The sequence below is a fragment of the Pseudomonas sp. AAC genome (genome assembly GCF_000725445.1).
Lineage (GTDB): Bacteria > Pseudomonadota > Gammaproteobacteria > Pseudomonadales > Pseudomonadaceae > Pseudomonas > Pseudomonas citronellolis.
The window spans coordinates 174,788-290,130 of sequence record NZ_KL647100.1; the positions used below are offsets into that span (position 1 = coordinate 174,788).

At 70.1% G+C, this 115,343-nt stretch carries 69 protein-coding genes and 1 pseudogene (1 of these 70 cut by a window edge); 34 read left to right on the plus strand and 36 right to left on the minus strand.

Translation table 11 applies throughout. The features are described from left to right. On the minus strand, positions 1-383 hold a 383-nt coding region (locus FG99_RS24340), incomplete at its 3' end, for an organic hydroperoxide resistance protein (RefSeq protein WP_043272945.1). A 138-nt stretch (positions 384-521) separates the two neighbouring features. On the opposite strand from FG99_RS24340, the gene FG99_RS24345 reads away from it, so the two are divergent. After that, positions 522-1,121: a CGNR zinc finger domain-containing protein gene (locus FG99_RS24345; protein ID WP_043272697.1), complete on the plus strand. Its 600-nt coding sequence runs from the start codon at positions 522-524 to the stop codon at positions 1,119-1,121. A 3-nt stretch (positions 1,122-1,124) separates the two neighbouring features. Here the strand turns inward: FG99_RS24345 and FG99_RS24350 are convergent, their stop codons facing one another. Continuing rightward, complete coding sequence (locus tag FG99_RS24350; RefSeq protein WP_043272699.1) at positions 1,125-2,270, minus strand: YbfB/YjiJ family MFS transporter; 1,146 nt, start codon at positions 2,268-2,270, stop codon at positions 1,125-1,127. Then, complete coding sequence (locus tag FG99_RS24355) at positions 2,267-3,145, minus strand: LysR family transcriptional regulator (protein ID WP_043272701.1); 879 nt, start codon at positions 3,143-3,145, stop codon at positions 2,267-2,269. The genes FG99_RS24350 and FG99_RS24355 overlap by 4 nt, the downstream gene beginning before the upstream one ends. Before the next feature lie 89 nt (positions 3,146-3,234). On the opposite strand from FG99_RS24355, the gene FG99_RS24360 reads away from it, so the two are divergent. Continuing rightward, positions 3,235-4,278: an NAD(P)H-dependent flavin oxidoreductase gene (locus FG99_RS24360; protein ID WP_043272703.1), complete on the plus strand. Its 1,044-nt coding sequence runs from the start codon at positions 3,235-3,237 to the stop codon at positions 4,276-4,278. A 280-nt stretch (positions 4,279-4,558) separates the two neighbouring features. Here FG99_RS24360 and FG99_RS24365 read toward each other — a convergent pair whose 3' ends face one another. Further along, a complete protein-coding gene (locus tag FG99_RS24365) occupies positions 4,559-5,446 on the minus strand; it encodes a DMT family transporter (protein ID WP_043272706.1) in 888 nt (295 codons plus the stop codon). A gap of 94 nt (positions 5,447-5,540) precedes the next feature. On the opposite strand from FG99_RS24365, the pseudogene FG99_RS24370 reads away from it, so the two are divergent. Continuing rightward, positions 5,541-6,350: pseudogene (locus FG99_RS24370) on the plus strand (helix-turn-helix transcriptional regulator). Positions 6,351-6,539: 189 nt separating this feature from the next. Here the strand turns inward: FG99_RS24370 and FG99_RS24375 are convergent. After that, positions 6,540-7,886: an aryl-sulfate sulfotransferase gene (locus FG99_RS24375; protein WP_043272707.1), complete on the minus strand. Its 1,347-nt coding sequence runs from the start codon at positions 7,884-7,886 to the stop codon at positions 6,540-6,542. A gap of 16 nt (positions 7,887-7,902) precedes the next feature. Beyond that, a complete protein-coding gene (locus tag FG99_RS24380) occupies positions 7,903-10,251 on the minus strand; it encodes a TonB-dependent receptor (RefSeq protein WP_043272709.1) in 2,349 nt (782 codons plus the stop codon). A gap of 177 nt (positions 10,252-10,428) precedes the next feature. Between FG99_RS24380 and FG99_RS24385 the strand changes: the two genes are divergently transcribed. Both FG99_RS24385 and FG99_RS24390 read left to right on the plus strand, forming a co-directional pair. Continuing rightward, positions 10,429-11,334: a LysR family transcriptional regulator gene (locus tag FG99_RS24385; protein WP_009622153.1), complete on the plus strand. Its 906-nt coding sequence runs from the start codon at positions 10,429-10,431 to the stop codon at positions 11,332-11,334. A gap of 412 nt (positions 11,335-11,746) precedes the next feature. After that, positions 11,747-13,363: an alkaline phosphatase family protein gene (locus FG99_RS24390; RefSeq protein ID WP_043272711.1), complete on the plus strand. Its 1,617-nt coding sequence runs from the start codon at positions 11,747-11,749 to the stop codon at positions 13,361-13,363. 4 nt (positions 13,364-13,367) lie between these two features. Here FG99_RS24390 and FG99_RS24395 read toward each other — a convergent pair whose 3' ends face one another. The 8 genes from FG99_RS24395 to FG99_RS24435 form a co-directional block, all read right to left on the minus strand. Beyond that, positions 13,368-13,646 (minus strand): gamma-butyrobetaine hydroxylase-like domain-containing protein, encoded by a 279-nt coding sequence (locus FG99_RS24395; protein WP_009622151.1) that lies wholly within the window; start codon positions 13,644-13,646, stop codon positions 13,368-13,370. Next, entirely contained in the window at positions 13,643-14,608 is a 966-nt protein-coding gene (locus tag FG99_RS24400) for a HEAT repeat domain-containing protein (protein WP_043272713.1), read from the minus strand. Before FG99_RS24400 ends, FG99_RS24395 begins: the two co-directional genes overlap by 4 nt. Then, the gene (locus FG99_RS24405) at positions 14,605-15,459 is read right to left on the minus strand and encodes an ABC transporter ATP-binding protein (RefSeq protein ID WP_043272716.1); all 855 of its coding nucleotides are present in this window, start codon (positions 15,457-15,459) and stop codon (positions 14,605-14,607) included. The genes FG99_RS24400 and FG99_RS24405 overlap by 4 nt, the downstream gene beginning before the upstream one ends. Then, positions 15,456-16,244: an ABC transporter permease gene (locus FG99_RS24410; protein ID WP_043272717.1), complete on the minus strand. Its 789-nt coding sequence runs from the start codon at positions 16,242-16,244 to the stop codon at positions 15,456-15,458. The genes FG99_RS24405 and FG99_RS24410 overlap by 4 nt, the downstream gene beginning before the upstream one ends. A 48-nt stretch (positions 16,245-16,292) precedes the next feature. Beyond that, on the minus strand, positions 16,293-17,699 hold the full coding sequence (locus FG99_RS24415) for an ABC transporter substrate-binding protein (protein ID WP_043272718.1): 1,407 nt from the start codon (positions 17,697-17,699) through the stop codon (positions 16,293-16,295). A 174-nt stretch (positions 17,700-17,873) separates the two neighbouring features. Further along, complete coding sequence (locus FG99_RS24420; RefSeq protein ID WP_009622146.1) at positions 17,874-18,119, minus strand: 4Fe-4S dicluster domain-containing protein; 246 nt, start codon at positions 18,117-18,119, stop codon at positions 17,874-17,876. A 225-nt stretch (positions 18,120-18,344) separates the two neighbouring features. Beyond that, positions 18,345-20,087: a fumarate reductase/succinate dehydrogenase flavoprotein subunit gene (locus tag FG99_RS24430; protein WP_051879215.1), complete on the minus strand. Its 1,743-nt coding sequence runs from the start codon at positions 20,085-20,087 to the stop codon at positions 18,345-18,347. Then, positions 20,084-20,833 (minus strand): GntR family transcriptional regulator, encoded by a 750-nt coding sequence (locus FG99_RS24435; protein ID WP_043272720.1) that lies wholly within the window; start codon positions 20,831-20,833, stop codon positions 20,084-20,086. The genes FG99_RS24430 and FG99_RS24435 overlap by 4 nt, the downstream gene beginning before the upstream one ends. 306 nt (positions 20,834-21,139) lie before the next feature. Between FG99_RS24435 and FG99_RS24440 the strand changes: the two genes are divergently transcribed. Further along, complete coding sequence (locus FG99_RS24440; RefSeq protein ID WP_043272721.1) at positions 21,140-22,099, plus strand: alpha/beta fold hydrolase; 960 nt, start codon at positions 21,140-21,142, stop codon at positions 22,097-22,099. Here FG99_RS24440 and FG99_RS24445 read toward each other — a convergent pair. Then, positions 22,087-23,226, minus strand: coding sequence for an MFS transporter (locus tag FG99_RS24445; protein WP_256204906.1), 1,140 nt, complete (start codon positions 23,224-23,226; stop codon positions 22,087-22,089). The genes FG99_RS24440 and FG99_RS24445 overlap by 13 nt on opposite strands. A gap of 273 nt (positions 23,227-23,499) precedes the next feature. Here FG99_RS24445 and panE point away from each other — a divergent pair, with 273 nt between their 5' ends. Further along, complete coding sequence (panE, locus tag FG99_RS24450) at positions 23,500-24,417, plus strand: 2-dehydropantoate 2-reductase (RefSeq protein WP_043272724.1); 918 nt, start codon at positions 23,500-23,502, stop codon at positions 24,415-24,417. Between the two features lie 86 nt (positions 24,418-24,503). Here the strand turns inward: panE and FG99_RS24455 are convergent, their stop codons facing one another. From FG99_RS24455 to FG99_RS31580, 6 genes are read right to left on the minus strand one after another with little or no spacing between them, the layout of a single operon-like run. After that, the gene (locus FG99_RS24455) at positions 24,504-25,562 is read right to left on the minus strand and encodes a DUF3396 domain-containing protein (protein WP_043272947.1); all 1,059 of its coding nucleotides are present in this window, start codon (positions 25,560-25,562) and stop codon (positions 24,504-24,506) included. A gap of 59 nt (positions 25,563-25,621) precedes the next feature. Continuing rightward, positions 25,622-26,680 carry a DUF3396 domain-containing protein gene (locus tag FG99_RS24460; protein ID WP_043272949.1) on the minus strand — a complete coding sequence of 353 codons (1,059 nt, stop codon included), beginning with the start codon at positions 26,678-26,680 and terminating at the stop codon, positions 25,622-25,624. 59 nt (positions 26,681-26,739) lie between these two features. Continuing rightward, positions 26,740-27,825 (minus strand): DUF3396 domain-containing protein, encoded by a 1,086-nt coding sequence (locus tag FG99_RS24465; RefSeq protein ID WP_043272726.1) that lies wholly within the window; start codon positions 27,823-27,825, stop codon positions 26,740-26,742. Positions 27,826-27,841: 16 nt separating this feature from the next. Continuing rightward, positions 27,842-28,543: a VRR-NUC domain-containing protein gene (locus tag FG99_RS24470; RefSeq protein WP_043272727.1), complete on the minus strand. Its 702-nt coding sequence runs from the start codon at positions 28,541-28,543 to the stop codon at positions 27,842-27,844. Next, complete coding sequence (locus FG99_RS24475) at positions 28,540-29,058, minus strand: PAAR domain-containing protein (protein WP_043272728.1); 519 nt, start codon at positions 29,056-29,058, stop codon at positions 28,540-28,542. The genes FG99_RS24470 and FG99_RS24475 overlap by 4 nt, the downstream gene beginning before the upstream one ends. 47 nt (positions 29,059-29,105) lie before the next feature. Next, entirely contained in the window at positions 29,106-29,468 is a 363-nt protein-coding gene (locus tag FG99_RS31580) for a PAAR domain-containing protein (protein ID WP_081884721.1), read from the minus strand. A 654-nt stretch (positions 29,469-30,122) separates the two neighbouring features. On the opposite strand from FG99_RS31580, the gene FG99_RS24485 reads away from it, so the two are divergent. Continuing rightward, positions 30,123-31,253, plus strand: a complete 1,131-nt coding sequence (locus FG99_RS24485; protein ID WP_043272729.1) for an MFS transporter — start codon at positions 30,123-30,125, stop codon at positions 31,251-31,253. Between the two features lie 251 nt (positions 31,254-31,504). Here the strand turns inward: FG99_RS24485 and FG99_RS24490 are convergent, their stop codons facing one another. From FG99_RS24490 to FG99_RS24525, 8 genes are all read right to left on the minus strand, one after another. After that, positions 31,505-32,365, minus strand: a complete 861-nt coding sequence (locus FG99_RS24490; RefSeq protein ID WP_043272730.1) for an efflux RND transporter periplasmic adaptor subunit — start codon at positions 32,363-32,365, stop codon at positions 31,505-31,507. Positions 32,366-32,378: 13 nt separating this feature from the next. Then, the gene (locus FG99_RS24495; protein ID WP_009622113.1) at positions 32,379-32,591 is read right to left on the minus strand and encodes a DUF1656 domain-containing protein; all 213 of its coding nucleotides are present in this window, start codon (positions 32,589-32,591) and stop codon (positions 32,379-32,381) included. Then, positions 32,578-34,575: an FUSC family protein gene (locus tag FG99_RS24500; protein WP_081884722.1), complete on the minus strand. Its 1,998-nt coding sequence runs from the start codon at positions 34,573-34,575 to the stop codon at positions 32,578-32,580. The genes FG99_RS24495 and FG99_RS24500 overlap by 14 nt, the downstream gene beginning before the upstream one ends. 380 nt (positions 34,576-34,955) lie before the next feature. Then, a complete protein-coding gene (gene aceF, locus FG99_RS24505; protein ID WP_043272731.1) occupies positions 34,956-36,572 on the minus strand; it encodes a dihydrolipoyllysine-residue acetyltransferase in 1,617 nt (538 codons plus the stop codon). 10 nt (positions 36,573-36,582) lie between these two features. Further along, positions 36,583-39,231: a pyruvate dehydrogenase (acetyl-transferring), homodimeric type gene (gene aceE, locus FG99_RS24510; RefSeq protein ID WP_043272733.1), complete on the minus strand. Its 2,649-nt coding sequence runs from the start codon at positions 39,229-39,231 to the stop codon at positions 36,583-36,585. Between the two features lie 218 nt (positions 39,232-39,449). Then, positions 39,450-40,424 carry a DNA-binding protein gene (locus tag FG99_RS24515; protein ID WP_043272734.1) on the minus strand — a complete coding sequence of 325 codons (975 nt, stop codon included), beginning with the start codon at positions 40,422-40,424 and terminating at the stop codon, positions 39,450-39,452. 154 nt (positions 40,425-40,578) lie between these two features. Then, on the minus strand, positions 40,579-40,893 hold the full coding sequence (locus FG99_RS24520) for a hypothetical protein (RefSeq protein WP_043272735.1): 315 nt from the start codon (positions 40,891-40,893) through the stop codon (positions 40,579-40,581). 148 nt (positions 40,894-41,041) lie between these two features. Further along, positions 41,042-41,551 carry a DUF4142 domain-containing protein gene (locus FG99_RS24525; RefSeq protein ID WP_043272736.1) on the minus strand — a complete coding sequence of 170 codons (510 nt, stop codon included), beginning with the start codon at positions 41,549-41,551 and terminating at the stop codon, positions 41,042-41,044. A 169-nt stretch (positions 41,552-41,720) separates the two neighbouring features. On the opposite strand from FG99_RS24525, the gene FG99_RS24530 reads away from it, so the two are divergent. The 3 genes from FG99_RS24530 to FG99_RS24540 all read left to right on the plus strand — a co-directional run bounded on the left by FG99_RS24530 (position 41,721) and on the right by FG99_RS24540 (position 45,758). After that, positions 41,721-42,218 carry a sigma-70 family RNA polymerase sigma factor gene (locus tag FG99_RS24530; RefSeq protein ID WP_043272738.1) on the plus strand — a complete coding sequence of 166 codons (498 nt, stop codon included), beginning with the start codon at positions 41,721-41,723 and terminating at the stop codon, positions 42,216-42,218. A gap of 52 nt (positions 42,219-42,270) precedes the next feature. Next, positions 42,271-43,233: a FecR family protein gene (locus FG99_RS24535; RefSeq protein WP_043272740.1), complete on the plus strand. Its 963-nt coding sequence runs from the start codon at positions 42,271-42,273 to the stop codon at positions 43,231-43,233. Between the two features lie 164 nt (positions 43,234-43,397). Continuing rightward, on the plus strand, positions 43,398-45,758 hold the full coding sequence (locus FG99_RS24540; RefSeq protein WP_371263886.1) for a TonB-dependent siderophore receptor: 2,361 nt from the start codon (positions 43,398-43,400) through the stop codon (positions 45,756-45,758). Between the two features lie 393 nt (positions 45,759-46,151). Here the strand turns inward: FG99_RS24540 and FG99_RS24545 are convergent, their stop codons facing one another. Next, positions 46,152-46,529: a hypothetical protein gene (locus FG99_RS24545; protein WP_043272741.1), complete on the minus strand. Its 378-nt coding sequence runs from the start codon at positions 46,527-46,529 to the stop codon at positions 46,152-46,154. Between the two features lie 185 nt (positions 46,530-46,714). Between FG99_RS24545 and FG99_RS24550 the strand changes: the two genes are divergently transcribed. Then, the gene (locus FG99_RS24550; RefSeq protein WP_043272742.1) at positions 46,715-47,260 is read left to right on the plus strand and encodes a GNAT family N-acetyltransferase; all 546 of its coding nucleotides are present in this window, start codon (positions 46,715-46,717) and stop codon (positions 47,258-47,260) included. On the opposite strand, the gene FG99_RS24555 is transcribed toward FG99_RS24550, so the two are convergent. Beyond that, entirely contained in the window at positions 47,236-48,624 is a 1,389-nt protein-coding gene (locus FG99_RS24555) for an aminotransferase-like domain-containing protein (RefSeq protein WP_043272743.1), read from the minus strand. The genes FG99_RS24550 and FG99_RS24555 overlap by 25 nt on opposite strands. Positions 48,625-48,774: 150 nt before the next feature. Here FG99_RS24555 and FG99_RS24560 point away from each other — a divergent pair, with 150 nt between their 5' ends. The 7 genes from FG99_RS24560 (at position 48,775) to FG99_RS24590 (ending at position 57,317) form a co-directional block, all read left to right on the plus strand. Then, positions 48,775-50,055: a hydroxymethylglutaryl-CoA reductase, degradative gene (locus FG99_RS24560; RefSeq protein ID WP_043272955.1), complete on the plus strand. Its 1,281-nt coding sequence runs from the start codon at positions 48,775-48,777 to the stop codon at positions 50,053-50,055. Next, complete coding sequence (locus tag FG99_RS24565) at positions 50,052-50,972, plus strand: hydroxymethylglutaryl-CoA lyase (RefSeq protein WP_043272744.1); 921 nt, start codon at positions 50,052-50,054, stop codon at positions 50,970-50,972. Before FG99_RS24560 ends, FG99_RS24565 begins: the two co-directional genes overlap by 4 nt. Before the next feature lie 33 nt (positions 50,973-51,005). Beyond that, positions 51,006-51,497, plus strand: coding sequence for a hypothetical protein (locus FG99_RS24570; RefSeq protein WP_051879219.1), 492 nt, complete (start codon positions 51,006-51,008; stop codon positions 51,495-51,497). Continuing rightward, positions 51,497-52,879 (plus strand): tripartite tricarboxylate transporter permease, encoded by a 1,383-nt coding sequence (locus FG99_RS24575; RefSeq protein WP_043272745.1) that lies wholly within the window; start codon positions 51,497-51,499, stop codon positions 52,877-52,879. The genes FG99_RS24570 and FG99_RS24575 overlap by 1 nt, the downstream gene beginning before the upstream one ends. Before the next feature lie 97 nt (positions 52,880-52,976). Further along, positions 52,977-54,242 carry an OprD family porin gene (locus FG99_RS24580; protein ID WP_043272746.1) on the plus strand — a complete coding sequence of 422 codons (1,266 nt, stop codon included), beginning with the start codon at positions 52,977-52,979 and terminating at the stop codon, positions 54,240-54,242. Positions 54,243-54,380: 138 nt separating this feature from the next. Beyond that, on the plus strand, positions 54,381-54,848 hold the full coding sequence (locus FG99_RS24585) for an aminoacyl-tRNA deacylase (RefSeq protein WP_043272747.1): 468 nt from the start codon (positions 54,381-54,383) through the stop codon (positions 54,846-54,848). A 105-nt stretch (positions 54,849-54,953) separates the two neighbouring features. Beyond that, complete coding sequence (locus FG99_RS24590) at positions 54,954-57,317, plus strand: carbohydrate-binding family V/XII (RefSeq protein WP_177330919.1); 2,364 nt, start codon at positions 54,954-54,956, stop codon at positions 57,315-57,317. A gap of 9 nt (positions 57,318-57,326) precedes the next feature. Here the strand turns inward: FG99_RS24590 and FG99_RS24595 are convergent, their stop codons facing one another. Beyond that, complete coding sequence (locus FG99_RS24595) at positions 57,327-58,232, minus strand: LysR family transcriptional regulator (protein ID WP_043272748.1); 906 nt, start codon at positions 58,230-58,232, stop codon at positions 57,327-57,329. Between the two features lie 99 nt (positions 58,233-58,331). On the opposite strand from FG99_RS24595, the gene FG99_RS24600 reads away from it, so the two are divergent. From FG99_RS24600 to ycaC, 3 genes are all read left to right on the plus strand, one after another. Beyond that, entirely contained in the window at positions 58,332-59,198 is an 867-nt protein-coding gene (locus FG99_RS24600) for a pirin family protein (RefSeq protein ID WP_043272749.1), read from the plus strand. Between the two features lie 100 nt (positions 59,199-59,298). Next, on the plus strand, positions 59,299-59,985 hold the full coding sequence (locus FG99_RS24605; protein WP_043272750.1) for a hydrolase: 687 nt from the start codon (positions 59,299-59,301) through the stop codon (positions 59,983-59,985). A 55-nt stretch (positions 59,986-60,040) separates the two neighbouring features. Then, positions 60,041-60,667, plus strand: a complete 627-nt coding sequence (gene ycaC, locus FG99_RS24610; protein ID WP_043272751.1) for an isochorismate family cysteine hydrolase YcaC — start codon at positions 60,041-60,043, stop codon at positions 60,665-60,667. A 160-nt stretch (positions 60,668-60,827) separates the two neighbouring features. On the opposite strand, the gene FG99_RS24615 is transcribed toward ycaC, so the two are convergent. Then, on the minus strand, positions 60,828-61,739 hold the full coding sequence (locus tag FG99_RS24615) for a LysR family transcriptional regulator (protein WP_043272753.1): 912 nt from the start codon (positions 61,737-61,739) through the stop codon (positions 60,828-60,830). Positions 61,740-61,854: 115 nt separating this feature from the next. Between FG99_RS24615 and FG99_RS24620 the strand changes: the two genes are divergently transcribed. From FG99_RS24620 to FG99_RS24640, 5 genes are all read left to right on the plus strand, one after another. After that, the gene (locus FG99_RS24620) at positions 61,855-62,682 is read left to right on the plus strand and encodes an HTD2 family dehydratase (RefSeq protein ID WP_043272755.1); all 828 of its coding nucleotides are present in this window, start codon (positions 61,855-61,857) and stop codon (positions 62,680-62,682) included. Positions 62,683-62,702: 20 nt separating this feature from the next. Next, positions 62,703-63,863 carry an acyl-CoA dehydrogenase family protein gene (locus tag FG99_RS24625; RefSeq protein ID WP_043272757.1) on the plus strand — a complete coding sequence of 387 codons (1,161 nt, stop codon included), beginning with the start codon at positions 62,703-62,705 and terminating at the stop codon, positions 63,861-63,863. Between the two features lie 25 nt (positions 63,864-63,888). Continuing rightward, entirely contained in the window at positions 63,889-65,238 is a 1,350-nt protein-coding gene (locus FG99_RS24630; RefSeq protein ID WP_043272758.1) for an MmgE/PrpD family protein, read from the plus strand. A gap of 138 nt (positions 65,239-65,376) precedes the next feature. Next, on the plus strand, positions 65,377-66,567 hold the full coding sequence (locus tag FG99_RS24635; RefSeq protein WP_043272759.1) for a CaiB/BaiF CoA transferase family protein: 1,191 nt from the start codon (positions 65,377-65,379) through the stop codon (positions 66,565-66,567). A gap of 24 nt (positions 66,568-66,591) precedes the next feature. Further along, positions 66,592-67,410: an HpcH/HpaI aldolase/citrate lyase family protein gene (locus FG99_RS24640; RefSeq protein WP_043272761.1), complete on the plus strand. Its 819-nt coding sequence runs from the start codon at positions 66,592-66,594 to the stop codon at positions 67,408-67,410. Between the two features lie 134 nt (positions 67,411-67,544). Here FG99_RS24640 and FG99_RS24645 read toward each other — a convergent pair whose 3' ends face one another. Continuing rightward, entirely contained in the window at positions 67,545-67,889 is a 345-nt protein-coding gene (locus FG99_RS24645; protein WP_009622067.1) for a cupin domain-containing protein, read from the minus strand. Positions 67,890-68,173: 284 nt separating this feature from the next. On the opposite strand from FG99_RS24645, the gene FG99_RS24650 reads away from it, so the two are divergent. After that, positions 68,174-68,680 (plus strand): DUF3015 domain-containing protein, encoded by a 507-nt coding sequence (locus FG99_RS24650; RefSeq protein WP_009622065.1) that lies wholly within the window; start codon positions 68,174-68,176, stop codon positions 68,678-68,680. A gap of 1,050 nt (positions 68,681-69,730) precedes the next feature. Here FG99_RS24650 and FG99_RS24660 read toward each other — a convergent pair. Continuing rightward, positions 69,731-71,314, minus strand: coding sequence for a GGDEF domain-containing protein (locus FG99_RS24660; RefSeq protein ID WP_051879221.1), 1,584 nt, complete (start codon positions 71,312-71,314; stop codon positions 69,731-69,733). 288 nt (positions 71,315-71,602) lie between these two features. Beyond that, positions 71,603-72,154, minus strand: coding sequence for an RNA polymerase factor sigma-70 (locus FG99_RS24670; protein ID WP_043272766.1), 552 nt, complete (start codon positions 72,152-72,154; stop codon positions 71,603-71,605). Positions 72,155-72,453: 299 nt separating this feature from the next. On the opposite strand from FG99_RS24670, the gene FG99_RS24675 reads away from it, so the two are divergent. The 6 genes from FG99_RS24675 to FG99_RS24700 all read left to right on the plus strand — a co-directional run. After that, positions 72,454-85,425: a non-ribosomal peptide synthase/polyketide synthase gene (locus FG99_RS24675; RefSeq protein ID WP_043272767.1), complete on the plus strand. Its 12,972-nt coding sequence runs from the start codon at positions 72,454-72,456 to the stop codon at positions 85,423-85,425. 231 nt (positions 85,426-85,656) lie between these two features. Further along, positions 85,657-87,075 carry an aspartate aminotransferase family protein gene (locus FG99_RS24680; protein WP_043272768.1) on the plus strand — a complete coding sequence of 473 codons (1,419 nt, stop codon included), beginning with the start codon at positions 85,657-85,659 and terminating at the stop codon, positions 87,073-87,075. A 238-nt stretch (positions 87,076-87,313) separates the two neighbouring features. Continuing rightward, positions 87,314-87,532 (plus strand): MbtH family protein, encoded by a 219-nt coding sequence (locus tag FG99_RS24685; RefSeq protein WP_009622053.1) that lies wholly within the window; start codon positions 87,314-87,316, stop codon positions 87,530-87,532. Continuing rightward, entirely contained in the window at positions 87,533-88,285 is a 753-nt protein-coding gene (locus FG99_RS24690) for a thioesterase II family protein (RefSeq protein ID WP_043272769.1), read from the plus strand. Between the two features lie 209 nt (positions 88,286-88,494). Further along, the gene (locus FG99_RS24695; RefSeq protein WP_051879223.1) at positions 88,495-107,106 is read left to right on the plus strand and encodes a non-ribosomal peptide synthetase; all 18,612 of its coding nucleotides are present in this window, start codon (positions 88,495-88,497) and stop codon (positions 107,104-107,106) included. Further along, positions 107,106-115,343, plus strand: the 5' portion of a protein-coding gene (locus tag FG99_RS24700) for a non-ribosomal peptide synthetase (RefSeq protein WP_043272770.1). 369 nt of this gene lie beyond the right edge of the window; the window shows 8,238 of its 8,607 coding nt (coding positions 1-8,238); it begins with the start codon at positions 107,106-107,108; its stop codon lies beyond the right edge, outside the window. Before FG99_RS24695 ends, FG99_RS24700 begins: the two co-directional genes overlap by 1 nt.

Consider the following 115,343-nt stretch of genomic DNA (forward strand, 5'->3'; position numbering starts at 1 on the left):
TTGGAGTACGGGCAGACGATGTGCGCGCGGTCCACCAGGGTCTGCGCCTGGTCGCGCGGCAGGCCGGGCAGGGAGATGCGCAGCTCCACCTCGATGGCGAAGCCGGTGGGCACCGGGCCGATGCCGACCACGCCTTCGATGGACGGGTCCTTGGGAATCGCCAGCTTGTCGCGGGCGGCGACGAACTTCATGGCGCCGAGGAAGCATGCCGAGTAGCCGGCGGCGAACAGTTGCTCCGGGTTGGTGCCGCGGGCGCCGTTGCCGCCCAGTTCCTTGGGCGTGGTCAGCTCCACGTCGAGCACGCCGTCGGAGGAAATGGCGCGGCCCTCGCGGCCACCGGTGGCTTCGGCGTAGGCGCGGTACAGCACGTTGTCGATGGACATGGCAGGGCTCCTGATCAGGGGAAGGGGACTGAACAGTCTTGGCCAGGCTGGCGCGGCTCGCCAGTCGCCCGGCGCTGTAACTTGAAAACGCCTGAACGAGGGTTACCATGGGCTCGACACCCCGATCCCGGAGCGAGCATGCGCGAAACCACCCCCCAGCCGCCCTACATCCTCGCCGACCACCCGGTGCTGGACTTGCTCAACAGCCTGAGCCGCGCCGATGCCGCGGCCCTGTCGGTCTCCGATGCCTGGCACAGCGACGCCGACGTACAGCACTGGTTGCGCCTGCTGGGCCTGCCGGCGGAAGGCGCGGATTTCGCCGAGGGCGAGCTGCTGGCCGCCGCCATCGAATTGCGCGAGACCCTGCGCGAGCTGGTGGGCAAGCGCAAGCGTGGCGAGCCGGCCGACCCGGCGCGCTTCAACGCGCGCTTCAACGCCTTCCTGCGCAAGGTCGCGAGCTACCCGCAGCTGGATTGGGACGGGCAGGGCGCGCACCTGCACCATCAGGCCGTGAAGCCCGGCGCCGAATGGTTGCTGGCGCCGCTGGCGGAGCAGGGCGCGCAATTGCTTGCCGAGGGGGATTTCGATCTGGTCCGCGTGTGCGAGCACCCGGACTGCACCCTGTGGTTCTACGACCGCACCAAGTCGCACCGCCGGCGCTGGTGCAGCATGGCCCTGTGCGGCAACCGCCACAAGGTCGCCGAGCACCGCAAGCGCCAGCGCCAGGCCGACGCCTGAGGCTCAGCGCGGGCAGCTCGCGGCGGCCCGCGCCGGCTGCCAGGTGCAGGCCGCCCCCAGCAGCAGGGCGGCGCCGGCCGCCAGCAGCGCCGGGCTGAAGCTGCCGTCCAGGTGGTAGAGCGCGCTGGAGGCCAGCGGCCCGACGATCTGACCCACGCCGTACACCGCGGTCATGGCCGCCAGCATGTTGAAGCGCACTTTCGCCGCCGCCAGGCGCGCGGCGGGCAGGGCGATGGTCGGCGTGCCCATGAAGGTGCCGCCCACCAGCAGGGCGCTGGCCAGGTAGGCCGGGGCCCTGTGCTGCAGCACCGGCAGGATCACCCCCAGCGCCTGCACCAGCAGGTTCGCCGCCAGCGCCCAGCGCGTGCCCAGGCGCCCGTGCAGCCAGTGCCAGAAGAAGCACGACGGCGCCGCCGCCAGGCCGAATACCGCCCAGGCCTGCAGCGGCGACAGCGCGCCGCCGCGCATCAGTAGCGGCAGGTAGGTGGCGGTGATGATGTAGCCGAAGCCGGCCAGGCCGTAGATCAGCAGCAGGCTCGCCGGCGCGATGGGCACGGCGGGCGCCGCGTGCGTCGCCGTCTTGGCGGGTGCGGGCGCGGGGCGGCCCAGCGCCGGCCAGGCCAGCAGGGCGAGAACGCTCCCGGCGCCGGCCAGCAGCAGCCAGATCGCCGGGCTGCCCAGGCCCGCGCCATGGCCGCCGGCGATCAGTTCGGCGGAAATCAGGATGCCCAGGCCCACCCCGGAGAACATCAGCGGCGCGCCGCCGTGGCGTTGCATCACGTGCAGCAGCCACCCCGAGGCGCCCACCAGCGCCACCGCGCTGAGTACCCCGGCCAGCAGGCGCACGCCGATGGCGAACCAGGCTGGCGCCGGCACCGCCATGGCCGCCAGCCCCAGCAGGGTGCCCACCAGGGCCACGCGGCACAGGCTTGCCGCCAGGCGCTCCGGGCAGCGCGCCAGGGCCAGCGCCCCCAGCAGGTAGCCGGCGTAGTTGGCCGAGGCGGCCAGCGAGCCGCCGTTCACGCTGAGCACGCCTTCGCCGACCATCAGCGGGTAGAGCCCGGTGAAGGCGAAGCGGCCGAAGCCCATGCCGATGGCCAGGATGAGCGCGGCGCTCAGCGCCAGGGCGAGTTCGCTGCGTTGCTTCACGAGGCGGCCCCCAGGGTTTCGCGGAAACGTTCGAAGGCGCCGGTGGCGTAGCCTTCGCGCCAGACCAGGAGGGTGTCCACGCTCATGATCGGCAGCAGTCGCAGCGCCGGCGGCTCGCGCTGCAGGTCGAGCAGCGAGCGCGGCAGGATGCCCACGCAGGCGCCGGCGGCGACGCAGGCCAGGATGCCGTGGTAGGAGCCCACCTCCTGCACCTGCACGCGCGGGCCCTCGGCGTTCAGCCAGTCCTCGGCGACCTGCCGGTAGGTGCAGCCGCGGGCGAAGCCGGCCAGGGTGCGCACCTGCACGTCGCCCGGCCCGCGCACCGGCGGGTGGTCGCCGGGCAGGGCCAGCAGCAGTTCCTCGCGGAACACCGCCTGGCCCAGCAGGCCGCGCTCCAGGGCCGCCTCGAAGCCGGGTTCGGCGCGCAGCGCATCCGGGTGGGCCACCAGCGCGCAATCCAGGCGCCGCGACAGCACGCCGTCCACCAGCGCCTGGCTGGTGCCGGTGCTGACTTCCAGTTGCACCTGCGGGCAGGCGCGGTGGTAGGCCGCCAGCGGGCCGGGCAGGCGGCTGGCGGCGGTGCTCTCCATGCTGCCCAGGCGCAGGCTGCCGCTGGCCTCGCGGGGGTGCAGCGACTGCCGCGCCTCGGCGGCCAGGGCCAGGAGCTTCTCGGCGTAGGCGAGGAACTCGCGGCCCTGGTCGGTCAGCGCCATGCGCTTGCCGTCGCGCAGGAACAGCGCCACGCCCAGGTCTTCCTCCAGCTGGCGGATGCGCGTGGTGACGTTCGACTGCACCCGCTGCAGACGCGCGGCGGCGCGGGTCACGCTCTGCTCCTCGGCGACGCAGCGGAAGATTTCCAGGCTGGACAGGTCCATCGATGATCTCTGTTGGAGAATGTATTGCGCAGAATATTCTCCGTATGAGATTTTAAGTCAACCATCGATCAGCCCAGGAGATCACCGCCATGCCCCTTCGCCAACTGCTCGGCATCGAACACCCCATCATCCAGGCGCCCATGGTCGGGGTCTCGACCCCGGCGCTGGCCGCCGCCGTGTCCGAGGCCGGCGCGCTGGGCTCCATCGGCCTGGGCGCGAGCAACCCGGCGCAGGTCCGCGAGCTGATCGCCCAGGTCCGCGCGCTGACGGCGAGGCCGGTGAACTTCAACCTGTTCTGCCACCGCCCGGGGCAGGCCGACGCCGCCCGCGAGGCCGCCTGGGCGGAACACCTGCGGCCGCTGTTCGAGGAGCTGGGCGGCGAGCCGCCGGCGGCGCTGCGGGAGATCTACCGCAGCTTCGTCGACGATCCGCAGATGCTGGAGGTGCTGCTGGAAGAGCGTCCGGCGGTGGTCAGCTTCCACTTCGGCCTGCCCGCGCAGGGCTGGATCGACCGGCTGAAGGCCGCCGGCATCGTCCTGCTCGGCTGCGCCACCAATTTGGCGGAGGCCCGCGCCGTCGAGGCCGCCGGCCTGCACGCGGTGGTCGCCCAGGGCTACGAGGCGGGCGGGCACCGCGGCATCTTCGAACGCGACCACGATGAGCGCATCGGCACCCTGGCCCTGGTCGGCAGCCTGGCGCCGGTGCTGAAGCTGCCGGTGATCGCCGCCGGCGGCATCATGGACGGCCGCGGCATCCGCGCCGCCTTCGCCCTGGGCGCGCAGGCGGTGCAGATGGGCACGGCCTTCGTCGCCTGCCCGGAATCCTCGGCCAACGCCGCCTACCGCGCGGCGCTGCAAAGCGAGCGGGCCTGGCACACCGAAGTGACCGCGGCCATCTCCGGGCGCCCGGCGCGCGGCCTGCCCAACCGCCTGTTCAGCGACCTGCAGCGCGCCGACGCCCCGGCGCTGCCGGACTACCCCATGGTCTACGACGCCACCAAGGCCCTGGTCGCCGCGGCCAAGGGCAACCCCGACTTCGCCGTGCAATGGGCCGGCCAGGGCGCGCCCCTGGCCCGCGAGCTGCCGGCGGCGCAGCTGGTGGCCACGTTGGTCGAGGAGTTGAATCGGGCGTAGGGCGCATAACGCCTATGGCGTTATCCGCCGTTTGACCTCGGCCGACCGTCTGCTCGGTGTCGACTTGGAGATGGGTCGTCGAAATGCCCAGCTGAGCCCTGACGCAGAGGATGCGTTCGGTGTAGCGGCGGATAACCGCGAACGGTTATACGCCCTACGCTCCCTGTCGGTTCGTCGTCAGTCGCGGTGATGGGTATCGCTTCGCTCAACCCATCCTACGGGTGCCATATTTGCCGGCTGCGCCATTCCCTTGTAGGAGCGGATTCATCCGCGACAGGTCTCAGTCGGCAGCCAGACCCGCCGCCGGCCGCGGCCGCCAACGTTCTGCAAGAAGCACCCCGGCAAGAGTCAACGCGCCGCCGTACAGGTGGTGCACGCCCAGGCGCTCGTCCAGCAGCACGGCGGCGATGGCCGCGGTGACCAGCGGCAGCAGGTTGAAGAACAGCGCCATGCGGTTCGGGCCCATCTCCTGCACCCCGCGCATCCACGCCAGCGGCGCGGCGATGGAGGCCAGCAGGCCGGCGTAGGCCACCAGCGGCAGGTTGCCGGCGTCCAGGCCGTGGTGCGGCGAGAGCAGGTACATCGGCAGCATCGCCAGCACCGCCACCAGCACCTGCAGGTACAGCAGCTGCAGCCCCGGCAGTCGGATCTGCCACTTCTTCAGCAGCACGCCGTAGAGGCCGTAGGCAAGGGTGGCCACCAGCATCATGCCGTCGCCCGGGCCGATGCCCTGGTGCAGCAGGCTGGCCAGGTCGCCGTGGGCGATCACCAGCAGCACGCCCAGCAGCGACAGCAGCGAGCCGAGCACGCCACCGGCGTTGAGCCGCTGGCCGAGCAGGGCGCTGGCCAGGCCCAGGGACATCAGCGGCATCAGCGCGAGGATGATGCCCATGTTGGTGGCGCTGGTCAGGGACGCGGCGTAGTAGGCCAGGCTCTGGTACACGGCCATGCCCAGCAGGCCGAGCACCACGATCTTCGGCAGCAGCGGGGCGATCTGCGCGCGCCGCGCCAGCAACGGGCGCAGCACCAAGGGGCTGAGCAGCACGGCCACCGCCAGCCAGCGGAAGAAGCCGATCTCGGTCGGGGCGATGCAGCCCACGGCGAGCTTGTTGACCACGGTGTTGCCGCCCCAGACGAGCACGGCGAAGAGCGGGAAGAAATAGGTCATTGCAGCGGACATCTGTGACGGACGGGCGCCATTGTCCCGCCGTCCGGAATGGCGCTTATACTTCATTCCGGACAACTCGCCACGCCATCCGGACATGCCCACGAAGAAATACATCCCCCTGCCGCTGCCGGACCATGCGGCCCTGCCGGCGCCGCTGTACTTCCGCTACGACGAGTTCGGCGCCGACACCCGCTCGGCGCCCCACAGCCACCCCTGGGGCTAGCTCAACTACGCCTCCCACGGGGTGATGCAGCTGGACGTCGGCGGCCAGCGCTTCCTCTCGCCGCCGCAGTACGCGGTGTGGGTGCCGCCGGGCGTGGAGCACGGCTGCTACAACCGCGAGGCCATCGTCTACCGCTCGCTGTACGTCAGCGCCGAGCTGTCCCGCCAGTTGCCGACAGGGCCCTGCACGCTGCAGATCGGCGACATCCTCAAGGCTATCCTTTCGGACTTCGCCGCGCGCGGGGTGAACATCCCCGAGAGCGCGGCCGACAAGCGCCTGGCCCAGGTGGTGCTGGACCAGTTGCAAGCCTCGCCGCGCCACGAGGACTACCTGCCGTTCGCCCAGAGCGCGCTGCTGGGCGAACTGCTCGCCGCGCTGCAGGCTGAGCCCGGCGACAACCGTTCGCTGGCCGACTGGGCCAGGCAGGTGCACAGCACCGAGCGCACCCTGGCGCGCATGTGCCAGCGCGAGCTGGGCATGAGCTTCGGCGAATGGCGCCAGCGCCTGCGCTTCCTCGCCGCCATCGAGGCGCTGGAAGCCGGGCGCGGGGTGCAGGAAATCGCCTTCGACCTGGGCTACAGCAGCGCCTCGGCCTTCATCGCCATGTTCCGCCGCCAGGCCGGCACCACGCCGGAGCAGTACCGCCTGGCGAGCCGGGGGCTGAAAGGTAAAACGGCGTAGGAGCCGCGCCGAGGTGCTTTTGTAGGATGGGTTGAGCTTGCGAAACCCATGCGGTCGTGGTGATGGGTATCGCTTCGCTCAACGCCATCCTACGGGGTGTTCCGTGATGCCACAGGATTCCCCTTGTAGGAGCGGGCCCTGCCCGCGAATCGCGCGCAGGGCGCGCTCCTACAGGTGGCGATGGACGGTTCAGCGCGCCGCGGTCACCGGCTGCGCGCCCGGCACCGCGGCCTGCACGGCCTTTTCCTCGCGCGGGGTGCCTTCCGGTACCCAGCTGTAGTCCACCGGCAGGGCGCGGTATACCCAGTTGCTCACGGCGTCGCCCAGCGGCGCCTTGCCGAAGTAGGGGCTGACGTATTCCCAGACGATCTCGCCGCCCGGGGTGACCTGGAAGAAGCGGCCGTTCTGCCCCTCGTCGATCAGGGTGTTGCCGTTGGGCAGGCGCCGGGCGCTGCTGATGAACGCGCTGAAGAAGGCCCAGCCCGGCTGCTTCGAGCTTTCCGCGGTGTACTGCCAGACGATCCGCTTCTTCAGCGGGTCGATCTCCAGCACCCGCGAGCCGGAGATCACCCCGCGCTGCACCGAGGGGTAGCCGGCGTCGCCCTGGTTGTCGAACACCAGCAGGTTGCCGGCGCCGGGCAGGCCCTCGGGGATGATGTGCGCATCGTGCTGGCCGCTGATCTGGTCCACCGGGCGCGGCAGCTTCTGCGCGTTGCGCGGGTCGATCGGCGGCAGGTTCGGGCCCAGGCGCCAGACCACCTTGCCGCTGGCCTTGTCGATGATGGCGATGAAGTTGGCGTTGCGCGAATCGAACAGCAGGTTGTCCGGGGCGAAGCGCTGGTCGCCGGCGGCGTGCCAGCGGTTCGGGCCCAGCGGCGCCAGGTTGTTGATGTGCAGGTAGTCCGGGTTCTTGCTGGCGTGCACCAGCTTGAGCTGCTCGGCGCCGAAGCCGAACTCGTGCAGGTGCTCGGAGGCGGTCCAGCTCCAGGCCACCTGGCCTTGCGGGGTGACTTCGTAGATCACATCGTCGATCACTTCCGGCACCTGGAAACCCTTCACCCCATGCACGCGGTTGGCCAGCACCAGGGTGTTGCCGTTGGCCAGCCGGCGCAGGTCGTGGTGCTGGCGGGCGGCGCCGCCGGGGGCCTGGTCGCCCCATTGCCAGACGGTCTTGCCGGCCCAGTCCAGCTCGCCCACGGCCTGGTTGCGCAGGCCGTTGCCGGCGGAGGCGAGCTTGCCCGGCTCGGCCAGGTCGGCGGTCTGCAGCAGCACGTGGCCGCGCTCGCCATTGGCGAGTTTCGGCTCGAGGATGGCCGAGGGGAAGCCGGGGCGGTCCCAGCGTTTCACCTCGTTGCCGTTCATGTCGATCAGGTGCGTCCTGTTGTCGGCGCCGCTGAAGATCACGTACTGGTTGAAGGCCTTCTGCGGGTCGTAGCGCGTCACCCCGGTGGGGTAGACGCTGGGCGCGGCGCTGACGGCGGCGGCCAGCAGCGGGGCGGAGAGAGCGAGCAGGGCGGTGGCGCGGGCATGCTTCATGGCAGTGGTCCTCGGGTCAGAAGTCGTAGCGGGCGGTCACGCCCAGGGTGCGCGGGGTGCCCAGCACGCCGGCGTAGCCGCCGTTGGCCGAGTTCCACAGGCTGGTGTAGTAGGTCTTGTCGAAGGCGTTCTTCAGCCACAGCGACAGGTCCCAGCGGCCGTCGCCGTAGTCGCCGCGCAGGCCCAGGGCGGTGTTGACGATGGCGTAGCTGGGGATCTGCCCGTAGTCGGAGTCGTCGATGGTGCCCACGGCCTTGGAGCGGAAGGCGTAGCTGGCGGTGACGTAGGGCTCCAGGTTGTCTTCCAGGCGCCACTTGTATTCGCCGTTGGCGTTGAAGATGTACTTGGAGGCGCCCACCACCTGGTGTCCGCTGAGGTCGCAGGACGCCGGTGCGCCGCTCTGGAAGGAGACTTCCGGCGGGCAGGGCGCGTTCTTGTACGACAGGTAGCGCACGTCGTTGTACGAGCCGTTGAGGTTCAGCGTCAGCCCACGGACGGGCAGGGCGGTGGCCTCGAACTCCACCCCGCGCGAGCGCACGTCGCCTGCGTTGGTCAGGTAGGAGGTGCGGGTGGCCTCGTCGTAGGCGTTGGCCTGGTAGCCGTGGACCACGGTGGCGAACAGGTTGGCATTGAGGATCAGGCGGTGGTCGAACAGCGTGCTCTTGATCCCCAGCTCGGCGTCGTTGGCCCGCTCGCTGCCCACCAGCAGGGAGTCGGCGCCGGCGGTGGGGGCGCTGGCCACGGTCAGGTTCACCCCGCCGGACTTCTCGCCGTGGGACAGCGAGGCGTAGCCCATCAGGTTGTCGTTGAAGTGGTAGTTCAGGCTGAGCAGGCCTGAGGGCGAGAAGCTGTACACCGAGAGGTCGCCGGAGTCGTAGGCGCCGGCTCGGCCGTTGCGCGCGGCCAGAGCCGCGCCGCTGACGGCGGCCCCGCCGAGGGGCACATCGCGGCTGACCGAGGCGGATTTCTCCTCGTAGGTGCCGCGGATGCCTGCGGTGAAGTCGAGCCTGTCGGTCAGGTGCCAGGTGCCCTGGGCGAACAGCGCGTAGCTGTCGGTGTCGATGTGGCCGTCGCCCAGGCTGGTGACGTTGGCCAGCGCGCCGCTGGCGGTGCCGTTCCAGATGTCCGCCTGGGGGCCGTAGAGGTTGAAGGAGTGGTTGTCCAGGTCCTGGCCGAAGTAGTAGGTGCCCAGCACGTAGTCGAAGAAGCCGCCGGTGGGCGAGGCCAGGCGCAGTTCCTGCGACCACTGCTTGTCGCGCACCGAGACGCCGGCGTTGTAGGCCGCCGCCACGTTCAGGCCGTCGTCGTTGCGCGGGGTGAAGTCCCACCAACGGTAGGAACTGATGGAGGTCAGCGAGAAATCGTTGGCCAGCTTCCAGTTGGCCTCCAGCGAAGTGCCGCCCTGGAACACGGTGACGCGCTGGGCGGCGTCGAAGTTGACCTTGCGGTCGTCGCCGTACACCAGCGTGGCGCCGGCGGCGCGGGCGCGCTGCTCGTAGCGGTTGACGCCGTTGATGGTCGGCCCGGTACTGAACAGGGTGAGGATGCCGTTGCTGGAGTTCTCCTCGTTGTAGTCGCCGATCCAGCGCAGGCTGAAGTCCTCGTCGGGCTTGTACAGCAGCTGGCCGCGGAAGCCCTGGCGGGCGCCGCCGTTGAGGGTGTTGCCGTCGAAGACGTTCTTCACGTAGCCGTCGTCGCGGGTGCGGTAGGCCGAGAAGCGCCCGGCCAGTTCGTCGGTGAGCGGCCCGGAGACCGTGGCCTTGCCCTGGAAGTAGCCGTCCTCGCCGCCGGACACCTCGACGCTGCGCTCGGGGGTGAAGCTGGGCAGGCGGGTGGAGATGTTGATCACCCCGGCGGTGGTGTTCTTGCCGAACAGCGTGCCCTGGGGCCCGCGCAGCACTTCCAGTTGCTCGATGTCCAGCAGGTCGAAGGAGGCCATGCCGGGGCGGCCCAGGTAGACGTTGTCCAGGTACAGCCCGACGCTGCCTTCCAGGCCGTCGCTGGCCGGGTTGTTGCCCAGGCCGCGGATGGACACGCTGGACTGCCGCGCGTGGACGTAGGCGACGTTGGTGCTGGGCACCAACTGCTGCAGGTCCTGCACGCGATAGATGCGCTGGCTTTCCAGTGTCTCGCCGCCGAGCACGCTCATGGCGGTGGGCACGTCCTGGGAGTTCTCCTCGCGGCGCCGCGAGGTCACGGTGACGGTGCCCAGGGTGCTGGCCTCGCCTTGGGCCTGGGGGGCGGCCTCCTGCGGGGTGGCTTCCTCGGCGTGCAGGGCGCCCATGGCCAGGCCGCCGGTAGCCAGCAGGATGGACAGCGGCAACAGCCGGCGGCGGAAACGGGGCGCGGAATCTCGGTGGTGCATGGAAAGGTCCTGGAGAAGAGGTCGTGTCGCGCAGGACCGGTTTGGCCTGCAATCTTTTTATTCCGTATCGATCTTTATTTATGTATTTCGATTTATTTACGGAATAAGAGATTGCCTTTATAAGAAGGCCGTCCACCTTCGGACAATTGCATTTGCCCAATATTTTTTATGTAGAAAATGCATATAGACCTTCGCCAGCTCCGCCACTTCATCGCCCTTGCCGAGCACCGCAGCTTCGTCGCCGCGGCCGACGCCGTGTGCCTGTCGCAATCGGCCTTCAGCCGCAGCATCCAGGCCCTGGAACACAGCGCCGGCTGCCGCCTGGTGGACCGCGCGAGCAAGGAACTCAACCCCACCAAGCAGGGCCTGATCGTCCTGGAGCACGCGCGCCGGCTGGTCAGCGGCGCGCACAAGCTGGCCAACGAGATCGCCCTGTTCAATGGCCTGGAGGCGGGCGAACTGCGCTTCGGCGCGGGCCCCGCGCCGGCGGCCTGGCTGGTGCCGCGGGCCATCGCCGCGTTCAACGGGCGCTACCCCAAGGCGCGGGTGGCCTTCCAGGTGGAGCACTGGCAGGTGCTGGGCAAGCGCCTGCAGGCCGAGGACTTCGAATTCTTCGTCGCCGACACCCGCCATTTCGAGGCCAACCCCGAGTACCGCACCCTGCGCCTGAAGCCGCGCAAGTGGCACTTCTGCTGCCGCCCCGGCCACCCGCTGGCCGGCCAGGGGCAGGTGAGCGCGGCGCAGCTGCTGAGCTACCCCATCGCCACCAACCTCAGCCCGCCGAACATCCGCAAGGTGCTGGTGGACCTCAGCGGCCGCCCCGACTTCCGCCCGGACATCGAATGCGAGAACGGCCACGGCCTGAACGCCGTGGTGCTGGCCTCCAACGCCATCGGCATCGCCAGCGGCCCGGGGCAGGGCGCCGGCGAGGCGCTGGTGGCGCTGACGGTGGCGGAACTGCCGGAGGACCTGGAGGAGCTGCATACGCGCTACGGAATAGTGCACCGCGCGGGGTACAGCCTGTCGCCGCTGGCGGAGGCGATGATCGGGGAGTTGCGGCGGATCGATGAGGAGACGGTTTAGGGCTTTTCGTCTTTTCGTAGGAGCGAGCTTGCTCGCGAACAGAGTTTACCGGCGGCTATGGCGTATTGGGTTTACTCCGCTCCCTCTCCCCAGCCCTCGGCTGCGCGCCCCGCCCTGAAGGGAGAGGGGGCTAGTCCGTGCCGAGAACAGGAAGGTTTCAAATGGAGACCTTCGGTGTTGCCGGCTGACTCCAGAACATCCAGGCACACTGAACGGTCCCCTCTCCCTTCAGGGAGAGGGCGCTCTCAACCCCAGCACCCACAACTCCCGGTGAACTCCATTCGCGACCAAGCCCGCCCCCACACCACCCACCCCATGCATTCCACGCATGCAAATCTTGCTGCAAATGCGTTTGCCAGAACGCTCCCGCACCCCGCGAAATGGCCGCTCCATCCGTCAACCCGAACGCCCCATGAGCCAGCCCCAGCCCATCCGCAACGTCCTCTACATCATGTGCGACCAGCTGCGTCGCGATTACCTGTCCTGCTACGGCCACCCGCACCTGCACACACCGAACATCGATCGCCTGGCCGCCGAGGGCGTGCGTTTCGCCCGGGCCTATACCCAGGGCACCATCTGTGGGCCTTCGCGCATGTCCTCGTACACCGGGCGTTACGTCAGCAGCCACCAGGTGAGCTGGAACGCCGTGCCGTTGCCGCTGGAGGAACTGACCCTCGGCGACTACCTGCGCCCGGCCGGCATCCGCACCGCGCTGGTGGGCAAGACCCACGCCACCGCCAATCTCGAAGGCATGCAGGCGCTCGGGGTGGACCCGCAGAGCGAGCGCGGCCAGCAACTGGCCGAGGCAGGCTTCGAGCCCTACGACCGCAACGACGGCATCTACCCCGACGGCGAGCTGTTCGCCGACAAGCGCGAAAGCGCGCCCTACACCCATTACCTGCGCGGCCTCGGCTATGCCGGCGACAACCCCTGGCACGACTGGGCCAACGCCGCCGAAGGCGCCAACGGCGAGGTGCTCAGCGGCTGGCAGATGCGCAACGCCGGGCTGCCCACGCGCCTGCCGGAGCCGCACAGCGAAACGGTCTACGCCACCAGCCGCGCCATCGACTTCATGCACGAGCAGGGCGACAGGCCCTGGTGCCTGCACCTGTCGTACATCAAGCCGCACTGGCCCTATATCGCGCCCGCGCCGTACCACGCGCTGTACGGCCCCGGGCAGGTGCTGCCGGCCCTGCGCGCGGCGCCGGGGGAGGAGAGCGAACACCCGGTGTACAAGGCCTTCCAGCAGCACCAGGAGAGCCTGAACTTCTCCCGCGAGGAGGTGCGCAACACCGTGATCCCCACCTACATGGGGCTCATCAGGCAGATCGACGACCAGCTCGGCCGGCTGTTCGACCACATGCAGTCCAGTGGCCGCTGGGACGACACCCTGATCGTCTTCACCAGCGACCATGGCGACTACCTGGGCGACCACGGCCTGGGCGAGAAGGAGTTCCTGCTGGAACCGGCGGTGGGTGTTCCGCTGCTGATCCGCGACCCGCGCGCGGCAGCCGACGCCAGCCGCGGCACGGTGGAGCAGGCCCTGGTGCAATCCATCGACGTGCTGCCGACCCTGCTCGACGCCTTCGCGGTACCGCTGGCGGCGCACCGCGTCGAGGGCCGTTCGCTGCAGCCGCTGCTGCATGGGCAACGGCCGGCGGACTGGCGCGACTACGCCATCGCCGAATACGACTACGCCTTCCAGGCCCCGGCCCGCGAGCGCCTGGGCCGGCCCATCGACGCCTGCCGCATGTACATGGTGCGCAGCGAGCGCTGGAAGTACCTGGCCTACGACGGCTTCCGTCCGCAGCTGTTCGACCTGCAGGCGGACCCGGGCGAGCTGCGCGACCTGGGCGCCGAGCCGGCCTACGCGGACGTGCGCGAGCAGCACCAGCGCTACCTGTTCGACTGGCTGCGCGGCCTGAAGCGGCGCACCACCATCAGCAACGAGGAGATCGACCTGCGCGGCCAGGCCTTCCGCTATGGCGAGCCGGAAGGCGGCAAGCTGGTGCGCATCGGCGAGTGGTAGCGGCTCAACCCAGTTCGCGCAGGTAGCTCCAGGGATAGATGCCGCGCTCGTGGCCGTCGTCGAACACCAACTGTACGCCGTAGCCCTGGGGGTTCACGGCGCGCAGCCCGACTTCGGCGCCGACCAGCGTGATGCGCCCCTGCAGGCGCGCCGCGCGGCACTGCGAGCAGGGGCAGGCGCCGCGCAGGCGGGCGAAGGCGATGCGCTGCACTTCGCCGTCGCCCCAGTCGATGCGCAGCTCGCGCTCGTTGCTGGAACGGTGCAGGGCGCGGGGCGCGTTCATGCCGGCGCGCCCAGTTGGGTGAGGGCGATGCGCACGGCCTTGCGCACTTCCGGGTCGCCGTCGGCCTGGGCTGCCTGGAGAGCGGGCAGGGCGCGGATGTCGCCCAGCTCGCCCAGGGCCAGGGCGGCTTCCTTGCGCAGGTTGCTGATGGCGTGGCCGAGCAGGCCCTGCAAGGCTTCGCGGGCGGCCTGGTAACGGAGGTTGCCGAGGGCCCGCGCGGCGCGCAGGCGCACCTGCCAGAAGTCGTCTTCCAGCGCTTGCAGCAACGCCTCGCCGGCCTCTTGCAGGCCCAGCTTGCCGAGGGTGGCGGCGGCTTCCTCGCGGACCTTCCAGGCCTTGTCGCGCAATGCCGCGCCCAGCGCCGGCAGCACGCTGGCATCGCTGGCCAGGCCGAGGGCGCCGGCGGCGGCGCGGCGCACCTCGCTGTCGGCATCGTCGCTGGCCAGGGCGGCCAGGCGCGGCAGGGCCTCGATGCGCTTGAGCCAGCCGAGGATGCCCACCGCCTCGCGGCGCACGCCGGCGTCGGCATCGTCCAGGGCGGCCAGGGCCGGGTTCACGCTTTCTTCCAGGCGCAGTTCGCGCAGGGCGCGCAATGCGCTGCGGCGCACGAAGGTGTCGGCGTGGGCCGCCCAGGGCAGCAGCAGGCGCCCGGCCTCGGCGGTCTTCAGTTCGCTGAGGCTTTGCGCGGCGGCTTCGCGCACGCTTTCGTCGCTGTCGGCCAGGGCCTGGCACAGGGCCTGGACCACTTCGGGTTCCTCCCAGGCTTCCAGCAGGCGCGCGGCCTCGGCGCGCACGGCGGCGGCCGCGTCACCGGTCAGTGCCCGGGCCAGCCAGGGCAGGGCCTCGGGTTCCTCCAGGTCGGCCAGTTCGATCAGAGCGATGCGGCGCACGCCGGGGTCGGCGTGCTGCAGGCGCGGTTGCAGGTCGAGGATGTCGGGGTTGTCGGTCGTGAACGGGGTCATATGGCGAATCGCGCTCTTGTCGGATCATTGTTCGGCAGGCCTAGGGGCGTCAGGCGCGGCAGTTGGCGGCCGTCTTCGTGGCGCAGCAGTTCCAGGCAGTGGCGTTTGAGGCGGGCGAAGCCGGCGCTGGTCAGCAGCTCGGCATGGCGCGGGCGCGGGAAGTCCAGGCGGATTTCCTCGAGGATGCGCCCCGGGCGTGGGCTCATCACCAGGATGCGGTCGGCGAGGAACAGCGCTTCGTCTATGTCGTGGGTGATGAACAGCACGCTGGTGCGCAGGCGCGTCCAGATGTCCAGCAGCAGCTCCTGCATCATCATCCGCGTCTGCGCGTCTAGGGCGCCGAAGGGTTCGTCCATCAGCAGCAGGCGCGGCTGGTTGATCAGCACCCGGGCGATCTCCACACGCTGCTGCATGCCGCCGGAAAGCTGCGACGGCCAGCGATTGGCGAAGCCTTGCAGGCCCACCAGCTGGAGCATTTCCTCGGCCCGGGCGTGGCGTTCGGCGCGCGGCACGCCGCGCATCTTCAGGCCGAAGGCGACGTTGTCGCGCACCCGCCGCCAGGGCAGCAGGGTGTGCTGCTGGAACACCATGCCGCGCTGCGGCGAGGGGCCGCCCACCGGCTGGCCGTCCACTTCCAGGCGCCCGCCGCTGGGGCGCAGGTGGCCGGCCAGGGCGCCGAGCAGGGTGGACTTGCCGCAGCCGGAGGGGCCGAGCACGCAGACGAATTCGCCGGGCTCGATGGCGAAGCTCAGCGAGTGCACCGCTTCGAAGGCGTCGCGGCCGCTGCCCAGGTGGATCGACAGGCCCTCGACGCGCACGTGCCCGGCGGGCACTCGTTCAGGCAGGCTCATGGCTTGCCTCCGGCCTGGCGCTGCCAGGGCGTGGCCAGGGCGCCGAGCTGGCGCACCAGCAGGCTGCTGGCCATGCCGAGCACGCCGATGAGCAGCATGCCGACGACGATGTCGGGGTAGTTCTGCAAGGTGTAGGACTCCCAGGTGTAGTAGCCGATGCCCCATTGCCCGGAGATCATCTCGGCGGTCACCAGGCAGAACCAGGAGGTGCCCATGCCGATGGCAAGGCCGGTGACGATGCTCGGCAGGGCGCCGGGCAGCACCACCTCGCGCAGCAGCGCCAGGCGGCTCGCGCCGAGGCTGCGGGCCGAGGCGAGCAGGCGCGGATCCACCGCCTCGACGCCGTGGATGGTATTGAGCAGGATGGGGAAGAGCGCGCCGGTGAAGGTGATGAAGATCATCGACAGCTCGGAGCTGGGGAACATCAGGATCGCCAGCGGGATCCAGGCCACCGCCGGGATCGGCCGCAGCACTTCCAGCGGCGGCAGCAGGCCGTCGCGGGCCCAGCGTCCGCGGCCGATGGCCAGGCCCAGGAGCACGCCGGCGACGGCCGCCAGCAGGTAGCCGGCGAGCACCCGCGCCAGGCTCGCGCCCAGGTGCCGGCCGAGCTTGCTGGACTGCGCCAGTTGCACGGCGGCGTCCAGCACTTCGCCGGGGCCGGGGACGTTGGCGAAGGTGACCAGGCCGAGGTTCAGGTGCCGGGCGCTGGCCAGTTGCCAGAGCGCCAGGCAGGCCAGCAGCGAGGCCAGGCGCAGGCTCCAGCGGGACAGGGTTGTGAGGTTCATTTTCGTGGCTCCGCAAGGGCCCGGCGCGCAGGGCGCCGGGCGTGGACGTCAGCGGCTGGCGACGGCCTGCTGGCTGGCACCGGCGAAGTCGCGCACTTCGCCGCCGTTGCTCTGCGCGTAGCGCTCGGCCTGCTCCTTGAGCAGGAAGGCGTCCAGCGCGCCGTCCTTGCCCTGGACGAACCAGGCCTGGCTGGCCAGCAGCTTGATGCCGCTGTCGCTGGCCTGGGCGTAGACCGCGCGGATGTCCTTGCCTTGCTGCTTCAGCTTGGCCGCTTCGCCCAGGGCTTCCCGGGCCGAGGCGTAGCTGCGCACCCTGGGTTCGCCGCGCACCCACACCTGCGCCACGTGGCGCGGGTCGGCGATGGCCTTGCCGGTCAGCGCGTCCGTGGCCGTTAGCGGCTGCTGGGCGTAGTTCTTCAACGCGGCGTCGTAGTCGGCGCCGGCGGCCTTGAAGGCGGCGCGGATGTAGCGGTCGTCGACGAACTGCTCGACGTTTAGCCCGCGGTCGGCCTTCTTCAGCAGCTTCAGGGTGTCGATGGCGGTGGTCACGGCCTGGCGGTACTCCGGCTTCCAGGTCAGGTCGCGGGTCTGCAGGCCGAGCGGGCCGTGGAACAGGTAGTTCACCTCGGCGGGGATGCCGGCGACCTTCTCGATCAGCTCGCTGTACTTCTCCGGTTCCGCGGCCAGCAGCTGGTTGGCCTCGTAGGTGGCGCGCAGGTAGGCCTCGACGATCTCCGGGTATTTCTGCGCGTAGTCCGCCTCCACCAGGGCGCCGTGGAAGGTCGGCGCCTTGGCTTGCGAGCCGTCGTAGATCTTGCGGGCGATGCCGCGGCTCTCGAACAGCTCGGCGAAGGGCACGAAGTCGGCATGGGCGGCGATCTTGTTGGCCTGCAGCGCGGAGCCGGCGACTTCCGGTGGCTGCGCGATGATGGTCACGTCCTTCTCCGGGTCCCAGCCCTGGGCGGCGATGGCGCGCAGCAGCAGGCCGTGGGCGGTGGAGGCGAAGGGCACGGAGATGGTCTGGCCCTTGAGTTCGGCCAGCGACTGCACCTGGGACGAGGCCGGCACCACGATGCCGTTGCCGCTGCCCTCGATGCTGCCGGAGAGCACGCTGATGAACAGGCTGCGCTTGCCGGCGGCTTCATGGGCCACGCCGTTGAGCGAGCCGGGGAAGTCGGCCATGGCGCCGAAGTCCAGCTTGCCGGCGACCATCTCGTTGGTCAGCGGCGCGCCGCTGGTGAAGTTCTTCCACTGGATGTCGTACTGCGCGTCCTTGTACTTGCCGTCGTGGGGCAGGTACTTGGGCAGCAGGTTCAGCTCGCGGACCAGCAGGCCGCCGGCGGCGCAGTTGATGGTGGTGTCCTGGGTGCCGATGGCCACGCGGAGGGTCTCGGCATGGGCGCAAAGGCTGGCGATGGCCAGCGCGAGGCCGGCCAGGGTGGTGCGCAAGGTCATGGGTGTTCCCCTCGAATCATGAGTGTTGGAATCGTCTCCGCCGCCGGTGTGCGGTGGGAAACGAGGGGGCGTTGCATCAGGCGTCCGGTGGCGTGTCCGGTTGTCGTTGTGGGTGCAGGAGCGCGCCCTGCGCGCTAATCGCGGGCAGGGCCCGCTCCTACAGGAAGCTGTCGTTCAACGCAGCAGGTAGGGAATCTCCACCTTCACCGCGCCGGTCGGGCAGTCCTTCTCGCAGGGCATGCAGTACCAGCATTCGTCGAAGGCCATGTAGGCCTTCTGGGTGGCCGGGTTGATCGCCAGCAGATCCATCGGGCAGACCTCCACGCAGACGGTGCAGCCCTTGTCGGCGATGCACTTGTCCTCGTCCACGGTGACCGGGGCGCTGGAGCGAAAGAAGATTTCCTGGGGTTGGTGGGGCATGGCACGGTTCCTCGTGGTGTTGCTGGCCGGTCTTGGTGCCGGTGGTCTGGTGGTTCAGGGAAGGTTCGGCGCTCGGCTCACCACCCTCTCCCTGAAGGGAGAGGGGACTGTCCTGAGCGATGGATATTTCCGTACTCGCCGGCTAGCTCCGTTGTCGCGACTCGCGCCGAACAGCTCCCTCTCCCGCTTGCGGGAGAGGGCGGGGGGAGAGGGGCTCTAGGGCTCCTAGGCCGCCTCGTTCTTCACCCGCAACCGCTCATAGGCCTTCTGCTCCTCGTCGTCCAGGGCGATCAGGTACGGCTCCACCGGCTTCTTGAAACTGGTCATCTCGCCGCTCTCGTCCTTCTTCAGGTGCGCATGGCAGAACCACTCGGCATCGTTGCGCTGCGGATAGTCCACGCGGTGGTGGTACAGGCCCCAGCGGCTCTCGGTGCGGAACAGCGAGGCGCGCGCGGCCATCTCGGCGCAGTCGCGGATCACGCTGACTTCCATGGCGCGCATCAGCTCGTGGGGGGTGTTCGCCTTCAGCTGCTCCAGGTCGCGGCCGATCTCGGCGAAGCGCTGCAGGCCGATCTCCATCTTCTTCGTCACCTTCGGCGGCTGCAGGTAGTCGTTGACCATGCGCCGCAGCTTGTACTCCACCTGGGCCGGCGGCAGGCCGTGCTCGCGCCTGAGCGGGGCGAAGACGCGTTCACGCTCGCGCTCCACCTGGGCCTGGTCGACTTCGCTGAAGTCCCGCTCGGCCACGTACTGCGCGGCATTCTGCCCGGCGAACCAGCCGTAGGTGAAGGCGCCGAGCATGTAGTTGTGCGGCACCGCGGCCATGTCGCCGGCGGCGTACAGCCCCTTGACGCTGGTCTCGGCCTTCTCGTTGACCCACACGCCCGAGGCCGAGTGGCCGGAGCAGAAGCCGATCTCGGAGATGTGCATCTCCACCATCTGGCTGCGGTAGTCGGTGCCGCGGTTGGCGTGGAACTGGCCGCGGCTGGGGCGCTCGTTGCCGTGGAGGATTTCCTCGATGGTCTGGATGGTCTCCTCGGCCAGGTGGTCCAGCTTGAGGAACACCGGGCCGTTGCCGCCTTCCAGCTCCTGGTGGAATTCCCACATCATCTGCCCGCTCCAGTAGTCGCACTCGATGAAGCGCTCGCCCTTGGAGTTGGCGGTGTAGCCGCCCAGTGGCCCGGTGACGTAGGCGCAGGCAGGGCCGTTGTAGTCCTTGATCAGCGGGTTGATCTGGAAGCATTCCAGGTTCGAAAGCTCCGCGCCGGCGTGGTAGGCCATGGCGTAGCCGTCGCCGGCGTTGGTCGGGTTCTCGTAGGTGCCCATCAGGTAGCCGGAGGCGGGTAGGCCCAGGCGCCCGGCGGCGCCGCAGGCGAGGATCACCGCCTTGGCGCGGATCACCTGGAACTGCGCGGTGCGGCAGTCGAAGCCGAGCACGCCGTTGACCGCGCCCTCGGCGTCGGTGAGCAGCCGGGTGGCCACCAGGCGGTTGGTGATCTCCACCCGCGCGCGCTTGAGCTGGCGGTAGAGCACCTTCTTGATGTCGTGGCCCTCGGGCATCGGCAGCACGTAGGCGCCCATGTGGTGGACCTTCTTCACCGCGTAGTCGCCCACCTCGTCCTTCTCGAACTTCACGCCCCAGCGGTCGAGCTGCTCGATGGTCTCGAAGCTGTGGGTGGCGTAGGCGTAGACGGCGGCCTGGTTGACGATGCCGTCGTTGGCCACGGTGATTTCCTTGGTGTACTGCTCGGGCGTGGCGTGGCCGGGGATGACGGCGTTGTTCAGGCCGTCCATGCCCATGCTGATGGCGCCGCTGCGCTTGACGTTGGCCTTGTCCACCAGCAGCACGCGCAGCTCGCGGTTGGCTTCCTTGGCCTTGATCGCCGCCATGGGGCCGGCGGTGCCGCCGCCGATGACGACGATGTCGTAGGCGCTTTGCTTGTCTTCTGGGAGGTCGCTGTGGCTCATGCTCGGGGGCCCTTGTGACGGTCGATGCGCAGGCGGTACTGGAAGGCGTCGCCGCGGTAATAGAGGTGTTCGTAGTCCAGCGGCTGGCCGTCGGCGCCGTGGGTGAGGCGCTCGATGCGCATCACCGGCGAGCCTTCCTCCACCTCCAGGGCGGTGGCCAGCTCGGCGTCGGCGAGGATGGCGTCGATGGCCAGGTCGGCATGCCCCAGGGGCAGGCCGCAGTCGTTCTCGAGGATCAGGAAGATGTCGCGGCTCACCAGGTCGGCCTTCTCCAGCCGGCGGCCGACGGCCTCGGGCAGGTAGGTGACCTCCAGCGACACCAGCTCGCGGTTGACCAGGCGCGCGCGCTTGATCTGCGCCACGCTGTCGCCCTCGGCCACCTGCAGGCGCACGGCCACCTGGGCGTCGGCCGGCACGAAGCGGAAGCTGCGCAGGCGGTTGATCACCTCGTAGCCGCGTTCGCCCATGGACTCGGCCAGGCCCTGCAGGGTGCTGACGTTCTGGAACGCCTTGGGCCGGGCGACGAAGGTGCCCTTGCCGTGGATCTTGAAGATCAGGCCTTCCTTCTGCAGGTCGCCCAGGGCCTGGCGCACGGTGATGCGGCTGACGCCATGGGCCTTGCCCAGCTCGGCCTCGGAGGGCATGCGGCTGAGCGGCGGGTAGCTGCCGTCGAGGATGCGCGTGCGCAGCAGCTCCTTGAGCTGGCTGTACAGCGGGACGGGGGAGAGGGGGAGCAGTTCGGTCATGGCTATGACTTGTTATGACGAGTTGTGGGGCGACTATAGAGGAATAAGGATCCGGGTTTGAAAGACCGGATTTGCATATGGATATATGCATGTAGGGCGTATAACCGTTCGCGGTTATACGCCGATACGCCGGGGTCATGGCCAACGCCCAGGTCAACCCCGGCGCCGCCGGGAATCAAGGCCAAACGGCGGATAACGCCGTAGGCGTTATGCGCCCTACAAAAGCCCCGCTATTCGTCCGGCGAATGGAAATGACGTCGTCACACCCCTGCTGCTAGCGTCCCGACAAAACCCCGGAGATTCGCCATGCCCCCCATCGAGCGACGCCTGCTGCCGGTCAACGGCATCCACCTGTGCGTACACATCGCCGGCCCCGCCGATGGCCGCCCGGTCTGGCTGCTGCACGGTTTCCCCGAATGCTGGCACTCCTGGCGCGCGCAGATTCCGGCGCTGGTGCAGGCCGGCTACCGCGTGCACGTGCCGGAGATGCGCGGCTACGGCCGCAGCGACGCGCCCGAGCCCATCGAGGCCTACGACCTGCAGAGCCTGTGCGGCGACGTCCTCGGCGCCATGGACGCCCTCGGCCAGGGCCGCGCGGCGGTGCTCGGGCACGACTGGGGCGCCCTGGTGGCCTGGCACCTGGCGCTGCTGGCCCCGGAGCGGGTGGCGGCCCTGGCCGCGCTTTCGGTGCCCTATGCCGGGCGGCCCAAGCGGCCGGCCACGGAGATCCTCCGCGAGGTCTTCGCCGGGCGCTTCAACTACATCCTCTACTTCCAGCGGCCCGGCGTGGCCGAGGCCGAGCTGGACGCCGACATCGAGCGCAGCCTGCGCCTGTTCTTCCGCGATGCCGGCGACGACGACCCCTTCCTCCAGGACAAGCCCGCCGACGCCCGCCTGTTCGAAGGCCAGCCCACGCCTCGGCAACTGCCGGCCTGGTGCGGCGAGGCGGACCTGGCGCATTACATCGAGACCTTCGCCGGCCGCGGCTTCCGCGGGGCGCTCAACTGGTACCGCAACTTCGAGCGCAACTGGCGCTTCAGCGAGCCCCTGGCCGGCCGCCAGGTCGGCCAGCCGACGCTGTTCCTGGTGGGCGACCGCGACCCGGTGGCGAGCCTGGAGGCCTATACCCTCAAGCGCATGCCCGAGGTGGTGGCGGACCTCGAACAGCACCGCCTGGAAGGCTGCGGCCACTGGATCCAGAACGAGCGCCCGGCCGAGGTGAACGCCTTGCTGCTGGACTTCCTGGCGCGCCGCTACCCGGCCTGAACGGTGTCGGCGGCCGGCTCCGGCCACAGCGCCACCAGCACCAGCAGGGCGCCGACCAGCAGGTACGGCAGGCGCGGCTCGACGCCATAGAGCAGGCTGCCGGCCAGCGGCCCGAGCACCACGCCCAGGCCCTGGGCGGCGCCCATGGAGCCGGCGGTGGAGCCTTGCTCGTCGGCGTTCACCGCGTTGGCCGCCAGAGCCGAAAAGGCCGGGAACACCCAGCCCATGCCCGCCGCGGCGACGAAGAAGGCCAGCCACAGTTGCCAGGCCTGCAGCGCCAGGCTGGTGCCGGCGAAGCCGATGCCGGCCACCAGCGCGCCGATGCGGATCAGCCGTTGCGGCGCCCAGTCCAGGCGGCGCACCAGCAACTGGGCGAGGATCAGCGCCACGCCCACGGTGGTCAGCGCCACCCCGGCGGCCTGGGCCGCCGCGCCCGGGGCCAGGCCCAGGCGGTCGAGGGCGAAGAAGCCCACGGTGATCTGCGCCACCGCCACGCAGAACATGGCGACGAAGGCCACCAGCATGGGCCGGCGCAGGCGCGCATCGCCCAGGCGGATGCTCTGCGCGACGCGCTGCAGGTGGTGCTCCTGGCGCTGCAGGCGGGTGAGCAGCGCCAGGAACCCCAGCAGCGGCAGCACGCTCATGGCGTACAGCGGCAGGCTCAGGCTGTGGCGGGCGAGCAGGGCGGCGATGGCCGGGCCCAGCACCATGCCTACGGCATTGGCCGCGCCCAGGCTGGCCAGGGCGGCGGCGCGCTGGCGCGGCGGGTAGTTGTCGGCGACCAGCGCCTGCCCGGCGGCCGGCAGCGCGGCGTAGAAGGCGCCCACCGCGCCACGCCCGAGCAGCAGGCCGAGGAACGACAGCGCGGCGATGGGCTGCAGGCGCAGCGCGGTATCGACGAAGACCGCCAGCAGCACGTAGGACAAGGTCACCCCGGCGCTGCCCCGCAGCAGGATGCGCCGCCGCCCCACGCGGTCGCTGGCATTGCCCCAGGGCCGCGCCAGCAGCAGCCAGAGCACGCCGGACACGGTGACCGCCGCGCCGGCCTGCCAGGCCTGCAGGCCGAGCAGCCGGGCGATGGGCCCGACCAGCGAGACGAAGGCCATCATCGCCATGGTCCCGGCCATGGTGGAGAACAGCAGCGGGCGCAGGTCGAAACGGGCGTCGGCGGTACCGGGCTGCGCGGCTTCGGTGGAATCGGACACAGCGGGCTCCTGGCGAGAAGGGCGGCGCACGGCTGAGCGGCGCCGCCACGGAAAGGGGAGGCGCAAGGCTAGCACGGCGCTGAGAATTGTTCTCGTCTTCGGCGGCTGCCTCGAACCATGCATTTTCCCGGCACTGCGTCTATATACAGGCAATGAGCCGGCGCCATCGCGCCGGGCAGCCGAGGAGGGTGGGCCATGCGCATTCTTGTGGTCGGGGCGGGTTCCACGGGTGGTTTCTTCGGCGCGTGCCTGGCCCGGGCCGGGCGCGACGTGACCTTCCTGGTGCGCGCCGGGCGGGCGCACCAGTTGCAGCAGGAAGGGCTGCAGGTGCTCAGCCCCCATGGCGATTTCGTGCTGACGCCGCAACTGGTCGGCGCCGAGCACCTGGACGGGCCCTACGACCTCATCCTGCTGACGGTGAAGGCCTACGCCCTGGAGGCGGCGCTGCGCGACATCGCCCCGGCGGTGGGGCCGGGCACGATGATCCTGCCGGTGCTCAACGGCATGCACCAGGTCGACGCCATCGTCGATCACTTCGGCCGCGGGCCGCTGCTGGGCGGCGTGTGCAAGATCGCCAGCACCCTGGACGAGCGCGGCCGCATCGTCCAGTACGGCACCCTCAACGAACTCTCCTACGGCGAGATGGACGGCGCCCGCAGCGAGCGCATCCTGCGCCTGGACGCACTGCTGCAGGACGCCGGCTTCGACGCCCGCCTGAGCCCCGACATCCACCGCGAGATGTGGGAGAAGTGGGTGCTGTTGGCCGCCCTGGGCGGCATCACTTGCCTGATGCGCGGCAACGTCGGCTCGGTGGTCGCCGCGCCCCAGGGCGAGGCCTTCGTCAACCGCCTGCTGGACGAGGTGGTGGCGGTGGTCCGCGCAGTGGGCCTGGAACCGCGCGAAGCCTTCCTCGCCGAGGCGCGCCGGCAGCTGACCCTGCACGGCTCGCCGCAGACCTCATCGATGTACCGCGACCTGGTCGGCGGCCGCCCGGTGGAAGCCGAGCAGATCATCGGCGACCTGCTCGGCCGCGGCCAGGCGGCCGGGCTGGACCTGCCGCTGCTGCAGGCGGCCTTCGTGCACCTGGCGGTGTACGAGCAGGGGATGGGCTGATTGCGTAGTCGGGGCGGCGATTTCCTGCGCCTGGATTGGCTGGGAAGCTGAGTGCGTCCTCCCCGGACTTCAGGCCGCATCCCGGGCTATAGGCGCTCTTCCAGGGTGTTGGCCGCGCTCAGAGCGGGTTCGTTGGCCAGCAACTTGGCGCGCCAGGCCGGTATCTCGCTGTCCTCGACGTCCAGGCGCTTGAGCCACTGATCGGCGGACCAGCCGACCAGGCGCAACTCGCCATCATGGGAACCGCCGTGCAGCGAACCCACGGTTTCGTAGCGGATGCCTTTGAGCAGGTGATTGAGCAGCACGTAGGCGGCTGGCTTCGGATCGTCTCCGTCGCCCCCTGACGGATAGGCACCGGCCTGGATCACCACGCCGCCAGCATAGTCGTAGAAAGCGAAATGACTGGCTGGTAGTTGCGCACGCAAAGCCTCCAGGCCTCCGGCCAGGTCCAGGCGCTGCTGATCGAGCAAGGTCAGCCAACTGACGGTCTTGATCTTGACGTGTTTGAACTTCGGGCGGTTAGCCAGCAAACCAGCCGTTCCCACATCCAAACCTGGCATACGCGCAGCCATAAAGGCTTCGGTCGGCTCGTTGTCGTCCCGGCTCGTTACCGAAAGGTTGAAGGCATGTCCTGCATAGCCCTGCTCCGGAATCAGTCGACGTGCGAAGTCGAGGAACAGGCGTAGGAAGTTCAGCGGGTTCTGCTCCTGGTACAGCAGCGGTACGGAAAACTCCAACACACTCAGGTCATCTCCTATTCTTGCCTCCCAAGCTGATCTTCCAAAAATCTTGAAAAGCCAAGAGCTAGCATCGTTAGGTTGCTTACCGCTGATGTAGTAGAAGCTCAGTGGATAATCCTCATCCATACCCGCCAGCATTACACGCAATGGCTTTGCATCACTGTACGCAGTCAGCGGCTTGCCCTCTGGCGGTTCCTCGCGCCAGAGCCAGGTAAGATGGGGCTCGGCCAAACGCTTGAACTCGTCAAAGCATTGACACAGCGCCTCGCGCACCGAAGGGGTATGGGCCTCCTTGAAGTAGAGCGTGCCCCGCAGGCAGAGCACGGCGCCGATATAATCCTCGGGGCCACCCTTCATTAGCAGATTGCCGGGCACCGGCGGCGGCTCTACGTACTTTGCCTGCATGCTCTCACCTTGCCTTGCAAGGCACTCAAGCAGTTGATCCGCCAAACGCTGCCGCTCGCTCATAGACGCTCCGGCAAGGTGTTGGCCGCGCTCAGAGAGGGTTCGTTGGCCAGCAACTTGGCGCGCCAGGCCGGTATCTCGCTGTCCTCGACATCCAGGCGCTTGAGCCACTGATCGGCGGACCAGCCGACCAGCCGAAGTTCGCCATCATGGGAACCGCCGTGCAGCGAACCGACGGTGTCGTAGCGGATGCCCTTGAGTACATGGTTGAGCAACACGTAGGCGGCCGGCTTCGGGTCGTCACCATCGCCCCCTGATGGATAGGCGCCAGCCTGGATCACCACGCCGACACCATAGTTGTAGAAGGCGAAATGGCTGGATGGCAGTCGGTCGCGCAGGGCATCCAGTCCGCCAGCCAAGTTCAGTCGTTGCTGATCGAGCACGGTCAGCCAACTGACGGTCTTGATCTTAGGATGTTTGAACTCGGGGGTATTGGCCAACAGGCCGGCGGTCCCCACATCCAATCCCGGCATGCGCGCAGCCATAAATGCCTCGGTGGGCTCGTTGTCATCCCGGCTGGTCGGCGACAGGTTGTAGGCATGCCCGGCATAACCTTGCTCGGGAGCCAATCGACGTGCGAAGTCTAGAAATAGGCGGAGGAAACTCAGTGGGTTCTGTTCTTGAAAGAGTAAGGGAACAGAAAAGTCTAGTGTCCCAACTGAGTCACCCATGTTGGCTTGCCAGGCCCGCGGGCCATAAATATCGAAGAACCAGGGGCTAGCGTCATTAGGTTTTGCCCCGTTGGTGTAGCAAAAGCTGAGTAGGTCATCCTCATCCATGCTGGCCAGCATTTCACGCAATGACTTTGCATCACCGTAGGCCGTCAGTGGCTTTCCTTGCGGAGGCTCTTCACGCCATAGCCAAGTCAAGTGTGGCTCGGCGCAGCGCCTGAACTCGTCGAAACACTGACACAGCGCTTCGCGTACCAGAGGAGTATGGGCCTCTTTGAAGTAGAGCGTGCCCCGCAAGCAGAGCACGGCGCCGATATAGTCCTCGGGACCGCCTTTCATCAGCAGGTTGCCGGGCACCGGCGGTGGCTCTACGTACTCTGCCTGCATGCTCTCACCTTGCCTTGCAAGGCGCTCAAGCAGTTGATCCGCCAAACGCTGCCGCTCGTTCATAGGCGCTCCGGCAAGGTGTTGGCCGCGCTCAGAGCAGGTTCGTTGGCCAGTAACTTGGCGCGCCAGGCGAGTATCTCGCTGTCCTCGACATCCAGGCGCTTGAGCCACTGATCGGCGGACCAGCCGACCAGACGCAACTCGCCATCATGGGAGCCGCCGTGCAGCGAGCCCACGGTTTCGTAGCGGATGCCTTTGAGCAGGTGATTGAGCAGCACGTAGGCGGCCGGCTTCGGGTCGTCGCCGTCGCCCCCTGACGGATAGGCACCAGCCTGGATCACCACGCCGGCACCATAGTTGTAGAAGGCGAAATGGCTGGATGGCAGTCGGTCGCGCAGGGCATCCAGTCCGCCAGCCAAGTTCAGTCGCTGCTGATCGAGCACGGTCAGCCAACTGACGGTCTTGATCTTGGGATGCTTGAACTTCGGGCGGTTAGCCAGCAAAGCAGCCGTTCCCACATCCAGACTTGGCATTCGTGCAGCCATAAAGGCTTCGGTGGGCTCGTTGTCGTCCCGGCTGGTCGGCGACAGGTTGTAGGCGTGCCCGGCATAGCCTTGCTCCGGCGCCAATAGACGTGCGAAGTCGAGGAACAGCCGTAGGAAACTTAGCGGGTTCTGCTCGTGATACAGCAGTGGCACGGAAAACTCCAGAACGCTTAGATCATGCCCCTTTTTGGCCTGCCAACTTCGCTTGCCATAAATATCAAACAGCCAGGCACTGGCGTCGCGAGACTGCTTGCCGCTGGTGTAGCAGAAGCTGAGATGGTCGTCTTCATCCATTGCTTCCATCATCTCGCGTAGTGGCTTGACATCACGGTACGTAGTCAGCGGCTTGCCCTCTGGCGGCTCTTCGCGCCAGAGCCAGGTGAGGTGGGGCTCGGCCAGTCGCTTGAACTCGTCGAAGCATTGGCACAGTGCCTCGCGCACCAGAGGGGTATGGGCCTCCTTGAAGTAGAGCGTGCCCCGCAGGCTGAGCACGGCGCCGATATAGTCCTCGGGACCACCCTTCATTAGCAGGTTGCCGGGCACCTCCAGCAGATGCGGCTGCTTGGCCAATTCATCAGCCAGGTTGAATTCTGGTTCCATAAAATGTTTCTCCGAATCAGTAGGCTGGAATCATTGGTCGAGGAGAGCGGCCGCGTGTCACGATAAACATCACCGCCCCTGCGATAGTTGCAGCCCATCCCAACTGCTCTACTGGCACCTTGGATTGCTGATTTTCCTGGCTGCAGTCGCAGTCGGTAGACTTCATCTCAACAACTTTCCTCTCATCACCTGCAATCTCTGCGTAGGAGTCTGCCTGTTCTTGTTTGCGCGGATCAGGCGGAAACTTCATCTCGACCACCTGCTTGATATTGTCCTGGGTTGGTGGCTTTTTCGGATCATTGACGATCACCACGTCAGGCCGACGAATCATCCCCTTCCCCCGCTTGAACGGCGGATGCTCCGGGTCTTCGTCCCAGTATTTACTGATCCAGCCGGGAATCCAGCCATGCGGACTGTTGCCGGTCTGGCTGTCGAGAATCGGCTGCGGCGGGTTCTTGGTCATGTCGTAACTGACCTCGGGCTTGTACGGGCTACGGCCTTGCAGGATTTCGTCCAGCTCGCCCAGGCGCTGGGCCACGCAGGTCTGCTTGAGGTTCTTGCCATCCTGGCTGACGTTGGGCGTGCTGCTGCAATAGCAGATCGCCGAGCACAATACCTTCTTGTCCTGCGGGGCGAGTTTGGGTTCCAGGATGTTCAGCGGATTGTTCTGGCCTTCCGGGCTCATGCCGCCCTGGGCGAGGCTGGGCTGATCGCTCATGCTTCGCCCCCGGGCAGCAGGTCGATGTAGATGTTTTCCGCCGTCTCGTGCCTGACCCATGACGTCATGCCTTCGGCATCCGTGGTGTCGATGGCGGACCAGCCGGCGCTGGACCAGAGCTTGACCCTGCGGCCGGCGACGGGCTTGCCCGTTTCCTGGTCGATCAGCTGAAAGCGCCCGGAGTACGGCGCGGTGCTGCCAGGGAACGGCGCCACGGGAGTAACCGGCGCGGGGGTGAACGTATCGCCGATGATGACGGTGCCCGAGCCTCCGATGATGACGTTGCCGTGCGCACCCAGGCTGCCCAGTGTGGCGGCGGGCTGGCCATTGATGAACACGCTCGATGAAACGCCGGAGACGATCGGGCTGCCGCAGGCGCTGACATCGCCTTGTCGCGCTGCGGGCAGGCCGTCGAAGATAACGTCAGGCGAGCCGCTGACGATGGGGTTGGTGCCGTGGCCTGGTAGTGGACAGGCCGTTGGATCGGTGACGCGGGCTGCGGGTTTCCCACTCATGTGCGATTCCTTGCGATAGCCAGAGATGGAGGACGAAACGCTGTCGGCTAGTCAGGCTTTACAACCTGGTAGTCCGGCTGAAGCAGGCCGGGGATGCCGTCATCGTCGGCGTATTCGCGAATCTGCCCGGAGCTTTGCAAGCTGCTGACGATGGTGTCGCCGTTGTCGGTGGCGCTGCCCACGATGGCCATCGGTTGGCCGTTGTGAGAGAGCGCCGCACCGGCACCGGAGACGATCCTGCTTTCGGTGTTGTCCGGATAGCGAACCAGGTCGCCCACGCAGGCGATCGGGTAGCCATGGATTTTCATGCTGGTGCTGGCCGTAGCGACTTCACCGCCCAAACGGGTACGGGCGCCCAGCGTGGCAAGGTCATAGGTGGCCTTCACGGGCCGTGCGGCGAGCTTCGCCATGGACTCGGAAACCAGACGTCGTGCTTCCTCTACGGTGTAATTCACGGCACATCCTTCCTGTGGGGCGAGCGCACTTTCGTGCGCAAATATAGGGAGTGCGAAAGTAACAAAGCTAAAGTGCGCAACTTCTTGCGCGCCTCCCCTCTAGCTCGCATGGATAGGATGCAAGAGAAATTTGTAACTCTTTATTCATGCCTGGCCGGCGTGGGCGGATCGCACTTTTGAGCGTCCTGGCAACCTTCCCGCACCAGAAAAGGAGTTAGTCGTTCTTACAGGAGCAGCCTGTTCGCGAACCTGCCCCCTCCGATAGTTCACGAATCTCTGAACCGATTATTTGTTCGCCGCCATTTTCTCCCGCCCCTACCTGCGACAACTGCACCGACGCCAGGCCAGCCTTGGCGCTGCTCGACAAGGTCGGCCGCGCGCACAAGCCCCCCACCAGCTCTCCGGCGGCCAGCTGCAGCGCGTGGCCATCGCCCGCGGGCGGGCATCATGCTGTTCGACGAGTCGACCTCGGTGCCCGACCCCGAGTTGGTGGGCCCAGGGCCAACCGCAACCGCAGGCGACCATGGCGGGCCGAGCCGGGCACTTCCCCTCGGCAGACGGGCGCGCATCGGGTAAGGTGCGCGCTTGCCTTGTCGTCCGGGAGGGACCATGTCGTCAGACCCCGCGCAGCCGCGCCTGCGCCGCGCCGATAACGATTCCCGCCGCGCCGCCCAGGTCCTGGGCCTGTGCCTGCCCGGCGACGTGGTGCTCTACCTGCTGCTGCCGATGTACGCCGCCGACTTCGGCGTCAGCCTGGCCCAGGCGGGCATCCTGCTGGCGGCCAACCGCCTGGTGCGCATCGTCGGCTACGGCTGGGTGGTGCGCTTCTACGCCCGCCACGGCGACCGCGCCACCTGCAGCCTGGCGGCCTGCGCCTCGGCGTTGTGCGCGCTGGGCTATGCGACGCTCTCCGGCGTCGCCGCGCTGCTGGTGCTGCGCCTGATGTGGGGCCTGAGCTACGCCAGCTTCAACCTCAGCACCCAGACCCTGGCCACCGCCGAGGCCCAGGGCGCCGCGCGCCGCGCCGGGCGTTCGCGGGCGACCATCTCCATCGGGCCGATGCTGGCGTTGCCGCTGGCGGCGGTGATGGCCCAGGCCTGGGGGCCGCGCAGCGTGTTCTTCGTGCTCTGCGCCAGCGCGTTGCTGGGCCTGTGGCGGGCGCGCTCGCTGCCGGCCCGGGGGCATGACCTGCATACCCCGAGCGGGCGCCGCCTGCGCCTGCCGGACAGCATCGCCACCTGGTCCTTCATCGAGGGTGTGACCCTCGACGGCCTGTTCATCTTCGGCCTGTCGCTGTACGCGGAAAGCCACCTGGGCGGCACCGGCGTGCTGGTGGCGGGCATCCTGATGGCGGTGCGCTACCTCAGCGAGATGCTCTTCAGCCCCTTCGGCGGCCGCCTGGCCGACCACTTCGGCGCGCTGCGCATGCTGGTGACGCTGTCCCTGGCGACCTCGGCGGCGTTGCTGATCTTCGGCAGCCACTGGCTGTTCGCCGGCGCCTTCCTGGTCCTGCTGCTGCGCGCCCTGCAACTGCCGCTGGTGATGACCCTGGTGGCCCAGCGCAACCCGCAGAACCGCATCCAGGCCCTGGCCGGCAACGCCATCTGGCGCGACATAGGCGCAGGCCTGGGGCCGATGCTGGCCGGCGTTCTGCTGCCCGTTGTGCCGGCGTTCTGGGCCTACGCCGGCGCCGCGGCGGTGTTGGCGCTCAGCGCGCTGGGGTGTGCCTGGCGGCGTTGATCGTGTGGGTTAGATCGCGGACGGAGTCCGCTCCTATCCCTCCGGCAAACACAATGCCCGTAGGATGGTGTTGAGCGAAGCGATACCCATCGCCATGACCGCATGGGTTTCGCAAGCTCAACCCATCCTACGAAGAGCACCCCGGCGCGGCCTGTAGGAGCGCGCCCTGCGCGCGATTCGCGGGCAGGGCCCGCTCCTACAGGGAATGGTGCGGGCGGGGCGGCGTAGGAGCGGATCTCGTCCGCGATGCTCTAAGGGCTGGCCTCGATATTGACCGTGGCGGTCATGCCGGCGCTGAGGTGGATGTCCTTCGGCACCTCCAGCAGCTCGATGCGCACCGGGATGCGCTGGGCCAGGCGCACCCAGTTGAAGGTCGGCTCGACGTTGGCCAGCAGCTGGGTGTCGGGCAGGGCGTTGCGGTCGGTGATGCCGCTGCTGATGCTCTGCACCCGGCCCTTGAGCACGCGTTCGCCGCTCATCAGCGTCACCCGAGCGCGCTGGCCGACGTGGATGCCGGGCAGCTTGGTTTCCTCGAAGTAGGCGGTGACGTAGAACGAGCCCTGGTCCACCAGGGCCATGGCGGCCTGGCCGGTCTGCGCGTAGTTGCCCTGGGCCAGGCGCAGGTTGGTCACCTGGCCGTCGCGCGGGGCGCGCACCTCGCTGCGCTGCAGATTGATCTCGGCCAGGCGCGCCGCGGCCAGGGCTTCCTGGTACTGGCTGTTGGCGATGTTGGCGTTGAGCTGCGCGGTCTCGCGGTCCTCGGCGCTGATCGCCGCGCTGGTCAGGCGCTTGCGGCGGTTGGCCTCGCTCTGCCGCAGCAGGTATTCCTGCTTGCGCGTCTCGGCCAGGGCGCGGGCCTGGTCGAGGTTGGCCTGGTAGCGGTCGCGGTCGATGCGCATCAACAGGTCGCCGGTCTTGACCTTCTGGTTGTCGACGATGGGCAGCTCGGTGACCCAGCCGGACACGTCCGGGGCGATCACCACCACGTCGGCGCGCACCCGGGCGTCCCGCGTCCAGGGCGAGAGCATGTAGTAGCGCCACAGCCAGAACCCCGCCAGCACGGCGGCGGCGACCACCAGCAGGGTGGTCAGCACTCGCAGGAAGCCTCGCACGCAACGCTCCTCTTTATCCGTTGACGACGCCGGCGCACCAGGTGACGGCGGCCAGCAGCAGGGTGAACAGGGCGCAGTCGAACAGCGCCTCGTGCCAGATCCAGCGCCCCGCCGGCGTGGCCTGCAGCAGCTTGCGCAGCGCGATGGTCAGGGCCAGGGCGAGCAGCGCGTAGAGGAACATCGGGCTGACGTAGACGCCGCCCAGGGGCTGTTCAACCAGGGCCATGCTCGTCCTCCAGGCGGCACCAGGCGCGCCAGGTGTTGCTCAGCTGGCGCAGCGCGGCGCGGGCCAGGCGGTTGTTCTCGGCCAGGTGGCCGGGGTCGCTGCGCAGGGCGGCGTCCAGTTCGTCGCAGAGTGCGTCCAGGCGCGCCTCGCGCCCCGGGGCCGGGCCGGTCTGGAACAGGTCGCCCAGGTTGTCGAGGAAGGCCTGCCGGCGCTTGCGCAGCACGCCGCGGGCGCCGGCCAGGCAGTGGCGCAGGTGCAGCAGCTCGCTGCCCATGTCCAGCGCCAGCAGGCCGTCGAGCCAGCGCCGCTGCATGGCCTGGGGCAGCAGCGCGTAGTGCCGCGCCAGGCGGATCAGGCGGTCGGCCATGCGCCCGCCGAACCAGCTTTCCGCCTGCTCCAGCGGGTAGCGGGTGAGGCGTCCCAGGTCCAGCGCCATGGCCTGGCCCAGGCGGCGGATCACCCAGTCCGGCGGCAACGCCAGCAGGCGGAACACCATGGCGGCGAAGCCCACGCCGATCACCGTGGCCTGGGCCGAGTTGAGCAGGCTGGCGAAGTCGTAGTGCATGTCGTTGCGCGGCGCGATGAAGGTGATGAACTGGATGGCGAAGGTGGTGGCGGTGCCGATCAGCGCCGGCGGCCCGGCCATGCCCAGTGCGGCGAAGAACAGCGGCACGCCCAGGGCCATGCACAGCAGGGGGAAGCCGTTCCACTGCGGCAGCAGCCACTGGTCCACCACTATGGCGGCCAGCAGCGCGTAGAGGATGCCGCGCAGGAAGCTCATGCTCAGCTCCACGGCGTTGTCGCGGTTGGCGAACAGGCTGCAGAGGATGCCGGCCATGAGCATGCCGCCCACCGCCGCCGGCCAGGCGCTGGCCAGCCAGAAGGCGGCGATGCCCAGCAGCGCCAGGGCGCTGCGCAGGCCGTAGAACAGCGCCATCAGCCAGTCGCGGTGCCAGGACAGGCCGCTGCTGGCATCACCGCTGAACTCGCCGCTGGCCACCCCGGCGGCAGCCGTTTCGGCGGCTTCGACCTTGATCAGCAGCACCGCGCAGCGCGCCAGGCAGTAGCGCAGGTCGTTGTCCAGGGCCTCGTCGGCGCTGGCCTGCAGCAGGCGGTCGCGCAGCGCCTGCAACTGTTCGGGGATGTGGCGCGGCAGCAGTGCCAGCAGTTCGTCGAGCCAGGGTTGCAACTGCGCTTGCGCTTCGGGCGAGAGCACCTGCCGCTGGCGCGATGCCCCGCGGGCGGTGCGCAGCAGGCTCAGTACGTCGCGCGACAGGGTGCGCAAGGCCAGCGCGCGGCGCTGGCCCTGGTGGCCTTCGAACCAGGCGTGGTCGCGCTGGGCGTCGGCGGCGACGATCCGGCCGAGCAACTGGAGGATGCCCTCCGGCTCGCGGGCCTGGCCGCGCAGCGCGTTGGCTGCCGCCTGCAGAGCGGCGTCCAGGGTTTCGCGGGCGACCCGCGCGAGGTTTTCCTCGACCCGCTGCGGCCACAGGGTGGCGCTGACCACCGAGGCGCAGACGATGCCCAGGCAGATTTCCGTGCAGCGCGCCACGGCCTGGTCGAACACCTGCAACGGCACGTTGATCGCCGGCAGGGCGATGATCGCCACCGTGTAGCCGGACAGTACGAAGGCGTAGGAAACGTGGTTGCGCAGCAGGGTCGAGGCCGCGGTGCACAGGCCCATCCACAACGCCACCACCAGCAGGAACAGCCAGGGCGTCTGGGCGAACAGGGCCATGATGAGCACCGCCATGCTGGTCCCCACCAGGGTGCCGAGCAGGCGGAACAGGCCCTTGGCGACGACCATCCCGGACAACGGCTGGGACACGATGAACACCGTCATCAGAGCCCATTGCGGCTGTTCCAGGTCCAGGCGGAAGGACAGCCAGAGGGCGATGCCGCCGGCCAGCAGGGTCTTGCCGGCAAAGCGCAGGGCAGGGCCGCTGGGGGCGATGAAGGCGGTCAGGGCAGGGCTGGCTAACACGGCGTCGACAGGCTCCGGTTGAGGCTTGCGGCCCGCTCAGGTGGCGCGCATCAAGGGCGGCGCGGCCCCGTTATCGGGAAGCATAGTCGATGGGGGCGGTTCGCTTTGGGGCATGGGGGTTAGAGGGAAGGAGGTTGGCAGTGGAGTGCGGGTGGCGTCCGTTGCCCTCACCCCAGCCCTCTCCCGGAGGGAGAGGGCGTTCGGAGTGGGGGGATAATGCGGCGCCAGCCGGCGGGGGCGTAGGGCGGATAACACCATAGGCGTCAGGGGCTTTTCGTAGGATGGTGTTGAGCGAAGCGATACCCATCGCCATGACCGCATGGGTATCGCTTCGCTCAACCCATCCTACGGGTCGTTTCCGGAAGGTTGGGCGGCGCGGATCACAGCAGCAGCGTTCGGATGTCTCCCAGCAATTCGCCCAGGCGCTTGGTGAAGCGCGCCGCCGCCGCGCCGTTGATCACCCGGTGATCGTAGGACAGCGACAGCGGCAGCATCAGGCGCGGCTGGAAGGCCTTGCCGTCCCACACCGGCTGCAGGGTGGCCTTGCTCACGCCCAGGATCGCCACTTCCGGCGCATTGACGATCGGCGTGAAGCCGGTGCCGCCGATGTGGCCGAGGCTGGAGATGGTGAAACAGGCGCCCTGCATGGCGTCGGCCGAGAGCTTCTTGGTGCGGGCCTTCTCCGCCAGTTCGGCGGCTTCGGCGGCCAGCTGCAGCAGGCTCTTGCAGTCGACGTCGCGGATCACCGGCACCAGCAGGCCGTCCGGGGTGTCCACGGCGAAGCCGAGGTGCACGTACTTCTTGCGGATCAGCGCCTTGCCGCTGGGGGCCAGGGAGCTGTTGAAGTCCGGCAGTTCCTTCAGCAGGTGGGCGCAGGCCTTGAGCAGGATCGGCAGGATGGTCAGCTTGGTGCCGGCCTTTTCCGCCACCGCCTTCTGCGCCACGCGGAAGGCTTCCACCTCGGTGATGTCGGCCGACTCGAACTGGGTCACGTGGGGCACATTCAGCCAGCTGCGGTGCAGGTTGGCGGCGCCGACCTGCATCAGGCGGGTCATGGCCACTTCTTCCACTTCGCCGAACTTGCCGAAGTCGACTTCCGGGATCGGCGGGATGCCCGCGCCGCCGGCGCCTGCCACCGCACCTTTCGGCCGCTGCAGCTGCTGCTTGACGAACAGCTGCACGTCTTCCTTGAGGATGCGGCCTTTCGGGCCGGTGGCCTGCACTTCGGCCAGCTCGACGCCGAACTCGCGGGCCAGCATGCGCACGGCGGGGCCGGCATGGACCTTGGCGCCGTCGCGGCTGGGCGCGCCTACCGGTGGCGGCGCCTCGGCCTTCGCCGGCGTGGCGGCGGGCTTGGCTTCCGCCGCAGGTGCTTCTGTCGCTGCCGGTGCCGAGGGTGCTGCTGCCGGAGCCGCATCGCCCTCGGCCTCCAGTTCGAGGATTTCGTCGCCCTCCTTCAGGGTGTCGCCGAGCTTCACCTTGAGAGCCTTGACCACGCCGGCGGCGGGCGAGGGGATTTCCATGCTGGCCTTGTCGGACTCCAGTGTCAGCAGGCTCTGGTCGGCCTCGATGCGCTCGCCGACCTTGACCATCAGCTCGATGATCTCGCCCTGGCCGTTGCCGATGTCCGGCACGCGCACCGTCTGCACGCCGCCACCGCTGCTGGCCCGGGGCGCCGGCTCGGGCGCTGCGGCCGGTGCCGCCTCGGGTTCCTCGGCGGCGGGGGCGGGAGCGGGTGCCTCGGCCCGGGTTTCGGCGGCACCCCCTTCGGCCTCCAGTTCGAGGATTTCGTCGCCTTCCTTCAGGGTGTCGCCGACCTTGACCTTGATGCTCTTCACCACCCCGGCCTTGGGCGCGGGGATTTCCATGCTGGCCTTGTCGGATTCGAGAGTCAGCAGGCTCTGCTCGGCCTCGATCTTGTCGCCGACCTTGACCAGCAACTCGATGACTTCACCCTGGCCGTTGCCGATGTCGGGTACGCGGATCAGCTCGCTCACGGTGGCCTCCTCAGCAGTCCAGGGGGTTGCGCTTGTTCGGGTCGAGGCCGAGCTTGACGATGGTCTCGGCGACCACCTTGGGCTCGATGTCGCCGCGGTCGGCCAGGGATTCCAGCGCGGCCAGGACGATCCAGCGGCGGTCCACCTCGAAGAAGTCGCGCAGCTTGCGGCGGCTGTCGCTGCGGCCGAAGCCGTCGGTGCCCAGCACCTTGTATTCCTTGCCCGGCACCCACTGGCGGATCTGCTCGGCGTACAGCTTCATGTAGTCGGTGGAGGCGATGACCGGGCCCTTGCGGCCTTCCAGGCATTGCTCGACGTAGCTCAACCTGGGCTTCTGCTCCGGGTGCAGGCGGTTCCAGCGTTCGGTGGCCAGGCCGTCGCGGCGCAGCTCGTTGAAGCTGGGCACCGACCAGACGTCGGCGCCGATGCCGAAGTCCTCGCGGAGGATCTTCGCCGCCGCCTCCACTTCGCGCAGGATGGTGCCCGAGCCCAGCAACTGCACGTGGTGGGCGGCGTCCTTCTTGTCTTCGTCGAGCAGGTACATGCCCTTGATGATGCCTTCCTCGACGCCGGCGGGCATCGCCGGGTGCGGGTAGTTCTCGTTCATCACGGTGATGTAGTAGAAGATGTTTTCCTGCTCCTGCAGCATGCGCCGCGCGCCATCGTGGATGATCACCGCCAGCTCGTAGGCGTAGGTCGGGTCGTAGGTGCGGATGTTCGGGATCACCCCGGCGAGCACGTGGCTCTGGCCGTCCTCGTGCTGCAGGCCTTCGCCGTTCAGGGTGGTGCGCCCGGCCGTGCCGCCGAGCAGGAAGCCGCGGACCATGGCGTCGCCGGCGGCCCAGGCCAGGTCGCCGATGCGCTGGAAGCCGAACATCGAATAGAAGATGTAGAACGGCAGCATCGGCTGGCGGTAGTTGCTGTAGGCATTGCCGGCGGCGATGAACGAGGACATGGCGCCGGCCTCGGTGATGCCTTCTTCGAGGATCTGGCCCTTCTTGTCCTCGCGATAGAACATCAGCTGTTCCCTGTCGACCGGCTCGTACAGCTGGCCTACCGAGGAATAGATGCCGAGCTGGCGGAACATGCCCTCCATGCCGAAGGTGCGCGCTTCGTCGGGGATGATGGGGACGATGCGCGGGCCCATCTCCTTGTCCTTGATCAGCTGCGAGATGATCCGCACGAAGGCCATGGTGGTGGAGATTTCGCGGTCGCCGGTGCTGTCGAGCAGGGCCTTGAGGGTGTCCAGCGGCGGCACCGGCACGCTGAAGGCGTTGCCCGGGCGGTGCGGCACCGAGCCGCCCAGCTCGGCGCGGCGCTCGGCCAGGTACCTGGCCTCGGCGCTGCCGGGCTCGGGTTTGTAGAAGGGTACCTTCTCAAGGTCCGCATCGCGGATCGGGATGTTGAAGCGGTCGCGGAAGGCGCGCAGGCTGGCCACGTCTATCTCGTGGATGTTGTGGGCGATGTTCTTCGCCTCGCCGGTGCCGGTGCCGTAGCCCTTGATGGTCTTGGCCAGGATCACGCTCGGCTGGCCCTTGTGGTTCACCGCCGCGTGGTAGGCCGCATAGACCTTGTAGGGGTCGTGGCCGCCGCGGTTGAGGTTCCAGATTTCCTCGTCGGAGAGGTCCTTGACCATCTCCAGCAGCTCCGGGCGGGTGCCGAAGAAGTGCTCGCGCACGTAGGCGCCGTCCTTGGCCTTGTAGTTCTGGTAGTCGCCATCCACCGCCTCGTCCATCCGCGCCTGCAGCAGGCCGGCGGTGTCCTTGGCGAAAAGCGGGTCCCAGAGACGGCCCCAGATGACCTTGATGACGTTCCAACTGGCGCCGCGGAACACGCCTTCCAGTTCCTGGATGATCTTGCCGTTGCCGCGCACCGGGCCGTCGAGGCGCTGCAGGTTGCAGTTGACCACGAAGATCAGGTTGTCCAGCTTCTCGCGCCCGGCCAGGGAGATGGCGCCGAGGGACTCGGGCTCGTCGGTCTCGCCGTCGCCGAGGAAGCACCACACGCGCTGCTGGCCCGGGGGGATGAAGCCGCGGCTTTCCAGGTACTTCATGAAGCGCGCCTGGTAGATCGCCTGGATCGGCCCCAGGCCCATGGACACCGTGGGGAATTGCCAGAAGTCCGGCATCAGCCAGGGGTGCGGGTAGGACGACAGGCCGTGGCCGTCCACCTCCTGGCGGAAGTTCTCCAGCTGTTCCTCGCTCAGGCGCCCCTCGATGAAGGCGCGGGCGTAGATGCCGGGGGAGGCGTGGCCCTGGAAGTAGATGAGGTCGCCGCCGTGTTCCTCGGTGGGGGCGCGGAAGAAGTAGTTGAAGCCGATGTCGTAGAGCGTCGCCGAGGAGGCGAAGGTGGAGATGTGGCCACCCAGGGACGGGTCCTTGTGGTTGGCGCGCATCACCATGGCCAGGGCGTTCCAGCGCACCAGCGAGCGGATGCGCCGCTCCATGAACAGGTCGCCGGGCATGCGCGCCTCGTGGGTCACCGGGATGGTGTTGCGGTACGGGGTGGTGATGGCGTAGGGCAACTGGGTGCCGGTGCGGCTGGCCAGCTCGCCCATGCGCGTCATCAGGTAGTGGGCGCGCTCTTCGCCTTCGCGGTCGAGCACCGACTCCAGGGCGTCCAGCCACTCCTGGGTTTCAACGGGATCGATATCGTGCATTGCGGAATACCTTGCCGGTTGCGATAGGTCCACGCTTGTTCAGCGCCCCGGGCAATCCCCCGGCCGAAGGGGCCGGAAAGCCGCTGGACCAATCGCCGGCAGGGCCGACGTCCCGGCTTGCGGGAGGCTGCTGGTCGCTGCGAAAGAAACCCGGGTGGTCGCTATAGCCTAGCTGGCAAGACGCGGGGCGCCACCGGCAATAAGTCGCAGAAGGCCCTTCAGGGCGCGCCCGGCGCTTCGTCGCGCAGCGCCAGGCTCAGCTCCTGCAGGCGCTGTTGCAGGGCCTGCAATTGCCGGGACTGCTCGCGGCCGTGCTGTTCCAGGCGCGCCATTTCCTCGCCCTGGGCCAGGTTGCGCTGCTCCAGCACCGAGCGGGCGCCTTCGGCCTGGGCCCGCTCCTGGCGCAGGGCTTCCATCGTCAGGGCGTGGCGGGCCAGTTGTTGCTGCTGTTCCTGCTGCTGGTCGCGCAGCAGGCGGGCCTCGGTGAGCAGGCGCTCGTTGTCGCGGTTCAGCCGCGTCAGCTCGTCCTGGCGCGCGGCCAGGTGCCGCTGCGACTGGCGCAGTTCTTCCGTCAGCTGCTGCAACTGGGCCTGGTGCTGGCGTTGCTCCTGTTCCCGCTGTTCCTTCGTGGCCTGGCGCTGCTGCTCCAGGGCGAAGCGGGCGTGGTTGTGCTTTTCCTCCAGCGAGGCGATCTGCGCGTCACGCTCGCGCAGGCGGGTTTCCAGGTCGCCGGCGGCCTGGCGCAGGCGCGCGCTGGTCAGCTCGCCCTGGTGCTTCTGCTGGCGCGTCTGTTCCAGCTGCTCGCGGGTTTCCCGCAGTTGCGCCTCCAATGCCTGGTTCTGCGCCTGTAGCTGCTCGATACGCGCCTGGGCGCTGCGGACCTGCTGCTGGTAGTCCAGGCGCTCGCGGGACAGCCGGGAGCGGTCCTCGGCCACCGAGTCGCGGGCTTCCTGCTGCAGGCGCTCGGCCAACTGAGTGACCAGATTGCCCAGTTCCTCGCTGAGGGAGAGGGGATGCCCGGCCGTGCCGCCGGCCTCGGCTTCCAGTTCCTTCAGGTAGCGATGGATGGTGGTCTTGGAACCGGTGTTGCCCAGCTCGACGCGCAGGGCATCGATGCTCGGGTTTTCCCCCCGGGCCAGTATGGCCATGCGTGCTTTCTGTACCAGTGCCTTGTTGATTCCGCCCCGTGCCATGGCCGCTCCGCTCATTTCGTACCGTATTACGTAGCATGTAATTACATACTAAAAATGCGCGATGCGAAAGCGCCCAATGCGCCGCCCGTGAGGGCGGCGCGCAGGGGGTGGGCTTCGACGGTCGATGGGGAGCGTAGGTGGGCGTGGCGCCGGTTCAGCGCCGGCGGCTCACCATGCAGACGGCGGCCAGTGCCCCGCAGGTGGCGGCGAGGATGAGCGCGATCTGCCAGGGATGCTCGCTGGCATAGTCGCCGCCGCGGCGCAGCGCGCGCCGGCCCTGGTAGGCCAGGCGGTCGCCGATGGCCTGGCAGTCGTCGCTCAGGTGGCGCAGGCGCGCCTTGAACGCGGGGATGTCCTTGGCGGCCAGCTCGCGGCCGCCATCGAGCAGCGCCGTGAGTTCGTCGACCAGGTTCTGCAGTTCGGCCACGCTGTCGTGGCGACGGGAGGGAAACCATCGATGCGGGGTCATGGGGTTCTCCTGTGGTGTCTTCGGGCGGCCTGGCCCGGGGCGTTGCCCGGCGCCGTCCGCGGTTGATCGTCCCCAGTAGGTTTAGCCGGTTTCCTTCGGCAGAGGCCGGCGCCCGACGAGGGTTCGGGGATTCGGATGGCCGCGGCGCTCAGCCGGAACCGTGGGCCTCGGCCAGCTGGCGGGCCATCTGCAGGTGCAGGCGCAGCACCGCCAGGTTGTTCTGGGCGAATTGCCGCAGGTCCTCGTCCTCGGTCTGTTGCGCCGCTTCGCTGAACAGCTGCAGCGCCTCTTCCTGGGCGCGGACCTGGCTGCTGGCGAAGGCCGCGTCGAAGTCGTCCTGGCGCGCCTCCAGGTCCTTCAGCCTGGCGCGGCTGGCCTCGTCGGGCCCTTCCGCCAACTGCAGCTGGCGGCTTTCGGCCAGGGTCTTGAGCTGGACCTGGGCCTTGGTGTTGTCGTCGATGAGGTGGACGGCGAAGGTCTTCACGTCCGCCGAGCGGCTCTTGCTCAGCGCCAGCTTGGCCGCGCCCACATTGGCCAGGCTGGTGGCCGAGGCGCGGCTGACGAAATCCTGCACCCCGGTATCGGCCGCCAGCAGTGGTGCGGATACCAGCAGGGCGCCCCAGAACAGGGCGCCGCGGAGGATGCCAGTGCCTTTCATGTTCGATGCTCCTTACTCGTTGCGTTGCGTCTACATGGGTTGACGGGCGCAGGCGCCCCGGGGTTCCGGAGGCTTGCCGGGGAAATGCCGCGGGAAGTTGCCGGGCGGAGATTGCACGTGGAAAACAGGAAGCATTACCATTTGCTGATTCTTCGCGTTTATTCCTCCCATGCCCGCCAAACCCCCGCGCAAGCCTGGCCTCTTCGAACACTACGAGGAGCTCATCGGAGCCTGGACCCGCCGCCTGCGCAATCGGCACGAGGCGGAGGACCTGGCCCACGACACCTACCTGCGCCTGCTGGAAACCCCGCAGGCCACGGTGGCGCAGCCGCGCGCCTACCTGCACCGCACGGCGCGCAACCTGGCCATCGACGCCTTCCGCCGCGAGCAGGCGCACCCGCCGGTGGGCATGGAGCACCTGGACGAGCACGAAGCGCCCGACGGCGACCCGGAGACCACCATGCACGCGGTACAGCTGGCCAGTTCCATCGAACGCGCCCTGGCCGAACTGCCGGCCAATTGCCGCAAGGTATTCGTCTGGCAGAAGCTGGAGGGGCTGTCCCAGGCGGAAATCGCCGAGCGCCTGGGGTTGAGCAAGAACATGGTGGAAAAATATATGATCCGCACCCTGCGCCACCTCAGGGACCGCCTGGGCGACACACCGTGATGAAGGACCAGCCAGTGAAACCGAGCCCAAGCACCTCGCCGGGGAGCGCCCCATGGCGTTGACCGAACAACCGCGCGACGCCGCCGCCCGCTGGTTCGCGCGGGTGCAGGACGGCGCCCTGGACGCCGCCGAGCAGGCCGCCTTCGACGCCTGGCTGGCGACGCCGGAACACCGCCACGAATTCGAGCAGCTGCAGCGCCTGTGGGGCGCCGCCGACCTGATCCCGGCGCAGCGCCTGCGCGAGCTGGCCGCCGACGAGCCGGTCGCCTTGCGTCCGCAAAAGACCCGACGGCGCTGGCCGGCGTTCGCCGCGGCGGCCTGCGTGGCCGGGCTGGCCGCCGGCATCGCGCTGTTCAGCGGCTGGGGCCGCGACTACAGCGCCGAGTTCCACACCGTCCTGGGCGAGCGCCGCCAGGTGGAGTTGCCCGACGGCAGCCAGTTGGAGCTCAACGGCAATACCCGCCTGCAGGTACGCTTCCGAGACCAGCGCCGCGACGTGACCCTGGAGCGCGGCGAGGCCATGTTCAGCGTCGCCCATGCCGCCGACAGGCCCTTCGTGGTCGACGCCGGCCTGGGCGCGGTGACCGTCACCGGCACGCGCTTCGACGTGCGCCGCGACGCCGACGAGGTGCGGGTGGCTGTGGAGGAGGGCAAGGTACGGGTCGCCGGACGTGAAGCGGCCAGCGCCGAGCAATTGCTGACTGCGGGCCTGGGCACGCACATCGACGCCCAGGGGCGGGTGGCGCCGGCCGCCGCCACCGACGTCGCCGCGCAGACCGCCTGGCGCGACGGGCGCCTGGTGTTCAACGGCGCGAGCCTGGCCGAAGTGGCCCGCGAGGTTTCCCGCTACCGCGCCCAGCCGCTGCGCGTCGGTAGCCCGGAAGTGGCGAAGATGCGCCTGACCAGCGTGTTCCGCGTGGACGACACCGACGCCCTGCTGATGGCGCTGCCGCACCTGCTGCCGGTCAAGGTGCGGACCTTGGCCGACGGCTCAAGCGAAATAATTCTCCGTTAGATTCAGGTTTTCATCACCCTGTTTCGTCTTCCCCGGCAAAGGCTCGCAAGGCCCGTTTCCTGCGCGCCGCCATTGGGACCTCAAGGAACAGGAACATCGTGACCAACCCTTCGCTCCGCCGCTCCAACCGCACCGCCCGCCACCTGCTGCCGCTGGCCCTGAGCCTGGCCATCGCCGCCGCCATCGGCCAGGCCCAGGCCGCCCAGGTGGACATCCGCCCGATGCCGCTGAACGACGCGCTCAAGCAACTGGGCCAGCAGACTTCGCTGCAACTGTTCTTCACCCCCGACCTGGTGGAAGGCAAGCAGGCCCCTGCGGTCAGCGGCGAGCTGACCCCGGAACAGGCCCTGGAACGCCTGCTGCAGGGCAGCGGCCTGGACTACGAAGTGGTCGGCAACGGCATCGTCCTGCGCAAGCGCGCGGCCGGCGCCGACGAACCGCTGCAGATGGAATCCTCCGAGGTGAAGGTGGTCGGCGACTGGCTGGCCGATGCCCAGGAGCGCGACGTGCAGAACCACCCCGGCGCGCGCACCGTGGTGCGTCGCGAGGCCATGCAGGAGAAGGGCGTGGTCAGCGTGCGTGAAGCCTTGCGCGGCATTCCCGGCGTGCAGGTGCAGGACAACAACGGCACCGGCGGCAGCGACGTTTCCCTCAACGTCGGCGTGCGCGGCCTGACCTCGCGCCTGTCGCCGCGCTCGACCATCCTCATCGACGGCGTGCCGGCCGCCGTGGCGCCCTACGGCCAGCCACAGCTGTCGATGTTCCCCGGCGTGGCCGGCAGCTACGACAGCATCGACGTGGTGCGTGGCGCCGGCTCCGTGCGCTACGGCCCGCAGAACGTCGGCGGGGTGATCAACTTCGTCACCCGCGCCATCCCCGAGAAGTTCTCCGGCGAAGTGGGCACCACCGTCGAGCACGCCAGCCACGGCGGCTGGAAGCAGATGCACAACGCCTTCATCGGCGGCACCGCGGACAACGGCATCGGCATGGCCCTGCTGTATTCCGGGGTGAAGGGCGACGGCTACCGCGACAGCAACAACCACAACGACATCGACGACGTCACCCTGAAGACCCATTGGGCGCCCACCGACACCGACGATTTCGCCCTGAACCTGCACTACTACGATGGCACCGCCGACATGCCCGGCGGCCTGACCCAGGCGCAGTACGACCACGACCCCTACCAGTCGGTGCGCGACTACGACAACTTCCGCGGCCGCCGCAGCGACGGCTCGTTCAAGTGGACGCGCAAGATCGACGAGCTGACCCAGCTGGAAGTGCTGACCTACTACAGCGACAGCTTCCGCGGCAGCGACATCGCCAACCGCGACCTCAAGACCCTGGCGTCCTACCCGCGCAACTACCACACCTTCGGCTTCGAGCCGCGCGTTTCGCGAATCTTCTTCGTCGGCCCGACCACCCAGGAGGCGAGCATCGGCTACCGCTACCTGAAGGAAGACATGGAAGAGCGCGCCTCCCAGGTGGCCCTGGTGAACAACGTGCCGACGCCGCAACCCGGCGCCGACGGCCACATCTACCAGGACCGCACCGGCGGCACCGAGGCCAACTCGCTGTACATCGACGACAAGATCGACGTCGGCAACTGGACGGTCACCCCCGGCATCCGCTTCGAGCGCATCTCCACCGACTGGCAGGACCGCCCGGTGCTGGACAACAAGGGCAAGCCGGTGCAGGCCAAGAGCCGCAGCAAGGACTACAACGAGCCGCTGCCGGCGCTGAGCGTGATGTACCACGTCTCCGACGCCTGGAAGCTGTTCGCCAACTACGAGACCTCCTTCGGCAGCCTGCAGTACTTCCAGCTCGGCCAGGGCGGCCGCGGCGACCAGACCGCCGACGGCCTGGAGCCGGAGAAGGCGCGCACCTACGAGATCGGCACGCGCTACGACGACGGCGCCTTCGGCGGCGAGGTGACGCTGTTCTACATCGACTTCGACGACGAGCTGCAGTACATCAGTAACGACGTGGGCTGGACCAACCTGGGCGCCACCAGGCACCAGGGCATCGAGACCTCCGCGCACTACGACCTGGCCGCGCTGGACCCGCGCCTGGAAGGCCTGACCGCCTACGGCACCCTGACCTACACCCGCGCCACCTACGAAGGCGAGATCCCCGGCTTCAAGGGCCGCGACCTGCCGTTCTACTCGCGCCAGGTGGCGACCCTGGGCCTGCGCTACGTGCGCGACCGCTGGACCTACAACGTCGACGCCTTCGCCCAGTCCGCCCAACGCGCCCCCGGCCCGAGCACCAACGCCGACGGCAGCTTCACCCACGACTACATCACCGAGCCGACCGCCGACGGCCAGTATGGCGACATCCCCGGCTACGCCCTGTGGAACGCCCGTGTGGGCTACGACTTCGGCCCGCAACTGTCCAACCTCAAGCTCGGCGCGGGGGTGAAGAACCTCTTCGACAAGGAGAGCTTCACCCGCTCCAGCGACAACAACGCCGGCATCTATGTTGGTCAGCCGCGGACGTTCTTCGTGCAGGCCAGTGTGGGGTTCTGACAGAGCCTGATCTGGGATGGGCGTCGGGGTGCCAGGATGACGCCCAACCTCCCGGCCACTCCGGACAGCCCCCTCTCCCTTCAGGGAGAGGGCTGGGGAGAGGGAACGGAGTTTGATCCGAGGCATGGTGTTTCTCCGGACGCCGTGTTTCCCCCTCCCTAACCCTCCCCCGCAAGCGGGAGAGGGGACCGTCCGGTGTGAACGGGAAGTCCTGAGTCAGCCGGAAAGGTCTGCACCGCGCTCGCGTTCCGTAGGATGGGTTGAGTTTGCGAAACCCATGCTGTCATGGCGATGGGTATCGCTCCGCTCAACCCATCCTACGCCGGGGTTTCGGCTGGCACGGCTTCTCGTAGGTGCGCGCCCTGCGCGCGATTTCGCGGGCAGGGCCCGCTCCTACGCGCTGAACCGGCGAATCGCCTCCAGCACCGTTTCGCGGTCACCACGCAAGGGCTGCCTGCCCAGGTATTCGACGAACCGCGGATCATCCAGCAGCGCCAGGAAACGCTCACCATCCTCGGTCAGGCGTTCGCCGTCGCTGGGAGTGCCGACCTCGTTGCCGTGGTAGATGCCCTCCAGCAACCCCAGGCGGCGCAACAGATCGGTGAGGATCAGGGCGTTGGCGATGACCACGTCGGCATCCGGCGTTTCCGCGCCCAGGCGGCGGTGCAGTTCGGCGTGGTAGTGGCGGGCGATGGCCTCCACCGGGAAGGGCCCGCCGTCGGCGCGAAGGGCGCCGTCGAGCAGGCGCCGGGTCAGTTCCAGGTCGATCATGGCTTGGCCTCCGTCACTGCGCGCGGTCTCCTCGCATGGATATTTCAATGGTTCCGCAGCCCCCTGGAGCGGCGGGCCGGCCCTGCTCGTAGTAAAGCAGGTGCCAGGGCTGCCGTCAGCGCAGGTGCCGACAGCGCCAGGCTGCGCTAGGCTGGCGAACCGTCATCGCCCGAAGAACCCCCGCCATGCCGACGCCACCCGTGGAGTACCGCCTGACGACCCGCGACGCCGTGCTGGTGCGCCCCAGCCTGGCGCTCTGCGAGCCCTTGCGCCGGGCGCTGCAGGACAGCTACGCGGAGCACGCGCCCTTCCTCGACTGGGTGACCCCGCAGGTGAGCGCCGAGCAGGTGCTGCGTTCGCTCAAGGGCGCCATCGCCAACTACGCCGCGCCATTGGCGGAGAAGCGCCTGTTCCTGCTGTCCGCCGACCGCGCCGAGGTGATCGGCTGCATCGGCCTGCAGCCGCGGGGCAGGGGAGAGAGCTACGTGATCGGCTACTGGGCCAGTTCGCGCTTCGCCGGCCGGGGCTACCTGAGCGCGGCGCTGCGCGAAGTCTGCGGGCAGTTGCCGCGGGCCCGGCTGTACCTCACCACGTCCTCGGCCAACCCGCGCAGCCAGCGCCTGGCCGAGGCCGCCGGCTTCCGCCTGGTGCGCACCCTGCGCGGGGTGCGCAACGATGCCTGGCACGGCACCCAGGACACCCTCATCTACCGTCGTGAGCCACGGGCCTGACGCACGCAGGCGGCGAACAGCGGGTCCTGCAGGTAGGCCACGTTCAGGCGCATCCAGGGGTTGGCCTGGCCGCGGTCGGTGCTGAAGATCGCCCCCGGCGCCAGGGCCAGGCCTTGGGGCAGCGCATCGCGGGTGAAGGTCTCGGCGTCGTCGATGTGCGGGAAGCGCGCCCACAGGTACAGGCTCTGCTGCGGGCGGCACAGCACTTCGGCGCCCAGCGCGTCCAGCACTGCGAGCCCGGCATGGGTGGCGGCGGCGACCTGGGCCTGCAGGCGGGTGAGGTGGCGCAGGAAGTAGCCTTCGCCCAGCGCCACGTCCACCGTGCGCTCGCACAGCTCCGAGCAACTGGTGTGCAGCAGCATCTTCAGGTCCGCCAGCTCCTCGATGCGCTCGCGGCTGCCGGCGATGAAGCCGACCCGCAGCGAGGCCGAGATCGACTTGGAGAAGCTGCCGACGTAGAGCGTGCGGCGTAGCTGGTCGAGGGTGGCGACCTTGATCGCCGAGCTGGGCTTGAAGTCGGCCATGGCGTCGTCCTCCACCAGCAGCAGGTCGTGCTCGTCGGCCAGTTTCAGCAACTGGTGCGCCTTCACCGGCGAGATGTCCGAGCCGGTGGGGTTGTGCCCCACCGATTGCAGGAAGAACAGTTTCGGCCGCTCGTGGCGCAGCAGTTGCTCCAGCGCCTGCAGGTCCGGCCCGTCGGCCAGGCGCGGCACGCTGAGCATGCGCGCGCCCTGCAGTTGCAGCTTGCCGAACAGCGGGTAGTAGCCGGGGTTTTCCACCAGCACCGCGTCGCCGGGGGCGACGAAGCGCCGGACGATCAGGTCCAGCGCATGGTTGGCGCCGTGGGTGGTGAGGATCTGCCGTGGGTTGCCGTCGATGGCGTAGCCGGCCAGGCGGCGCACCAGGCTCTGGCGCAGGGCCGGGTTGCCCAGGCGGTTGCCGTAGCGGAACAGCGAATTGGCGTCGGTGCGCAGCACCTGGCGGGTGAAGCGGTCCAGGCGCATGTCCTGCAGCCAGGCCACCGGCGGGAAGCCTTCGCCCAGCGGCGCCCGGGCCGGCTCGTGGACGAACTGTTGGCGCATCATCCAGATGGTGTCCAGGGCGCGGGTGTAGGGCAGCGGCTCCTCGGCCTCGCTGCTGCGCGGGGCGCTGGCGCGGACGAAGAACCCCTTGCCGTGGCGCGCCTCCACCAGGCCCTGGGCGGCCAGCAGCTCGTAGGCGGTGATCACGGTGTTCTTCGAATGGCCGTGCAGGCGCATGTATTCGCGCAGCGAGGGCAGGCGGTCGCCGCGCTGCAGCGCGCCTTCGCGGATCTGCCGGGCGAGGGACTGGGCGACCTGTTCGGCGAGGGTCTGGCGGGGCACGGCGGTCTCCGGGGTGTCATGGGTACAGTGTGGGTACTGTTGGGGCGAACTGTACCTTCATCGGCGGGACCAGTCATAGCACCTTGGGGCCTCGGGCGGCCCGGCGCCACCCGCATCCCACTCCACACAAGAATGACAATGGACGCCCCGATGCTCATCGATTCCCGCCTTCCCGCATTCCGCAACCTGTCTCCACGCCAGCGCCTCGACCACCTCGAGGCCCTGCTGCAGCTGCCCGAACTGCAGCACCTGGCCACACCCGGCGCACTGCCGCTGGAGGTGGCCGACGGCATGATCGAGAACGTGCTCGGCACCTTCGAGCTGCCCTACGCGGTGGCCAGCAACTTCGTGGTCAACGGCCGCGAGCTGCTGGTGCCAATGGTGGTGGAGGAGCCGTCGATCGTCGCCGCCGCCTCCTACATGGCCAAGCTGGCCCGCGCCGGCGGCGGCTTCCAGACCTCCAGCAGCGCGCCGCTGATGCGCGCCCAGGTCCAACTGGTGGGCCTGGGCGACCCGTTCAACGCGCGCCTGGCGCTGCTGCGGCACAAGGACGAGATCGTCGAGCTGGCCAACCGCAAGGACCAGCTGCTCAACAGCCTGGGCGGCGGCTGCCGTGACCTGGAAGTGCACTGCTTCGCCGACAGCCCGCGCGGGCCGATGCTGGTGGCGCACCTGATCGTCGACGTGCGCGACGCCATGGGCGCCAACACGGTGAACACCATGGCCGAGGCCGTGGCCCCGCTGATGGAGCGCATCAGCGGCGGCCAGGCGCGCCTGCGCATCCTCTCCAACCTCGCCGACCTGCGCCTGGCCCGGGCCCAGGTCCGTATCGCCCCACAGCAGTTGCAGTCGCCGGACTACAGCGGCGAAGCGGTGATCGAGGGCATCCTCGACGCCTACTGCTTCGCCGCCGTCGACCCCTACCGCGCGGCCACACACAACAAGGGCATCATGAACGGTATCGACCCCCTGATCGTCGCCACCGGCAACGACTGGCGCGCCGTGGAGGCGGGCGCCCACGCCTACGCCTGCCGCAGCGGCCACTACGGCTCGCTGAGCACCTGGGAGAAGGACGCCGAAGGACACCTGGTGGGCAGCATCGAGATGCCCATGCCGGTGGGCCTGGTCGGCGGCGCCACCCGCACCCATCCGCTGGCGCAATTGTCGCTGCGCATCCTCGCCGTGCGCAGCGCCCAGGAACTGGCCGAAATCGCCGTGGCCGTGGGCCTGGCGCAGAACCTCGGGGCCCTGCGCGCCCTGGCCTGCGAAGGCATCCAGCGCGGCCACATGGCCCTGCACGCGCGCAACATCGCCCTGGTGGCCGGCGCCCGCGGCGAGGAAGTGGACTGGCTGGCCCGGCGCCTGGTGGAAGCCGGCGACGTGCGCGCCGACCGCGCCGTGGAGCTGCTGCGCGAAAGGCGCGGCGCATGAGCGGCTTCGTCAGGATCGTCGAGGTCGGCCCGCGCGACGGCCTGCAGAACGAGCCACAGGTGCTGCCGGTGGAGGCGCGCATCGATCTGGTCCGGCAACTGGCGGACGCCGGGCTGCGGCACATCGAGGCCGGCGCCTTCGTCTCGCCGCGCTGGGTGCCGCAGATGGCCGGCAGCGACGAGGTGCTGCGGCGCCTCGGGCGCCGGCCCGGGGTGCGCTTCAGCGCCCTGGTGCCCAACCTGGTGGGCCTGGAGGCGGCGCTGGCGGCCGGCTGCGAGGAGGTGGCGGTGTTCGCCGCCGCCTCCGAGGCCTTCTCCCAGCGCAACATCAACTGCTCCATCGACGACAGCCTGCTCCGCTTCGAGCCGGTGCTGGCCCTGGCTCGCGAGCGGGGCGTGCGGGTGCGCGGCTACGTGTCCTGCGTGCTCGACTGCCCCTACAGCGGCCCGGTGGCGCCGCAGCAGGCCGGCGAGGTGGCCGAGCGCCTGCATGCCCTGGGCTGCTACGAGATCAGCCTGGGCGACACCCTCGGCAAGGGCACCCCGGATGCCACCGCGCGGCTGCTGGAGCATTGCGCCCAGCGCCTGCCGCTGACGGCGCTCGCCGGGCACTTCCACGACACCTTCGGCATGGCCCTGGCCAACCTGCTCGCGGCGCTGCAGGCCGGGGTGCGTACCTTCGACAGCTCGCTTGCCGGCCTCGGCGGCTGCCCCTATTCGCCGGGCGCCGGCGGCAACGTCGCCACCGAGGACGTGCTGCACCTGCTGCACGGCATGGGTTACGCCACCGGTATCGACCTGCCGGCCGTGGCCCGCCTGGGCACCCTCATCAGCCGCCGCCTGGGCCGGCCCAACGCCTCGCGCGCCGGCCGCGCCCTGGTGGCCGCCGAGCGCCGCAGCACCGCGCCCGCACTCTGACAACAAGAAGCCCGGCAGGGCAGGAGACTCACCATGGACACCCGCGACAGGGCGCCGCTGCCAGCGCCGAACCCGCATCCCGATTCCCGCCTCTACGAAGTCTGGGGCGACACCGTCGACAGCCGCCACCTGGCCGGCGCCATCGCCATAGGCGCGCTGGTCAGCCTGGGCGCCTTCCTGCTCGCCGAGCGGCTGTTCCTCGGCCTGGTCGAATCCGTGCAGATGGCCCGCGCCTACGCCATGCTGGTGGGCATCCTCGGCTGCCTGGCCGGCGGGGCGATCAGCGCCGTGCTGTTCAAGCCCAAGCGCCGGGTGGTCGAGCACGTGGCCGACGCCGCCTGGCGCGAGCGCGCCCTGCGCGAGCTGGAGGCCGAATACGGCGGCCTCGGCGAGCTGGACGACCTGCCGCCGGAGGTACTGGCGGAGCTGAAGGAAGTCCAGCTGTACGAACTCTTCGCCCAGGCGCGCACGCCCCGGGAGAAGCCCGCGCCCGCCGGGCTGCCGGCAACGGGAGGGGCGGCCTGATGGAGCTTTTCATCGAGCAGTTGCCCATCGCCCTGCTGATGGCCGTGACCGGTGCGCTGCTGTTCGCCGCCATCGGCCTGGTCTCCGGCAGCGACGAAACCACCACCCTGGCGCCGCTGACGCTGCTGGTGGTGCTGCTGGGCGTGGCGCCGGCCGGGGTGTTCGCCTTCTTCCTCGCCGGCGCGGTGGCCAAGCACATGACCCACGCGGTGCCCACGGCGCTGCTGGGCATCCCCGGCGACACCATGGCCACGCCGCTGATGCGCGAAGCGAACTTCCTGCGCAACCTCGGCGTGCCGCACATCGCCCTGCGCAAGATGATCTCCGGCGCGGTGCTGGCGGCGTTCCTCGCGGTGCCCCTGGCGGTGCTCTTCGCGGTGCTGCTGGCGCCCTTCGGCGCGGCCATCAAGCAGGCGGCGCCCTGGGTGTTCCTCTGCGCGGCCCTGGCCATCGCCTGGTTCTCCGCCGGGCGCTGGGCCGCGCTGCTGGCCCTGGGGCCCTTCGTGCTGCTGATCGTGGCGCTGCAGGCGCTGACCGCCCAACACGGGGTGAAGCTTACGGTCAGCTACTTCCTCGGTATCGCCGTGGGGCCGCTGATCGTCTCGCTGTTCGCCCTGCTGGCGCCCGCCGAGCGCCAGCGCATGCGCCGCAGCGAACCGCGCACCTTCGCCCTGGCGCCGGACGTGAAGGGCTGGGACGGCTACTTCCCCAACCCGCTCAAGGTGCTCGACCGCCGCCAGACCGGCTGGACCCTCGGCGCCGCCGCGCTGTCCAGCGCCACCTTCGTGTTCAGCCCGGTGGCCATGACGGTGATCCTCGGCGAGGTCGTCGGTTCGCGCATCCGCCACGCCTACCACCGCCTGACCTCGGTGCTGGCCGTGCGCAACGGGGTGACCGAATCTACCTACATCGCCGAGGCGATGATCCCGCTGATCGCCTTCGGCCTGCCGCTCAGCCCGGTGGCTGCGGGCCCGGCGGCGCCGCTGTTCAACGCGCCGCCGCGCTTCCACGTGGACGCCGCCAGCGGCCAGGTGCACAACCTGCACAGCCTGATGGGCCCCTGGGAATTCCTCGTGGTCGGCCTGCTGGCGGTGCTGGTGGCGGCGCTCGTCGCCTATCCCTTCGCGATGAACTTCGCCCACCGCGCCGCCGCGTTCGTCGCGCGGCGCGTCAGCCACGAGGCGGTGATCGCCACCTTCGTCGGCCTGGTCCTGGTGGTCGGCCTGTGGGAGGGCGGGCTGCTGGGCCTGCTGGTGATCCTCAGCGTGGGCCTGGTCGGCGGCCTGCTCGGACGCTTCCTGGGCTTCAACATCGGCGTGCAGTTCATGGGCTTCTACAGCGCCGTCCTCAGCGTGCCGGCGCTGCTCGCGCTGGCCGGCTGAGCCACCCGGAGGCCGCCGCGCCTCCATCCCCGGCCGCTTCCCGCCGCTGCTTCGCAGCGGGCGGCGGCCTTCGTCCCGAGAAAAGGAAACAACAACAATGACAATCCTTGCCAACCCGCTGTCCACCCCACGCTGCCGCCTGCTCGGCCTCGCTTCCGCCTGCCTGCTGGCCAGCGGCGAGAGCCTGGCCGAGGGCTTCGCCGAGGACGCGGAGGCCTCGCTGAACCTGCGCAACTTCTACATCAACCGCAATTTCGTCGACGGCGACTTTCCCCGCGCCAAGGCCGAGGAATGGACGCAGAGCTTCATCCTCGATGCCCGTTCCGGCTACACCCCGGGCACCCTGGGCCTGGGTGTCGACGTGCTGGGCCTGTACTCGCTGAAGCTGGACGGCGGCAAGGGCACCGCCGATACCCAGCTGCTGCCGCTGCACGACGACGGCCGCCCGGCGGACGACTTCGGGCGCCTGGCGGTGGCGGCCAAGGCGCGGTTGTCCAACAGCGAACTGAGGGTCGGCGAATGGATGCCCAGCCTGCCGGTGCTGCGCGCCGACGACGGCCGCTCGCTGCCGCAGACCCTGAGCGGCGCCCAGCTCAGCGTGCAGGAGATCGACGGCCTGGGCCTGTACGCCGGGCAGTTCCGCAGCAACAGCCCGCGCAACGACGCCAGCCAGGACGACCTGTCGATGACCGGGCGCCCGGACGTCACCTCCGACCGCTTCGACTTCGCCGGCGCCGAGTACCGCTTCAACGGCGCGGCCACGCAGCTGGGCCTGTGGCACGCGCGGCTGGAGGACATCTACCGCCAGCAGTACTTCAACCTGCGCCACAGCCAGGGGCTGGGCGACAGGCGCCTGGGCGCCGACCTCGGCTACTTCGTCGGCCGCGACGACGGCGCCGCCCGCGCCGGCGAGCTGGACAACCGCACCCTGTCGCTGCTGCTCTCGGCGGGGCAGGGCGGCCACACCTTCTACCTGGGCCTGCAGCGGCTGTCCGGCGACAGCGGCTGGATGCGGGTGAACGGCACGGCCGGCGGCAGCCTGGCCAACGACAGCTTCAACTCCAGCTACGACCAGGCCCGCGAGCGTTCCTGGCAGCTGCGCTACGACTACGACTTCGCCGCCGCCGGGGTGCCCGGGCTGACGTTCATGACGCGCTACATCCGCGGCAGCAACGTGCACACCCGCGACACCTCCGACGGCCGCGAGCGCGGGCGTGAAAGCGAGCTGGGCTACGTGGTGCAGAGCGGGCCGTTCAAGCGCCTGAACCTGCGCCTGCGCAACGCCAGCATCCGCCGCGACTTCAGCAGCAACGCCTTCGACGAGTACCGACTGATCGTCAACTACCCGTTCTCGCTGCTCTGACGCCCCTGGTCGGCCCGCCGCCCGCCCCGGGGCGGCGGCGCTAGACTGGAGCAAACGGGGAGCGGGAGGCTCCCCCTGCAGCCGGCCGCGCCGGCGCCACGGGGCAGTGGGGCGGCGCCGCTTTCCCGGAGGTGAGCCATGAGCATGTCCAGTCGCTTGCAGAATTGCCTGTCGCAGCACCGCAGCCGCTACGATCTGCTGCCCCACGCCACGTCCATGACCACCCGCGAGGCCGCCCGGCGCGCCGGCGTGCCGCCGCAGCAGATGGCCAAGCCGGTGATCCTCGACGACTTCCAGGGCCACTGGCTGATGGCCGTGGTGCCGGCCAGCCGCCAGGTCGACCTGCACAAGGTGCACAAGCTCACCCGGCGCAACTGGCGCCTGGCCCGCGAGGGTGACTTCTCCTCGCGCTTCGAGGACTGCGCGCCCGGCGCCATCCCCGCGGTGGGCAGCCTGTTCGGCCTGGAAACCCTGATCGACGAGTCCCTGGGCGAGCAGACGGACATCTACTTCGAAGCCGGCGACCACAACGCCGTGGTGCACATGAGCGGCCGCCAGTACCTGGAGCTGATGCCCGAGGCGCGGCAAGGGCGCTTCTGCGAATAACCGGGCCTCGAACTTTTCCGGTCCCGCGCGGGCGGCGGGCGGCAGGGCGCCGGCGATGCACTATCGTTATCGCTTGCGCCCACCCGCGCGTGCCCGAGACTGACCATGACCGCTCGCCGCCTGCTGCTCTGCTGCCTGATGCTGCTCCCCCTGGTCACCAGCCTGCCGACGCCAGCCGCCGAGGCGCCGCCGCAACCGCCCAGCGGCGAGAGCCTGAAGTGGCCGCGCGACTACCCCCTGGGCGAGCAGCACCTGCAGGTGTTCCAGCCGCAGATCGAGAGCTGGGACGGCACCCGCCTGGGCGGCCGCGCCGCCATCGCCCTGGGCACCGCCAAGGGCGCGCCGACCTATGGCGTGGCGCAGTTCTCCGCCGCCGCGGACATCGACAAGAGCAGCGGCCTGGTGCAGTTGACCGACCTGCGCATCGACAAGGTCGAGGTGCCCACCGCGCCGGACAGCGCCGAGAAGGTCCGCCAGGCCCTGACCCAGCGCCTACCGAAGCAGCTGACCATGTCCCTGGACGAGCTGCAGGCCAGCTACGCCGTGGCCCAGCAACTGGACAAGCTGCGCCGGGTGGCGGTGAAGAACGACGCGCCGCGCATCCTCTTCGCCGACAGCCCCAGCGTGCTGGTGCGCATCGATGGCGAACCGCAGTGGCGCACCGTGGAAGGCAGCGACTTCCAGCGCGTGCTCAACAGCCGCGCGCTGATCCTGCGCGACGGACAGAACAACTGCTACCTGCAGGCCGCCGGCTACTGGTACCTGGCCCAGGGCCTGGAGGGCACCTGGCGGGTGCTCGGCCAGCCGCCGAAGGCGCTGCTGGACGCCGCCCGACTGGCGGCCAAGGCCAACCTGCCGGACCCGCTGCTGCCCAAGGACGGCAAGAAGGCCGCCAAGGCCCCGGCCATCGTCCTGGCGACCCAGCCCAGCGAACTGATCATCAGCGACGGACCGGCGCAGATGAGCCCGGTGGACGGCGTCGCGCTGCTGACCCTGAGCAACGCCGACCACGCGGTGTTCGTCGACCCGGCCAGCAACACCTGGTACGTGCTGGTCTCCGGGCGCTGGTTCAGCGCGCCGGGCGACAAGGGCCCCTGGACCTACGTGGAGGGCAAGGACCTGCCGGCGGACTTCGCGAAAATCTCGCCGAAGGACCCCAAGGCCAACGTGCTGGTCTCGGTGCCCGGCACGCCCCAGGCCAAGGAGGCTGCCATCGCCGCCAACATCCCGCAGACCGCCAGCGTCTCGCGCAGCAGGACCAGCCTCAAGGTCGCCTATGACGGCGCGCCGCGCTTCTCGCCGGTCGAAGGCACCGCGCTGCAGTACGCGGTGAACACCCCGACGCCGGTGATCGAGGTCGGCTCCGACCAGTTCTACGCGGTCAGCAATGGCGTGTGGTTCGTCGCCACCGGCGCCGCCGGGCCCTGGAAGGTGGCCACCGAGGTGCCGGCGGCGATCTACGCGATTCCGCCCAGTTCGCCGCTGTACTACGTCACCTACGTGCACATCTACTCGGTGACGCCGCAGAGCGTGGTGGTCGGCTACACCCCCGGCTACCTGGGCGTGGTGGTCAACGACGCCGGCACCGTGGTCTACGGCACCGGCTACGCCTACCCGGCCTACGTCAGCGAGACCGTCTACTACGGCTACCCGCCCACCTACGGCTACGGCGCCAGCTTCGCCCTGGGCACCCTGGAGGGCTTCGCCTTCGGTTTCGCCGTGGGCGCCATCTGGGGCTCGGAATACCCCTGCTGGGGGCCGTACTGGGGGCCCTGGCCGAGCCATGGCTGGAACTACGTGAACGTCAACCAGGCCAACTTCTACGGGCGCTGGGGGCAGGGCAGCGTGACCCACGCCAACGGCTGGAACGCCTGGACCGGCACCCAATGGCAGGGCAGCGCCGCGCGCGGCTACGACGCGCTCACCGGGGCGCACTTCCAGGGCAGCCGCGGCGCCGGCTTCAACCCCTACTCGCAGAACTTCGCCGCAGGCCGCCAGGGTTCCTTCGCCAACCCCGCCACCGGCATCTCCGGCGCCGGGCGCAGCACCGTGGTGGGCAACCGCGACAGCGGCGACTATGCCGCCGGGCGCCAGGTCGCCGGGCACAACGCGCAGACCGGGCGCACGGTGATCGCCGAGAAGGGCGTCAGCGGCAACGTCTACGACGGCAGCCGCAGCACCGACAGCCGCGGCCTGGCCTACAACCGGCGCACCGGCAGCGGCGTGGCCTGGAACAACGGCGACGTCTACGCCGGGCACGACGGCAACATCTACCAGCGCACCGACGACGGCTGGCAGAAACACACCGACAACGGCTGGCAGCCGGTGCAGGGCGGCAACGGCGAGCTGCGCAGCCAGCTGGAGCAGCAGCGCCAGTCGCGGGTGGTCGGCCAGCAGCGCTTCGGGCAGACGCAGCGGCAGTGGGGCGGTGGCGGCCACTTCGGCGGCGGCGGGCGCCTGCGCCGCTAGGTAGCGGTCTCAGGCCATGTCGCTGTGGGCGAAGCCCTGGCCGAGGAAGTCCAGCAAGCCGCGCACCGACGGCAGCAGGCCGCGCCGGGACGGGTAGACGGCATGCACGATGCCGGTGCGCGGCGCCCAGTCCGGCAGCAGGTTGAGCAGGCTGCCGCCGGCCAGTTGCTCGCGCACCACCACCGAGGGCAGGTGCACGGCGCCCACGCCGGCCACCGCCGCCTGGCGCAGCGCCATCAGGTCGTCGGTGATCAGCCGCGGCTGGTAGCGGGCCTGGGCGCGTACCCCCTCGGGGCCGTCCAGCTGCCATTGGTACTCGCGCTGCGGCGAGCCCCAGTGCAGCGTCGGCAGCGCCGCCACCTCGGTGGGCGAGGGGCGCTGGCCCAGGCGCTGGCGCAGGGCCGGCGCGCCCACCACCATCTGCCGGCTCTCGCCCAGCACCTTCATCACCAGCTCGCTGCCTTCCAGTGGCGGGAAGCGCACGCGCAGGGCGATGTCGAAGCCTTCCTGGATCAGGTCCACCTGACGGTTGGTGGCCTCCACCTGCAGCTCCACCAGCGGATAGCGCAGCATGAACTCGGCCAGCATCGGGCCGACCCAGAAATTCAGCAGCGCCGTGGGGCAGCTCAGCCGCACCCGGCCCTGGGGTTCGGCGCGGTGGCGGTCGATGACCTCGGCGGCGCCCTCGGCCTCCACCAGCATGGCCAGGCAGTGGCGGTGGTATTCCTGGCCGATCTCGGTCACCGAGAAGTGCCGGGTGGAGCGCTGGATCAGGCGCACGCCCAGGCGCTCCTCCAGGGCGGCGATGCGCCGGCTGAGCTTCGACTTGGGCTCGCCCAGGGCGCGCCCGGCCGGGGCGAAGCCACCGTGCTCGACCACCTGGGCGAAGTAGTAGAGGTCGTTGAGGTCTTCCACGGCGCTGTTCTCCAAATGGAACGCTGAAGGTGATTTTCGCAGTCTACCGGCTATAGCGTTGCAGTTCTAAGGTGGCTCCAGACTCTCAGGAGGCACCCCATGAAAGACATCCTCGGCATCTACAGCGCCCCGCGCCCGCACTGGGTCGGCGACGGCTTCCCGGTCCGCACCCTGTTCTCCTACGACCGCCTGGGCGACCAGCTCAGCCCCTTCCTGCTGCTCGACCACGCCGGACCGCAGGACTTCCCCGGCGACGGCGCCCGCCGCGGCGTCGGCCAGCACCCGCACCGAGGCTTCGAGACCGTCACCCTGGTCTACCAGGGCGAGCTGGAGCACCGCGACTCCAGCGGCGCCGGCGGGCGCATCGGCCCCGGCGACGTGCAATGGATGACCGCCGGCGCCGGCATCCTCCACGAGGAGTACCACGCTCCGGCCTTCAGCCGCAGCGGCGGCACCCTGCACATGGTGCAGCTGTGGGTGAACCTGCCGGCGCGCGACAAGCTCACCGCGCCGGCCTACCAGACCCTGCTGGACGCCAGCATCCCCCAGGTCGAGCTGCCCGGCGGCGCCGGCCAACTGCGGGTGATCGCCGGCGACTACCGCGGCCACCGCGGCCCGGCCCACAGCTTCAGCCCGCTGGATGTCTGGGACCTGCGCCTGAACGCCGGCAAGGCCTTCGAGCTGCGCGTCGAGCCAGGCCGCAACACGGCGCTGGTGGTGCTGCGCGGCAGCCTGCGGCTGAACGGCGGGCAACGGGCGGAGGAGGGCCAACTGGTGCTGTTCGAGCGGCAAGGCGATGCCATCCACATCGAGACCGAAAGCGACGCCCTGGCGCTGCTGCTGTCCGGCGAGCCGCTGGACGAACCCATCGTCGGCTACGGCCCCTTCGTCATGAACAGCCGCGAGCAGATCGAGCAGGCCCTCGACGACTTCCGCCGCGGGCGTTTCGGACAGATGGCCGGCTGAGCGTCACGTGCCGGACTCGGCCAGCGCCTAGTCTGGTTGGATGCCCGCGCCGGAGCGCGCGGGCTGTTCGGGCAGGACGCCCATTTGCGAGGAAACGGAAATGAATAACTTCGGCAACGTCGCCAACTTCGACGGCCAGCGCCCGGTGATCGACCCCGACGACACCGCCATGCTGCTGATCGACCATCAGAGCGGGCTGTTCCAGACGGTCAAGGACATGCCCATGACCGAACTGCGCGCCAACGCCATCACCCTGGCGAAGATCACCAGCCTGGCGAAGATTCCGCTGATCACCACAGCCTCGGTGCCCCAGGGCCCCAATGGCCCGCTGATCCCCGAGATCCACGAGGCCGCGCCGCATGCGCAGTACGTGGCGCGCAAGGGCGAGATCAACGCCTGGGACAACCCCGACTTCGTCGCCGCAGTGGAGAAGACCGGCAAGAAGACCCTGGTCATCGCCGGCACCATCACCAGCGTGTGCATGGCCTTCCCGGCGATCGCCGCGGTCAACGCCGGCTACCGGGTGTTCGCGGTGATCGACGCCTCCGGCACCTACTCCAAGGCCGCCCAGGAAATCACCCTGGCCCGCGTGGTGCAGGCCGGCGTGGTGCCCATGGACACCGCCGCGGTGTGCTCGGAAATCCAGCGCACCTGGAACCGCCCCGACGCCGCCGAGTGGGCCGAGGCCTACAGCCACATCTTCCCGCACTACCGCCTGCTGATCGAAAGCTATGCCAAGGCCCAGGCGGTGGTGAGCAACCACGAAACGCTGGATTCGCAGCGCTGACGACACCCCTTGCCCGGCGCGGGCCGGGCGTTTCCCCCAGCAAGAGGAAAGCGCAATGAGCAAGCCCTATGTTCGCCTCGACAAGACCCAGGCCGCCGTGCTGCTGGTCGACCACCAGGCCGGACTGCTGTCCCTGGTGCGCGACATCGAACCGGACAAGTTCAAGAACAACGTGCTGGCCCTGGCGGACCTGGCCAAGTACTTCAAGCTGCCGACCATCCTCACCACCAGCTTCGAGAGCGGCCCCAACGGCCCGCTGGTGCCGGAGCTGAAGGAGCTCTTCCCCGACGCCCCGTACATCGCCCGCCCGGGCAACATCAACGCCTGGGACAACGAGGACTTCGTCAAGGCAGTGAAGGCCACCGGCAAGAAGCAGCTGATCATCGCCGGCGTGGTCACCGAAGTCTGCGTGGCCTTCCCGGCGCTGTCGGCCCTGGAGGAAGGCTTCGACGTCTTCGTGGTGGCCGACGCCTCCGGCACCTTCAACGAAGTCACCCGCGACGCCGCCTGGCGCCGCATGGAAGCCGCCGGCGCGCAACTGATGACCTGGTTCGGCGTGGCCTGCGAACTGCACCGCGACTGGCGCAACGACATCGACGGCCTGGCCGCACTATTCTCCAGCCACATCCCGGACTACCGCAACCTGATCACCAGCTACAGCACGCTGACCGCTGGCAAGTGAGCCCGGCGCGCACCGGTGCAGCGGTGCGCGCTCCAATCGGCCGCCGGCTGGGGACGCCCGGCCGGCGGTTCGAGGGCAAAGTCCGTAACCCTCTCCCGCTTGCGGGAGAGGGCTGGGGTGAGGGCGCTCTTAACCCCAACACCTACGCTCCCGGCAAACCTCACTCACAAACAACGCAACCCCCATCCCCCACCCGCCGCAGCAACTCCACCAACGTCCGCGCACACCCCGGCAGCGCCTCGCGCTCACGCATCAACACACTGCGCTCACGCACCACCCAGGGCTCGTCCAACTGCAGGATGCTCAACCCCATGCTGCGCTGGTGGCGGCGCGCGGCGGTTTCCGGGAGCACGCCGATGCCCACCCCGGCCTCGATCATCCGGCAGGCCGCCTCGAAGCTGGCCACCTGGATGCGCAGGTTGAGGGTGCCGCCCAGGCGCTCCACCTGCTCGCGCAGGAAGCTCTGCAGGGTGCTGCCCTCGTGCAGGCCGACGTGGAAATAGCCGAGGGTGTCGGCCAGGGTAGGGCGGCCCAGGCGTTCCAGGGCATGGCCCGGCGGCACCACCAGCACCAGGTGGTCGGTGCTGAAGTGGAGGATCTCCAGGCCCTCGGCGCGCACCGGGCCGGCGACTATGCCCAGGTCCGCCGAGCCGTCGAGGATGGCGCGGACGATGTCGCGGTTCAGGCGCTCCTGCAGGTCCACGGTGACGGCGGGGCGCTCGGCGAGGAAGCCGGCCAGTACCTCCGGGAGGAACTCGGTGACCGCCGTGGTATTGGCGAAGATGCGGATGTGCCCGGCCTGGTCGCCGCCCTGTTCGCCGAAGTCGTCCTTGAGCCGTTCCACCTGGCGCAGGATCAGGCGCGCGTGTTGCAGCAGGCGCTGGCCGCTGGGAGTCAGCTCCACGCCGCGGTTGTCGCGGTACAGCAGACGGCTGTCGAGCTGGCCTTCCAGGGCCTTGATGCGGGCGCTGGCGGCCGCCGCCGAGAGGTGTGCGCGGCGGGCGCCCTGGGTCAGGCTGGGGGATTCGGCGATGTGCACGAAGAGGCGCAGGTCGGCCAGGTCGAAGTGCATGGTGAAGGTATCCGGGTGGCGTTCGGTTTCGATTAACGCCGGATTATGGAAATGCGGATTCTCGGAACGCAAGCCCCTCGGCATCCTGTTCGGAAACTTCCACGGAAGAGAAACCATGAGTGAAATGTCCTACGCAGCCTGGATAGGCCGCACCCAGGAAAGCCAGGAAGAACTGAGCACATTGCTGGTCAGCCGCCTGGCCGCCACCCTCGGCGAACCGGCCCCCGCCGCCGGCGAGGCGCTGCCGCCGCTGTGGCACTGGGCATTCTTCCAGGACGCCGTGCCCGAGGCCGGCCTGGGCGCCGACGGCCACCCGGCGCGCGGCGGCTTCCTGCCGCCGGCGGACGGGCGCAACCGCATGTGGGCCGGCGGCCGCCTGGAGTTCCACGAGCCGCTGCTGGTCGGCCGGCAGGCCAGCCGGGTGACCACCATCCTCAAGGTCGAGGAAAAGCACGGGCGCACCGGTGCGCTACTGTTCGTCACCCTGCGCCACGACTACCTGCAGGACGGCCGCCTGGCCCTGCGCGAGGAGCAGGACATCGTCTACCGCGAACCCAGCCCGCCCAAGCTCGGCGGCACCGAGGCGCTGCCCGAAGGCGCCTGGCGCGAGGCGGTCGAGCCCAGCCCGGTGCTGTTGTTCCGCTACTCGGCTGTAACCTTCAACGGCCACCGCATCCACTACGACTGGCCCTACGTCACCGGCACCGAAGGCTACCCCGGCCTGGTGGTGCACGGCCCGCTGATCGCCACCCTGAACCTGCGCGCCTTCTGCCGCGCCAACCCCCAGGCGCGCCTGCGCCGTTTCGCCTACCGCGGCCTGCGCCCGCTGATCTGCCCCGAGCCGTTCGAGCTGGGCGGCCGCCCCAGCGGCCCCGGCAAGGCCGAGGTCTGGGCCGGCAACGCAGCCGGCATCGCCCAGCGCGGCGAAGTGGAATTCGACTGAACCCCCATCGAGGAACCCCCATGAGCAGCACCCCGGAAGAACTGCAGGCCATCCGCGAAGGCGTGCGCGCCCTGTGCGCGGAATTCCCCAGCGCCTACTGGCGCGAGATCGACGAGCGCAAGGGCTTCCCCGAAGCCTTCGTCAAGGCCATGACCGAGGCCGGCTGGCTGTCGGCGATGATCCCCGAGGAATACGGCGGCTCCGGCCTGGGCCTGGCCGAGGCCTCGGTGATCCTCGAGGAAGTGAACCACTGCGGCGGCAACTCCGGGACCATCCACGGGCAGATGTACAACATGTTCACCCTGCTGCGGAATGGCAGCGAGGAACAGAAGCACTACTACCTGCCGAAGCTGGCCAGCGGCGAGCTGCGCCTGCAGTCCATGGGCGTCACCGAGCCGACCACCGGCACCGACACCACCAAGATCAAGACCACCGCCGTGCGCCAGGGCGACAAGTACGTCATCAACGGCCAGAAGGTGTGGATCTCCCGCGTGCAGCACTCCGACCTGATGATCCTGCTGGCGCGCACCACGCCGCTGGCCGAGGTGAAGAAGAAGGCCGACGGCATGTCGATCTTCCTGGTCGACCTGCGCGAGGCCATCGGCAACGGCCTGACCGTGCAGCCGATCGCCAACATGGTCAACCACGAGACCAACGAGCTGTTCTTCGACAACCTGGAAATCCCCGCCAGCAGCCTGATCGGCGAGGAAGGCAAGGGTTTCCGCTACATCCTCGACGGGCTCAACGCCGAGCGCACGCTGATCGCCGCCGAGTGCATCGGCGACGGCCGCTGGTTCATCGAGAAGGCCAGCCAGTACGCCCGCGACCGCGTGGTGTTCGGCCGCCCCATCGGGCAGAACCAGGGCGTGCAGTTCCCCATCGCCGAGGCGCACATCGAGATGGAGGCGGCCGACCTGATGCGCTGGAAGGCCTGCGCGGAATACGACGCCGGGCGCAACGCCGGGGCCGCGGCGAACATGGCCAAGTACCTGGCGGCCAAGGCCAGCTGGGAGGCGGCCAACGCCTGCCTGCAGACCCACGGCGGCTTCGGCTTCGCCAACGAGTACGACGTCGAGCGCAAGTTCCGCGAGACGCGCCTGTACCAGGTGGCGCCGATCTCCACCAACCTGATCCTGTCCTACGTGGCCGAGCACCTGCTCGAACTGCCGCGCTCCTTCTGACCTGCGAGCCCAAGGACGACAAGCGATGAACAATACCCACGCCCTGGCCGAATTCCTCGCCGGCCTGCGCTACGAAGACCTGCCGGCCGCGGTGGTCGCGCGCACCGAAGACCTGTTCCTCGACTGGCTCGGCTCGGCCCTGGCCAGCCAGGGCCGCCACCCGATCCCGCTGTTCCAGCGCCATGCACAACGCATGGGCCCCGCGGACGGACGCAGCCGCGTGCTGGTCGACGGTTCATCGACTTCGGCGTACTTCGCCGCGCTGGTCAATGGCGCCAGTTCGCATCTGGTGGAACAGGACGACCTGCACAACAGCTCGGTGCTGCACCCGGCTACCGTGGTATTCCCGGCAGCCCTGGCCGCCGCCCAGGACCTGGGCAAGTCCGGCCGCGAACTGATCCTCGCGGCGGTCGCCGGCTACGAGGCGGGCATCCGCATCGGCGAGTTCCTCGGCCGCTCGCACTACCGCATCTTCCACACCACCGCCACGGTCGGCACCCTGGCCGCCGCCGTAGCCGTTGGCAAGCTGCTGGGCTTCGACAGCCGCCAGTTGGTGAACTGCCTGGGCAGCGCCGGGACCCAGGCCGCCGGGCTCTGGGAATTCCTCCGCGACGCCGCCGACTCCAAGCAACTGCACACCGCCAAGGCCGCCGCCGATGGCCTGCTCGCCGCCTACCTGACCGCCGATGGCCTGAGCGGCGCGCAGAACATCCTCGAAGGCGAGCAGGGCATGGCCGCCGGCATGTCCAGCGACGCCGACCCGCGCCGGCTGGTGGACGGCCTGGGCAGCCGCTGGGCGCTGGTCGAGACCTCGTTCAAGTTCCACGCCTCCTGCCGCCACACCCATCCCGCGGCCGACGCCCTGCTGGCGCTGATGCAGCGCGAAGGGCTGCAGGCCGAGGACATCGCCCGCGTCACCACCCGCGTGCACCAGGGCGCCATCGACGTGCTCGGCCGTGTGGTGGTGCCGCAGACGGTGCACCAGGCGAAGTTCTCCATGGGCACGGTGCTGGGCCTGATCGCCGTACATGGCAAGGCGGGGCTGGTGGAGTTCGAGCAGTTCGCCCTGCAGGACCCGCGCGTGGCCGCCTTCCGCGACAAGGTGGGCATGCAGCTGGATGCCGAAGTGGACGGCGCCTACCCGCAGCGCTGGCTGGGCCGCGTCGAGGTACTCACCAGCGACGGCCGCCAGTTGCACGGCGGCATCGACGAGCCCAAGGGCGACCCGGGCAACAGCCTCAGCCGCGCCGAGCTGGAAGACAAGCTCCGCCGCCTGCTGGCCTTCGCCGGCGCCCGCGGCGAAGCCGAGGCCAGCCGGCTGATCGACGCCAGCTGGCGCCTGCACGACCTGCCGAGCCTGGAAGCCTTTGCCTGAGTAGCCCACGGCCCGGGCGGGCGGCCTCCGGAACCCGGGGGTTCACAGAGCGCGGGGCGCCGCCCGCCCGGACCGTGGATACACACCGATAGCGCTGCGCCGTCCCTGGCGGAGGCGCACGAGACACCTGGAGCACCCATGAACCCGCGTCCCCTCGACGGCATCACCGTCATCAGCCTGGAACACGCCATCGCCGCGCCGTTCTGCACCCGCCAGCTGGCCGACCTCGGCGCCCGCGTCATCAAGGTCGAGCGCCCCGGCGTCGGCGACTTTGCCCGCGGCTATGACGAGCGCGTGCGCGGCATGGCCTCGCATTTCGTCTGGACCAACCGTTCCAAGCAGAGCCTGGCCCTGGACCTCAAGCAGGGCGAGGCCCACGCCGTGCTGGAGCAACTGCTGGAACAGGCCGACGTGCTGGTGCAGAACCTCGCGCCCGGCGCCGCCGCGCGCCTGGGGCTGTCGTTCGAGGCGCTGCACGAACGCTTCCCGCGCCTGATCGTCTGCGACATCTCCGGCTATGGCGAAGGCGGCCCCTACGAGCAGAAGAAGGCCTACGACCTGCTGATCCAGAGCGAGAGCGGCTTCCTCTCGGTCACCGGCGGCCCCGGCCCGGACGAAATGGCCAAGGCCGGCTGCTCCATCGCCGACATCTCCGCCGGCATGTACGCCTACAGCGGCATCCTCTCGGCGCTGCTGCTGCGCGGGCGCACGGGGGAGGGCAGCCGGGTGGAGGTCTCCATGCTCGAAGGCATGGCCGAGTGGATGGGCTTCCCCATGTACTACGCCTTCGAGGGCCAGGCGCAGCCGCCGCGCGCCGGCGCCGCCCACGCCACCATCTACCCCTATGGACCATTCCCCGCCGGCGACGGCAAGAACGTGATGCTCGGCGTGCAGAACGAACGCGAGTGGAAGGTCTTCTGCGAAATGGTGCTGCGGCGCCCGGAACTGGCGGAAGACCCGCGCTTCACCGCCACCAGCCTGCGGGTGGCCAACCGCGACGCCCTGCGCGCTCTGATCATCGAGGCCTTCGCCGGGCTGAGCGCGGCGCAAGTGGTGGAGCGCCTGGAACAGGCGCAGATCGCCAACGCCCACGTCAACGACATGCAGGGCCTGTGGAACCACCCGCAACTGCAGGCCCGTGACGCCTGGCGCGAGATCGACAGCCCGGTGGGCCGCCTGCCGGCGCTGCTGCCGCCGGCCCGCAGCAACGCCTATGCGCCGCGCATGGACGCCGTGCCGGGGCTGGGCGAGCATACCGACAGCCTGCTCGCCGAGCTGGGCTACAGCGCCGCCGACATCCAGCGCCTGCACGAGCAGGGCGCAGTGTGAGCCGAACCTGACCAAGGACCCCGCATGAGCCCCATCGTCCGTTCCGCCCTGTTCGTCCCCGGCAGCCGCCCGGAGCGCTTCGCCAAGGCCCTGGCCAGCGGCGCCGACGCCGTGATCGTCGACCTGGAAGACGCCGTCGAGGCCTCGCTCAAGGCCCGCGCCCGCAACGACCTGGCGGCCTTCCTCGAAGTCAACCCGCAGGCCCGCGTGCGAGTGCGGGTGAACGCCGTCGGGCACCCCGAGCACGCCGCGGACCTGGAACTGTGCCGGCGCCTGCCCGGAGTGGCAGGCATTCTTCTGCCCAAGGTCGAATGCGTCGGCGACCTGCGTGCCGCGTCAGCCTGCGGCAAGCCGATCTGGCCGTTGATCGAAAGCGCCCGTGGGTTGCTGGCCGTGGGGGAAATAGCCGCCTGCGCCGGCGTCGAGCGCCTGACCTTCGGCGGCCTCGACCTGGCCCTGGACATCGGCATGAGCAGCGGCACCGCGGCGGCCGCCAGCGTCTACGACCAGGTGCGCCTGAGCCTGCTGCTGCATTCGCGGGTCAACGGCCTGCAGGCGCCGCTGGACACCGTCTACCCGGCCTTCGACGACGCCGAAGGCTTCGCCGCCACCCTCCGCCACGGCCGCGACCTGGGCCTGGTGGGCGCGCTGTGCATCCACCCGAAGCAGGTCGCCGTGCTCCATGCCGCGCTAGCCCCCAGCGCCGAGGAACTGGCCTGGGCGCGCCGGGTGCTGGCCGCGGCCGAAAGCGGCGCGGCGGCCTTCCAGGTGGACGGCCAGATGGTCGACGCCCCGGTCCTGGCCCGCGCCCGCCGCCTGCTGGCCAACGCGGGCGAACCGTAGGGCGTACAAAGTCCTACACCTTCCGGCAATGCCCCGTAGGATGGTGTTGAGCGAAGCGATACCCATCGCCACGGCCGCATGGGTTTCGCAAGCTCAACCCATCCTACGAAGAGCGCTTCGGTGCCGTAAGCGAATCAGGCGAACACGAAATACTTGCGCACCGTCTCCACCACTTCCCAGGTGCCTTTCAGCCCCGGCTCGATGACGAACACGTCGCCGGCCTTCAGGTGCACCGGCTGCTCGCCCTCGGGGGTGATGATGCAGTAGCCGTCGAGGAAGTGGCAGTACTCCCACTTCTCGTAGTTCACCTCGAACTTGCCGGGGGTGCAGATCCAGGTGCCCATGATCTTGCTGCCGTCCGCCGAGGTGTAGGCATTGAGGTTGACGGTGTGCGGGTCGCCGCCGATGCGCTTCCACTTGGTGGCATCCAGCACGGGGGTGGGGCAGGTTTCGCGCAGTACGGTGATGAAGTCGGACATGACAGCTCCAGGTCGGTGGGATGTGGCCCGCCACCATAGGGGCAACGGCCACGCCGGAGTTGCCTGGATTCGACGCCGATGTGCCTGGAAACGCTGCGGCCTTGACCCGTGGCAATCCATGCGAGGGGTGTTCCTGTATTCATTGTGCGAATCCTGCCGCCGGTAGGTTTGAAACCTGGCGATTCCTTGCCTACACCTAAAGGCGAGCCAGACTGTTGCAGCGATGCTGCGCAGCCGGGGAGTAGGGCACGCCAAATACGTCAAACGACCAAGGAACGACATCCATGACAAGCAAACTGCTCGGCAAGAGTGCGATCTTCGCGGTTCTCGGCGCCGCCAGCCTGTTCGCCCAGGCGGACCAGGCCGGGGGCAACGGCTGCGGTTGGGGCAACATGCTGTTCGAAGGGCAGCGCGGGTTGTTCCCGCACCTGCTGGCTACCACCACCAACGGGACTTCGGGCAACGCCACCTTCGGCCTGACTTCCGGCACCAACGGCTGTAACTCCGATGCGCGGCTGGGGTATGGCGGTCGTTCGATCTTTGCCATGAACGGCATGCTCGACAACATTGCCGAGGATATGGCCAAGGGGCATGGAGATGCGCTGGATGCCTATGCCACCCTGCTGGGGGTGCAGGCTCAGGATCGTGCGCATTTCGCGCAGGTTACTCAGCGGCACTTTGGGGAGATCTTCGCCAGTAAGGATGCGACCGGGGAGCAGGTCTATGCCAACACCTTGGCGGTGATGCAGCGTGATCCGACGCTGGCGCGCTATGCCAAGCAGCCTGCCTGAGGTTCGCGTAACGAGGCTGTTCACTTAAGAGAGAATGCCGTTTCTCTTCATTGGGGAAACGGCATTTTCATGTGGGGTGGGGCTAGGGCTTCGATTTTTAACTCGTCATTCCCGCGAACGCGGGACGCGGCTCCATCGCGAACAGCGCTTGCGCTGGCCCGAAGGGGAATAACCCAGTTGCCTTCTTGCTCGGTATAACGCGCCGCTCCGAGTCTGCGGACATTTCTCGTTTCGCCCCCTCGGGCGAGTCCCTTTTGTAAATCGCCACAAAAGGAACCAAAAAGGCTTGCCCCGACATACGGGCCCGATGGAGCCGGGCTACCCTCGCGAATTCCCCCGCCACGGAGGCCCGCCCCGAGGGGACGTCCCTGTAGCCCATCGGGGCTCTCGCGACATCCATGTCGCATGACCTCCTGAGCGCGGGTTTCGTTCGGCCTTCTGAAGGGGCACTCCGGTGCGCTCGGATATTCCTCTGGAAATCCTGCTCTTCGTAGGAGCGAGCTTGCTCGCGAACCCCGCAGTCACTGGGTTCCCGCGTTCGCGGGAATGACGGGGATAGATAGGTGTTTCAGGATAACTCTGGATTCTCCCTTCGCTGAGGACAGCCCCTCTCCCTTCAGGGAGAGGGTTGGGGAGAGGGCGCTCTTGAAGCCAGCGCCTACGCCACCGGCAAACCCCGTTCGCGAGCAAGCTCGCTCCTACAGTCATGATGGCATCGGTGTATCGGCCAACGGCGTATAACCGCGAACGGTTATACGCCCTACGAACCTGCCGGCTGACACTGCGTTATCCACCCACGCCGAACAGCCCCCTCTCCCTCCGGGAGAGGGCTGGGGTGAGGGCAACGGACTCCACCAACACTCCGCTACCAAAACCTGTAACTCCGCCCCCACACCCTAACCCTCCCCCGCAAGCGGGAGAGGGGACTGTTCGGTGTGATGCTCAACCACGAACCCGCCTGAAATAGCCAATGGGCAACGGCGCATAACCGCGAACGGTTATGCGCCCTACGTTCTGGCGCGCTACCGCCGGATGCTCCGGGCCGGGCCCTCAGGACGGATGAGGCTGCGCCACGCCAACCGGCCGCTCGTCCGCCACCATGACGCGGTTGCGGCCGGCCTGCTTTGCCTGGTAGAGCAGGGCGTCGGCGGTCGCTAGCACCGCGCCGACGTCCGTCCGTCCCTCGCTGCTGAAGGCCACGCCCAGCGACAGGGTCACCCGGCCCACCTGCGGGAAGTCCGTGCGTTCCGTCGTCAGGCGGATGCGTTCGGCGACTTCCGCCGCCACGCCGAGCGAGGTGGCCGGCAGCAGCAGGATGAACTCCTCGCCGCCGGCGCGGCACGGCAGGTCGCCGCTGCGCGAGTTGCACCGCAGTACCTCGGCGAAGGCTTGCAGCACCTGGTCGCCGGCGGCATGGCCGAAGGTGTCGTTGACCTGCTTGAAATGGTCGATGTCCATGCTGATCACCGCGAAGGGCTCGCCGCGCGCCACCCAGCTCGCCAGGGTGGCCTCCAGCGCGCGGCGGTTCGCCAGGCCGGTCAGCGGGTCGCTCTGGGCCTGGCGGTTGAGCTGGCCGATGCGCTCCTGGGTCATCTGTCCGCCGATGATCAGCGCCCGGCGGATGCGCCAGGCCTCGAAGTACCAGGCGCGCACCCCCTCGATGCGCTCGGTGTTGTCCAGCTGCGCCGCGTAGTCGGCCAGCCGGCGCAGGGGGTGGCTGATCCGCGCGGCTATCCACCACAGCAGCGGGAAGCCGAGCAGGATCATCGGCACTATTCCCGCCAGCACCTGCAGCATCAGCGCGCGCACGGCGCCGAGGGTGACGCTCAGCGGCTGCTGCGAAACCACGCCCCAGCCGCTGTCCGGCACCGCCGCGTAGCCGGCGAGCATCTCCAGGCCCTCTTGACTGGTGACCTGCATGGCGCCGCTTTCGCCGCGCAGCGCGGCATCCACCGCGGCGTTGACGCCGATCGTCTGGCCGATGCGCTCGCGCTCGGGGTGGTAGAGCAACTGGCGCTGCTCGTCCACCAGGTAGACGAAGGAGGTGTCCTTCTGGAAGTGCCGGCTGACGATGTGGTTCAGCGAATTGGCGCGGTTCAGGTAGATGGTCCCGCCGACCAGGCCGAGGTAGTCGCCGCGGGCGTTCCACACCGGATGGGAGACGAACACCACCCGCTCGCCGGACTGCGAATGGAAGGCCGGGCTGATCATCGCCTGGCGCATTTCCAGGGGGCGCTTGGAGAGGATCTTGCGGCCATTGGCGCTGAGCCACTGGGGCAGGGCGCTGAGGATCCGCCCGGTCGCGTCGACGATGACCACTGTATTGAAGCTGCCGTCCTGGCGGGCCAGGCGTTCCACCTCGGCGCCGCGGACCGCCGCATCGGCGAAATCACGCCCGAGGACAGTCGCGCTGTAGGCCAGGCGGTCCAGGGACGAGGCGAGGCTCTGGTTGATGCTCAGCGCAACCTTGGCCGCATAGGCCCGGTTGTGTTCCAGCGCACTGAGGACCAGCGTCTCCCGCTGGATCCGGTAGGTGGCGAACAGGTCGTTGGCCAGGGTCGCGATGGCCGCCAGGGAGGCGAACAGAAGGATCAAGGTGCGCAGGTTGAGCCTGGGCATGGGCCCCAAGGACATGGTGGATTCCGTCGATACTGTGGAGATCGCCGCGCCATCCACCCGGGCCGGACATGCCTGGCGCGAGCGCGCTTTCGAGGGGCTCGACGCCGTGGCTGGAGGCGGGTGGATGGCAGACGCCAGGGCGCCATTATGGACAAGGCCGGGCGCCGCGCCGGGGGTATTGGCGGAGATTCAGGGGCGGGGGCTGTAAAGCAGGAAGATTCCGTCGGGAATATGGGACAGGTCGGGGGCGGCTGCCCCTTGCCCCGGCGATGCATGGCATCCGGCACCGGGGCGCAAGGGGCTTCAGGCGCGGCGGGCGGGCTGTTCGTCCTTGGCCACGCTGGCGCAGCAATGCAGCAGGGCATCGCGGATCATGAAGTTGACCAGGGTCGGGGAAACCCCCAGCTCGCGGGCGATCTCCTTCTGCTGCACGCCGTGCAGGCGGTACATCTCGAAGGCGTAGCGGGTACGCTCGGGCAACTGGCTCAGGGCCTCGTCGATCTGTTCGAGGGTGTCGAAGTTGATGTGCAGGGTTTCCGGCGTGGCGCCGTAGGCCGCCTCGGCCTCCATCAGCTCCTGCGGCGCGCCGGTGTGGCGCTGCTCCAGCGCCTGCTTGCGGTAGTGGTCGATGGCCAGGTTGCGCACCACCTGGAACAGGTAGCTCATCTGCGCCTTCAGCGGAATGGAGGCGCCGGAGGCGTTCTGCAGGCGGAAGAAGGTGTCCTGCACCACGTCCTCGGCATGGGAACGGCAGCCGAGGAAGCGCGAGGCGAACTTGACCAGGATGGAACGATTCTCGATGAAGGTCGCGACCAACGGGGAGGCATAACGGGAGGTGGGCAGTTCATCCAGCATGAGAATCACCTAGCGGCAGTGTGGGTGGGCAAATCGCTAGTCAGGTACGCATCCAGCGAGCCGAGCCGGAAAGTATTTGAAATGAGAATCATTGTCAACAATTGTAAATGAATGTTCTTGCTGGCCGGAAAGCCCCGTGCAGACTGGCTTTGTGCCATCCGGGCGGGCTCGCCGGCCTAGCTGAGAACACTAATTATTTCGAATGATCGTCCGTACACCTCTGAGAGAACCGGCTGAAGGCCCAAGTGGGACTTTTCCGGTCGATGACCAGTCGCGGTTGCACTCAGCAGGAAATCCAAATGGACGCGTTCGAACATCCCTCCTCAATGGCCCAGGCCCTGCGCCAGCGTGCCGGCACCCAACCCGACCGGCTGGCCTTGCGCTTCCTGGCCGAAGACGGCGCCGGCGACCTGGTGCTCAGCTATGCCGAGCTGGACCGCCGCGCCCGCTGCATCGCCGCCGCCCTGCAGGCCCGGGCGGGGCAGGGCGAGCGCGCGGTGCTGCTGTTCCCCAGCGGCCCGGACTACGTCGCCGCCTTCTTCGGCTGCCTGTACGCCGGCATGGTCGCGGTGCCCGCCTACCCGCCGGAGTCGGCGCGCCGCCACCACCAGGAACGCCTGCTGTCGATCATCGACGACTGCGCACCGCGCCTGGTGCTGACCCAGGCCGAACTGCGCGGGGCGTTGCTGGAAGGCTGCCCGGCGCTGTCCGGCGCCGCCGCGCCGCAGCTGCTGTGCGTCGACGAACTGGACCTGGCCGGTGCCGAGGCCTGGGTGGAAACCGAGGTCCGCCCCGAACACATCGCCTTCCTGCAGTACACCTCCGGCTCCACCGCGCTGCCCAAGGGCGTGCAGGTCAGCCACGGTAACCTGGTGGCCAACGAGCGGCTGATCCGCGGCGGCTTCGGCATCGGCGCTGACGATGTGATCGTCAGCTGGCTGCCGCTGTACCACGACATGGGCCTGATCGGCGGCCTGCTGCAGCCGGTCTACAGCGGCGTGCCCTGCGTGCTGATGTCGCCGCGCTACTTCCTCGAACGCCCGCTGCGCTGGCTGGAAGCCATCAGCCAGCACGGCGGCACCGTCAGCGGCGGGCCGGATTTCGCCTACCGCCTGTGCACCGAGCGCGTCAGCGAGTCGGCCCTGGCCGGGCTGGACCTGAGCCGCTGGCGCGTGGCCTTCTCCGGCTCCGAGCCGATCCGCCATGACAGCCTGGACGCCTTCGCCGCCAAGTTCGCCGCCAGCCGCTTCGAGGCCTCCAGCTTCTTCGCCTGCTACGGCCTGGCCGAGGCCACCCTGTTCGTCAGCGGCGGCCAGCGCGGCCAGGGCATCGCCGCCCTGGGCGTGGACGAGGCGGCCCTGGCGCAGAACCGCATCGAAGCGGGCAGCGACAGCGTGCTCATGTGCTGCGGCCGCAGCCAGCCGGAACACGCGGTGATGATCGTCGACCCGCAGGGCGGCGCAACCCTCGGCGAGAACCGGGTGGGCGAGGTCTGGGCCGCCGGGCCGAGCATCGCCCACGGCTACTGGCGCAACCCCGAGGCCAGCGCCAAGACCTTCGTCGAGCGCGACGGCCGCACCTGGCTGCGCACCGGCGACCTGGGCTGCCTGCGCGACGGCGAACTGTACGTCACCGGGCGCCTGAAGGACATGCTCATCATCCGCGGCCACAACCTCTACCCGCAGGACATCGAACGCGCCGTGGAAGCCGAGGTGGACGCGGTGCGCAAGGGCCGCGTGGCCGCCTTCGCCGTGCAGGTCGATGGCGAGGAGGGCATCGGCATCGCTGCCGAGGTCGGCCGCGCGCTGCAGAAGCGCATCCCGGCCGACGCCCTGATCGACGCGATCCGCCAGACGGTAGCCGAGGCCTGCCAGGAGGCGCCGAAGGTGGTGGCGCTGCTCAACCCCGGCGCGCTGCCGCGCACCTCCAGCGGCAAGCTGCAACGCTCGGCCTGCCGCACGCGCCTGGCCGACGGCAGCCTGGGCGCCTACGCCGTCTACCCCGGCCAGGCATCCCCGGCCGGAGCCGCGCCGGAGCAAAGCGCCGATGCCTTGCAGGCGCGCATCGCCGAAGTCTGGCGCGAGCACCTGGGCGTCGAGCGCATAGGCGCGGACGACAACTTCTTCCTGCTGGGCGGCAACTCCATCGCCGCCGCCCAGGTCATGGCTGCGCTGCGCGAGGCCCTGGGCGTCAACCTGAACCTGCGCCTGCTGTTCGAGGCGCCGAGCCTGGCCGCCTTCAGCGCCGCCGTGGCCGATCGCCTGGCCAATGGCGCCGCGGCGCAAGCGCCCATGGCCCAGCTGCCGCGCGGCGGCGACCTGCCGCAATCCGCGGCCCAGCGCCGCCTGTGGCTGAACTGGCAGATCGAACCCCAGGGCTGCGCCTACAACATCCCCGGCGGCCTGCTGCTGCGCGGCGAACTGGACGAAGACGCGGTCTACGACAGCTTCGCCCGCCTGGTGCAGCGCCACGAGTCGCTGCGCACGCGCTTCCTCGAACGCGACGGCCAGGCGCTGCAACGCATCGAGCCGCGCGGCGAGTTCCACTGGCAGGTGCTGCAACTGGACGCCGGCGAAGCCGAACAACGCCGCGAGGCCGAGGCCCGCGAGCCGTTCGACCTGGAAAAGGGCCCGCTGCTGCGGGTGAGCCTGGTGCGCCTGGACGACGACCTGCACCAGCTGTGGGTGACCCTGCACCACATCGTGGCCGACGGCTGGTCGCTGAACCTGCTGCTGGACGAATTCGCCCGCCTGTACGCCGAGGCCCTGGGCGGCCAGGCCGCCGAGCTGGCGCCGCTGCCGGTCGGCTATGCCGAGTTCGCCAGCTGGCAGCGCCAGTGGCTGGAGGCGGGCGAGGGCGCCCGCCAGCTGGGCTACTGGCGCGAACAGCTGGGCGAGGAAGCCCCGGTGCTGGAGCTGCCCACCGACCACCCGCGCGGCAACGCCGCCTCGCCGGCGGCGCGCCTGAGCCTGCGCCTGGACGACAAGCTCGGCCAGGCCCTGCGCGAAGCGGCCCAGGCCAACCAGGCCAGCGTCTTCATGTGGTTGCTGGCGGCCTTCCAGGCCCTGCTGCACCGCCACAGCGGGCAGACCGACATCCGCGTCGGCGTGCCCAGCGCCAACCGCCAGCGCCAGGAAGTCCAGGGGCTGGTGGGTTTCTTCATCAACACCCTGGTGCTGCGCGCCACGCCCGCCCCGCGGCAGGCCTTCGGGCAGTTGCTGGCCCAGGTGCGCGAAGCCACCCTGGGCGCCCAGGAACACCAGGACCTGCCCTTCGACAGCCTGCTGGAAGCCCTGCCGGGCCACGGCGGCCAGCCGTTCCAGGTGCTGTTCAACCACCAGCAGCGCGACCTTTCCGCCCTGCGCCGGCTGCCTGGCCTGCTGGCCGAGGAACTGCCCTGGCACAGCCGCGAGGCCAAGTTCGACCTGCAATTGCAGACCGAGGAAGACGCCCGCGGCCGCCTGCGCCTGAACTTCGACTACGCCGCCGAACTGTTCGACGCCGCCAGCATCCAGCGCCTGGCCGACCAGTACGTGGCGCTGCTGCGCCAGGTGGTGGCGCAACCGCAACTGTGCCTGGGCGACATCGCCCTGGCGACGGACGCGGAACTGGCGCGCCTGGAGCAGTGGGGCAGCGCGCCCTGCGAGCCGGCGCGCAGCTGGCTGCCGGAACAACTGGAACGCGAATTGCCGGCCCATGCCGAACGCGTGGCGCTGCAATGGGACGGCGGTGAACTCAGCCACGCCGAACTGCACGCCCAGGCCAACCGCCTGGCCCACTACCTGCGCGACAAAGGCGTGGGCCCCGACGTGCCGGTGGCCATCTGCGCCGAACGCTCGCCGCAGCTGCTGGTGGGCCTGCTGGCCATCCTCAAGGCCGGCGGCGCCTACGTGCCGCTGGATGCGGACTATCCCGCAGAACGCCTGGCCTACATGCTCGACGACTGCGGCGCCAGCCTGCTGCTGACCCAGTCCCACCTGCTGGAGCGCCTGCCGAGCCTGGAGGGCGTCGCCACCCTGTGCTTCGACGGCCTCAAGCTGGACGGCTGGCCGAGCGGCGCGCCGGGCCTGCACCTGCACGGCGACAACCTGGCCTACGTCATCTACACCTCCGGCTCCACCGGCCAGCCCAAGGGCGTGGGCAACACCCACGCGGCCCTGGCCGAGCGCCTGCAATGGATGCAGGCCACCTATGCGCTGCAGGCCGACGACGTGCTGATGCAGAAGGCCCCGGTGAGCTTCGACGTTTCGGTGTGGGAATGCTTCTGGCCGCTGCTGGCGGGCTGCCGCCTGGTGCTGGCCGGCCCCGGCGAGCACCGCGACCCGGAGCGCATCGCCCAGTTGGTGCGGCAGTTCGGCGTGACCACGCTGCACTTCGTGCCGCCGCTGCTGCAACTGTTCATCGACGAGCCCGGCGTGGAGGAATGCACCAGCCTGCGCCGCCTGTTCTCCGGCGGCGAGGCGCTGCCGACGCAGCTGCGCGACCGCGTGCTGCAACGCCTGCCCGGCGTGGCCCTGCACAACCGCTACGGCCCGACGGAAACCGCGATCAACGTCACCCACTGGCACTGCTCGCTGGAGGATGGCGCGCGCTCGCCCATCGGCCGGCCGCTGGGCAACGTGGTCTGCCGCGTCCTCGACAGCGAACTCAATCCGCTGCCGCCGGGCGCCGCCGGCGAGCTGTGCATCGGCGGCGCCGGCCTGGCCCGCGGCTACCTGGGCCGCCCGGGGCTGAGCGCCGAACGCTTCGTCGCCGACCCGCTGGGCGCGCCCGGCGCGCGCCTGTACCGCACCGGCGACCGCGCGCGCTGGAGCGAGCAGGGCGTGCTGGAATACCTCGGCCGCCAGGACGGCCAGGTGAAGCTGCGCGGCTTCCGCATCGAGCTGGACGAAATCCGCGCGCGCCTGCTGGCCCAGCCCGGCTTGGCCCAGGCCGTGGTGCTGATCCGCCAGGCCGGCAACCTCGGCAGCCAACTGCTGGGCTACTACACCGCGACCGCCGATGCCCCGGCCGAGACCGAACACAACCAGGCCCTGCGCACTGCATTGCAGGCAGCGTTGCCGGAATACATGGTCCCGGCGCAACTCATGCGCCTGGACAGCATGCCCCTGGGCCCCAGCGGCAAGCTGGACCTCAAGGCCCTACCCGAACCGAGCGGGCAGCAGCGCGAGCACGTCCCCCCGCGCGACGAGCTGGAACAGCGCCTGGCCAGCATCTGGAGCGAAGTGCTGGGCCTGCCGCAAGTGGGCCTGGACGACGACTTCTTCGAACTGGGCGGCCACTCGCTGCTGGCCACCCGGATCGTCTCCCGGGCGCGCCAGGCTTTCGCCATCGAGCTGCCGCTGCGCGAGCTGTTCGACGCCAGCCGCCTGGGCGCCTTCGCCGAGCGGGTGCGCCAGCTGCGCGCCGCCGGCAGCCGCGACAGCCAGGGCGCGATCCGCCCCGTGGACCGCAGCCAGCGCGTGCCGCTGTCCTACTCGCAGCAGCGCATGTGGTTCCTCTGGCAACTGGAGCCGGACAGCCCGGCCTACAACGTCGGCGGCATGGCGCGGCTGCGCGGCGCGCTGGACCTGGACTGCTTCGAGCGCGCCCTGCAGGCCCTGGTGCAGCGCCACGAGACCCTGCGCACCCGCTTCCCCAGCGTCGACGGCGTGCCGCACCAGCAGGTGCAGGCGGACAGCGAGCTACGCATGCAGCGCCTGGACTTCACCCACCTCGACACCGACGCCCGCCAGCAGGCCCTGCAGCAACTGGCCGACGACGAGGCGCACAAGCCCTTCGACCTCGAACAGGGCCCGCTGCTGCGGGTGTACATGGTCCGCCTGGCCGAGGACGAGCACTACCTGATGGTGACCCTCCACCACATCGTCACCGAAGGCTGGGCCATGGACATCTTCGCCCGCGAGCTGAGCGCGCTCTACGAGGCCTTCCTGGCCGGCCGCGAATCGCCCCTGGCGCCGCTGCCGGTGCAATACCTGGACTACAGCCTGTGGCAGCGCGACTGGCTGGAAGCCGGCGAACGCCAGCGCCAGCTGGACTACTGGACCGCCCAGCTGGGCGACGAGCACCCGGTGCTGGAACTGCCCGGCGACCGCCCGCGGCCGCCAGTGCAGAGCCACCGCGGCGACCTCTACCGCTTCGACCTGGCGCCGCAGCTGGCCGAGCGGGTGCGCTGCTTCAACGCCGGCAACGGCCTGACCCAGTTCATGACCATGACCGCCGCCCTGGCCGCGCTGCTGTACCGCTACAGCGGCCAGCAGGACCTGCGCATCGGCGCGCCGGTGGCCAACCGCATCCGCCCGGAGAGCGAAGGGCTGATCGGCGCCTTCCTCAACACCCAGGTGCTGCGCTGCCGCCTCGACGGGCAGATGAGCGTGGCCGGGCTGCTGGAGCAGGTGCGGCAGACGGTGATCGACGGCCAGTCGCACCAGGACCTGCCCTTCGACCACCTGGTAGAGGCCCTGCAGCCGCCGCGCAGCGCCGCCTACAACCCGCTGTTCCAGGTGATGTGCAACGTCCAGCGCTGGGAGTTCCAGCAGACCCGCCAGTTGGCCGGGATGACACTGGAATACTGCGTCAACGACGCCCGCGCCACCAAGTTCGACCTCAACCTGGAAGTCACCGACCTCGACCAGCGCCTGGGCTGCTGCCTGACCTACAGCCGCGACCTCTTCGACGAGCCGCGCATCGCCCGCATGGCGCGCCACTGGCAGAACCTGCTGGCGGCGATGATCGCCGACCCGCAGCAGCGCCTGGGCGAGCTGCCGATGCTGGATGCCGGCGAGCAGGATGCGCTGCTGACCTGCCGCGGGCCGCAACTGAGCGACACCCTGCACGGCCTGTTCGCCGCCCAGGCCGCGGCCACGCCGCAGGCCCCGGCGCTGACCTTCGCCGGCCAGAGCCTGAGCTACACCGAACTGGACGCCCGCGCCAACCGCCTGGCGCGCCTGCTGCGCGAACGCGGCGTGGGCCCGGAAGTGCGCGTCGGCCTGGCCCTGGAACGCTCGCTGGAAATGGTCGTCGGCCTGCTGGCTATCCTCAAGGCCGGCGGCGCCTACGTGCCGCTGGACCCGGAATACCCGCTGGAACGCCTGTACTACATGATCGAGGACAGCGGCGTGCGCCTGCTGCTCGGCCAGCCGGCGCTGTTCGAGGCCCTGGGCGCGCTGCCCGAAGGCGTTGGCCGCTGCTGCCCGGCGCAGGAGGGCGCGGCCCTGGCGGCACTGGACGACGGCCCGCTGCCGGCCTTCGCCCAGCCGCAGCACCTGGCCTACCTGATCTACACCTCCGGCTCCACCGGCAAGCCCAAGGGCGTGGCGGTGTGCCACGGCGAGATCGCCATGCACTGCCGCGCGGTGATCGAGCGCTTCGGCATGCGCGCCGACGACTGCGAGCTGCACTTCTATTCCATCAACTTCGACGCCGCCAGCGAGCGCCTGCTGACGCCGCTGCTGTGCGGCGCCCACGTGGTGCTGCGGGCCCAGGGCCAGTGGGGCGCCGAGGACATCTGCCAACTGATCGCCGAGCACCGCGTGAGCATCCTCGGCTTCACCCCCAGCTACGGCAGCCAACTGGCCCAGTGGCTGCAGACCCAGGGCCGGCAGCTGCCGGTGCGCCTGTGCATCACCGGCGGCGAGGCGCTGACCGCCGAGCATCTGCAACGCATCCGCCAGGCCTTCGCGCCGCGCTACTTCTTCAACGCCTACGGCCCCACCGAGACGGTGGTCATGCCCCTGGCGGCCCTGGCCCCGGAGCAGGTGGAAGCCGGCGCCGGCGTACCCATCGGCAGCCTGGTGGGCGAGCGCAGCGCCTGCCTCCTCGACGCCGACCTGGCCCTGGTGCCCCAGGGCGCCGGCGGCGAGCTGTACGTCGGCGGCGCCGGCCTGGCCCGCGGCTACCACGAGCGCCCGGCGCTGACCGCCGAGCGCTTCGTGCCCGACCCCTTCGGCGCGCCCGGCGGGCGCCTGTACCGCACCGGCGACCGCGTGCGCCAGCGCGCCGACGGCCAGGTGGAATACCTCGGGCGCATCGACCAGCAGGTGAAGATCCGCGGCTTCCGCATCGAGCTGGGCGAGATCGAGGCGCGCCTGCAGGAACACCCGCGGGTGCGCGAGGCGGCCGTACTGGCCATCGACGGGCCGAGCGGCAAGCAACTGGTGGGCTACGTGGGCTGCGCAGAGGCGGGCGCCGACGAGGCGGCCCAGGCCGACCTGCTTGAGGCGCTCAAGGCGCACCTCAAGCAGCAACTGCCGGACTACATGGTGCCGGCGCACCTGGTGCTGCTGGAGGGCCTGCCTCTGACCGCCAACGGCAAGCTCGACCGCCGCGCGCTGCCGGCGCCGGACGCCAGCCTCGGCCAGCGCGCCTACGAGGCCCCGCGCAGCGAGCTGGAACGCCAGCTGGCGGCTGTCTGGGGCGAGGTGCTGAACCTCGCCCAGGTCGGCCTGGACGACAACTTCTTCGAACTGGGCGGCGACTCCATCCTCTCCATCCAGGTGGTCAGCCGCGCCCGCCAGCAGGGCATCCAGTTCAGCCCGCGCGACCTGTTCCAGCACCAGAGCGTGCGCAGCCTGGCCGGCGTCGCCCGCAGCGCCGGCGCCAGCCTCGCCGAGCAGGGCGAAGTGCAGGGCGAGAGTGCGCTGACGCCGATCCAGCAGTGGTTCTTCGAACTGCCCCTGGAGAACCGCGCGCACTGGAACCAGTCGCTGCTGCTGGAGCCGCGCCAGGCGCTGGACGCCGAGCTGCTGCGCCAGGCCCTGCTGCAGCTGGTCAAACACCACGACGCCCTGCGCCTGACGTTCCGCCAGGAAGGCGGCCGCTGGCACGCCGAACACCGGGCTGCGGACGATGGCGCCTGGCTGCTATGGCAGGCGCAGGTGGCGAGCTTCGACGACTGCGCCGAAGTGTTCGAGCGCGCCCAGCGCAGCCTGGCCCTGGACGGCCCGCTGCTGCGCGCGGTGCTGGTGGACGGCCCCGGCGCCCAGCGTCTGCTGCTGGCGATCCACCACCTGGTGGTGGACGGCGTGTCCTGGCGCGTGCTGCTGGAAGACCTGCAGCAGGTTTATCGCCAACTCGCCGCCGGCGAAGCGCCGCAACTGCCGGCCAAGACCAGCGCCTTCCGCGACTGGACCGCGCGCCTGCAGGCCTACGCCGGCAGCGAGCCGCTGCGCGAGGAACTGCACTGGTGGCGCGGCCAGCTGGACGGCGCCCCCGGCGCCTGGTTCTGCGACAACCCGCAAGGCCGCAACGACGAGGCCCTGGCCCGCAGCCTGAGCCTGCGCCTGGACCGCGAGCGCACCCGCCAGCTGCTGCAACAGGCCCCGGCGGCCTACCGCACCCAGGTCAACGACCTGCTGCTGACCGCCCTGGCCCGGGTACTCTGCCGTGTCAGCGGCGAGGCCTCGGTGCTGGTGCAACTGGAAGGCCACGGCCGCGAGGCGCTGTTCGACGACATCGACCTCAGCCGCACGGTCGGCTGGTTCACCAGTGCCTTCCCGCTGCGCCTGGCGCCCGCCGGCGAGCCGGGCGAGGCGGGGCTGGCGGCTTCGATCAAGGCGATCAAGGAACAGCTGCGCGCCGTGCCGCACAAGGGCCTGGGCCACGGCGTGCTGCGCCACCTGGGCGACGAGGCCGGGCGCCGCGCCCTGGCCGAGCTGCCGCAGCCGCGCATCACCTTCAACTACCTGGGCCAATTCGACCAGAGCTTCACCGACGACGCCCTGTTCCACCCGCTGGACGAGCCCACCGGGGCCATCCACGACGCCGCCGCGCCACTGCCCAATGAGCTGAGCGTGGACGGCCAGGTCTACGGCGGCGAACTGGTGCTGCGCTGGACCTACAGCGCCGAGCGCTACGAAGAGCAGACCATCGCCGAGCTGGCCAACGCCTACCTCGGCGAACTGCAGGCGCTGATCGCCCACTGCCTGGACGATAACGCCGGCGGCCTGACGCCTTCCGACTTCCCCCTGGCGCGCCTGAGCCAGGCGCAGCTGGACGCCCTGGCGGTGCCGGCGGCGCAGATCGACGACGTCTACCCGCTGACGCCCATGCAGGAGGGCCTGCTGCTGCACACCCTGCTGGAGCCGGGCACCGGCATCTACTACATGCAGGACCGTTACCGCATCGACAGCGAGCTGGACCGCGAACGCTTCGCCGCCGCCTGGCAGGCCGTGGTGGCGCGCCACGAGGCGCTGCGCGCGTCCTTCGCGTGGAATGCCGGCGAGGCCATGCTGCAGGTGATCCACAAACCCGGCCGGCTGCGCATCGAGTTCCTCGACTGGAGCGAACTGCCCGCCGACGGCCACGAGGAACGCCTGCAGGCCCTGCACAAGAAGGAACGCGAAGCCGGCTTCGACCTGCTCGAGGAGCCGCCCTTCCACCTGCGCCTGATCCGCCTGGGCGCGGCGCGCTACTGGTTCATGATGAGCAACCACCACATCCTCATCGACGCCTGGTGCCGCGGCCTGCTGATGAGCGACTTCTTCGAGATCTACGCTGCCCTGGGCGAGGGCCGCGCGCCGCAGCTGCCGGCCGCGCCGCGCTACCGCGACTACATCGCCTGGCTGCAGCGCCAGGACCTGGAGCACTCGCGCCGCTGGTGGCACGGCAACCTGCGCGGTTTCGAGCGCGCCACCTACATCCCCAGCGACCGGCCGATCCTCCACGAGCGCGCGGGGGAGAGCGGCGGGATGATCGTCGGCGACCGCTACACCCGCCTGGACGCCGCCGACGGCGCGCGCCTGCGCGAACTGGCGCAGCGTTACCAGCTCACCGTCAACACCTTCGCCCAGGCGGCCTGGGCCCTGGTGCTGCGGCGCTACAGCGGCGAACGCGACCTGCTGTTCGGCGTCACCGTGGCCGGGCGCCCGGTGGGCCTGCCGCAGATGCAGCGCACCGTGGGGCTGTTCATCAACAGCATCCCACTGCGCGTGCAACTGCCGGCGCCCGGCGCGCGGCAGACGGTGCGCGACTGGCTGACCGGGCTGTTCGAACGCAACCTGGAACTGCGCGAGCATGAGCACCTGCCGCTGGTGAGCATCCAGGAAGCCAGCGAACTGCCCAAGGGCCAGCCGCTGTTCGACAGCCTCTTCGTGTTCGAGAACGCCCCGGTGGAAGTGGCGGTGCTGGACCGCGCGCAGAGCCTGAAGGCCAGCTCCGATTCCGGGCGCACCCACACCAACTTCCCGCTCACCGTGGTCTGTTACCCCGGCGACGACCTGGGCCTGCACCTGTCCTACGACCAGCGCTACTTCGAGGCGCCGACCATCGAGCGCCTGCTCGGCGAGTTCAAGCGCCTGCTGCTGGCCCTGGCCGACGGTTTCCATGGCGACGTGGCCGAGTTGCCGCTGCTGGGGGCCGAGGAACGGCGCTTCCTGCTGGAAGACTGCAACCGCAGCGAGCACGCCTACCCGCTGGAGCAGGGCTACGTGCGCCTGTTCGAAGCGCGGGTGGCCGCGCACCCGCAGCGCATCGCCGCCAGCTGCCTGGACCAGCAGTGGAGCTACGCCGAGCTGAACCGCCGCGCCAACCGCCTGGGCCACGCGCTGCTGGCCGCCGGCGTCGGCTTCGACCAGCCGGTGGCCCTGCTCGGCGAGCGCGGCCTGGACCTGCTGGGCATGATCGTCGGCAGCTTCAAGGCCGGCGCCGGCTACCTGCCGCTGGACCCGGCGCACCCAACGCAGCGCCTGACGCGCATCCTCGAACTCAGCCGCACGCCGGTGCTGGTGTGCAGCGCCGCCTGCCACGAACAGGCCCTGGCGCTGCTCGCCGAACTGGGCTGCGGCAGCCGCCCGCGCCTGTTGGTGTGGGACGAGGTGCAGCACGGCGCGGTCGCCGAGCACGACCCGCAGCGCTACAGCGGGCCGCGCAACCTGGCCTACGTGATCTACACCTCCGGCTCCACCGGCCTGCCCAAGGGCGTGATGGTGGAACAGGCCGGCATGCTCAACAACCAACTGAGCAAGGTGCCGTATCTGGCGCTCGGCGAGGGCGACGTGATCGCCCAGACCGCCTCGCAGAGCTTCGACATCTCGGTCTGGCAGTTCCTCGCCGCACCGCTGTTCGGCGGCCGCGTGGCCATAGTGCCGAACGCCATCGCCCAGGACCCGCAGGCCCTGCTGGAACACGTGGTGGAGCAGGGCGTGAGCGTGCTGGAAAGCGTGCCCTCGCTGATCCAGGGCATGCTCGCCGAGGAGCACAAGGCATTGCCCGGCCTGCGCTGGATGCTGCCCACCGGCGAGGCCATGCCGCCGGAACTGGCGCGGCACTGGCTGCAGCGCTACCCGCAGGTGGGCCTGGTCAACGCCTACGGCCCGGCGGAATGCTCGGACGACGTGGCCTTCTTCCGCGTCGACGCGGCCTCCACCGAGGCCACCTATCTGCCCATCGGCAGCCCCACCGACAACAACCAGCTGTACCTGCTGGATGCCGAAGGCGACTTCGAGCTGGTGCCCCTGGGCGCCGTGGGCGAGCTGTGCGTGGCCGGCACCGGCGTCGGCCGCGGCTACGTCGGCGACCCGCTGCGCACGGCCCAGGCCTTCGTCCCGCACCCGTTCGGGGCGCCGGGCGAGCGCCTGTACCGCACCGGCGACCTGGCGCGGCGCCGCGCCGACGGCGTGCTGGAGTACGTCGGGCGCGTCGACCACCAGGTGAAGATCCGCGGCTTCCGCATCGAGCTTGGCGAGATCGAGGCGCGCCTGCACGAGCTGCCGGAGGTGCGCGAGGCCGCCGTGGCTGTGCAGGAAAGCGCCACCGGCAAGTACCTGGTCGGCTACCTGGTGCCCGCTGCGACGGTAGTAGAGGAGGGCGCCTGGCTCGAACAGGTGCGCCAGCACCTGCGCGCCGACCTGCCGGACTACATGGTGCCGCTGCACTGGCAGGTGCTGGCGCGCATGCCGCTCAACGCCAACGGCAAGCTCGACCGCAAGGCCCTGCCGGCGCTGGACATCGGCCAGGCCCTGGCGCACGCCTACCAGGCGCCGCGCACCGAGCTGGAAGGCACCCTGGCGCAGATCTGGGCCGAGGTGCTCAAGGTCGAGCGCGTCGGCGTGCTGGACAACTTCTTCGAACTGGGCGGGCACTCGCTGCTGGCCACGCAGATCGCCTCGCGGGTGCAGAAGGCCCTGCAACGCAACGTGCCGCTGCGGGCCATGTTCGAGTGCAGCACGGTGGAAGAACTGGCCAGCTACATCGAGGCCCAGGCCGCCAGCGCCATCGACGAGCGCAAGGCGGCGCGCCTGGACGACCTGATGTCGCAGCTGGAAATGCTCTAGCCCGGCACTTCCCGCGGGGCAGCCGAGGCCCCGCGGGGGTATCGCGAAACACCTGCAGCCCACGCGCGGTTCGCCGCGCGCAGGCCGCCCCGCGCCCGCGGAAAGGGCGCCGGGGCAGGGCGCGGCCGGCAGTAAATCCCGAGCGCCGCGCTGCGTTATCCACTACAGCCGCTCCGCCATCGCGGGGCACCCGTCAACCGTGGCACACCACCACGTCTCGAGGTTGAAGACATGCAAGTCGCTACCAGCGTCATCGATGACCAGCCTGCCCATGCCGAACCGGCCGCGGGCGAAACCCTCTACGAATTCAGCGAGTCGCCGTTGCTGGCGCGCCAGCGCCACCAGGAATCCAACGCGCGCAGCTACCCGCGGCGCATCCCCCTGGCGCTGAAGAAGGCCCGCGGGCTGTACGTCGAGGACGTCGAGGGCCGCCGCTTCATCGACTGCCTGGCCGGCGCCGGCACCCTGGCCCTGGGCCACAACCACCCGGTGGTGATCGAGGCGATCCAGCAGGTGCTGGCCGACGAACTGCCGCTGCACACCCTGGACCTGACCACCCCGGTGAAGGACGCCTTCGTCCAGGACCTGTTCGGCCTGCTGCCGCCACAGCTGGCGCGCGAGGCGAAGATCCAGTTCTGCGGGCCCACCGGCGCCGACGCCGCGGAAGCTGCGCTCAAGCTGGTGCGCACCGCCACCGGGCGCAGCACCGTGTTGTCGTTCCAGGGCGGCTACCACGGCATGACCCAGGGCGCCCTGGGGCTGATGGGCAACCTCGGGCCGAAGAAGGCCCTGGGCGCGGTGCTGGGCAACGGCGTGCAGTTCCTGCCGTACCCCTACGACTACCGCTGCCCCTTCGGCCTCGGCGGCGAGGCCGGGGTGCGCGCCAACCTGCACTACCTGGAGAGCGTGCTGAGCGACCCGGAAAGCGGCGTGCCGCTGCCGGCGGCGGTGGTGGTGGAAGTGGTGCAGGGCGAGGGCGGCGTGGTGCCCGCCGACCTGCAGTGGCTGCGCGGCCTGCGCCGGATCACCGAGAAGGCCGGGGTGGCGCTGGTGATCGACGAGATCCAGACCGGCTTCGGCCGCACCGGGCGCATGTTCGCCTTCGAGCACGCCGGCATCGTCCCCGACGTGGTGCTGCTGTCCAAGGCCATCGGCGGCAGCCTGCCGCTGGCGGTGGTGGTCTACCGCGACTGGCTGGACACCTGGCAGCCCGGCGCCCACGCCGGCACCTTCCGCGGCAACCAGATGGCCATGGCCGCCGGCTCCGCGGTGATGCGCTACCTGAAGGAACACGACGTGCCCGGCCACGCCGCGGCCATGGGCGAGCGCCTGGCCGAGCACCTGCGCATCCTCCAGCGCAGCTACCCGCAGCTGGGCGACATCCGCGGCCGCGGGCTGATGCTCGGGGTGGAAGTGGTCGACGCCGAAGGCGCCGCCGACAGCCTCGGCCACCCGCCGGCCAACCCCGCGCTGGCCTCGCGCATCCAGCGCGAATGCCTGCGCCGCGGGCTGATCCTCGAACTGGGCGGCCGCCACGGCGCGGTGGTGCGCTTCCTGCCGCCGCTGATCATCAGCGCCGAGCAGATCGACGAAGTGGCCCGCCGCTTCGCCCGCGCGCTGGCTGCGGCGGTGCCTGCCGGCAAATTGTAGGAGCGCGCCCTGCGCGCGATTTCGCGGGCAGGGCGCGCTCCTACATGGGAATGGCGCGGGTGGGGCAGCGTAGGAGCGGATCTTATCCGCGAATCGCGCCGGAACCCCCGGCTATCGCGGACAAGGTCCGCTCCTACGAAGACGAAGAGCTTCACCACCTAATTTTCCCGCCACCCACTTCGTTAACCCATAGCGGCCACCCCTGGGGCGGCCGGCCCATCCAGTTGAGGAAAGCGCAATGACTTCTGTATTCGACCGCGAAGACATCCCATTCGAAGTGGTGGTGAACCACGAGGAGCAGTACTCCATCTGGCCGCAGTACAAGGAAATCCCCGCCGGCTGGCGCGCCGTGGGCAAGAGTGGGCTGAAGAAGGACTGCCTGGCCTATATCGAGCAGGTCTGGACCGACATGCGCCCGCTGAGCCTGCGCCAGCACATGGACAAGGCGGCCGGCTGAGTGGCGCTGCGACTCTTCTGCCTGCCGTACTCCGGCGCCAGCGCCATGGTCTACAGCCGCTGGCGGCGCAAGCTGCCGGCCTGGCTGCAGCTGCGCCCGGTGGAGCTGCCGGGGCGCGGCGCGCGCATGGCCGAGCCGCTGCACACCGAGCTGGCCGGCCTGGCCCGGCAGCTGGCCCGCGAGCTGCACGACGAAGTGCGCCAGGGCCCCTACGCGCTGTTCGGCCACAGCCTGGGCGCGCTGCTCGCCTGCGAGCTGCTCTACGCCCTGCGCGAGCTGGGCAGCCCGACGCCCCTGGGGCTGTTCGCCTCGGGCACGGCGGCGCCGTCGCGGCGCGCGGAATACGACCGCGGCTTCGCCGAGCCGAAGAGCGACGCCGAACTGATCGCCGACCTGCGCGACCTGCAGGGCACCCCCGAGGAAGTGCTGGCCAACGCCGAGCTGATGAGCCTGACGCTGCCCATCCTGCGCGCCGACTTCCTGCTCTGCGGCAGCTACCGCCATCAGCGCCGCGCGCCGCTGGCCTGCCCTATCCAGGTGCTCGGCGGGCGCGCCGACAAGGCCAGCGAGGAACAGCTGCTGGCCTGGGGCGAGGAAACCTGCGCCGACTTCGAACTGCAACTGTTCGACGGCGGGCACTTCTTCATCCATGAGCAGGAGGCCGCCGTGCTTCCCTGCATCGAGCGGCGCCTGCAACGCTGGCGCGCGGGCGAGGGTTCGCTCGCTCCGCTGGCGCAAGCCGCGACCTTCTGAGCCCATCGGCAACGCGCGGGCCGGGTGCTGGCGACGGCACCCGGCTTTCGCCGCTTCCTTCTTATAACTATTTGATATTTAGGTAGAAATTATTTCCTGCCGGCCGTCCCGATCAGCGCCGCGAAGCTAATTTTCCGCCGTTCCTGTCCGTTCCCCATGAGCCCACTCGAGCCCTGGCGCTCGTTGCCCACGTGCACGGAAGAAGACAGATGAACGCAGAACAGTCCCTGAAACTCGCCCGCCGCTTCATAGAGCTGCCCCTGGAAAAACGCCGGATGTTCCTGGACAGCCTGGCCGCGGAAGGCGTCGACTTCTCGCTGTTCCCGATTCCGGCCGGGGTGGAGAGCGTCGAGCGCAAGCGGCCTTCCTACGCCCAGCAGCGCATGTGGCTGCTCTGGCAGCTGGACCCGCACAGCGGCGCCTACAACCTGCCCGGCGCCGTGCGCCTGCAAGGGGCGCTGGACCGCCAGGCCCTGGAGCGCGCCTTCGCCAGCCTGCTGGAGCGCCACGAAACCCTGCGCAGCGTCTTCGTCCCGGATGCGGACGGCACCCCGTTGCTGGCGCCCATGCCCGGCGAGCTGCAGGTGGCCTACGAGGACTTCAGCGCCCTGGCCGCGGACGAGCGGGAAGCGCGCGTGCGCGAGGAAGCCCAGCGCGAGTCGCTGCAGAGCTTCGACCTGGGCCGCGGCCCGCTGCTGCGGGTGCGCCTGATCCGCCTGGGCGAGCAGGAACACGTGCTGCTGCTGACGCTGCACCACATCGTCTCCGACGGCTGGTCGATGAACCTGCTGATCGAGGAGTTCGGCCGCTTCTACAGCGCCTATGCCGAGGGCCGCGAGGCGCAGCTGTCGGCGCTGCCGGTGCAGTACGCCGACTACGCCCTGTGGCAGCGTAGCTGGCTGGAGGCCGGCGAGCAGGAACGCCAGCTGGACTACTGGCGCAAGCAGCTTGGCGAGCATCACCCGGTGCTGGAACTGCCGGCCGACCACCCGCGCCCGGCCCAGGCCAGCTACCGCGGCGCCCGCTACGAATTCGCCGTGGAACCGGCGCTGGCCGAAGCGCTGCGCGCCGCCGCGCGGCAGCAGGGGCTGACGCTGTTCATGCTGCTGCTGGGCGGCTTCGACGTGCTGCTGCAACGCTACAGCGGCGAGGGCGACCTGCGCGTCGGCGTGCCCATCGCCAACCGCAACCGCGCCGAGGTGGAAGGGCTGATCGGCCTGTTCGTCAACACCCAGGTGCTGCGCGCGGTATTCGATGCGCAGACGCCGGTGCGGGACCTGCTGGCCCAGGTGCGCGACAGCGTACTGGGCGCCCAGGCCCACCAGGACCTGCCGTTCGAACGCCTGCTGGACGCCTTCCAGGTGGAGCGCAGCCTCAGCCACAGCCCGCTGTTCCAGGTGATGTACAACCACCAGCCGCAGGTGGCCGACATCGAGGCCCTGGACGACGTGGCCGGCCTGCGCCTGAGCCGCCTGGACTGGCAGAGCCGCACCACCCAGTTCGACCTTTCCCTGGACACCTACGAGAAGGGCGGCCGCTTGTACGCCGCGCTGACCTACGCCACCGACCTGTTCGAGCCAGCCAGCATCGAGCGCATGGCGCGGCACTGGCAGAACCTGCTGCGGGCGATGATCGACGACCCGCAACGCGCGGTCGGCGAGCTGCCGATGCTGGATGTCGGCGAGCGCGAAATGATCCTGCAGCAGTGGAACGCCACGGCCGCCGAATACCCGCTGCAACGCGGCGTGCACCAGCTGTTCGAGGTACAGGCCGAGCGCCATCCGGATGTGCCGGCGCTGGCCTTTGGCGAACAACGCCTGAGCTATGCCGAGCTAAATGCCCGCGCCAACCGCCTGGCCCATGCGCTGATCGAACGCGGCGTCGGCCCGGATAGCCTGGTCGGCATCGCCGTGGAGCGTTCCATCGAGATGGTCGTCGGCCTGATGGCGATCCTCAAGGCCGGCGGCGCCTACGTGCCGCTGGACCCGGAATACCCCGCCGAGCGCCTGGCCTACATGCTGGAAGACAGCGGCGTGAAGCTGCTGCTGAGCCAGTCGCACCTCGACCTGCCGCTGGCCGAGGGCGTGCAGCGTATCGATCTGGATCAGGACGGCGACTGGCTGGAAGGCTACAGCGACACCAACCCCGATGTGGTTCTGGACGGTGAGAACCTCGCCTACGTGATCTACACCTCCGGTTCCACCGGCAAGCCGAAAGGCGCGGGCAACCGCCATCGCGCGCTGACCAACCGGCTGTGCTGGATGCAGGAGGCCTATGGTCTCAACGCCGGCGACACGGTATTGCAGAAGACGCCGTTCAGCTTCGACGTCTCGGTCTGGGAGTTCTTCTGGCCGCTGATGACCGGCGCTCGCCTGGTCGTCGCGGCGCCGGGCGATCACCGCGACCCGGCGAAGCTGGTGGAGCTGATCAACCGTGAAGGCGTCACCACGCTGCACTTCGTGCCTTCGATGCTGCAGGCCTTCCTGCAGGACGCCGCAGTCACCAGTTGCTCCAGCCTGAAACGCATCATCTGCAGCGGTGAAGCGCTGCCGGTGGATGCACAGCAGCAGGTCTTCGCCAAGCTGCCGCAGGCCGGCCTGTACAACCTCTACGGCCCAACCGAAGCGGCCATCGACGTCACCCACTGGACCTGCGTGGAGGAGGGCAAGGACGCCGTCCCGATCGGCCAGCCCATCGCCAACCTGGGCTGCCATATCCTCGACGGCAATCTGGAACCCGTGCCGGTAGGCGTCCTGGGCGAACTCTACCTGGCCGGCGAAGGCCTGGCCCGCGGCTACCACCAGCGCCCGGCGCTGACCGCCGAACGCTTCGTCGCCAGCCCCTTCGTGGCCGGCGAGCGCATGTACCGCACCGGCGACCTGGCCCGCTACCGTGCCGACGGGGTGATCGAGTACGCCGGGCGCATCGACCACCAGGTGAAGCTGCGTGGCCTGCGCATCGAACTGGGCGAGATCGAGGCGCGGCTGCTGGAGCACGAATCGGTGCGCGAAGCGGCGGTGCTGGCCGTGGATGGCAAGCAACTGGTCGGCTACGTCGTGCTCGATGCCGAGCAGGACGACTGGCGCGAAATCCTGGCCGCGCATCTGGCCGCCAGCCTGCCGGAATACATGGTCCCGGCGCAGTGGCTGGCCCTGGAGGGCATGCCCCTGAGCCCCAACGGCAAGCTCGACCGCAAGGCACTGCCCAAGCCCGATGCGACCGTGGCCCAGACCGACTACGTGGCACCGCGCAACGAGGTGGAGCGGCGCCTGGCGGCCATCTGGCAGGACCTGCTGGGCACCCCCCAGGTCGGCCTGGACGACAACTTCTTCGCCCTGGGCGGCGATTCCATCATCGCCATCCAGGTGGTCAGCCGGGCGCGCCAGGCCGGGCTGCAGCTGAGCCCGCGCGACCTGTTCCAGCACCAGAGCGTGCGCGGCCTGGCCCAGGTCGCCCAGCCGCTGGCGGCCGCCGCGGTGGAGCAGGGCCCCGCCCAGGGCGAGGCGGCGCTGGCGCCGGTGCAGCACTGGTTCTTCGAGCAGGCCATCCCCGAGCGCCAGCACTGGAACCAGTCGCTGCTGCTGCAAGCCCGCCAGCCGCTGGATGGCGAACGCCTGGAGCGGGCGCTGCTGCGCCTGCTGGCGCACCACGACGCCCTGCGCCTGCGTTTCCGTGAAGAAGACGGCGTGTGGCACCAGGCTTACGCCGAACAGGCCGAAAGCCCGCTGTGGCGCCGCCGGGCCACATCGCCCGAGGTGCTTACCGCACTCTGCGAAGAAGCCCAGCGCAGCCTGGACCTGCAACAGGGTCCGCTGCTGCGCGCGTTGCTGGTGGACCTGGCCGACGGCAGCCAGCGCCTGCTGCTGGTGATCCACCACCTGGTGGTGGATGGCGTGTCCTGGCGCATCCTGCTGGAAGACCTGCAGCACCTGTACGCACAGCCGGACGCCGAGCTGCCGCCGCGCAGCAGCGCCTACCAGGCCTGGACCCGCCAATTGCAGGAACAGGCCCGACAACGCCAAGGCGAGCTGGCCTACTGGCAGGCGCAACTGGCCGACGCCCCGCGCACCCTGCCATGCGACAACCCGCAAGGCGCGCTGGAGAACCGTCACGAACGCAAACTCACCCTGACCCTCGACGCCGAACGCACCCGCCAATTGCTGCAGGAAGCCCCGGCGGCCTACCGCACCCAGGTCAACGACCTGCTGCTGACCGCCCTGGCCCGGGTGATCTGCCGCTGGAGCGGCGAGGCCAGCGTGCTGGTGCAACTGGAAGGCCACGGCCGCGAGGACCTGGGCGGCGGGCTGGACCTGAGCCGCAGCGTCGGCTGGTTCACCAGCCTGTTCCCGCTGCGCCTGGCCCCGGCCGCCGAACTCGGCGCCTCGATCAAGGCGGTCAAGGAACAGCTGCGCGGCGTGCCGGACAAGGGCGTCGGCTACGGCCTGCTGCGCTACCTGGCCGGCGCCGAAAGTGCCCAGGCCCTGGCGGCGCTGCCGCAGCCGCGCATCACCTTCAACTACCTGGGCCAGTTCGACCGCCAGTTCGACGAAAGCGCGCTGCTGGTGCCGGCTGCGGAAAGCGCCGGCCAGGCCCAGGACCCCCGCGCGCCGCTGGCCAACTGGCTGAGCATCGAAGGCCAGGTCTACGGCGGCGAGCTGAACCTGAGCTGGGCGTTCAGCCAGGAGATGTTCGCAGCGGCCAGCGTGCAGCGCCTGGTGGACGACTACGCGCGCGAGCTGCAAGCGCTCATCGACCACTGCCGCGACCCGCGCCACGCCGGGGCGACGCCCTCGGACTTCCCCCTGGCCGGCCTGGACCAGGCGCAACTGGACGCGCTGCCGCTGGACCTGGCCGCCGTACAGGACCTCTACCCGCTGTCGCCCATGCAGCAGGGCATGCTGTTCCACAGCCTGCACGGCCAGGCCGGCGACTACGTGAACCAGCTGCGCATGGATATCGGCGGGCTGGACCTGGCGCGTTTCCGCGCCGCCTGGCAGGCCGCGCTGGATGCCCACGACAGCCTGCGCAGCGCCTTCCTCTGGGCCGACGGCTGGGTCCAGCCGCTGCAGGCCGTGCTCGGCCACGTGGAACTGGACCTGCGCCTGGCGCCGGCCGGCAGCGACCCGCAGGCCCTGGCCGAGGCCGAGCGCGCCGCCGGCTTCGACCTGGCCCGCGCGCCCCTGCAGCGCCTGCTGCTGGTGCCCCTGGCCGACGGCGGCCTGCACCTGGTCTACACCTACCACCACATCCTCATGGACGGCTGGAGCAACGCCCGGCTCCTCGCCGAAGTGCTGCAGCGCTATGCCGGCCAGGCGCCCGAGGTGGCGCCGGGGCGCTACCGCGACTACATCGCCTGGCTGCAGCAGCGCGACCTCGGCGCCGCCGAGGCCTTCTGGCGCGAACAGCTGGCCGCGCTGCCGGCGCCCACCCGCCTGGGCAACCGGGAGCATGCCCAGGACTCTGGCCAGGGCGAGCACCTGCACGAACTGGATGCCGCCACGACACAGCGCCTGACGGCCTTCGCCCAGGCCCAGCGCGTCACCCTCAACACCCTGGTGCAGGCTGCCTGGTCGGTGCTGCTGCAACGCCACGCCGGCCAGTCGACGGTGGCCTTCGGCGCCACCGTCGCCGGCCGTCCCGCCGAGCTGCGGGGCATCGAAGGGCAGGTCGGCCTGTTCATCAACACCCTGCCGGTGATCGCCACGCCGCAGCCGCACCAGAGCGTGGCGGACTACCTGCAGGGGTTGCAGGCGGCGAACCTGGCCTTGCGCGAGTTCGAGCACACACCGCTGTACGACGTCCAGCGCTGGGCCGGGCAGGGCGGCGAGGCGCTGTTCGACAGCATCCTGGTGTTCGAGAACTTCCCGGTGGAGCAGGCCCTGGACCGCGCGCCCGCTGGCCTGAGCCTGCGCATGGCGGCCAACCACGAGCAGACCAACTACCCGCTGACCCTCGGCGTCACCCTGGGCGAGCGCCTGGCGCTGCAGTTCGTCTACGCCCGCAGCGCCTTCGACGCCGTTGCGATCGCCAGCCTGGAGCAACAGCTGCGCCGGGTGCTGCTGCAGATGGCCGAGGCGCCGCAGCAGCGCCTGGGCGAACTGGCCTTGCTGGACGTCGGCCAGCGTCGCGCGGCGTTGGCCGACTGGCAGCAGCCGCTGCAAGGGCTGCCGGGGGAGGGCATGGCCGCGCTGTTCGACCGCCAGGCTGCCGCGACGCCCGATGCCGTGGCATTGGTCCAGGGCGATGCGCAACTGACCTACGCCGAGCTTGCGGCCCGCGCCGAGGCCATCGCCCGGGGCCTGCGCGCCCGCGGCGTGGGCGCCGAGAGCCTGGTGGCGATCGCCGCCGAGCGCTCCTTCGCGCTGGTGGCGGGCCTGCTGGGCATCCTCAAGGCTGGCGCCGGCTACCTGCCTCTGGACCCGGACTACCCGGCCGAACGCCTGGCCTACATGCTGCGCGACAGCCGCGCGGCCTGGCTGCTGCACGACGCCGCCGCGGCGGCCCGCCTGGCGCAGCTGGAAGGCATAGAGCGCCTGGCCCTGGACGATGCCGGCTGGCAGGCCCAGGCCCCGGCCGGGGCGCTGCCGCCGGTGAACGGCGGGCAACTGGCCTATGTGATCTACACCTCCGGCTCCACCGGCCGGCCCAAGGGCGTGGCGGTGAGCCAGGCGGCGCTGGCCGGGCACTGCCTGGCGGCGGCCCGGGCCTACGAGATGGAGCCGGCAGACTGCGTGCTGCAGTTTGCCTCCATCAGCTTCGATGCCGCCGCCGAGCAGCTCTTCATGCCGCTGCTGGCGGGCGCCAGGGTGCTGCTCGGCGCGGCCGGGCAGTGGAGCGCCCAGCGCCTGGCCGATGAGGTGGAGCGCCACGGGGTGAGCGTACTCGACCTGCCCCCGGCCTACCTGCAACAACAGTCCCAGGAGCTGCTGCGCAGCGGTCGCAGCATCGCCGTGCGCGCCTGCATCCTCGGCGGCGAGGCCTGGGACGCGAGCCTGCCGGAGCAGGGCGCGCTGCGGGCGCGGCAGTGGTACAACGCCTACGGCCCCACCGAGGCGGTGGTCACGCCCCTGGCCTGGCGCTGCCAACTGCCGCTGGCGGCGAGCCCGGCCATCGGCCGGGCCCTGGGCGCGCGCCGCGCATGCATCCTCGACGCCGCCCTGCAACCTTGCGCGGCGGGCATGGTCGGCGAGCTGTACATCGGCGGCGAGTGCCTGGCGCGCGGCTACCTCGGGCGGGCCGGGCAAACGGCCGAACGCTTCGTCGCCGACCCCTTCGCCTGCGACGGCGCCCGCCTGTACCGCACCGGCGACCTGGCGCGCTACCGCGCCGACGGGCAGATCGAATACCTCGGGCGCATCGACCAGCAGGTGAAGATCCGCGGCTTCCGCATCGAGGTCGGTGAAATCGAGAGCTGCCTGCTGGCCCACCCGCGGGTGGCCGAGGCGGCCGTGCTGGCGCTGGACGCCGCCAGCGGGCCGCAACTGGCGGCCTACCTGGTGGCCGCCGGCGAGGCGGGCGACGCCTGGCTGGCCGAGGTGCGCCAGTGGGCGGCGCAGCGCCTGCCGGCGCACATGCTGCCGACAGCCTGGCAGGTGCTCGCCGGCCTGCCGCTGAACGCCAACGGCAAGCTCGACCGCCAGGCCCTGCCCAGGCCGGACCTGGCGGCCGGCCGCACTGCCGGCGAAGCGCCGCAGGGCGCCCTGGAGCAGCGCGTGGCGGGCATCTGGGCGGAACTGCTGGGCGTCGAGGGCATCACCCGCGACGAGCACTTCTTCGAGCTGGGCGGCCATTCCCTCAGCGCCAACCGGGTGATCTCGCGCCTGCGCCAGGAACTGGGGCTGGAGGTGCCGCTGCGCAACCTGTTCGAGCAGCCGACACTGGCCGCCTTCTGCGCCGCCCTGCAGCGCCTGGAGGCGCAGGCCGCGCCGAGCCTGCGGCCGCTGCCCAGGGACGGCGAGCTGCCGCTGTCCCACGCCCAGCAGCGTATGTGGTTCCTCTGGCAACTGGAGCCGGACAGCGCCGCCTACCACCTGCCCAGCGTGCTGCACATTCGCGGCGCGCTGGACCGGGAGGCGCTGCAAGGGGCCTTCGACTGGCTGGTGCAGCGCCACGAGAGCCTGCGCACCCGCTTCGAGGCCGTGGAGGGCCGCGCCGTGCAGCGGGTCTCGCCGGCACTGCCGCTGCCCATTGCGAGCCGCGACTGCGCCGGCCTGGACGACGACGCCCTGCGCCAGCGGGTGGCGGAAACCATCCGCCAGCCCTTCGACCTGGCCAGCGGCCCGCTGCTGCGGGTGTGCCTGCTGGATCGCGGCGGGGACGAGGCCGTACTGGTGGTCGTTCTGCACCATATCGTTTCCGATGGCTGGTCGATGCAGGTCATGGTCGACGAGCTGCTGCAGGCCTACGCCGCCTTGCGCCGCGGCGAGCAGCCGGGCCTGGCGCCGCTGGCGCTGCACTACGCCGACTACGCGGCCTGGCAGCGCGCCTGGCTGGACGGCGGCGAAGGCGAGCGGCAGCTGGCCTACTGGCGCCAGCGCCTGGGCGCCGAACAGCCGCTGCTGGAATTGCCGGCCGACCACCCGCGCCCGGCCCAGGCCAGCGGCCGCGGCCGGCGCCTGGAACTGGCGCTGCCCGGCGAACTGGGCGAGGCGCTGCAGGCTTGCGCGCGCCGCGAAGGCGTCACGCCGTTCATGCTGCTGTTGGCGTCCTTCCAGGTGCTGCTGCAGCGCTACAGCGGCCAGTCAGACATCCGCGTCGGCGTGCCCATCGCCAACCGCAACCATGCCGGGACCGAGCGGCTGATCGGCTTCTTCGTCAACACCCAGGTGCTGCGCAGCGAGATCGACGGCCGCCGGGACGTCCGCGGCCTGCTCGGCCAGGTGCGCGAGGCTGCCCTGGGCGCCCAGGCGCACCAGGACCTGCCGTTCGAGCAACTGGTGGACGCCCTGCAGCCCGAACGCAGCCTCAGCCACAGCCCGCTGTTCCAGGTGCTGTACAACCACCAGAGCGACGAGCGCCAGGGCGCGGAAGTCGAAGGCCTGCGCATCGGCAGCTTCCCCTGGGAAGGCGCCACGGCGCAGTTCGACCTGGCCCTCGACACCTGGGAAAGCCCGGCCGGCCTCGGGGCGGCGCTGACCTACGCCACCGACCTGTTCGAGGCGGCCAGCATCGAGCGCATGGCGCGGCACTGGCAGAACCTGCTGCGGGCGATGATCGACGACCCGCAGCGCACGGTCGGCGAACTGCCGATGCTGGAGGCTGGCGAGCGTGAGCTGATCGTCGAGCGCTGGAATGCCACGGCTGCTGAATACCCGCTGCAGCGGGGCGTGCACCAGCTGTTCGAGGAGCAGGCCGAGCGTCATCCGGATGCACCGGCGTTGGCCTTCCGTGAGCAGCGCTTGAGCTATGCCGAGCTGAATGCGCGTGCTAACCGCCTGGCCCACGCGCTGATCGAGCGGGGTGTGGGGCCGGATAGCCTGGTCGGCATCGCGGTGGAGCGCTCCATCGAGATGGTCGTCGGCCTGATGGCCATCCTGAAAGCCGGTGGCGCCTATGTGCCGCTGGACCCGGAATACCCCGCCGAGCGCCTGGCCTACATGCTGGAAGACAGCGGCGTGAAGCTGCTGCTGAGCCAGTCGCACCTCGACCTGCCGCTGGCCGAGGGCGTGCAGCGTATCGATCTGGATCAGGATGGCGACTGGCTGGAAGGCTACAGCGACACCAACCCCGATGTGGTTCTGGACGGCGAGAACCTCGCCTACGTGATCTACACCTCCGGCTCCACCGGCAAGCCGAAAGGCGCGGGCAACCGCCATCGCGCGCTGACCAACCGCTTGTGCTGGATGCAGGAGGCCTATGGTCTCAACGCCGGCGACACGGTATTGCAGAAAACGCCCTTCAGCTTCGACGTCTCGGTCTGGGAGTTCTTCTGGCCGCTGATGACCGGCGCTCGTCTGGTGGTCGCAGCACCGGGCGATCACCGCGACCCGGCGAAGCTGGTGGAGCTGATCAACCGCGAAGGCGTCACCACGCTGCACTTCGTGCCCTCGATGCTGCAGGCCTTCCTGCAGGATGAAAACGTACCGTCCTGCGCCAGCCTGAAACGCATCATCTGCAGCGGCGAAGCGCTGCCGGTGGATGCCCAGCAGCAGGTCTTCGCCAAGCTGCCGCAGTCCGGCCTGTACAACCTCTACGGCCCGACCGAAGCGGCCATCGACGTCACCCACTGGACTTGCGTGGAGGAAGGCAAGGACGCCGTTCCAATCGGCCAGCCTATCGCCAACCTGGGTTGCTACATCCTCGACGACAGCCTGGAACCTGTTCCGGTAGGCGTCCTGGGCGAACTGTACCTGGCCGGGGAAGGCCTGGCTCGCGGCTACCACCAGCGCCCGTCCCTGACTGCCGAACGCTTCGTCGCCAGCCCCTTCGTAGCTGGTGCACGCATGTACCGCACCGGCGACCTGGCCCGCTACCGCGCCGACGGCGTGATCGAGTACGCCGGGCGTATCGATCACCAGGTGAAGCTGCGCGGCCTGCGTATCGAACTGGGCGAGATCGAGGCGCGCCTGCTGGAGCACGAATCGGTGCGCAAAGCGGCGGTGCTGGCCGTGGATGGCAAGCAACTGGTGGGCTACGTGGTGCTGACCGAGGAGATGCCCCTGTGGCGCGAATCCTTGTCTGCGCACCTGGCCGCCAGCCTCCCGGAATACATGGTGCCGACCCAGTGGCTGGCGCTGGAAAACATGCCCCTGAGCCCCAACGGAAAGCTCGACCGCAAGGCGCTACCCAAGCCGCAACAGGACCCGCAGCAGGAACGCGTCGCGCCACAGAACGAGATGGAACGGCGCATCGCCGCCATCTGGGCCGAGCTGCTGAAGCTCGACGACGTGGGCGCCACCGACAACTTCTTCGCCCTGGGCGGCGATTCCATCGTCTCCATCCAGGCGGTCAGCCGTGCCCGCGCGGCGGGCATCCACTTCACTCCGAAGGAACTGTTCCAGCACCAGACGGTGCAGGCCCTGGCCCGAGTCGCCCGCAGTGGCGCCGCGGCCCAGGCGGACCAGGGGCCGGTGACCGGCGAGACGCCGCTGCTGCCGTTCCAGCGGCTGTTCTTCGAACAGGCCATTCCCAACCGCCAGCACTGGAACCAGTCTCTGCTGCTGCAGCCGCGCCAGGCGCTGGATGCCCAGGCGCTGGAAGCGGCCCTGCAGGCCCTGGTCGAGCACCACGACGCCCTGCGCCTGCGCTTCACCGAGGTCGATGGCCAGTGGCGTGCCGAACACGCCGGAGTCACCGGCGAACCTCTGCTGTGGCAAGCCGAGGCCGAGAACAGCGAGGTCGTAGAGGCCCTGTGCGACGACGCCCAGCGCAGCCTGGACCTGGCTCGCGGGCCGCTGATCCGCGCGCTCTTGGTGAGACTGGCCGACGGCAGCCAGCGCCTGCTGCTGGCCATCCACCACCTGGTGGTGGACGGGGTGTCCTGGCGCATCCTGCTGGACGACCTGCAGCGCGCCTACGAACAGCGCCTCGCCGGCCTGGCACCGCAATTGCCGGCCAAGACCAGCGCCTTCAAGGCCTGGGCCGGGCGCCTGGCGGAATACGCCCGCGGCCCGGCGCTGCAGGCCGAGCGGCAGTACTGGCAGGACAGCCTCGGCGGCATCGAGGCCGACCTGCCTTGCGACAACCCCGCCGGCAGCCTCAGCCAGCGCCACGCCGCCCACGTGCAGAGCCGCCTGTCGCGGCCGCTGACCGAGGCGCTGCTGAAGCAGGCCCCGGCCACCTACCGCACCCAGGTCAACGACCTGCTGCTGACCGCCCTGGCGCGCGTGCTGTGGCGCTGGACCGGCCGGCGCGCCAGCCTGGTGCAGTTGGAAGGCCACGGCCGCGAGGCGTTGTTCGACGACCTCGACCTGAGCCGCAGCGTGGGCTGGTTCACCAGCCTGTTCCCGGTGCGCCTGGAACCCGCCGAGGACCTCGGCGAGTCGCTGAAGGCGATCAAGGAGCAACTGCGCGGCGTGCCGAACAAGGGGCTGGGCCATGGCCTGCTGCGCTACCTGGCCGATCCGCAGAGCGCCGCGGCCCTGGCCGCGCTGCCCCAGGCGCGGGTGACCTTCAACTACCTGGGCCAGTTCGACGCCCAGTTCGACGAGGCGGCGCTGCTACGGCCCGCCGCCGAGCGCGCCGGCGCCGAGGTGGACGCCGACGCGCCGCTGGACAACTGGCTGAGCCTCAACGGCCGGGTCTACGACGGCGAGTTCAGCCTGGACTGGAGCTTCAGCCGTGAGCAGTTCGCGCAAACGACCCTCCAGCGCCTGGCCGAGGACTACGAACGCGAACTGGCCGCGCTGGTGGAGCATTGCCTGCAACCCCGGCAACGCACCCTCACGCCCTCGGACGTCCCCCTGGCCGGGCTGGCCCAGGCGCAGCTGGATGCGCTGCCGGCGGCGCTGGCGACAGTCGAAGACCTCTACCCGCTGTCGCCGATGCAGCAGGGCATGCTGTTCCACAGTCTGTACGAGACGGACCAGACGGCCTACGTAAACCAGCTGCGCATGGACCTGCACGGCGTCGACCCGCAACGCCTGGCAAGCGCCTGGCAGCGCGCGCTGGACCTGCACCCGAACCTGCGCGCGGCCTTCGTCTTCGTCGACGACCAGCCGCTGCAGGCCATACCCGCGGCCGCGGAACTGCCCTTGGAAATGCTCGACTGGCGCGAGCGCGCCGATGCCCCGGCGGCGCTGCAAGCCCTGGCGCAGGCGCAGCTGCAACGCGGCTTCGCCCTAGACGAGGCACCGCTGCTGCGCCTGCACCTGGTGCGCCTGGGCGCGGAGCACTACCACTGCCTGTTCACCCATCACCACATCCTGCTCGACGGCTGGAGCACCGCGCGCCTGCTCGGCGAGGTGCTGCAGGCCTATGCCGGCGAGTCGCCGCAGCCCGCCATCGGCGCCTACCGCGACTACATCCGCTGGCTGGGCGAGCGCGACGCGGCGGCGGCCGAGGCCTTCTGGCGGCAGCGCCTGGCGCCGCTGCAGGTGCCCACGCGCCTGGCCAGCGTGCTGGGCGCCGAGGCGCCGGCAGGCGAGGAGGGGCACGGCGACCACGTGCTGCGCCTGCCCCAGGCGCTGGTCCAGGCCCTGAACGGCTTCGCCCGGCAGCAGCGGGTGACGCTCAACAGCGTGCTGCAGGCGGCCTGGCTGCTGTTGCTGCAACGCTACACCGGGCAGGACTGCGTGGCCTTCGGCGCCACCGTGTCCGGCCGGCCCGGCGAGCTTGCCGGCATCGAACAGCAACTGGGGCTGTTCATCAACACCGTGCCCCTGATCGCCAGCCCGGCGCCGCAGTGCAGCGTCGCCGACTGGGTGGCCCAGGTGCAGGACGCGGCCAGCGCCGCCCGCGAGTGGGAACACACCCCGCTGTACGACATCCAGCGCTGGAGCGGGCACGGCGGCGAGGCGCTGTTCGACACCCTGCTGGTGTTCGAGAACTACCCGGTGGCCGAGACCCTGCAGCGCGGCCTGCCCGGCGGCCTGCGGGCCGAGAACGTGCAGGCCTTCGACCAGACCCACTACCCGCTGAGCATCGCGGCCCTGCTCGAAGGCGAGCTGCGCCTGGAGTTCCGCTACCAGCGCCGGCTGTTCGGCGCGGCGCGGGTGGCGGCCATCGCGGGGCACCTGGCGCAACTGCTGGAAGCCTTCGTCGCGGCGCCCGAGGCCAGGCTGGCCAGCCTCGACATGCTCGGCGCCGACGAGCGCCGGCTGCTGCTGGATACCTGGAACCCCTGCCTGCCAGTGGCCGACAAGCGCTGCGTGCACCAACTGATCGAGGAACAGGCGCGCCTGCGCCCGCAGGCGACGGCGCTGATCTTTGGCGACCTGCAGCTCAGCTACGCGCAGCTCAACGCCCGCGCCAACCGCCTGGCGCACCACCTGCGCGGCCTTGGCGCCGGCCCCGAGACGCTGGTAGGCATCTCGCTGCAGCGTTCGGTGGAAATGGTCGTCGGCCTGCTGGCCACCCTCAAGGCGGGCGCCGCCTACGTGCCGCTGGACCCCGACTACCCGGCCGAACGCCTGGCCTTCATGGTCGAGGAAAGCCGCATCGCGCTGTTGCTGACGCAGTCGCACCTGCAGGGGCGCCTGGCGCTGCCCGCGGGCGTGCCGAGCCTGAGCCTGGACACCCTGGCGCTGGACGCCGAGCCGGACGATGATCTGCCGAACCTCAGCCGGCCGCAGCACCTGGCCTACGTGATCTACACCTCCGGCTCCACCGGCCGGCCCAAGGGCGTGGCGGTGGAGCATGGCCCGCTGGCCATGCACTGCCTGGCCATAGGCGCGCTCTACGGCATGACCCCGCAGGACCGCGAGCTGCAGTTCGCCTCGATCAACTTCGACGGCGCCCACGAGCGCTGGCTGGTGCCGCTGATCCACGGTTCGGCGCTGATGCCCCGCGACAACGAGCCGTGGAGCGTGGAGCGCAGCGTCGAGGAAATCCGCCGGCACGGCATCACCATCGCCTGCTTCACGCCGAGCTACCTGCAGCAGATGGTCGACCACGTCGAGCAGGACGGCATCGGCCAACTGCCGATCCGCTCCTTCACCGTCGGCGGCGAAGGCACCTCGCGGCACACTTTCGAGCGTATCCAGCAAGTGCTGGCGCCCGAGCGCATCATCAACGGCTACGGGCCCACCGAAACCGTGGTCACCCCGCTGATCTGGCGCGCCTACCGCGGCGACGGCTTCAGCGCCCAGTACATGCCCATCGGCCAGCCGGTGGGCGAGCGCAGCGCATACATCCTCGACGAGCAGCTGCGGCCGCTGCCGCTGGGCCTGGTCGGCGAGCTGTACGTCGGCGGCAGCGGCCTGGCCCGCGGCTACCAGGGCCGCGCGGAACTGACCGCCGAACGCTTCGTGCCCGACCCGTTCGGCCAGCCGGGCGGCCGGCTGTACCGCACCGGCGACCTGGCGCGCTATCGCGAGGACGGGGTAGTGGAGTACCTCGGCCGGGTGGACCACCAGGTGAAGATCCGTGGCTTCCGCATCGAACTGGGCGAGATCGAGGCGCGCCTGCTCGAACGCGAAGAGGTCGGCGAAGCCCTGGTGATGGCCGTGGAAGGCCCCACTGGCGCGCAACTGGTCGGCTACCTGGTGGCCGCGCCGGGACGCTCGGAGGCCCTGGATGAAGAGGCGCTGAAGGCGGCGCTGCGCGAAACGCTGCCCGACTACATGGTGCCGGCTCACCTGATGCAGCTGGCCGCCATGCCGCTGTCGCCCAATGGCAAGGTGGACCGCAAGGCCCTGCCGCGCCCGGCCCAGGAACGCGCCGGCGGCGCCGGCGCGCGCCCGATGACGCCGCTGCAGCGGGCCCTGGCGGCGATATGGGCGCAGCTGCTGCAACTGCCGGAGGTGGGCCTGGACGACCACTTCTTCGAACTCGGCGGGCATTCGCTGCTGGCGACCCAGGTGGTCTCGCGGGTACGCCGCGAACTGGGCCTGGAGCTGCCGCTGCGCAGCCTGTTCGAACAGCCGGTCCTGGCCGCCTTCGCCGCCCTGGCGGCCCGCGCCGGGGCCGACCAGGCACCGCCGCTGCAGGCCCTGCCGCGCAGCGGCGACCTGCCGCTGTCCTACGCGCAGCAGCGCCAGTGGTTCCTCTGGGAACTCGACCCGCAAGGCTGCGCCTACAACATGCCGCTGGCCCTGGAACTGCGCGGCGAGCTGGACGTGGCACGCCTGGGCCGGGCCTTTTCCGCCCTGGTGCAGCGCCATGAGAGCTTGCGCACGCGCTTCGTCCGGCAGGACGGCGAGGTGCGCCAGCGCATCCTCGACAGCCAGGCGCCGGAGTTGGCCTTCCACGACCTCGGCGAGCTGCCCGAGGGCGAGCGCGAGGGCCGCGCCATGGCCATCTTCGCGGCGGCCCGGGCACAGCCCTTCGACCTGGAGCAGGGGCCGCTGCTGCGCATCGACCTGGTGCGCCTGGGCACCCGCCGGCACCGCCTGGGGCTGGTGCTGCACCACATCGTCTCCGACGCCTGGTCGATGCGCGTCATGGTCGCCGAGCTGAGCGCTCTCTACGCCGCTGGCGGCGATGCGCGGGCGGCGGGGCTGCAGCCGTTGCCGCTGCAGTACGCCGACTACGCACAGTGGCAGCGGCAGTGGATGGACAGCGGCGAGGGCGAGCGGCAACTGGCCTACTGGCGCGCCTGCCTGGGCAGCCAGCACCCGGTGCTGGAACTGCCCGCCGACCGGCCGCGGCCGGCCCAGCGCAGCCAGCGCGGCGCCAGCCTGGCGCTGCAGCTGCCGGCGGCGCTGGTCAGCCGCCTGCGGGCCCTGGCCAGCGCCCATGACAGCACGCTGTTCATGCTCCTGCTGGCTGCCTTCCAGGCCTTGTTGCATCGCCTCAGCGGCCAGGAGGAAATCCGCGTCGGGGTGCCGGTGGCCAACCGCACCCGCCAGGAAACCGAGGGCCTGCTGGGCTTCTTCATCAACACCCTGGTGCTGCGCGCCGACTTCGCCGACGACCAGGCCTTCCCGGCGCTGCTGGGCCAGGTCCGCCAGCGCATGCTGGAGGCACAGGCCCACCAGGAACTGCCCTTCGAGCAACTGGTGGAGGCGCTGCAGCCGGAGCGCAGCCTGAGCCACAGCCCGCTGTTCCAGGTGCTGTTCAACCACCAGGGCGAGGCGGGCCCGCAGGCCGGGGCGGCGCTGGACGGCCTGCAGCTGGAGATGCTCGAGGACGGCGCGCCCGGCGCCCAGTTCGACCTGCTGCTCGACACCGCCGAGCACCAGGGCGCAATCGCCGCCACCCTGGTGTACTCCACCGACCTCTTCGATGCGTCGAGCATCGAGCGCCTGGCCCGCCAGTGGACCTGCCTGCTGCAGGCGCTGGCCGAGGACCCGCAGCGACGCGTCGCCGAACTGCCGCTGCTGGACGAGGCACAGCGCGCCGCGCGCGCGGCCGAGGGCCAGGGGCCGCGGCGCGACTACCCGTTGCAGCTGTGCGTGCACCAGTTGATCGAGGAACAGGTGCGCCGCACGCCCGAGGCGGAAGCGCTGTACTTCGCTGGCGAACGCCTGAGCTATGCCCAGGCGAACCGCCGGGCCAACCAGCTGGCGCGCCTGTTGCGCCAGCGCGGGGTCGGGCCGGAAGTGCTGGTCGGCGTGTGCATGCAGCGCTCGCTGGAGATGCCCATCAGCCTGCTGGCGATTCTCAAGGCAGGCGGCGCCTACGTGCCGCTGGACCCCGACTACCCGGCAGAGCGCCTGGCCTACATGCTGGAGGACAGCGGCATCGGCCTGCTGCTGACCCAGGCCGGGCTGCTGCCGTCGCTGCCGCCGGTCGCCGGCGTCGAGGCCCTGGCGCTGGAGCACCTGGCGCACGAGCTGGCGGCGCAGGAGGATTCGGACCTGGAGAACCTCTGCCAGGGCGAGAACCTTGCCTACGTCATCTACACCTCCGGCTCCACCGGCCGGCCCAAGGGCGCCGGCAACCGCCACCTGGCCCTGCACAACCGCCTGGCCTGGATGCAGGAGGCCTACGGCCTGGGCGCGGGCGACAGCGTGCTGCAGAAGACGCCGTTCAGCTTCGACGTCTCTGTGTGGGAATTCTTCTGGCCGCTGATGACCGGCGCGCGCCTGGTGGTGGCGCGGCCCGGCGAGCATCGCGATGCGCAGCAGCTGATCGAGACCATCCGCGAGCAGGGCATCAGCACGCTGCATTTCGTGCCCTCCATGCTGCAGGCCTTCCTCCAGCATCCGCATGCCGGGCAGTGCGAGAGCCTGCGGCGCATTATCTGCAGCGGCGAGGCGCTGCCGCTGGAAGCCCAGCAGCAGGTGTTCGCCAGGCTGCCGGCGGCGGCCCTGTACAACCTCTATGGCCCCACCGAGGCGGCCATCGACGTCAGCCACTGGACCTGCCGCGAGCGCGCCGGCCACTCGGTGCCGATCGGCCAGCCCATCGCCAACCTCGGCTGCCACGTGCTCGACGCCGAACTGGAACTGGCGCCCGGCGGGGTGACCGGCGAGCTCTATCTGGGCGGCACCGGCCTGGCGCGCGGCTACCACCGCCGCCCGGCGCTGACCGCCGAGCGCTTCGTGCCCGACCCGCGCGGCAACGGTGAGCGCCTGTACCGCAGCGGCGACCTGGTGCGCTGCGGCGCCGACGGCGTGCTCGACTACCAGGGGCGCATCGACCACCAGGTGAAGATCCGCGGGCTGCGCATCGAACTGGGCGAGATCGAGGCGCGCCTGCAGCAACTGCCGGGCATCGCCGAGGCCGTGGTGCTGGCCCTGGACGGGCGCACCGGCAAGCAACTGGTGGCCTACCTGGTGCCGGACGAGCGGCGCTGGCTGGACGACCCGCAGCAGGCCGAGGCCGCGCGCCAGGCAGTGCGCCAGGCCCTGCGCGAGACGCTGCCGGAGTACATGGTGCCGGCGCACTATTGCCTGCTGGAGCGCATGCCGCTGTCGCCCAACGGCAAGCTGGAGCGTAAATCGCTGCCGGCGCCGAACGTTCAACAGACACACCGGAACCACAGGGCGCCCGAGAGCGCGCTGGAGCAGGAACTGGCGGAGGTCTGGCGGGAAGTCCTGCAGGTCGATGAAGTAGGGCTGGACGACAACTTCTTCGACCTCGGCGGACACTCCCTGCTGGCCTCCCAGGTGATCGCCCGGCTGCAGCAGCAAGGTCGCAAGGTTCCCCTGAAATGGCTGTTCGAGGCCGCCGATCTCGACGCGTTCGCGCGCCAGGTGGCCACGTTGCAGTCCCCCGCGGCCGATGCCGACCTGGGGGAACTGGAAGCCTTCCTCGACGAGTTGGAGAACGTGTGATGGACAAGACCACCGCCTTGCGGATCGCCCAGCGCTTTGCCGGACTGGGCCCGCAGCAGCGCCGGCAGTTCCTGGACAAGATGCAGGCGCAGGGGGTGAGCTTCGAGCAACTGCCGATACCGCCGGGGGAGCCGGTGGCGGAGGGCGAGCCGCTGTCCTATGCGCAGCAGCGGCTGTGGTTCCTCTGGCAGCTGGAACCGCAGGGCAGCGCCTACAACATGCCCCTGGCGCTGCGCCTGCACGGGCCGCTGCAACTGCCCGCGCTGCGCTCGGCGTTCGCCGCGTTGCTGCAGCGCCACGCGGTGCTGCGCAGCGTGTTCCGCATGGGCGAGGCGGGGCCCCGGCAGGTGCTGCGCGAGGACGTCGCGGTGGACCTGGCCGTGCAGGCGGTGGCCGACGAGGCGCAGCTGCGCGCCGCCGTCGAACACGAGACCGCGCGGCCCTTCGACCTGCAGGAAGGGCCGCTGCTGCGCACCCGCCTGCTGCGCCTGGAAGAGCAGGAGCACGTCCTGGTCATCACCCAGCATCACATCGTCTCCGACGGCTGGTCGATGCGCCTGCTGGTGGACGAACTGCTGGAGAGCTACGCCGCCTTCGCCGCCGGCAGGCTGCCGGAGCTGGCCGAGCCGCCGATCCGCTACGCCGACTACGCGGCCTGGCAACGCCGCTGGATGGAGGCGGGGGAAGGGCAGCGGCAACTGGACTACTGGCGCGAACGCCTGGGCGAGGCCGGCCAGGCACTGGAGCTGCCGCTGGACCGCCCGCGGCCCCGCGAGTTGCAAGGCGAGGGGCGGCGCCTAGGCTTCCAACTGCCGCCGGAGCTGGTCCAGGCCCTGGAGCGCCTGGCGCGCGCCGAGGGCGCCACGCTGTTCGCCCTGTTGCTGGCCAGCTTCCAGGCGCTGCTCTACCGCTACAGCGGCCAGGAGGACATCCGCGTCGGCGTGCCGGTGGCCAACCGCAGCCGGGTGGAAGTCGAGGGCGTGCTCGGCTTCTTCGTCAACACCCTGGTGCTGCGCGCCCAGGTGCAGGGCTCGCTGGGCTTCCGCCAGTTGCTGGCCCAGGTGCGCGACAGCGTGGTGGGCGCCCAGGCCCACCAGGACCTGCCGTTCGAACAGGTGGTGGAGGCGCTGCAGGCCGAGCGCAGCCTGGAGCGCAACCCGCTGTTCCAGGTGATGTTCAACCACCAGCAGGCCGCGACCTCGCTCGCAGCGCCCGGCGCGGCTCCCGGCGGGCTGCGCCTGGAGATGCTCGAATGGGAGAACGTCAGCGCCCAGTTCGACCTCACCCTGAATACCGAGAGCACCGCCGACGGCGGCCTGGTGGCCTCGCTGATCTACCCCCGCGAGCTGTTCGACGAGGCGACCATCGAACGCCTGGCCGGCGACTGGCAGCGCCTGCTGGAAGCGGCCGCCGCGGACCCGCAGGTACGCATCGGCGAGCTGCCGCTGCTGGCCGCCGAGGAACGCCAGGCCACCTTGCAGCGCTGGAACGGCGGCCTTCGCGAATACCCGGTCGCCGATGGCCTGGCGACGATCGTCGCCGGCTGGGCGGCGCGCACCCCGGACGCGGTGGCGGCCAGCCTGGGCGATGCGCGGCTGACCTACGCCGAGCTGAACGCCCGCGCCAACCGGCTGGCGCGCCACCTGGCGACGCTGGGGGTGACCGCGGAAGTGCGGGTGGGCATCGCCCTGCCGCGCACCCTGGACATGCTGGTGGCGCTGCTGGCCACGCTCAAGGCCGGCGGCGCCTACGTGCCGCTGGACCCGGACTACCCGGCAGAGCGCCTGGCCTACCTCGCCCAGGACAGCGGCATCGGCCTGGTGCTCGGCGACGCGGCGGCCGCGGCGCTGCCCTGGCCGGCCGGCGTCCGCCTGCTGCGCCTGGACGAGCTGGAAGCGAACCTGGCGCAATACTCCACGGACAACCTGCCGCCACGTTCCACGCCCGACAACCTGGCCTACGTCATCTACACCTCCGGCTCCACCGGCAAGCCGAAGGGCGCGTTGCTCAGCCAGCGCAACGTATTGCGCCTGTTCAGCGCCACCCGGGACTGGTTCGGCTTCGACGCCGGCGACGTCTGGACGATGTTCCACTCCTACGCCTTCGACTTCTCCGTCTGGGAAATCTTCGGCGCGCTGCTGCACGGCGGGCGCCTGGTGCTGGTGCCCTTCGAAGTCAGCCGTTCGCCCGAGGAGTTCCTGGCCCTGCTGCGGCGCGAGCGCGTCAGCGTGCTCAACCAGACGCCGTCGGCGTTCCGCCAGTTGCTGCCGCTGGCCTGCGCCGGCGGCGACGACCTGGCGCTGCGCTACGTGGTGTTCGGCGGCGAGGCGCTGGAGATCGCCAGCCTGCGGCCCTGGTTCGAACGTTTCGGCGAGCGCCGCCCGCAACTGGTGAACATGTACGGCATCACCGAGACCACGGTGCACGTCACCTATCGCCCGCTCGGCCTGGCCGACCTGGAAGGCGGCGCCAGCAGCCCGATCGGCGAGATGATCCCGGACCTGGGCGGCTACGTGCTGGACGCCGACCTCAACCCGGTGCCGCGCGGCTGCATCGGCGAGCTGCACGTCGGCCATGCGGGCCTGGCGCGCGGCTACCACCAGCGCGCGGCGCTGACCGCCGAGCGCTTCGTGCCCAATCCCTTTGCCGGCGACGGCAGCCGCCTGTACCGCTCCGGCGACCTGGCGCGCTACCGCGCCGATGGCGTGCTCGACTACGTCGGGCGGATCGACCACCAGGTGAAGATCCGCGGCTTCCGCATCGAACTGGGCGAGATCGAGGCGCGCCTGCTCGATCACCCGGCGCTGCGCGAAGCGGTGGTGCTGGCGCTGGATGCGGCCCACGGCAAGCAACTGGCCGCCTACCTGGTCCCCCGGGATGCGAGCCTGGTGCAGGAGGGCGCCGAAGAAGCCCGCCAGGCCCTGCGCCAGGCATTGAAGGCGCACCTGCTGGAAACCCTGCCGGAATACATGGTGCCGGCGCAGATGCACCTGTTGCCGGTATTGCCGTTGACCACCAACGGCAAGCTCGACCGCAAGGCCCTGCCCAGCACGGGCGGCGGCGAGCTGCGCCAGGCCTGGGCGGCCCCGCAGAACGAGGCGCAGGCGCGCCTGGCGCAGATCTGGGCCAACGTGCTGGGCCTGGAGCAGGTGGGGCTGGACGACAACTTCTTCGAACTGGGCGGCGATTCCATCATTTCCATCCAGGTGGTCAGCCGCGCCCGCCAGGCCGGGCTGCACTTCACGCCCCGCGACCTGTTCAGGCACCAGAGCGTGCGCGCCCTGGCCGAGGTCGCCCGGGCTGGCGCCGAAACAGCACCGCGGGCGGTGGCCGAGGGCGAGCTGCCGCTGCTGCCGATCCAGCGCTGGTTCTTCGAGCTGCCGCTGCCCGTGGCCGCGCACTGGAACCAGTCGCTGCTGCTGCGCGCCGAATCCGCGCTGGACGGCCAGGCGCTGGAGCGCGCCCTGGCGGCCCTGGTGGAACAGCACGACGCCCTGCGCCTGGGCTTCGTGGCGCATCCCCAGTGGCATGGCGTCTACCGCGACGCGGCAAGCCAACGGCAGTTGCAGCGACAGGACCCGCTGCTGTGGCGCCGGCAGGCACGCGACGCCGCCGAGCTGGAAGCACTGTGCACGGCGGCCCAGGCCAGCCTGCGCCTGGACGGCCAGCTGCTGCGCGCGCTGCTGGTGGACATGGCCGACGGCAGCCAGCGCCTGTTGCTGGCCATCCACCACCTGCTGGTGGATGGCGTGTCCTGGCGCATCCTGCTGGAAGACCTGCAGGGGCTCTACCAGCAGCAACTGGAGGGCCAGCCGGCGCAGCTGCCGCCGCGTACCAGCTCCCTGCAGGACTGGCACGCCGCCCTGCAAGGCTATGCCAGCGGCGCCGCCCGCGAGCAACTGGACTACTGGCGCGCCCAGCTCGATGGCGCCCCCGCGGGGCTGCCCGGCGTGCCCGCCGAGCTTCCGCCAGACGCCCTCGACGGCCGCCTGGCCGCCAGTGCCTGTACGCGGCTGGACGCCGAGGCGACCCGCCAACTGCTGCAGGATGCTCCCGGCGCCTACCGCACCCAGGTCAACGACCTGCTGCTGTGCGCCCTGGCGCGTGTGGTGACGCGCTGGAGCGGCGAGCCGTCCATGCTGGTGCAGCTGGAAGGGCATGGCCGCGAGGACCTGTTCGACGGCATCGACCTGACCCGCAGCCTCGGCTGGTTCACCAGCCTGTTCCCGCTGTGTCTGAGCGTGCCCGCCGAGCCCGGCGCGGCCATCCGCGCGGTGCGCGACCAATTGCGCGCAGTGCCGGACAAGGGCCTGGGCTTCGGCGCGCTGCGCTACCTGGGCGATGCCCGCGCGCAGGCCGAGCTGGCCGCTCTGCCGGCGCCGCGCATCACCTTCAACTACCTCGGCCAACTCGACCGCAGCCTCGCCGCCCAGGGCCCGCTGCAGCCGGCGGGCGAATCGCCCGGCGCCGAGCGCGCCGAAGGTTCGCCGCTGGACAACTGGCTGGCGATCAACGGCCAGGTGTACGGCGGCGAGCTGCACCTGTACTGGACCTACAGCAGCGCGCTGTTCGACGCCGGCGTGGTGGAGGGCCTGGCCGCGTCCCTGGAGGACGAACTGCGCGCCCTGCTGGAGCATTGCCTGGGCGCCCGCGGCCAGGCGCGCCCGGAGGACTTCCCCCTGGCCGGCCTCGACCAGGCCGCGCTGGACGCCCTGCCGCTGGAGCTGGCACGGGTGGAGGACATCTACCCGCTGTCGCCGATGCAGAAGGGCATGCTCTTCCACAGCCTCGAAGACAGCGAGCCGGGGCTGTACGTCAACCAGTTGAGCATCCGCGTCGACGGCCTCGACCCGGCGCGCTTCGCTGCCTGCTGGCAGCAGGCCTGCGCGCGCCACGCGATACTGCGCAGCGGTTTCCTCTGGCAGGCGGGGCTCGGCGAGCCCCTGCAGTTCGTGCTGCGCCAGGCGCCGGTGCCGATCCGCGAGGTGGACTGCCGCGCCGCGGCGGACGCTGCGGCGCAGGTGGCCGAGCTGGCGGCGCAGGACTGCGCCCAGGGCTTCGATTTCGCCGCGCCGCCGCTGCAGCGCATCACCCTGGCGCGGTTGGAGGACGATGCCTGGCAACTGATCTGGACCAGCCACCACATCCTGCTGGACGGCTGGAGCAGCTCGCAGCTGGTCGGCGAGGTGCTCGGGCTGTATGCCGGCGAGACGCTGCCGGCGCCGCGGGGGCGCTATGCCGACTACATCGGCTGGCTGCAGCGGCTCGATGGCGAGCAGCTGCAGCGCTTCTGGCGCGAACGCCTGGCGCAGCTGGACGAACCCTGCTACCTGGCGCCCGGCATGGCGCCGCGGCCCGAAGGCGGGCGCAGCGGCCACGCGGCCATCTACTCCACCTTCGATGCGCCGACCACGCGCCGCCTGCAGGCCTTCGCCCAGGCCCAGCGGGTGACGGCCAACACCCTGGTGCAGGCGGCCTGGCTGTTGCTGCTGCAGCGCCACACCGGCCAGGCCAGCGTGGCCTTCGGCGCCACCGTGGCCGGGCGCCCGGCGGCGCTGCCCGGCGCGGAGAACCTGCTGGGGCTGTTCATCAATACGGTGCCGGTGATCCAACGCATCGAGCCGACGCAGCGGGTGGGCGACTGGCTGCGGCAACTGCAGCACTATAACGTCGAGGCCCGCGAGCACGAGCAGGCGCCCTTGCACGACATCCAGCGCTGGGCCGGGCAGGGCGGGCAACCGCTGTTCGACAGCCTGGTGGTGTTCGAGAACTACCCGCTGGACCGCCGCCTGCAGGAGGCCGCCGGCGGCGGGCTGCGCTTCGGCGAGTCGAACATGCGCGACGTCACGCACTTCCCCATGGACCTGGCGGTGCACCTGGGCGAGACCCTCAGCATCGAATTCCTCTACCTGCGCCAGTCGTTCGCCGACGCAGGCGTTCTGGCCATCCGCCGGCATTTCGAGCACCTGCTGCTGGCCCTGCTGGAGGACGCCGGGCGCGCCCTGGGCTGCCTCGGCCTGGAGCCGCCGCCCGGCATCCGCGCCTTGCCGCAGGAGACGCCGGCCGCGCTGCTGCCACAGCGCATCGGCGACTGGGCGGCGCGCCAGCCGCAGGCCACCGCGCTGGTCTGCGCCGGCCAGCGCATGAGCTACGCCGAACTGGACCGCCGCTCCAGCCAACTGGCGCACTGGTTGCGCGCCCAGGGCATCGGCCCCGAGGCGCGGGTGGGGGTGGCGCTGGAGCGCTCCTGCGAACTGCTGGTGGGCCTGCTGGCGGTGCTCAAGGCCGGCGCGGCCTACGTGCCGCTGGACCTCGGCTACCCGGCCGAGCGCCTGGCCTTCCTGGTACGCGACTCGGCCATGGCGCTGCTGCTGACGCGCCAGGCCCTGGGCGAACGGCTCGGCCTGCCCGAGGGGCTGGCCCGCGCCGACCTGGACGCGTTGCAGGCGGAGCTCGACGCGCTGCCGGCGCGGGCGCCGGCCGTCCAGCTGCACGAGGACAACCTGGCCTACCTGATCTACACCTCCGGCTCCACCGGCACGCCCAAGGGCGTGGCCGTGGCCCACGGCCCCATCGCCCGGCACTGCCGCGCCATAGGCGCGCTGTACGAGCTGGACGAGCGGACCTGCGAACTGCATTTCCTCTCCTTCGCCTTCGACGGCGCCCACGAACGCTGGCTCAGCGTGCTCGGCCACGGCGGCAGCCTGCTGCTGCGCGACGAGGAGCTGTGGACTCCCGCGCAGACCCTGGAGGCCATGCGCGAACACCGGGTGGACGTGGCCTGCTTCCCGCCGGCCTACCTGCTGCAACTGGCCGAGGAGGCCGAGCGCCAGGGCTGGGCGCCGCGGGTGGGCACCTACTGCTTCGGCGGCGACGCCGTCGCCGAGGCCAGCTTCGAACGGGCCAAGCGCGCCTTGCGACCGCGGCGCCTGGTGAACGGCTATGGCCCGACCGAGACGGTGGTCACGCCGCTGCTCTGGCGCGCCGACGGCGACGCCCATTGCGACGCCGCCTACGCCCCCATCGGCAGGGGCGTGGGCCCGCGCCGCCTGCGCCTGCTGGATGGCGACCTGAACGCGCTGCCTGCCGGCGTGGCCGGCGAGCTGTATCTCGGCGGCGCTTACCTGGCGCGCGGCTACCTCGGCCGTCCCGCCCTCACCGCCGAGCGCTTCGTTCCCGACCCCTTCGGCAACGGCGAGCGCCTGTACCGCAGCGGCGACCTGGTGCGCGAGCGTGACGACGGCCTGCACGACTACCTCGGCCGCCTCGACCACCAGGTGAAGATCCGCGGCTTCCGCATCGAGCTGGGCGAGATCGAAGCCGCCCTGCGCGCCCTGGAGACGGTGCGCGACGCCGCGGTGATCGCCCGCGACGGCGAGCAGGGCCGGCAACTGCTGGGCTACGCGGTGGCCCCCGCGGGCAGCGAGGCCGGGCTGCTGGCGGCGCTGCGCCAGCGCCTGCCGGAGTACATGCTGCCGGCGCGCCTGTTGTGCCTGGAGCGCCTGCCGCTGCTGCCCAACGGCAAGCTCGATCGCCAGGCCCTGCCGGCGCCGGAGGCGGCCAGCGAGCGCGCCTACCTGGCCCCGCGCAACGACCGGGAGCGGCGCCTGGCGGCCATCTGGGCGGAAATCCTGGGCGTCGAGCGGGTGGGCCTGGACGACAACTTCTTCGAGCTGGGCGGCGATTCGCTGCAGGCGCTCAAGGTCATCGCCAGGGTCCGCCAGGCGCCGGAGCTGGGCCTGGAGCTGCGCCTGCGCGACCTGATGCAGAAACCCAGCATCGGCGCCCTCTGCGGCGAGGCGGGGGAACAGGACTTGAACCCGCTGCTAGCGCTCAACGGCGCCGGCGCCGAGGCGACTCTGTTCTGCCTGCATGCGGGCTTCGGCACCGTGTTCGACTACGAACCCCTGGCCCGCGCGCTGGAGGGCAGCCACCCGGTGCAGGCGGTGCAGTGCCGCATGCTGCTGAGCGGCGAGTGGACGGACGATTCGCTGGAGGGCATGGCCATCGACTACGCCCAGTACATCCGCCAGCAGCAGCCCCGGGGCCCGTACCACCTGTTCGGTTGGTCGCTGGGCGGCACCCTGGCGACGCTGGTGGCCGCGGAGCTGGAGCGCCAGGGCCAGGAAGTGGCCTTCCTCGGCCTGCTCGACAGCTACGTGCCGGGCGAGGAGGGCGTGGCCGACGGCAGCTGGCAGGACGACCTCGAGGCCTTCCTCGGCGTGGTCCTGGGCCTG

Bases quoted from the DNA above. Each gene is read 5' to 3' on its own strand.
- FG99_RS24680 (WP_043272768.1), top strand. From the start codon at position 85,657: ATGCAAGTCGCTACCAGCGTCATCGATGACCAGCCTGCCCATGCCGAA.
- FG99_RS24400 (WP_043272713.1), bottom strand. From the start codon at position 14,608: ATGACCCCGTTCACGACCGACAACCCCGACATCCTCGACCTGCAACCG.
- ycaC (WP_043272751.1), top strand. From the start codon at position 60,041: ATGAGCAAGCCCTATGTTCGCCTCGACAAGACCCAGGCCGCCGTGCTG.
- FG99_RS24435 (WP_043272720.1), bottom strand. From the start codon at position 20,833: ATGACCGAACTGCTCCCCCTCTCCCCCGTCCCGCTGTACAGCCAGCTC.
- FG99_RS24470 (WP_043272727.1), bottom strand. From the start codon at position 28,543: ATGAGCGATCAGCCCAGCCTCGCCCAGGGCGGCATGAGCCCGGAAGGC.
- FG99_RS24390 (WP_043272711.1), top strand. From the start codon at position 11,747: ATGAGCCAGCCCCAGCCCATCCGCAACGTCCTCTACATCATGTGCGAC.
- FG99_RS24675 (WP_043272767.1), top strand. From the start codon at position 72,454: ATGGACGCGTTCGAACATCCCTCCTCAATGGCCCAGGCCCTGCGCCAG.
- FG99_RS24525 (WP_043272736.1), bottom strand. From the start codon at position 41,551: ATGAAAGGCACTGGCATCCTCCGCGGCGCCCTGTTCTGGGGCGCCCTG.
- FG99_RS24575 (WP_043272745.1), top strand. From the start codon at position 51,497: ATGGAGCTTTTCATCGAGCAGTTGCCCATCGCCCTGCTGATGGCCGTG.
- FG99_RS24475 (WP_043272728.1), bottom strand. From the start codon at position 29,058: ATGAGTGGGAAACCCGCAGCCCGCGTCACCGATCCAACGGCCTGTCCA.
- FG99_RS24380 (WP_043272709.1), bottom strand. From the start codon at position 10,251: ATGCACCACCGAGATTCCGCGCCCCGTTTCCGCCGCCGGCTGTTGCCG.
- FG99_RS24660 (WP_051879221.1), bottom strand. From the start codon at position 71,314: ATGTCCTTGGGGCCCATGCCCAGGCTCAACCTGCGCACCTTGATCCTT.
- FG99_RS24530 (WP_043272738.1), top strand. From the start codon at position 41,721: ATGCCCGCCAAACCCCCGCGCAAGCCTGGCCTCTTCGAACACTACGAG.
- FG99_RS24535 (WP_043272740.1), top strand. From the start codon at position 42,271: ATGGCGTTGACCGAACAACCGCGCGACGCCGCCGCCCGCTGGTTCGCG.
- FG99_RS24560 (WP_043272955.1), top strand. From the start codon at position 48,775: ATGCTCATCGATTCCCGCCTTCCCGCATTCCGCAACCTGTCTCCACGC.
- FG99_RS24620 (WP_043272755.1), top strand. From the start codon at position 61,855: ATGAGTGAAATGTCCTACGCAGCCTGGATAGGCCGCACCCAGGAAAGC.
- FG99_RS24550 (WP_043272742.1), top strand. From the start codon at position 46,715: ATGCCGACGCCACCCGTGGAGTACCGCCTGACGACCCGCGACGCCGTG.
- FG99_RS24485 (WP_043272729.1), top strand. From the start codon at position 30,123: ATGTCGTCAGACCCCGCGCAGCCGCGCCTGCGCCGCGCCGATAACGAT.
- FG99_RS24645 (WP_009622067.1), bottom strand. From the start codon at position 67,889: ATGTCCGACTTCATCACCGTACTGCGCGAAACCTGCCCCACCCCCGTG.
- FG99_RS24365 (WP_043272706.1), bottom strand. From the start codon at position 5,446: ATGACCTATTTCTTCCCGCTCTTCGCCGTGCTCGTCTGGGGCGGCAAC.
- FG99_RS24375 (WP_043272707.1), bottom strand. From the start codon at position 7,886: ATGAAGCATGCCCGCGCCACCGCCCTGCTCGCTCTCTCCGCCCCGCTG.
- FG99_RS24590 (WP_177330919.1), top strand. From the start codon at position 54,954: ATGACCGCTCGCCGCCTGCTGCTCTGCTGCCTGATGCTGCTCCCCCTG.
- FG99_RS24585 (WP_043272747.1), top strand. From the start codon at position 54,381: ATGAGCATGTCCAGTCGCTTGCAGAATTGCCTGTCGCAGCACCGCAGC.
- FG99_RS24615 (WP_043272753.1), bottom strand. From the start codon at position 61,739: ATGCACTTCGACCTGGCCGACCTGCGCCTCTTCGTGCACATCGCCGAA.
- FG99_RS24605 (WP_043272750.1), top strand. From the start codon at position 59,299: ATGAATAACTTCGGCAACGTCGCCAACTTCGACGGCCAGCGCCCGGTG.
- FG99_RS24455 (WP_043272947.1), bottom strand. From the start codon at position 25,562: ATGCAGGCAAAGTACGTAGAGCCGCCGCCGGTGCCCGGCAATCTGCTA.
- FG99_RS24410 (WP_043272717.1), bottom strand. From the start codon at position 16,244: ATGAACCTCACAACCCTGTCCCGCTGGAGCCTGCGCCTGGCCTCGCTG.
- FG99_RS24640 (WP_043272761.1), top strand. From the start codon at position 66,592: ATGAGCCCCATCGTCCGTTCCGCCCTGTTCGTCCCCGGCAGCCGCCCG.
- FG99_RS24565 (WP_043272744.1), top strand. From the start codon at position 50,052: ATGAGCGGCTTCGTCAGGATCGTCGAGGTCGGCCCGCGCGACGGCCTG.
- FG99_RS24345 (WP_043272697.1), top strand. From the start codon at position 522: ATGCGCGAAACCACCCCCCAGCCGCCCTACATCCTCGCCGACCACCCG.
- FG99_RS24420 (WP_009622146.1), bottom strand. From the start codon at position 18,119: ATGCCCCACCAACCCCAGGAAATCTTCTTTCGCTCCAGCGCCCCGGTC.
- FG99_RS24625 (WP_043272757.1), top strand. From the start codon at position 62,703: ATGAGCAGCACCCCGGAAGAACTGCAGGCCATCCGCGAAGGCGTGCGC.
- FG99_RS24650 (WP_009622065.1), top strand. From the start codon at position 68,174: ATGACAAGCAAACTGCTCGGCAAGAGTGCGATCTTCGCGGTTCTCGGC.
- FG99_RS24520 (WP_043272735.1), bottom strand. From the start codon at position 40,893: ATGACCCCGCATCGATGGTTTCCCTCCCGTCGCCACGACAGCGTGGCC.
- FG99_RS24360 (WP_043272703.1), top strand. From the start codon at position 3,235: ATGCCCCTTCGCCAACTGCTCGGCATCGAACACCCCATCATCCAGGCG.
- FG99_RS24685 (WP_009622053.1), top strand. From the start codon at position 87,314: ATGACTTCTGTATTCGACCGCGAAGACATCCCATTCGAAGTGGTGGTG.
- FG99_RS24580 (WP_043272746.1), top strand. From the start codon at position 52,977: ATGACAATCCTTGCCAACCCGCTGTCCACCCCACGCTGCCGCCTGCTC.
- FG99_RS24600 (WP_043272749.1), top strand. From the start codon at position 58,332: ATGAAAGACATCCTCGGCATCTACAGCGCCCCGCGCCCGCACTGGGTC.
- FG99_RS24570 (WP_051879219.1), top strand. From the start codon at position 51,006: ATGGACACCCGCGACAGGGCGCCGCTGCCAGCGCCGAACCCGCATCCC.
- FG99_RS24440 (WP_043272721.1), top strand. From the start codon at position 21,140: ATGCCCCCCATCGAGCGACGCCTGCTGCCGGTCAACGGCATCCACCTG.
- FG99_RS31580 (WP_081884721.1), bottom strand. From the start codon at position 29,468: ATGGCGAAGCTCGCCGCACGGCCCGTGAAGGCCACCTATGACCTTGCC.
- FG99_RS24355 (WP_043272701.1), bottom strand. From the start codon at position 3,145: ATGGACCTGTCCAGCCTGGAAATCTTCCGCTGCGTCGCCGAGGAGCAG.
- FG99_RS24405 (WP_043272716.1), bottom strand. From the start codon at position 15,459: ATGAGCCTGCCTGAACGAGTGCCCGCCGGGCACGTGCGCGTCGAGGGC.
- FG99_RS24445 (WP_256204906.1), bottom strand. From the start codon at position 23,226: ATGGCCGGGACCATGGCGATGATGGCCTTCGTCTCGCTGGTCGGGCCC.
- FG99_RS24495 (WP_009622113.1), bottom strand. From the start codon at position 32,591: ATGGCCCTGGTTGAACAGCCCCTGGGCGGCGTCTACGTCAGCCCGATG.
- FG99_RS24395 (WP_009622151.1), bottom strand. From the start codon at position 13,646: ATGAACGCGCCCCGCGCCCTGCACCGTTCCAGCAACGAGCGCGAGCTG.
- FG99_RS24465 (WP_043272726.1), bottom strand. From the start codon at position 27,825: ATGGAACCAGAATTCAACCTGGCTGATGAATTGGCCAAGCAGCCGCAT.
- FG99_RS24430 (WP_051879215.1), bottom strand. From the start codon at position 20,087: ATGAGCCACAGCGACCTCCCAGAAGACAAGCAAAGCGCCTACGACATC.
- FG99_RS24385 (WP_009622153.1), top strand. From the start codon at position 10,429: ATGCATATAGACCTTCGCCAGCTCCGCCACTTCATCGCCCTTGCCGAG.
- FG99_RS24695 (WP_051879223.1), top strand. From the start codon at position 88,495: ATGAACGCAGAACAGTCCCTGAAACTCGCCCGCCGCTTCATAGAGCTG.
- FG99_RS24630 (WP_043272758.1), top strand. From the start codon at position 63,889: ATGAACAATACCCACGCCCTGGCCGAATTCCTCGCCGGCCTGCGCTAC.
- FG99_RS24545 (WP_043272741.1), bottom strand. From the start codon at position 46,529: ATGATCGACCTGGAACTGACCCGGCGCCTGCTCGACGGCGCCCTTCGC.
- FG99_RS24460 (WP_043272949.1), bottom strand. From the start codon at position 26,680: ATGCAGGCAGAGTACGTAGAGCCACCGCCGGTGCCCGGCAACCTGCTG.
- FG99_RS24515 (WP_043272734.1), bottom strand. From the start codon at position 40,424: ATGGCACGGGGCGGAATCAACAAGGCACTGGTACAGAAAGCACGCATG.
- panE (WP_043272724.1), top strand. From the start codon at position 23,500: ATGCGCATTCTTGTGGTCGGGGCGGGTTCCACGGGTGGTTTCTTCGGC.
- FG99_RS24415 (WP_043272718.1), bottom strand. From the start codon at position 17,699: ATGACCTTGCGCACCACCCTGGCCGGCCTCGCGCTGGCCATCGCCAGC.
- FG99_RS24635 (WP_043272759.1), top strand. From the start codon at position 65,377: ATGAACCCGCGTCCCCTCGACGGCATCACCGTCATCAGCCTGGAACAC.
- FG99_RS24670 (WP_043272766.1), bottom strand. From the start codon at position 72,154: ATGCTGGATGAACTGCCCACCTCCCGTTATGCCTCCCCGTTGGTCGCG.
- aceE (WP_043272733.1), bottom strand. From the start codon at position 39,231: ATGCACGATATCGATCCCGTTGAAACCCAGGAGTGGCTGGACGCCCTG.